118 protein-coding genes, 1 tRNA gene and 1 pseudogene (1 of these 120 cut by a window edge) are annotated in these 108,949 nt (G+C 68.9%); 51 read left to right on the top strand and 69 right to left on the bottom strand.

Translation table 11 applies throughout. The features are described from left to right. Together DKG75_RS17400 and DKG75_RS17395 are read right to left on the bottom strand one after the other, a co-directional pair. Nucleotides 1–568, bottom strand: partial view of an ActS/PrrB/RegB family redox-sensitive histidine kinase gene (locus DKG75_RS17400; RefSeq protein ID WP_109922451.1) — the start only. The gene continues 782 nt to the left of window position 1, outside the view; 568 of the gene's 1,350 nt are visible here — the first part of the coding sequence; the start codon lies at nt 566–568; the stop codon falls past the left edge of the window. A 95-nt stretch (nt 569–663) separates the two neighbouring features. Continuing rightward, nucleotides 664–957, bottom strand: coding sequence for a DUF1244 domain-containing protein (locus tag DKG75_RS17395; protein WP_208111869.1), 294 nt, complete (start codon nt 955–957; stop codon nt 664–666). Between the two features lie 54 nt (nt 958–1,011). Between DKG75_RS17395 and DKG75_RS17390 the strand changes: the two genes are divergently transcribed. Beyond that, nucleotides 1,012–3,423 (top strand): ATP-binding protein, encoded by a 2,412-nt coding sequence (locus DKG75_RS17390; RefSeq protein WP_166646254.1) that lies wholly within the window; start codon nt 1,012–1,014, stop codon nt 3,421–3,423. On the opposite strand, the gene DKG75_RS17385 is transcribed toward DKG75_RS17390, so the two are convergent. Continuing rightward, a complete protein-coding gene (locus tag DKG75_RS17385; RefSeq protein WP_208111868.1) occupies nt 3,401–4,348 on the bottom strand; it encodes a mitochondrial fission ELM1 family protein in 948 nt (315 codons plus the stop codon). The genes DKG75_RS17390 and DKG75_RS17385 overlap by 23 nt on opposite strands. Before the next feature lie 110 nt (nt 4,349–4,458). Between DKG75_RS17385 and DKG75_RS17380 the strand changes: the two genes are divergently transcribed. Next, nucleotides 4,459–5,364 (top strand): DMT family transporter, encoded by a 906-nt coding sequence (locus DKG75_RS17380; RefSeq protein WP_109922447.1) that lies wholly within the window; start codon nt 4,459–4,461, stop codon nt 5,362–5,364. Between the two features lie 7 nt (nt 5,365–5,371). After that, entirely contained in the window at nt 5,372–6,622 is a 1,251-nt protein-coding gene (locus DKG75_RS17375; RefSeq protein ID WP_109922446.1) for a glycerate kinase type-2 family protein, read from the top strand. On the opposite strand, the gene DKG75_RS17370 is transcribed toward DKG75_RS17375, so the two are convergent. The 4 genes from DKG75_RS17370 to DKG75_RS17355 all read right to left on the bottom strand — a co-directional run bounded on the left by DKG75_RS17370 (nt 6,619) and on the right by DKG75_RS17355 (nt 11,894). Then, nucleotides 6,619–7,758 carry a Fic family protein gene (locus tag DKG75_RS17370; RefSeq protein ID WP_109922445.1) on the bottom strand — a complete coding sequence of 380 codons (1,140 nt, stop codon included), beginning with the start codon at nt 7,756–7,758 and terminating at the stop codon, nt 6,619–6,621. The two genes, DKG75_RS17375 and DKG75_RS17370, sit on opposite strands and share 4 nt — an antisense overlap. A gap of 131 nt (nt 7,759–7,889) precedes the next feature. Then, a complete protein-coding gene (gene glcF, locus DKG75_RS17365) occupies nt 7,890–9,176 on the bottom strand; it encodes a glycolate oxidase subunit GlcF (protein WP_109922444.1) in 1,287 nt (428 codons plus the stop codon). 8 nt (nt 9,177–9,184) lie between these two features. After that, complete coding sequence (locus tag DKG75_RS17360) at nt 9,185–10,390, bottom strand: FAD-binding protein (protein ID WP_109922443.1); 1,206 nt, start codon at nt 10,388–10,390, stop codon at nt 9,185–9,187. A 13-nt stretch (nt 10,391–10,403) separates the two neighbouring features. Then, on the bottom strand, nt 10,404–11,894 hold the full coding sequence (locus tag DKG75_RS17355) for an FAD-linked oxidase C-terminal domain-containing protein (RefSeq protein ID WP_208111913.1): 1,491 nt from the start codon (nt 11,892–11,894) through the stop codon (nt 10,404–10,406). A gap of 193 nt (nt 11,895–12,087) precedes the next feature. Here DKG75_RS17355 and DKG75_RS17350 point away from each other — a divergent pair, with 193 nt between their 5' ends. Continuing rightward, nucleotides 12,088–12,882, top strand: a complete 795-nt coding sequence (locus DKG75_RS17350; protein WP_109922441.1) for a hypothetical protein — start codon at nt 12,088–12,090, stop codon at nt 12,880–12,882. A gap of 6 nt (nt 12,883–12,888) precedes the next feature. Here the strand turns inward: DKG75_RS17350 and DKG75_RS17345 are convergent, their stop codons facing one another. From DKG75_RS17345 to DKG75_RS17330, 4 genes are all read right to left on the bottom strand, one after another. Next, the gene (locus tag DKG75_RS17345) at nt 12,889–13,128 is read right to left on the bottom strand and encodes a DUF2061 domain-containing protein (protein ID WP_109922440.1); all 240 of its coding nucleotides are present in this window, start codon (nt 13,126–13,128) and stop codon (nt 12,889–12,891) included. Nucleotides 13,129–13,201: 73 nt separating this feature from the next. Further along, nucleotides 13,202–14,263 carry a hypothetical protein gene (locus DKG75_RS17340; RefSeq protein ID WP_109922439.1) on the bottom strand — a complete coding sequence of 354 codons (1,062 nt, stop codon included), beginning with the start codon at nt 14,261–14,263 and terminating at the stop codon, nt 13,202–13,204. A gap of 81 nt (nt 14,264–14,344) precedes the next feature. Next, on the bottom strand, nt 14,345–15,685 hold the full coding sequence (gene rimO / locus DKG75_RS17335) for a 30S ribosomal protein S12 methylthiotransferase RimO (protein ID WP_109922438.1): 1,341 nt from the start codon (nt 15,683–15,685) through the stop codon (nt 14,345–14,347). Between the two features lie 115 nt (nt 15,686–15,800). After that, entirely contained in the window at nt 15,801–16,664 is an 864-nt protein-coding gene (locus DKG75_RS17330) for an aldose 1-epimerase family protein (protein WP_109922437.1), read from the bottom strand. A gap of 108 nt (nt 16,665–16,772) precedes the next feature. Here DKG75_RS17330 and recQ point away from each other — a divergent pair, with 108 nt between their 5' ends. Continuing rightward, entirely contained in the window at nt 16,773–18,587 is a 1,815-nt protein-coding gene (gene recQ, locus DKG75_RS17325) for a DNA helicase RecQ (protein WP_109922436.1), read from the top strand. A 100-nt stretch (nt 18,588–18,687) separates the two neighbouring features. On the opposite strand, the gene DKG75_RS17320 is transcribed toward recQ, so the two are convergent. The 17 genes and pseudogenes from DKG75_RS17320 to DKG75_RS17240 all read right to left on the bottom strand — a co-directional run bounded on the left by DKG75_RS17320 (nt 18,688) and on the right by DKG75_RS17240 (nt 35,266). Continuing rightward, nucleotides 18,688–21,015 (bottom strand): Tex family protein, encoded by a 2,328-nt coding sequence (locus DKG75_RS17320; protein WP_109922435.1) that lies wholly within the window; start codon nt 21,013–21,015, stop codon nt 18,688–18,690. A 91-nt stretch (nt 21,016–21,106) separates the two neighbouring features. Next, nucleotides 21,107–22,168 (bottom strand): RelA/SpoT domain-containing protein, encoded by a 1,062-nt coding sequence (locus DKG75_RS17315; protein ID WP_109922434.1) that lies wholly within the window; start codon nt 22,166–22,168, stop codon nt 21,107–21,109. A gap of 134 nt (nt 22,169–22,302) precedes the next feature. Then, a complete protein-coding gene (locus DKG75_RS17310; RefSeq protein ID WP_109922433.1) occupies nt 22,303–23,736 on the bottom strand; it encodes an NAD(P)(+) transhydrogenase (Re/Si-specific) subunit beta in 1,434 nt (477 codons plus the stop codon). A 13-nt stretch (nt 23,737–23,749) separates the two neighbouring features. Continuing rightward, nucleotides 23,750–24,025: pseudogene (locus DKG75_RS17305) on the bottom strand (proton-translocating transhydrogenase family protein); the annotation flags it as partial. A gap of 40 nt (nt 24,026–24,065) precedes the next feature. Next, nucleotides 24,066–25,202 carry a Re/Si-specific NAD(P)(+) transhydrogenase subunit alpha gene (locus DKG75_RS17300; RefSeq protein WP_109922431.1) on the bottom strand — a complete coding sequence of 379 codons (1,137 nt, stop codon included), beginning with the start codon at nt 25,200–25,202 and terminating at the stop codon, nt 24,066–24,068. Between the two features lie 104 nt (nt 25,203–25,306). Then, on the bottom strand, nt 25,307–25,423 hold the full coding sequence (locus DKG75_RS17295) for an aa3-type cytochrome c oxidase subunit IV (protein ID WP_109922430.1): 117 nt from the start codon (nt 25,421–25,423) through the stop codon (nt 25,307–25,309). 258 nt (nt 25,424–25,681) lie between these two features. Beyond that, nucleotides 25,682–26,752, bottom strand: coding sequence for a methylated-DNA--[protein]-cysteine S-methyltransferase (locus DKG75_RS23815; protein ID WP_109922429.1), 1,071 nt, complete (start codon nt 26,750–26,752; stop codon nt 25,682–25,684). Nucleotides 26,753–26,851: 99 nt separating this feature from the next. Next, nucleotides 26,852–27,487: a DUF2272 domain-containing protein gene (locus DKG75_RS17285; protein ID WP_109922428.1), complete on the bottom strand. Its 636-nt coding sequence runs from the start codon at nt 27,485–27,487 to the stop codon at nt 26,852–26,854. Between the two features lie 12 nt (nt 27,488–27,499). Next, entirely contained in the window at nt 27,500–28,375 is an 876-nt protein-coding gene (locus DKG75_RS17280) for a hypothetical protein (protein WP_109922427.1), read from the bottom strand. A gap of 164 nt (nt 28,376–28,539) precedes the next feature. Then, nucleotides 28,540–28,989 (bottom strand): PaaI family thioesterase, encoded by a 450-nt coding sequence (locus DKG75_RS17275; protein WP_109922426.1) that lies wholly within the window; start codon nt 28,987–28,989, stop codon nt 28,540–28,542. A gap of 66 nt (nt 28,990–29,055) precedes the next feature. Next, the gene (locus tag DKG75_RS17270) at nt 29,056–29,547 is read right to left on the bottom strand and encodes a GNAT family N-acetyltransferase (RefSeq protein WP_109922425.1); all 492 of its coding nucleotides are present in this window, start codon (nt 29,545–29,547) and stop codon (nt 29,056–29,058) included. 36 nt (nt 29,548–29,583) lie between these two features. Further along, nucleotides 29,584–30,171: a DNA-3-methyladenine glycosylase I gene (locus tag DKG75_RS17265; protein WP_109922424.1), complete on the bottom strand. Its 588-nt coding sequence runs from the start codon at nt 30,169–30,171 to the stop codon at nt 29,584–29,586. Continuing rightward, on the bottom strand, nt 30,171–31,109 hold the full coding sequence (gene ygfZ / locus DKG75_RS17260; protein ID WP_166646253.1) for a CAF17-like 4Fe-4S cluster assembly/insertion protein YgfZ: 939 nt from the start codon (nt 31,107–31,109) through the stop codon (nt 30,171–30,173). The genes DKG75_RS17265 and ygfZ overlap by 1 nt, the downstream gene beginning before the upstream one ends. Nucleotides 31,110–31,164: 55 nt before the next feature. Continuing rightward, nucleotides 31,165–32,916, bottom strand: a complete 1,752-nt coding sequence (locus DKG75_RS17255) for a patatin-like phospholipase family protein (protein WP_109922422.1) — start codon at nt 32,914–32,916, stop codon at nt 31,165–31,167. 7 nt (nt 32,917–32,923) lie between these two features. Further along, nucleotides 32,924–33,832, bottom strand: coding sequence for an MBL fold metallo-hydrolase (locus DKG75_RS17250; RefSeq protein WP_109922421.1), 909 nt, complete (start codon nt 33,830–33,832; stop codon nt 32,924–32,926). Between the two features lie 35 nt (nt 33,833–33,867). Then, the gene (locus DKG75_RS17245; RefSeq protein ID WP_109922420.1) at nt 33,868–34,500 is read right to left on the bottom strand and encodes a prepilin peptidase; all 633 of its coding nucleotides are present in this window, start codon (nt 34,498–34,500) and stop codon (nt 33,868–33,870) included. After that, the gene (locus tag DKG75_RS17240; protein ID WP_109922419.1) at nt 34,493–35,266 is read right to left on the bottom strand and encodes an adenosylcobinamide-GDP ribazoletransferase; all 774 of its coding nucleotides are present in this window, start codon (nt 35,264–35,266) and stop codon (nt 34,493–34,495) included. Before DKG75_RS17240 ends, DKG75_RS17245 begins: the two co-directional genes overlap by 8 nt. A 75-nt stretch (nt 35,267–35,341) precedes the next feature. On the opposite strand from DKG75_RS17240, the gene cobT reads away from it, so the two are divergent. Further along, complete coding sequence (gene cobT / locus DKG75_RS17235) at nt 35,342–36,370, top strand: nicotinate-nucleotide--dimethylbenzimidazole phosphoribosyltransferase (protein WP_109922418.1); 1,029 nt, start codon at nt 35,342–35,344, stop codon at nt 36,368–36,370. A 5-nt stretch (nt 36,371–36,375) separates the two neighbouring features. Here the strand turns inward: cobT and DKG75_RS17230 are convergent, their stop codons facing one another. The 3 genes from DKG75_RS17230 to pdxH are packed head-to-tail and all read right to left on the bottom strand — an operon-like array spanning nt 36,376 to nt 38,731. After that, nucleotides 36,376–37,119 (bottom strand): SDR family NAD(P)-dependent oxidoreductase, encoded by a 744-nt coding sequence (locus tag DKG75_RS17230; RefSeq protein ID WP_243746394.1) that lies wholly within the window; start codon nt 37,117–37,119, stop codon nt 36,376–36,378. A gap of 23 nt (nt 37,120–37,142) precedes the next feature. Next, nucleotides 37,143–38,093 carry a cation diffusion facilitator family transporter gene (locus DKG75_RS17225; RefSeq protein ID WP_243746393.1) on the bottom strand — a complete coding sequence of 317 codons (951 nt, stop codon included), beginning with the start codon at nt 38,091–38,093 and terminating at the stop codon, nt 37,143–37,145. A 32-nt stretch (nt 38,094–38,125) separates the two neighbouring features. Next, the gene (gene pdxH / locus DKG75_RS17220; RefSeq protein WP_208111912.1) at nt 38,126–38,731 is read right to left on the bottom strand and encodes a pyridoxamine 5'-phosphate oxidase; all 606 of its coding nucleotides are present in this window, start codon (nt 38,729–38,731) and stop codon (nt 38,126–38,128) included. A gap of 192 nt (nt 38,732–38,923) precedes the next feature. On the opposite strand from pdxH, the gene fabI reads away from it, so the two are divergent. After that, nucleotides 38,924–39,742, top strand: coding sequence for an enoyl-ACP reductase FabI (gene fabI / locus DKG75_RS17215; RefSeq protein ID WP_109922415.1), 819 nt, complete (start codon nt 38,924–38,926; stop codon nt 39,740–39,742). After that, a complete protein-coding gene (gene aroC, locus DKG75_RS17210) occupies nt 39,742–40,812 on the top strand; it encodes a chorismate synthase (protein ID WP_109922414.1) in 1,071 nt (356 codons plus the stop codon). The genes fabI and aroC overlap by 1 nt, the downstream gene beginning before the upstream one ends. Before the next feature lie 6 nt (nt 40,813–40,818). Here the strand turns inward: aroC and DKG75_RS17205 are convergent, their stop codons facing one another. Beyond that, a complete protein-coding gene (locus DKG75_RS17205) occupies nt 40,819–41,886 on the bottom strand; it encodes a P1 family peptidase (protein ID WP_279573901.1) in 1,068 nt (355 codons plus the stop codon). Continuing rightward, complete coding sequence (gene parA, locus DKG75_RS17200; RefSeq protein ID WP_109922413.1) at nt 41,883–42,521, bottom strand: ParA family partition ATPase; 639 nt, start codon at nt 42,519–42,521, stop codon at nt 41,883–41,885. The genes DKG75_RS17205 and parA overlap by 4 nt, the downstream gene beginning before the upstream one ends. Before the next feature lie 180 nt (nt 42,522–42,701). Between parA and rpmH the strand changes: the two genes are divergently transcribed. From rpmH to argB, 6 genes are all read left to right on the top strand, one after another. Continuing rightward, nucleotides 42,702–42,836 carry a 50S ribosomal protein L34 gene (gene rpmH / locus DKG75_RS17195; protein WP_109922412.1) on the top strand — a complete coding sequence of 45 codons (135 nt, stop codon included), beginning with the start codon at nt 42,702–42,704 and terminating at the stop codon, nt 42,834–42,836. Nucleotides 42,837–42,912: 76 nt separating this feature from the next. Beyond that, nucleotides 42,913–43,275, top strand: coding sequence for a ribonuclease P protein component (gene rnpA, locus DKG75_RS17190; RefSeq protein WP_166646252.1), 363 nt, complete (start codon nt 42,913–42,915; stop codon nt 43,273–43,275). After that, the gene (gene yidD, locus DKG75_RS17185; protein WP_243746390.1) at nt 43,272–43,544 is read left to right on the top strand and encodes a membrane protein insertion efficiency factor YidD; all 273 of its coding nucleotides are present in this window, start codon (nt 43,272–43,274) and stop codon (nt 43,542–43,544) included. Before rnpA ends, yidD begins: the two co-directional genes overlap by 4 nt. Next, the gene (gene yidC, locus DKG75_RS17180) at nt 43,544–45,352 is read left to right on the top strand and encodes a membrane protein insertase YidC (protein ID WP_109922883.1); all 1,809 of its coding nucleotides are present in this window, start codon (nt 43,544–43,546) and stop codon (nt 45,350–45,352) included. Before yidD ends, yidC begins: the two co-directional genes overlap by 1 nt. Before the next feature lie 41 nt (nt 45,353–45,393). After that, on the top strand, nt 45,394–46,020 hold the full coding sequence (gene yihA / locus DKG75_RS17175) for a ribosome biogenesis GTP-binding protein YihA/YsxC (protein WP_109922882.1): 627 nt from the start codon (nt 45,394–45,396) through the stop codon (nt 46,018–46,020). A 29-nt stretch (nt 46,021–46,049) separates the two neighbouring features. Continuing rightward, on the top strand, nt 46,050–46,997 hold the full coding sequence (gene argB / locus DKG75_RS17170; protein ID WP_109922410.1) for an acetylglutamate kinase: 948 nt from the start codon (nt 46,050–46,052) through the stop codon (nt 46,995–46,997). A gap of 13 nt (nt 46,998–47,010) precedes the next feature. Here the strand turns inward: argB and DKG75_RS17165 are convergent, their stop codons facing one another. Both DKG75_RS17165 and DKG75_RS17160 read right to left on the bottom strand, forming a co-directional pair. Then, entirely contained in the window at nt 47,011–48,285 is a 1,275-nt protein-coding gene (locus tag DKG75_RS17165) for a DUF2336 domain-containing protein (protein WP_109922409.1), read from the bottom strand. Beyond that, complete coding sequence (locus DKG75_RS17160; protein WP_133636660.1) at nt 48,282–49,955, bottom strand: sensor domain-containing diguanylate cyclase; 1,674 nt, start codon at nt 49,953–49,955, stop codon at nt 48,282–48,284. The genes DKG75_RS17165 and DKG75_RS17160 overlap by 4 nt, the downstream gene beginning before the upstream one ends. Nucleotides 49,956–50,131: 176 nt before the next feature. On the opposite strand from DKG75_RS17160, the gene DKG75_RS17155 reads away from it, so the two are divergent. Genes DKG75_RS17155 through dapE form a run of 3 tightly spaced genes read left to right on the top strand, consistent with a single transcriptional unit; the run spans nt 50,132 to nt 52,869 of the window. Then, nucleotides 50,132–50,791, top strand: a complete 660-nt coding sequence (locus DKG75_RS17155) for a pyrimidine 5'-nucleotidase (protein ID WP_109922407.1) — start codon at nt 50,132–50,134, stop codon at nt 50,789–50,791. Nucleotides 50,792–50,843: 52 nt separating this feature from the next. Continuing rightward, nucleotides 50,844–51,674 (top strand): 2,3,4,5-tetrahydropyridine-2,6-dicarboxylate N-succinyltransferase, encoded by an 831-nt coding sequence (dapD, locus tag DKG75_RS17150; protein ID WP_109922406.1) that lies wholly within the window; start codon nt 50,844–50,846, stop codon nt 51,672–51,674. A 10-nt stretch (nt 51,675–51,684) separates the two neighbouring features. Further along, nucleotides 51,685–52,869, top strand: coding sequence for a succinyl-diaminopimelate desuccinylase (gene dapE, locus DKG75_RS17145; protein ID WP_109922405.1), 1,185 nt, complete (start codon nt 51,685–51,687; stop codon nt 52,867–52,869). Between the two features lie 3 nt (nt 52,870–52,872). On the opposite strand, the gene DKG75_RS17140 is transcribed toward dapE, so the two are convergent. From DKG75_RS17140 to def, 6 genes are all read right to left on the bottom strand, one after another. Beyond that, the gene (locus DKG75_RS17140; protein ID WP_133636658.1) at nt 52,873–53,379 is read right to left on the bottom strand and encodes a hypothetical protein; all 507 of its coding nucleotides are present in this window, start codon (nt 53,377–53,379) and stop codon (nt 52,873–52,875) included. A gap of 308 nt (nt 53,380–53,687) precedes the next feature. Then, complete coding sequence (locus tag DKG75_RS17130; RefSeq protein WP_109922403.1) at nt 53,688–54,068, bottom strand: hypothetical protein; 381 nt, start codon at nt 54,066–54,068, stop codon at nt 53,688–53,690. Nucleotides 54,069–54,193: 125 nt separating this feature from the next. Then, nucleotides 54,194–54,646 (bottom strand): RcnB family protein, encoded by a 453-nt coding sequence (locus DKG75_RS17125; RefSeq protein WP_109922402.1) that lies wholly within the window; start codon nt 54,644–54,646, stop codon nt 54,194–54,196. 70 nt (nt 54,647–54,716) lie between these two features. Further along, nucleotides 54,717–55,475, bottom strand: a complete 759-nt coding sequence (gene truA / locus DKG75_RS17120; protein ID WP_109922401.1) for a tRNA pseudouridine(38-40) synthase TruA — start codon at nt 55,473–55,475, stop codon at nt 54,717–54,719. 8 nt (nt 55,476–55,483) lie between these two features. Next, complete coding sequence (fmt, locus tag DKG75_RS17115; RefSeq protein WP_109922400.1) at nt 55,484–56,392, bottom strand: methionyl-tRNA formyltransferase; 909 nt, start codon at nt 56,390–56,392, stop codon at nt 55,484–55,486. A 62-nt stretch (nt 56,393–56,454) separates the two neighbouring features. After that, nucleotides 56,455–56,973: a peptide deformylase gene (def, locus tag DKG75_RS17110; RefSeq protein ID WP_109922399.1), complete on the bottom strand. Its 519-nt coding sequence runs from the start codon at nt 56,971–56,973 to the stop codon at nt 56,455–56,457. 159 nt (nt 56,974–57,132) lie between these two features. On the opposite strand from def, the gene DKG75_RS17105 reads away from it, so the two are divergent. From DKG75_RS17105 to greB, 3 genes are all read left to right on the top strand, one after another. Continuing rightward, nucleotides 57,133–58,023 (top strand): hypothetical protein, encoded by an 891-nt coding sequence (locus DKG75_RS17105; RefSeq protein WP_109922398.1) that lies wholly within the window; start codon nt 57,133–57,135, stop codon nt 58,021–58,023. A 129-nt stretch (nt 58,024–58,152) separates the two neighbouring features. Next, entirely contained in the window at nt 58,153–58,545 is a 393-nt protein-coding gene (gene panD, locus DKG75_RS17100; protein WP_243746389.1) for an aspartate 1-decarboxylase, read from the top strand. A 4-nt stretch (nt 58,546–58,549) separates the two neighbouring features. Beyond that, nucleotides 58,550–59,032, top strand: a complete 483-nt coding sequence (gene greB / locus DKG75_RS17095; RefSeq protein WP_243746388.1) for a transcription elongation factor GreB — start codon at nt 58,550–58,552, stop codon at nt 59,030–59,032. Here greB and DKG75_RS17090 read toward each other — a convergent pair. Next, entirely contained in the window at nt 59,026–59,922 is an 897-nt protein-coding gene (locus tag DKG75_RS17090) for a LysR family transcriptional regulator (protein ID WP_109922395.1), read from the bottom strand. The two genes, greB and DKG75_RS17090, sit on opposite strands and share 7 nt — an antisense overlap. A gap of 104 nt (nt 59,923–60,026) precedes the next feature. Between DKG75_RS17090 and DKG75_RS17085 the strand changes: the two genes are divergently transcribed. Next, nucleotides 60,027–60,800 carry an SDR family oxidoreductase gene (locus DKG75_RS17085; protein WP_109922394.1) on the top strand — a complete coding sequence of 258 codons (774 nt, stop codon included), beginning with the start codon at nt 60,027–60,029 and terminating at the stop codon, nt 60,798–60,800. 20 nt (nt 60,801–60,820) lie between these two features. Here the strand turns inward: DKG75_RS17085 and DKG75_RS17080 are convergent, their stop codons facing one another. The 6 genes from DKG75_RS17080 to pedF all read right to left on the bottom strand — a co-directional run bounded on the left by DKG75_RS17080 (nt 60,821) and on the right by pedF (nt 66,551). After that, the gene (locus DKG75_RS17080; protein ID WP_109922393.1) at nt 60,821–61,483 is read right to left on the bottom strand and encodes a response regulator; all 663 of its coding nucleotides are present in this window, start codon (nt 61,481–61,483) and stop codon (nt 60,821–60,823) included. 146 nt (nt 61,484–61,629) lie between these two features. After that, the gene (locus DKG75_RS17075) at nt 61,630–63,396 is read right to left on the bottom strand and encodes a PQQ-dependent methanol/ethanol family dehydrogenase (protein WP_109922392.1); all 1,767 of its coding nucleotides are present in this window, start codon (nt 63,394–63,396) and stop codon (nt 61,630–61,632) included. 141 nt (nt 63,397–63,537) lie between these two features. Further along, nucleotides 63,538–64,458, bottom strand: coding sequence for a quinoprotein relay system zinc metallohydrolase 1 (locus DKG75_RS17070; protein ID WP_109922391.1), 921 nt, complete (start codon nt 64,456–64,458; stop codon nt 63,538–63,540). Next, complete coding sequence (locus tag DKG75_RS17065) at nt 64,455–65,222, bottom strand: quinoprotein dehydrogenase-associated SoxYZ-like carrier (protein WP_109922390.1); 768 nt, start codon at nt 65,220–65,222, stop codon at nt 64,455–64,457. Before DKG75_RS17065 ends, DKG75_RS17070 begins: the two co-directional genes overlap by 4 nt. Beyond that, on the bottom strand, nt 65,219–66,106 hold the full coding sequence (locus DKG75_RS17060) for a substrate-binding periplasmic protein (RefSeq protein WP_109922389.1): 888 nt from the start codon (nt 66,104–66,106) through the stop codon (nt 65,219–65,221). The genes DKG75_RS17065 and DKG75_RS17060 overlap by 4 nt, the downstream gene beginning before the upstream one ends. A 1-nt stretch (nt 66,107) precedes the next feature. After that, the gene (pedF, locus tag DKG75_RS17055) at nt 66,108–66,551 is read right to left on the bottom strand and encodes a cytochrome c-550 PedF (protein WP_109922388.1); all 444 of its coding nucleotides are present in this window, start codon (nt 66,549–66,551) and stop codon (nt 66,108–66,110) included. A gap of 190 nt (nt 66,552–66,741) precedes the next feature. Between pedF and DKG75_RS17050 the strand changes: the two genes are divergently transcribed. Next, nucleotides 66,742–67,713: a YVTN family beta-propeller repeat protein gene (locus tag DKG75_RS17050; protein ID WP_109922881.1), complete on the top strand. Its 972-nt coding sequence runs from the start codon at nt 66,742–66,744 to the stop codon at nt 67,711–67,713. A gap of 119 nt (nt 67,714–67,832) precedes the next feature. Here the strand turns inward: DKG75_RS17050 and pqqE are convergent, their stop codons facing one another. The 9 genes from pqqE to DKG75_RS17005 all read right to left on the bottom strand — a co-directional run bounded on the left by pqqE (nt 67,833) and on the right by DKG75_RS17005 (nt 75,057). Further along, nucleotides 67,833–68,918, bottom strand: coding sequence for a pyrroloquinoline quinone biosynthesis protein PqqE (pqqE, locus tag DKG75_RS17045; protein ID WP_243746387.1), 1,086 nt, complete (start codon nt 68,916–68,918; stop codon nt 67,833–67,835). Further along, entirely contained in the window at nt 68,915–69,193 is a 279-nt protein-coding gene (gene pqqD, locus DKG75_RS17040; protein WP_208111866.1) for a pyrroloquinoline quinone biosynthesis peptide chaperone PqqD, read from the bottom strand. Before pqqD ends, pqqE begins: the two co-directional genes overlap by 4 nt. Next, nucleotides 69,190–69,915, bottom strand: a complete 726-nt coding sequence (gene pqqC, locus DKG75_RS17035; protein ID WP_109922387.1) for a pyrroloquinoline-quinone synthase PqqC — start codon at nt 69,913–69,915, stop codon at nt 69,190–69,192. Before pqqC ends, pqqD begins: the two co-directional genes overlap by 4 nt. After that, nucleotides 69,912–70,808, bottom strand: coding sequence for a pyrroloquinoline quinone biosynthesis protein PqqB (gene pqqB / locus DKG75_RS17030; RefSeq protein WP_109922386.1), 897 nt, complete (start codon nt 70,806–70,808; stop codon nt 69,912–69,914). The genes pqqC and pqqB overlap by 4 nt, the downstream gene beginning before the upstream one ends. A 38-nt stretch (nt 70,809–70,846) precedes the next feature. Continuing rightward, nucleotides 70,847–70,927 (bottom strand): pyrroloquinoline quinone precursor peptide PqqA, encoded by an 81-nt coding sequence (pqqA, locus tag DKG75_RS23870; RefSeq protein ID WP_109922385.1) that lies wholly within the window; start codon nt 70,925–70,927, stop codon nt 70,847–70,849. 113 nt (nt 70,928–71,040) lie between these two features. Then, on the bottom strand, nt 71,041–71,439 hold the full coding sequence (locus DKG75_RS17020) for a DUF779 domain-containing protein (protein WP_109922384.1): 399 nt from the start codon (nt 71,437–71,439) through the stop codon (nt 71,041–71,043). A gap of 64 nt (nt 71,440–71,503) precedes the next feature. Next, nucleotides 71,504–73,024 carry an aldehyde dehydrogenase gene (gene adh / locus DKG75_RS17015; protein WP_109922383.1) on the bottom strand — a complete coding sequence of 507 codons (1,521 nt, stop codon included), beginning with the start codon at nt 73,022–73,024 and terminating at the stop codon, nt 71,504–71,506. A 148-nt stretch (nt 73,025–73,172) separates the two neighbouring features. After that, nucleotides 73,173–73,811 (bottom strand): response regulator, encoded by a 639-nt coding sequence (locus DKG75_RS17010; protein WP_243746386.1) that lies wholly within the window; start codon nt 73,809–73,811, stop codon nt 73,173–73,175. After that, entirely contained in the window at nt 73,789–75,057 is a 1,269-nt protein-coding gene (locus DKG75_RS17005; RefSeq protein ID WP_166646250.1) for an ATP-binding protein, read from the bottom strand. Before DKG75_RS17005 ends, DKG75_RS17010 begins: the two co-directional genes overlap by 23 nt. Before the next feature lie 208 nt (nt 75,058–75,265). On the opposite strand from DKG75_RS17005, the gene DKG75_RS17000 reads away from it, so the two are divergent. From DKG75_RS17000 to DKG75_RS16990, 3 genes are all read left to right on the top strand, one after another. After that, nucleotides 75,266–77,131: a methanol/ethanol family PQQ-dependent dehydrogenase gene (locus DKG75_RS17000; protein ID WP_109922381.1), complete on the top strand. Its 1,866-nt coding sequence runs from the start codon at nt 75,266–75,268 to the stop codon at nt 77,129–77,131. A 53-nt stretch (nt 77,132–77,184) separates the two neighbouring features. Then, nucleotides 77,185–77,742, top strand: coding sequence for a pentapeptide repeat-containing protein (locus DKG75_RS16995; RefSeq protein WP_243746385.1), 558 nt, complete (start codon nt 77,185–77,187; stop codon nt 77,740–77,742). A 91-nt stretch (nt 77,743–77,833) separates the two neighbouring features. Then, nucleotides 77,834–78,286: a PaaI family thioesterase gene (locus DKG75_RS16990; protein ID WP_109922379.1), complete on the top strand. Its 453-nt coding sequence runs from the start codon at nt 77,834–77,836 to the stop codon at nt 78,284–78,286. 2 nt (nt 78,287–78,288) lie between these two features. On the opposite strand, the gene DKG75_RS16985 is transcribed toward DKG75_RS16990, so the two are convergent. From DKG75_RS16985 to pabB, 8 genes are read right to left on the bottom strand one after another with little or no spacing between them, the layout of a single operon-like run. Beyond that, nucleotides 78,289–79,092 (bottom strand): aminotransferase class IV, encoded by an 804-nt coding sequence (locus DKG75_RS16985; RefSeq protein WP_109922378.1) that lies wholly within the window; start codon nt 79,090–79,092, stop codon nt 78,289–78,291. After that, nucleotides 79,089–79,658, bottom strand: a complete 570-nt coding sequence (locus DKG75_RS16980; RefSeq protein WP_109922377.1) for an anthranilate synthase component II — start codon at nt 79,656–79,658, stop codon at nt 79,089–79,091. Before DKG75_RS16980 ends, DKG75_RS16985 begins: the two co-directional genes overlap by 4 nt. Before the next feature lie 9 nt (nt 79,659–79,667). Further along, complete coding sequence (locus tag DKG75_RS16975; RefSeq protein WP_109922376.1) at nt 79,668–80,081, bottom strand: putative toxin-antitoxin system toxin component, PIN family; 414 nt, start codon at nt 80,079–80,081, stop codon at nt 79,668–79,670. Next, complete coding sequence (locus DKG75_RS16970; RefSeq protein WP_109922375.1) at nt 80,081–80,353, bottom strand: type II toxin-antitoxin system Phd/YefM family antitoxin; 273 nt, start codon at nt 80,351–80,353, stop codon at nt 80,081–80,083. The genes DKG75_RS16975 and DKG75_RS16970 overlap by 1 nt, the downstream gene beginning before the upstream one ends. Nucleotides 80,354–80,404: 51 nt before the next feature. Continuing rightward, the gene (locus DKG75_RS23810; RefSeq protein ID WP_279573898.1) at nt 80,405–80,539 is read right to left on the bottom strand and encodes a hypothetical protein; all 135 of its coding nucleotides are present in this window, start codon (nt 80,537–80,539) and stop codon (nt 80,405–80,407) included. Next, entirely contained in the window at nt 80,536–81,012 is a 477-nt protein-coding gene (locus DKG75_RS16965; protein WP_109922374.1) for a type II toxin-antitoxin system YhaV family toxin, read from the bottom strand. The genes DKG75_RS23810 and DKG75_RS16965 overlap by 4 nt, the downstream gene beginning before the upstream one ends. Continuing rightward, the gene (locus DKG75_RS16960; RefSeq protein ID WP_109922877.1) at nt 81,012–81,329 is read right to left on the bottom strand and encodes a type II toxin-antitoxin system PrlF family antitoxin; all 318 of its coding nucleotides are present in this window, start codon (nt 81,327–81,329) and stop codon (nt 81,012–81,014) included. Before DKG75_RS16960 ends, DKG75_RS16965 begins: the two co-directional genes overlap by 1 nt. A gap of 43 nt (nt 81,330–81,372) precedes the next feature. Next, the gene (gene pabB, locus DKG75_RS16955) at nt 81,373–82,719 is read right to left on the bottom strand and encodes an aminodeoxychorismate synthase component I (RefSeq protein ID WP_109922373.1); all 1,347 of its coding nucleotides are present in this window, start codon (nt 82,717–82,719) and stop codon (nt 81,373–81,375) included. Nucleotides 82,720–82,846: 127 nt separating this feature from the next. Between pabB and dcd the strand changes: the two genes are divergently transcribed. From dcd to DKG75_RS16895, 12 genes are all read left to right on the top strand, one after another. Beyond that, nucleotides 82,847–83,401: a dCTP deaminase gene (gene dcd / locus DKG75_RS16950; RefSeq protein WP_109922372.1), complete on the top strand. Its 555-nt coding sequence runs from the start codon at nt 82,847–82,849 to the stop codon at nt 83,399–83,401. 7 nt (nt 83,402–83,408) lie between these two features. After that, entirely contained in the window at nt 83,409–84,674 is a 1,266-nt protein-coding gene (gene murA / locus DKG75_RS16945) for a UDP-N-acetylglucosamine 1-carboxyvinyltransferase (RefSeq protein ID WP_109922371.1), read from the top strand. Nucleotides 84,675–84,678: 4 nt separating this feature from the next. Further along, nucleotides 84,679–85,116 (top strand): DUF2948 family protein, encoded by a 438-nt coding sequence (locus tag DKG75_RS16940; RefSeq protein ID WP_109922370.1) that lies wholly within the window; start codon nt 84,679–84,681, stop codon nt 85,114–85,116. After that, nucleotides 85,116–85,787: an ATP phosphoribosyltransferase gene (gene hisG, locus DKG75_RS16935; protein WP_109922369.1), complete on the top strand. Its 672-nt coding sequence runs from the start codon at nt 85,116–85,118 to the stop codon at nt 85,785–85,787. Before DKG75_RS16940 ends, hisG begins: the two co-directional genes overlap by 1 nt. Next, nucleotides 85,777–87,078: a histidinol dehydrogenase gene (hisD, locus tag DKG75_RS16930; protein ID WP_109922368.1), complete on the top strand. Its 1,302-nt coding sequence runs from the start codon at nt 85,777–85,779 to the stop codon at nt 87,076–87,078. Before hisG ends, hisD begins: the two co-directional genes overlap by 11 nt. An 18-nt stretch (nt 87,079–87,096) precedes the next feature. Next, nucleotides 87,097–87,573, top strand: a complete 477-nt coding sequence (locus tag DKG75_RS16925) for a UPF0262 family protein (RefSeq protein ID WP_109922367.1) — start codon at nt 87,097–87,099, stop codon at nt 87,571–87,573. Between the two features lie 13 nt (nt 87,574–87,586). Next, nucleotides 87,587–88,057: an arsenate reductase ArsC gene (locus DKG75_RS16920; protein WP_279573897.1), complete on the top strand. Its 471-nt coding sequence runs from the start codon at nt 87,587–87,589 to the stop codon at nt 88,055–88,057. Nucleotides 88,058–88,242: 185 nt separating this feature from the next. Next, nucleotides 88,243–88,461: a translation initiation factor IF-1 gene (gene infA / locus DKG75_RS16915; protein ID WP_109922365.1), complete on the top strand. Its 219-nt coding sequence runs from the start codon at nt 88,243–88,245 to the stop codon at nt 88,459–88,461. 23 nt (nt 88,462–88,484) lie between these two features. Beyond that, nucleotides 88,485–89,087 (top strand): Maf family protein, encoded by a 603-nt coding sequence (locus tag DKG75_RS16910; RefSeq protein ID WP_109922364.1) that lies wholly within the window; start codon nt 88,485–88,487, stop codon nt 89,085–89,087. After that, the gene (locus tag DKG75_RS16905; protein WP_109922363.1) at nt 89,084–90,241 is read left to right on the top strand and encodes a ribonuclease E/G; all 1,158 of its coding nucleotides are present in this window, start codon (nt 89,084–89,086) and stop codon (nt 90,239–90,241) included. Before DKG75_RS16910 ends, DKG75_RS16905 begins: the two co-directional genes overlap by 4 nt. Next, nucleotides 90,238–90,426: a DNA gyrase inhibitor YacG gene (locus tag DKG75_RS16900; protein ID WP_109922362.1), complete on the top strand. Its 189-nt coding sequence runs from the start codon at nt 90,238–90,240 to the stop codon at nt 90,424–90,426. Before DKG75_RS16905 ends, DKG75_RS16900 begins: the two co-directional genes overlap by 4 nt. A gap of 103 nt (nt 90,427–90,529) precedes the next feature. After that, a tRNA-Phe gene (locus DKG75_RS16895) sits at nt 90,530–90,605 on the top strand. 60 nt (nt 90,606–90,665) lie between these two features. Here DKG75_RS16895 and DKG75_RS16890 read toward each other — a convergent pair. Together DKG75_RS16890 and paaK are read right to left on the bottom strand one after the other, a co-directional pair. Next, the gene (locus DKG75_RS16890; protein ID WP_109922361.1) at nt 90,666–92,048 is read right to left on the bottom strand and encodes an outer membrane lipoprotein-sorting protein; all 1,383 of its coding nucleotides are present in this window, start codon (nt 92,046–92,048) and stop codon (nt 90,666–90,668) included. 60 nt (nt 92,049–92,108) lie between these two features. Then, nucleotides 92,109–93,419 carry a phenylacetate--CoA ligase PaaK gene (gene paaK / locus DKG75_RS16885; RefSeq protein WP_109922360.1) on the bottom strand — a complete coding sequence of 437 codons (1,311 nt, stop codon included), beginning with the start codon at nt 93,417–93,419 and terminating at the stop codon, nt 92,109–92,111. 278 nt (nt 93,420–93,697) lie between these two features. Between paaK and DKG75_RS16880 the strand changes: the two genes are divergently transcribed. After that, on the top strand, nt 93,698–95,203 hold the full coding sequence (locus tag DKG75_RS16880; RefSeq protein ID WP_109922359.1) for an aldehyde dehydrogenase family protein: 1,506 nt from the start codon (nt 93,698–93,700) through the stop codon (nt 95,201–95,203). A 17-nt stretch (nt 95,204–95,220) separates the two neighbouring features. Here the strand turns inward: DKG75_RS16880 and DKG75_RS16875 are convergent, their stop codons facing one another. Further along, nucleotides 95,221–96,126, bottom strand: coding sequence for a LysR family transcriptional regulator (locus tag DKG75_RS16875; RefSeq protein ID WP_109922358.1), 906 nt, complete (start codon nt 96,124–96,126; stop codon nt 95,221–95,223). Nucleotides 96,127–96,234: 108 nt separating this feature from the next. Here DKG75_RS16875 and styA point away from each other — a divergent pair, with 108 nt between their 5' ends. The 4 genes from styA to styC are packed head-to-tail and all read left to right on the top strand — an operon-like array spanning nt 96,235 to nt 98,923. After that, nucleotides 96,235–97,488 carry a styrene monooxygenase subunit StyA gene (gene styA / locus DKG75_RS16870; protein WP_109922357.1) on the top strand — a complete coding sequence of 418 codons (1,254 nt, stop codon included), beginning with the start codon at nt 96,235–96,237 and terminating at the stop codon, nt 97,486–97,488. An 18-nt stretch (nt 97,489–97,506) separates the two neighbouring features. Beyond that, nucleotides 97,507–97,815 carry an EthD family reductase gene (locus tag DKG75_RS16865; RefSeq protein WP_109922356.1) on the top strand — a complete coding sequence of 103 codons (309 nt, stop codon included), beginning with the start codon at nt 97,507–97,509 and terminating at the stop codon, nt 97,813–97,815. After that, nucleotides 97,812–98,315, top strand: coding sequence for a styrene monooxygenase NADH-dependent flavin reductase subunit StyB (gene styB / locus DKG75_RS16860; RefSeq protein ID WP_109922355.1), 504 nt, complete (start codon nt 97,812–97,814; stop codon nt 98,313–98,315). Before DKG75_RS16865 ends, styB begins: the two co-directional genes overlap by 4 nt. Before the next feature lie 47 nt (nt 98,316–98,362). Then, nucleotides 98,363–98,923, top strand: coding sequence for a styrene-oxide isomerase StyC (gene styC, locus DKG75_RS16855; RefSeq protein WP_208112269.1), 561 nt, complete (start codon nt 98,363–98,365; stop codon nt 98,921–98,923). Nucleotides 98,924–98,983: 60 nt separating this feature from the next. On the opposite strand, the gene DKG75_RS16850 is transcribed toward styC, so the two are convergent. After that, a complete protein-coding gene (locus DKG75_RS16850) occupies nt 98,984–100,390 on the bottom strand; it encodes a 3-hydroxyacyl-CoA dehydrogenase NAD-binding domain-containing protein (RefSeq protein WP_109922354.1) in 1,407 nt (468 codons plus the stop codon). A 161-nt stretch (nt 100,391–100,551) separates the two neighbouring features. On the opposite strand from DKG75_RS16850, the gene paaZ reads away from it, so the two are divergent. The 9 genes from paaZ to pcaF are packed head-to-tail and all read left to right on the top strand — an operon-like array spanning nt 100,552 to nt 108,604. Next, a complete protein-coding gene (paaZ, locus tag DKG75_RS16845) occupies nt 100,552–102,588 on the top strand; it encodes a phenylacetic acid degradation bifunctional protein PaaZ (protein ID WP_243746628.1) in 2,037 nt (678 codons plus the stop codon). A 1-nt stretch (nt 102,589) separates the two neighbouring features. Then, the gene (gene paaA, locus DKG75_RS16840; RefSeq protein ID WP_109922352.1) at nt 102,590–103,573 is read left to right on the top strand and encodes a 1,2-phenylacetyl-CoA epoxidase subunit PaaA; all 984 of its coding nucleotides are present in this window, start codon (nt 102,590–102,592) and stop codon (nt 103,571–103,573) included. Further along, complete coding sequence (gene paaB, locus DKG75_RS16835; protein WP_109922351.1) at nt 103,570–103,851, top strand: 1,2-phenylacetyl-CoA epoxidase subunit PaaB; 282 nt, start codon at nt 103,570–103,572, stop codon at nt 103,849–103,851. The genes paaA and paaB overlap by 4 nt, the downstream gene beginning before the upstream one ends. 10 nt (nt 103,852–103,861) lie before the next feature. Beyond that, complete coding sequence (gene paaC, locus DKG75_RS16830) at nt 103,862–104,596, top strand: 1,2-phenylacetyl-CoA epoxidase subunit PaaC (protein ID WP_109922350.1); 735 nt, start codon at nt 103,862–103,864, stop codon at nt 104,594–104,596. 2 nt (nt 104,597–104,598) lie between these two features. After that, nucleotides 104,599–105,069: a 1,2-phenylacetyl-CoA epoxidase subunit PaaD gene (gene paaD / locus DKG75_RS16825; RefSeq protein ID WP_109922349.1), complete on the top strand. Its 471-nt coding sequence runs from the start codon at nt 104,599–104,601 to the stop codon at nt 105,067–105,069. 7 nt (nt 105,070–105,076) lie between these two features. After that, nucleotides 105,077–106,147 (top strand): 1,2-phenylacetyl-CoA epoxidase subunit PaaE, encoded by a 1,071-nt coding sequence (gene paaE / locus DKG75_RS16820; protein WP_109922348.1) that lies wholly within the window; start codon nt 105,077–105,079, stop codon nt 106,145–106,147. Nucleotides 106,148–106,171: 24 nt separating this feature from the next. Then, on the top strand, nt 106,172–106,966 hold the full coding sequence (paaG, locus tag DKG75_RS16815; RefSeq protein ID WP_109922347.1) for a 2-(1,2-epoxy-1,2-dihydrophenyl)acetyl-CoA isomerase PaaG: 795 nt from the start codon (nt 106,172–106,174) through the stop codon (nt 106,964–106,966). Between the two features lies 1 nt (nt 106,967). Next, a complete protein-coding gene (gene paaI / locus DKG75_RS16810; protein WP_109922346.1) occupies nt 106,968–107,402 on the top strand; it encodes a hydroxyphenylacetyl-CoA thioesterase PaaI in 435 nt (144 codons plus the stop codon). Beyond that, on the top strand, nt 107,399–108,604 hold the full coding sequence (gene pcaF / locus DKG75_RS16805) for a 3-oxoadipyl-CoA thiolase (RefSeq protein ID WP_109922345.1): 1,206 nt from the start codon (nt 107,399–107,401) through the stop codon (nt 108,602–108,604). Before paaI ends, pcaF begins: the two co-directional genes overlap by 4 nt. The last annotated feature ends 345 nt before the right edge of the window (nt 108,605–108,949 follow it).

Below are 108,949 nucleotides of genomic sequence, written 5' to 3'. Positions count from 1 at the left end.
TGATGAAGCCCATGCCGAGGGCGAGGCTGGTCCAGATCCCGACGACATAGATGGGGTCGAGGTCGAAGGGCTCGCCCCGCCAGGGCAGGGGCAGGTGCAGGAAGGACAGCAGGGTGATGCAGGCGAGCGCCAGCGCGCCCAGGCCGATGGTCAGGCCGAGATCGAGGATCGTCGCCGAGATCGTCACCGGCACCAGGATCAGGAAGGCGAAGGGGTTCTGCAATCCGCCGGTCAGATAGAGCAGGGCCGCCAGTTGCAGCACGTCATAGGCGAGATAGAGCCCCGCCTCCCGGTCCGACAGGCGCTTGGTCGCCGGATAGGCCACCTGCAGGATCAGGTTGAGCAGGACCGAAGCCGCGATCGGGATGGCGATCGCCAGTGTCGGCATCGGAAAGCCGAGCACGACGGAAACGACGAAAAGCGCCCCGGCCTGCCCGCCCACCGCCAGCCAGCGCAGCAGGATCAGGGTGCGCAGGCGCAAGGGGGCGCCCGTCGCCGCCTTGGTCAGCGAGGCACCGGGGTTGTCGCGCTCCTCCGAATCATGGAGGTCGGGATCGAAGGCGGTCATGGGCCGAGACTAGAGCGGGTTTGGAAAAGGCGAAACCCCGTCCCTATGGCGCGACCGGGCGGCGAACGCCCTGATCTTTCTCAAATCCCAGGAGATTATGCCTCGGCCTTCGCGGCGAAGGCGGCCTGCTGTTCCGGCGTCGCCTCGCGCTGGTAGAGCCGTTTCCAATCGTCATAGGGCATGCCGTAGACCGCTTCCCGGGCTTCGTCCTTGGTCAGGGCCACGCCCTCGCCGTCGGCCGCGTCCTTCAGCCAGTTGGACAGGCAGTTGCGGCAGAAGCCGGCAAGGTTCATCAGGTCGATGTTCTGCACCTCGGTCCGCCCGCGCAAATGGCTGACCAGGCGGCGGAAGGCGGCGGCTTCGAGGCGGATACGGGTGGCATCGTCCATGATCATGCTCCGGGCGCTGAGGGTTGGTTAACTTTTCGCCGCGAAACTCTTCCGATGCAACCCGTCGCCGACGAGACCGCGCCCGCGGCCGGCCCCGAGGGGCCGTCCCCCCCCTCTCCTCCGCCCTTTCACCGGGTGCGGCGCCTGCTGCTGCTTGCCCTGGTGATCAGCAGCCTGTTCGCGATCCAGCTTGCCGTCGATTTCGCCGAACGCCTGGACCGGGCCCGCCTGAACGTCAGGATCAGCGCCGAGGTCCTCGCCACCTGGACCGGGGATACGCTGCTGTCCCTGCACGGCCTGCTGGCCGCCGCCGCCGCCCTCGACGCCGACGCCCCCGACGCCAAAGGGCGCGCGGCCGACCCGGAGCTTCTGGCGGTCCTGGCCGAGACCGGGCCGATGGTCGCCGACCTCGCCCTTTACGGCCCGGACGGCCGCCGGCTGGCGGCCGCGCGGAACCGGCTGCCGGCCCGCCTGGACACCCCGCCCGCCGACGACACCCTGCTGCACGGGGCCGACGGCACGCCGCTGCTCGTCCGCACCCTTGCCCTCGGCGACGGCCGCCTGCTCGTCGGCGCGCTCGATACCGGGCGCATCGCCGGCTTCTATGCCGCCAGCCTGCGCCGGCCCGAATCGGTGGTCGCCCTGACCGGGCCCGACCGGCAGGTGCTGATCGCGACCAGTCCGACGACCGCCGGCGACGGCCTGATCGGGATCGCGAAACCGCTGGACCACACCGGCTTCACCCTGGTGCTGCGCGCCTCCCGCGCCGCCCATGTGGCGGAATGGTGGTGGGACAAGGCGGCCCTGATCGCCATTTTCCTGGGGCTGGCCGTGGCCCTTCTGTACCGGATCATGGCCGTCCATCGCCAGTTCCGCACCGCCGAGGCCGAACGCACCGCGCTCGCCGAGGCCCGGGACCAGGCCCAGGCGGCCAACCGGGCCAAGTCCCGCTTCCTCGCGGTCATGAGCCATGAACTGCGCACCCCGATGTCGGGCATGCTGGGCACCATCGACCTGCTGCGCCAGGGCGCCCTGAACCGCGACCAGAGCCAATATGTCGCCCTGCTCGACACGTCGGCCCATGCCCTGCTCGACGTTCTCAACGACATCCTCGATTTCTCCAAGCTGGAGGCGGGGGCGATCGAGCTTGAGGCCGCCGACTTCCGCCTGGCCGAGACGGTGGCGGCGGCGGTCGACCTGTTCCGGGCCCGCTGCGCCCAGAAGGGCCTGGCGCTCAGCCTGACGATCGATACGGACGTGCCCGCCGTGGTCCACGGCGATCCCGGGCGCCTGCGCCAGATCCTGGCCAATCTGATCGGCAATGCGGTGAAATTCACCGACTGCGGCTCGATCGCGGTCACCGTCTCGCGCCATCGCGCCGAGGGCGGGACGCTGCGCTTTTCCGTCCAGGACAGCGGGGTCGGCATGTCGAGCGCGACCAGGGCGGCCCTGTTCGAGCCCTTCATGCAGGCCGACGCCTCGACCAGCCGGCGCTTCGGCGGCACCGGGCTCGGCCTCGCCATCTGCCGCCGGCTGGTCAAGGCCATGGGCGGCGACATCGGCCTGACCAGCGCGCTCGGCAACGGCACCCGCTTCTGGTTCACGGTGCCCCTGCCCGCCGGCGAGGCCGCGGCCGTGGCGCCGCTGCCGGTCCCGCCGCCCCCGGCCGCGCCGGAGCCGGTCGCCCCCGGCGGCTTCCGCCCGCGCCTGCTGGTCGCCGAGGACAATGAGATCAACCGTTTCCTGATCCGCGAGCAATTGGCGCGCCGCGGCTACGACATCACTTTCGCCGCCAACGGCTGGGAAGCGGTCGAGGCCTGGCGCAAGAAGGGCTTCGACGCCCTCCTGCTCGACATGCGCATGCCGGTGATGGACGGGCCCCGCGCCCTGGCCCAGATGCGCGAGGATGCGGTCCGCCCCCTGCCGCCGGTGATCGCCCTGACCGCCGATGCCCTGGCCGAGGATCTCGATGGCTACCGGCGCATCGGCATCGACGCCCTGCACACCAAGCCGATCGACTGGGCCGCCCTGGACCGGGACCTGCGCCGCCTGCTGCTGCAAAGCCCGGCCCAGTCCCCGGGCGCCGCCGAGACCGCGAGCACGGCCGCGATCGATCCCGGCTTCGATCCCCGCCCGCTCGAGGAACTGCGCGAGATCATGGGGGCGGACCAGATCCGCGACCTCGTCGCCTCGTTCCGCCAGACCCTGGCCAAGGAAGGCGCCCGCCTGCACCGCGCGGCGCTTGAAGGCGACGCCGCGCAATTGCGCGAGGCCGCCCACACGATCCAGGGCATGACCGCGCAATTGGGGGCGGAGGGGATCGCGGCGGTGACCCGCAGTCTCCGCCTCGACGGCGCCGCGGCCCTGAACCCGGCCACGCTGACCGCCAGGCTCGACCTCTACGACCGGGTGGTGGCGGAAACCCTGGCCGCCCTCGACCGCGTCACAGGCCGAGACGCTGCCTGACCAGCGCGGCGACCCTGGGCATTTCATCGAGGGGTTCATAGCGCCAGGTGGGGAAACTGCCGTCGAACCAGCGGACATAGCCGTCCGCCACCAGGTCGTCGACGAAGCGCCCCAGCCGGTTCGAGCGCCCGGGCAGGCGCGCCACATGCACCGGCCGGCCGGTCAGCAGCGCTTCCGAGATCATCGAGACCGAATCGGCCGTGATCACCAGATGGTCGGAGAGGCCGAGCAGGCCGAAATAGGGATTGTCGCCCTTGCCGTCCCAGATGAAGCGCGGCCGGTCGCCCAGGCCCCGGCGCAGGCCGTCGAGGGCGGCGGGCGCCGTCCGCCGCGACGGCGTGATCGCGAGGCCGGCACCGATCGCGCCCGCCGCCGCCGCCAGCCGCCGGCCCAGGTCCTCGCCCGCGCGGCCGTCCAGGCGATAGCGCCGGTTCGAGCCGCCGAGAAGAACCCCGACCAGGGGGTGCGGCATATGGCCCAGGCGGTCGCGCCAGAGGTCGGCGCCGGCGGCGATGCGCGCCGGCGTCACCCGGTGCAGGCCGGCCCGGGTCTCGATCACATGGGCGCCCGCCAGCCGGTCGTGGCGCGGCGCGATCACGACGTCGAAATGCGACAGGGCGAGTTTCGGGTTCTGCAGGTGGACGAGGCGGGTACGGCCGCCGCTGGCCTTGCGGATCGCGACCGCAAGGGGGGCGGCGACATTGCCGGTCGAAATCACCAGGTCCGGCCAGGGCGGGGCCAGGGGATCGCTGTCCGCGGTCGGCGCCTTCAGCGGCCAGGGCCACAGGCGGCCGGGCAGCCAGTCCCAGGGCAGGCGCACGCGCACGCGCTTCACCTCATGGTCGAGGCCCAGCGCCTCGGCAAGACCCACCACCTGGGTCTCCATGCCGGCATGCCCCTCGCTGAGACACCAGACCGTCGCCACGTCCCACTCCGTCTTACAGGGGGGCAAAGGTAGCGAGCCCGGCGCCCGGCACAAGCCCGCATTTCTCAATCGGCTGAGGCAAGGCTGGCGCCGCCGCGGTATAAGGCGCCATGTCCGCCCCTGCCGTGCCGTCCTCCCCATCTGCCGCCGCCCCGCGCTGGGCCTTGCCCGCCCTGATCCTCGGGGCCATCGCCATCGGCTTCTCGCCCCTCTTCGTCCGCCTGTCGGAACTGGGGCCGACCGCCACCGCCTTCTGGCGCCTGGCCCTGGCCCTGCCCCTGTTCTACGGCTGGACCGTGGTCGCGGCGCGCAATCGGGCAGCCCCCCCGGCCCCCCTCGGCCGGGCGGCAAAGATCAGGCTGCTGATTGCCGGCCTGCTGTTCACCGGCGACCTGTTCAGCTGGCATTGGTCGATCCATCTGACCACGGTCGCCAATTCCACCCTGTTCGCCAATTTCGCGCCGATCTTCGTCGTCTTCGGCGCCTGGGCGTTCTTCGGCGAGCGGCCGAAGGCGGTGTTCCTGGCCGGGCTCGCCTTCACCTTCCTGGGCGCCGGCTGCCTGATCGCCAATTCCCTGTCGATCGGCATGGAGCATGCGCTGGGCGACGGGCTCGGCATCGTCACCGCGGTCTTCTTCGGCTCCTATATCCTCGTGGTGAAGGACCTGCGCAGCCGGATCGACGCGCCGCGCCTGATGCTGTGGTCCAGCCTCGTCACCGCTATCGCCCTGCTGCCCCTGGCCCTGGCGACCGAAGGCCGGATCTTCCCCGAGAGCGCGGCCGGCTGGCTGGTGCTGATCGCGCTCGCCTGGATCAGCCAGGCCGCCGGCCAGGGCCTGATCGCCGAGGCGGTGGGCCATCTGCCGGCCGGCCTGTCGTCCCTGGTCATCCTGGTCGAGCCGCTGGCGGCCGCCATCATCGGCTGGGTGCTGCTGGGCGAGGCGCTCGGCCCGGTCGAGCTGCTGGGCGGCGCCCTGATCCTGGCCGGGATCATGATCGCCCGGCGCGGCACCTGAGCCGGCCATGGCCGACCTCTGCGACCGCCTGCTCGCCACGGTGCTGGCCGCCGCGGATGTCGGCGCCGCGACCCTGCGCCACCTGCCGCCGGTCCCGAAGGGACGCACCGTCGCCGTGGGCGCGGGCAAGGCGGCGGCGGCCATGGCGGCGGCGCTGGACCGGGCCTGGACCGGGCCCCTGTCCGGCCTCGTCATCACCCGCCACGGCCATGGCCTGCCCGCCGGCCGGATCGAGGTGGTCGAGGCCGGCCATCCCCTGCCCGACGATCAGGGGCCGAGGGCCGCCGCCCGCATTCTCGATCTCGTCCGTGGCCTCGGGCCGGACGATCTGGTGATCGCCCTGGTCTCGGGCGGTGGCTCGGCCTTGATGGCGCTGCCGGCGCCGGGCCTCACCCTGGCCGACAAGCAGGCCGTGACCCGCGCCCTGCTGCGTGCCGGCACGCCGATCGGCGAGATCAACGTGGTGCGCAAGCACCTCTCGGCGATCAAGGGCGGGCGTCTTGCCCTGGCGGCGGCACCGGCGCCGCTCGCCGCCCTGCTCGTCTCGGACGTGCCGGGGGACGATCCCGCCACCATCGCCTCGGGCCCGACCGTGCCCGATCCCTCGACCCTGGCCGAGGCCCGCGCGATCGTCGAACGCTGGCGGCTCGATGTCCCGGCCGCCGTCGCGGCCCATCTGCGGGCACCCGCGGCCGAGACCCCGAAACCGGGCGACCCCCGCCTTGCCCGCCAGGGCGCCACGGTGATCCTCCGCCCCGCCGATGTCCTCGCCGCCGCCGAGGCTGCGGCCAGGGCCGCTGATCGCACCGTGCTCAACCTCGGCGACCGGGTCGAGGGCGAGGCACGCCGGATCGGCGCCGAGCACGCCCGCCTCGCCCTGGCGAACCGGGACCGGGGCCCGCTTGCGATCCTGTCGGGCGGGGAATTGACCGTCACCATCGCCGGCGACGGCGGTGCCGGCGGCCCCAACAAGGAATATCTCCTGGGCCTCGCCCTCGGCCTCGGCGGCGCGCCGGGGATCCGGGCGCTGGCCGTCGATACCGACGGCATCGACGGCACCAGCCCGGACGCCGGCGCCCGCATCGACCCGACCACCCTGGCCCGGGCCCGCGCCCTCGGCCTCGACGCCGCCGCCCTGCTGGCCGCCAACCGCAGCCGCACCTTTTTCGAAGCCCTGGGCGACCTCGTCGTCACCGGCCCGACCCGGACCAATGTGAACGACTTCCGGGCGATCATCGTCGATGGGGACTTGGGTTAGGCCCGCACCAGTTGCAACAGGGGTTCGAAACTATACATCGCCGGGCTACGCCCGGCCGCCGGCATGATCGTGGTCAAAAGCCCCTGATCCGCCAGGGCGCGGACGAAACGATAGACGGTCGCCGGCGGAATTCCTGACTTTCCGGTAAAGACATTGTTCCGGAACACCGGCCGGGTGAAGACGAAGTCAAGGGCTGCGACCGTCCATTTCGAGGACAATATTTCCCTGAACCGCCCCTTCATGTCTTCGTACAGGTTTCGGATGCTCTCGGCTGTCCGCAGATTTTCGTGCGCCTGTTCCTCGATCGCGGCGAGGAAAAATAGAATCCACCCCATCCAGTCGTCATGTGCGGAGACCTGGCGCAAACGGTCGATATATTCGTCGCGGCGCCGCTCGAAATAGGCGCTGACGTAGAAATGGGGTTGGGACAGGACCCGCCCCTGCCAGAGCAGCAGCGGTATCAACATGCGGCCGATACGGCCGTTGCCATCTTTGAAGGGGTGAATGGCTTCGAATTCGAGGTGGGAAATCGCCGCCCGCAGCAATATTTCCCACTCCTCATCCGCCATGAAGGCGAACAACCCGTCGAGCGCAGGGCCCAATTGTTCGGCGCGGACGGGAATGAACAGAATTTTCCGCTTCAGCGGATCGGCGAGATAATTCTGTTCCTGCCTCAATTCACCAGGGGCATTCTGCGCGCCGCGCCCGAAACCGAGCAATGTCCGATGGGCCGACCGGATCAGCCAGGTCGACAGGGGCTGCCCTTCGGCCATGCTCGACTGCGCCAGCTTCATGGCCCGGGCATAGAGCGCGACTTCGATGACATCGCTGCGATAGTTGGCCTCGTCAGGAATATCCGAGGTTTCGTGGTCGGCTTCGTAGCGCAACAATTCGTCGAGCGTACTGATCGTGCCTTCCATGCGCGACGAAATCACCGCCTCCTGGCGGCGCAGGGGGGCGAGCAGGATCTCGCTGTTGTGCATGCCCTTGAGCATCTGGTCATAGCGGGCCAGGGCGGCCATCGCCGCGGTCAAGGGTTTCGCCAGGCGCCGATAGTCCAGGGCCGTCGGCGGAAAGCGGCCATAATGGTAGTCGGTCGCCGCGCTGAAATCATAGTCGCCCGCCCCACGCTCCATCCACGCCCCCTTGTGAGCCGCACCGGTTTTCGATTATCGGAAAACGAGGAATCCGATAATCAACCTTCATTGACTCTCATACTGAGGATCAAGCGGGCTTGTCCATCATTTTATTGGTATTTTGATAATCGTCAGGCCATCCCCTCGACCCCGTCCGGGCGGGGGCCGCCGGTCGCCCAGTCCAGCAGTTCGACGGTGTGGACCACCGGCAGGGTGCCGTGCTGGGCGATCTGGGTCATGCAGCCGATATTGCCGGCGGCGATCAAGGGGGCGCCGGTCGCCGCCAGGGCCTTGGCCTTATTGTCGCCGAGGGGGGCGGAAAGGGCCGGTTGCAGCATGTTGTAGGTGCCGGCCGAGCCGCAGCAGAGGTGGGGATCGCGCGGTTCGCGCACCACGAAGCCGGCCCTGGCCAGCAGGCGCTTGGGCGCCGTCACCCGCTGGCCGTGGCGGAGCGAGCAGGCGTCGTGATAGGCGATCTCGCGGCCCCCGGCGGCACCGGTCGGGCGGAGATCCAGGGGGTCCAGCACTTCGGTGACGTCGCGGGCCAGGGCGGCGATGCGCCGGGCCTTGTCCGCCCGCAAGGGATCGTCGTGCAGCAGGTGGCCGTAATCCTTGACCGTGGTGCCGCAGCCGGACGCCGTGACGATCACCGCGTCCAGCCCGTCGAGCACCGGGCCCAGGGCATCGACCAGGGCGGCGGCGGCGGCCCGGCCCCGGGCTTCCTTGCCCATGTGCAGGGGCAGGGCGCCGCAGCAGCCGGCGGCGGGCGGCACCACCACCTCGATGCCGTGGCGATTGAGCAGGCGCACCGCCGCCGCATCGACCCCCGGCCGCAGCACCGGCTGGATGCAGCCAATGACGAGCGCGACCCGGCCCCGCCTCCCCGCCGCCGCCGGATGCAGCGTGCCCGGCCGGATCGCGATCCGCCCCGGCAGGCGCGCCGGGACCAGGGCACCGAGCGCGCCCAGCCGCCCGGGCAGGCGGCGCAGCACGGGCGCCGCCAGGACCCCGGCAAGCAGGCTGAGGCGGAAGCGCCGGCGCCCCGGCAGCATCAGGGCAAGGACGGCGCGCAGCCCCCGATCCAGCAGGGGGCGCGGCGCCGTCGCCTCGACATGGGCCTTGCCGTGTTCGACCAGATGGGCGTAGTCGACCCCCGAGGGACAGGTCGACATGCAGCTGAAACAGCCGAGGCAGCGGTCGAGATGGTCGCGCACCACCGCATCCGCCGGGCGCCCGGCCTCGAACATTTCCTTCATCAGGTAGATGCGCCCGCGCGGGCCGTCCAATTCGTCGCCGGTTTCGAGATAGGTCGGGCAGGTCGCGGTGCAGAAGCCGCAATGGACACATTTGCGCAGGATCGAATCGATCTCGGCGATGGCGGGATCGGCCAGGCGTTCGGGCGTGAAGGAGGTGCGCATGACGGATTTCAGCCGAGCTTGCCGGGATTGAGAATGCGGGCGGGATCGAAGGCGTCGCGGACCCGGCTTTCAACCAGCGCCCGCCCCGGCTCCAGCGGCTCGAACACCGGTACCGCGGCCTTGACCGCAAGGGGCGCCCGGAACAATTGGGCATGGCCGCCCGCCGCCCTCACCCGGGGCCGGATCAGGGCGGCCCCCGCCTCCGCCCCTGCAGGCACCGACAGCCAGACCCGTCCGCCGCCCCAATCGGCGAACCAATGGGCCCCCGGCAGATCCGCCGCGAGGCCGTGGGCGAGAGTACAGCCCGCCGCTGGCGGCACCGCGATCCGCCACAGCGCCCGTTCGCCCTCGGGCAGCAGGCCGGCGACGTCGCGGATGGCGCTCCAGGTCTCGTCCGAGTCCTCGTCTTCGATCACCTCGATCGGGGCGGCGGGGCCGGCCAGCGCCTGAAGATCGGACAGGCGTTCCGGCAGGGCCGCCGCCGGCCCTTCGAAGCGCGCCAGCACGGCCGCCGCCGCCAGCGGATGATGCCGGCAGCGGACAGCGGTAGCGGCAGGCAGGTAGGCGAGCGCCACCGGCTCCAGCGCCGAACCGGCGATCGCCTGCATGACGCGGCCCGCCGCCGCCGCCTCGAGATCGAGCAGCACCGCGGTGACCGAGGCGGCCGGCAGCCCGGCCACGCGCAGGGTTACCCGGGTCATCGCCGCCAGGGTGCCGAAGGAGCCGGCGATCAGCTTGGGCAGGTCGTAACCCGTGACATTCTTCACCACCCTGCCGCCGGCCTTGAAGATCTCGCCCCGGCCGGTCACCGCGTCGACGCCGAGCAGGTGATCGCGCGCCGCCCCCGCCCGCGGCCGCGCCGGGCCCGACAGATTGGCGGCGATGGCCCCGCCGATCGTGCCGAGGCCGGCGCCCTCGCCGAACAGAGGCCCGGTATCGGGCGGATCGAAGCTGAGGCGCTGGCCCTTTTCGGCCAGGACCGCCGCCACGTCGGAGAGGCGGGTGGCGGGGCCGAGGGTGATGACCTGTTCCGCCGGCTCGTAGACTTCGATCCCGGCGAAGGCGGAAAGATCGAGCACCGCCCCGGCCGCCACCGGATGGCCGAGGCCGGCGCGGGTGCCGCCGCCGACGACATGCAGGCCGCGCGCCCGCGCCCGCGCGTCGGCGATCAGCGCGGCGAGATCCTGGTCGTTACGGGGATGCAGGCGTTCCATCAGAACCTCCCCATCAGAAGCGCGGCAGATCGGGAAAGCGCAGCTTGCCGCCCGAAACCTGCAGCCGCCCGAGTTCGGCGCAGGCGTGAAGCACGGGAAAGACCTTGCCCGGGTTGAGCAGGCCGGCGCCGTCGAAGGCGCATTTCAGGCGCTGCTGCACCGCGAGGTCGGTCTCGTCGAACATGGCGCCCATCAGGTCGCGCTTCTCGATGCCGACGCCGTGTTCCCCGGTCAGGACGCCGCCGGCGGCGACGCAGGCGCGCAGGATGTCGGCGCCGAACTCTTCCGCCCGCTGCAATTCGCCGGGCCGGTTGGCATCATAGAGGATCAGGGGATGCAGGTTGCCGTCGCCGGCATGAAAGACATTGGCGCAGCGTAAGTCATAGTGCGCCGACAGCCGCTCGATCGCCGCCAGGATCTCGGGCAGGCGGCCGCGCGGGATGGTGCCGTCCATGCACAGGTAATCGGGCGAGATGCGGCCGACCGCCGGGAAGGCCGCTTTCCGCCCGGCCCAGAACGCCAGGCGTTCCGCATCGTCGCGGGTGCGCCGCAGGGTGCAGGCGCCGCCAGCGGCAAGCAGGGCGGCGACCTCGTCCATCCGCGCCTCGACCTCGCCGGCCGGGCCGTCGAGTTCGACGATAAGCAGGGCGGCGACGTCGCGGGGATAGCCGGCATGGCAGAAATCCTCGGCGGCATTGATGGCGAGATTGTCCATCATCTCGATCCCGCCGGGGACGATGCCGGCGCCGATGACGGCGGCGACCGCCGCCCCCGCGGCCTCGACCGTGGGGAAGCCGGCCAGCAGGGCCCCCACCCCCTGGGGCTTGGGCGTGATGCGGACGGTGACTTCGGTGACGACGCCGAGCAGGCCCTCGGACCCGGTGACGATGCCGAGCAGGTCGTAACCCGGCCCGTCCAGCGCCTTGCCGCCGCCGAGACGGACCACGGTGCCGTCGATCAGCACCATCTCGAGACCAAGCAGGTTATGGGTGGTCAGGCCGTATTTCAGGCAATGCACGCCGCCCGAATTCTCGGCGACATTGCCGCCGATGGTGCAGGCGATCTGGCTCGACGGATCGGGGGCATAGAAGAAGCCGTCCGCCTCGACCGCCCGGGTGAGGGCGAGATTGGTCACCCCCGGCTGGGCGGTGATGCAGCGGTTGGCGAGATCGATGTCGAGGATGCGGTTGAAGCGCGCCAGCGACAGCACGATGCCGTCCGCCAGCGGCAGCGCCCCGCCGGACAGCGAGGTTCCCGCCCCGCGCGGCACCACCTTGGCCCCCGCCGCCCGGCAGGCGGCCAGCACCGCCGCCACCTCGGCGGTGGTGCGCGGCAGGACGACGGCCAGCGGGCGCTGGGCATAGGCGGTGAGGGCATCGCATTCATAGGCGCCGAGCGCCGAATCGGCCGCGATCAGGGCATCGGCCGGCACCAGCCGCGCCAGGCGGGCCAGGAGATCCGCCCGCCCGTCGATCACCGCGCTGTCGGGTACCGGCATCGTCAAGGCCATGCGCATTCCTCCCGCCGCTCAGGATGATCGGGGCGGCATTCTGTTGCAAGCCTGCGACGATCACCCGGCGGCAGTCGATGTACAACCATTTTGGTGGCAATCCGGGAAGCAGTCTCCGGTCAATTGTGCAGCTATAGGCGCAATTCCTGCCGCTGAGACTGCCTTGACCGATAAGCCCCGGAAATTCATGCCTGTTTGCCGCCTGATCCGGGGGCTTGCCGCGGCCGTGGCGCTGGCCGGGGCGCTGCTGCCGGCGGCGGCACCGGCGGAAACCCTGGTGGTTGCGGGCCGGCCGCTGGAACTGGCGCCGCCCTTCGGCTTCTGCCGCCTCTCGCCCGAGGTGGAGCGGGAGGCGGCCGTCGCCGCCGAGCTTGCCCGGCGCGAGGCGGAACAATTGCGCCAGGCCCTGGCCTTTGCCGATTGCGACGAATTGGAAGCCTGGCGCCAGGGCCGGCTGGCCAGGATCGACCGCCTCGGCCAGATCGGCGCCACGCTTCGCGGGGGCGAGCCGGTCACGGTACAGACCCCGGCCCGCTTCATGGGCGACGCCCGGAAGAGCCTGACCGCCGCCAGCGCCCGCGATGCGGCGGCGACGCCGGGCCTGAAAGTCCTGCTGGTCGAGGGCGGCAATTACCTCGTCACCGGCACCAGCCTCGACTCGCCCGCCGGCCGGGTCTTGCAGGCGGGCGCCCTGACCATCATCGGCGGGGTGGCGGTGGAGATCAGCCTGTTCCAGTCGGGCACCGGCGAGGTTCCGGAAGACGCCCGCCGGCTGGCGGAAAATGCCGCGGCCCTGAGTTCGGTCGCCGGCGAGATCCTGGTGGTGAACGACGTCTTCGACGAGGTCGAGCGGGTGGATACCGACGCCCAGGCCGGCGCCCTCAACGTCATGACCGCGGTGGCCGGCGGCCTCGGCCTGTTCGGCCTGCTGGCGCTGCGCTCGCTGTGGCTGCTGCTGCGGGCCCCGCGCCGGCGGATCTGACCGCGCTCAGAGGGCGTGGCCGCAGCCCATGACGGCGGCTTCCGCCGGCCGGCCGGCGGCGCTGCCCCGGCCCAGGCGCTTCCACACCCGTTCGTGGAAGAAGAACACCACCGTGTTCACCGCCGGTTCCACCAGGGCGACGCCGGTCGCGATCTCCACCGAGCCGGTGAAGGCATAGGTGACGCCGAAACCGACACCGAAGTGCAGCATCGCGAAAGTCGCCGTCTTTGCCAGATCCCACGCCATGATATCCTCGCATCGTCCGAACCAACGATATTGCGAATTATTATCATTTAGATCGGACCTGGCAAGGCGGTTTTCAGGGCTCGGCGATCCTGATGACCGATAGCAGCCATGCATCCCCGGCATCGGCGACCCGGACCACCAGGGTCACCAGCCCCTGGGGCAGGTTCAGCACGGTGGTACGCCGGCGGCCGTTCTCGAACACTTCGTCGAGGGAGATGGCGCCGCCGCTCATGGCGACGGAACTGGTGACGACCGTGGCGTCGGCCTCGCTCAGCTTCTCGTAGAGGGCGCTGAGCCCGTCGGGATCGAGGCTCTTCCCGATCGTCAGTTCGGCGGTCACCGTGCCGTCGGCGGTGGCGAAGCGCTGTCCGCCGGGGATCGCGCTTTCCGCCGAGAGGCGCTTGGCCGGATAGGTGAAGACGAAGCCGTGCTTGCCGTCGGCCTTGTCGGTCCAGCCGGCCGCGGCGGCGGCGGCGGTTGCGTCCGCCTCGAGCCGGGCGGCCTGGTCCGGGGTCAGCAGGCCGGTCGGATGCAGGCCGGCGCCGGCCTGCCAGGCGGCGATCGCCTCGGCCAGATAATCGTTGTGCACGGCGAGCGGATAGCCGGCCAGGGCGAGCGGCTTCTCCTGCGCCTCCAGCGTCGCCGTCACCAGGGCGGGCGCCGGCCCCGCCACCGCCACCCGGCCGGTCACCGCCGGCTGGTGATAGCCGTCGAGGGCCAGGGTGAAACTGCCCGCCGGCGCCGGCCCCGCCATGTCGAGGCTGAGGACGAGCAGGCTGCCGTCCTGAAAGGTGGTGCTCAGCATGCAGCGGTCCAGCAGGCATTGCCCGTCCAGCGGCCCATGGCCGACGATCGGCGCCAGGGCCGCGACATAGCCCCAGCCGGCGGAGGGGCCGTCGGTCCGGCGGTCGCGGGTGACCTCCAGGATGAAGTCGACGGTCTTGCCGTCCTCGGCCGTCGCCTTGGCGGTCCAGGCGCCCGAAATCTCGGTGCTGTCGGGCAAGGGGACCGGCGGCGGCAGGTTCGGCGCCAGATGGTGCAGCCAGTCGACGGCCGGTTCCGCCCGGGCGGGCGCGGCGATTGCGATCAGCAGGGCGGCGAGGCAAAGGCATTTGCCGGCGTGGCGCGATATCAAGGCTTCATCCCCCCGGGAAGCGATGGCGATGCCCCAGCCTCGCGCCGGTCGCCCCGGGGATGCAAGCCCCTGGCCGGGGGGTCAGACCATCTCGCCCCAGAGATCATATTCGCCCGCATCGGTGATCTTCACCTTCACCATCTCGCCGGGGCGGAGTTTCCGCGCCGGTTCCTCGATGATGACATTGCCGTCGATCTCCGGCGCATCGGCGTAGGAGCGGCAGATCACGCCGTCCTCCTCGTCGATCTCGTCGACCAGGACGTCGAAGGTGCGGCCGACCTTCGCGTCCAGCTTTTCCATCGAGATCTGCTGCTGGACGGCCATGAAGCGGTTCCAGCGTTCTTCCTTCACCGCTTCCGGCACGGCATCGGGCAGATCGTTCGCCGGGGCACCGTCGACCGCCTCGTAGCGGAAGCAGCCGACCCGGTCGAGCCTTGCTTCCTTCAGGAAGGCCAGGAGTTCCTCGAAATCCGCCTCCGTCTCGCCGGGGAAGCCGACGATGAAGGTGGAGCGGATGGCGATATCGGGCACGTCCCGGCGCCACGCCGCCAGCCGGCTCAGCACTTTTTCCTGGTTGCCCGGGCGGCGCATCGCCTTCAGCACCCGGGGCGAGGCGTGCTGGAACGGAATGTCGAGATAGGGCAGCACCTTGCCCGCCGCCATCAGCGGGATGACGTCGTCGACATGCGGATAGGGATAGACATAGTGCAGCCGCACCCAGGCACCCAATTCGCCAAGTGCCGCGGCCAGATCGGTCATATGGGCCCGGCGTTCCCGGCCGCGCCATTCGGCGCCACGGTGGCGCAGGTCGACGCCATAGGCCGAAGTATCCTGGCTGATCACCAGCAATTCGCGCACGCCGCCGTTCACCAGGTTCTCCGCCTCGCGCAGGACCTCGTCGATAGGGCGCGAGACCAGGTCGCCGCGCAAATGCGGGATGATGCAGAAGGAACAGCGGTGATTGCAGCCTTCCGAAATCTTCAGATAGGCATAGTGGCGCGGGGTCAGCTTGACCCCCGCCGCCGGCACCAGATCGACGAAGGGATCGTGCTGCGGCGGCACCACCTCGTGCACCGCCTTCATCACCTGCTCGTATCGATGCGGGCCGGTGACGGCCAGCACGCTCGGATATTGGCCGAGGATCAGGTCCGGCGTCGCGCCCAGGCAGCCGGTGACGATGACCTTGCCGTTCTCGTTCAGGGCCTCGCCGATCGCCTCCAGCGATTCCGCACGGGCGCTGTCGAGGAAGCCGCAGGTATTGACCACCACCACATCGGCGCCGGCATAGTCGGGGCTGATCTCATAGCCCTCGGCCTTCAGCTGGGTGATGATGCGCTCGGAATCGACCAGGGCCTTGGGGCAGCCCAGGGAGACGAGACCGACTTTCGGGCTGGGCTTCTGCGCAGCGGCGGATGACGACATGGGTTTTCTCGGGGAAACGGTATCGGCGCCTTTATCCGCCGGTCCGATCGCTTCCGCAAGGGCCTGTTCCCTCATGCCGCCATGCACGCCGCCGGATCGACCCGTCCGGGGCCTCTCAGGCCAGCGCGACCGACAGGGTGAAGCGGCAGCGCCCCTCGTCGTCGGCATGGCGAAGCCCGGGTTTTTCGCTGAATTCGCCGGCAAAGCCGAGGGGATCGGCAAAGCCCGCCCAGGGCTCGATGCAGAGATAGTCCGCCCCCGGCTTCATCCAGAGGCCGAGTTCGCTGAAGCCGGTCCAGGCGATGCGGAGGCCAAGGCCGGGCCCGGCGAAGACGAGGCCCCGGCTCGCCAGCCGGTCCATGATCACCGCATCCGCGGCGAACAGGCTGTCGTCGAGGTCGAGCCGGCGCCCCCGCACCGGGCTCGGCTGCGGCTCGGGCGCCAGCAGGCCCTCGGCAAGGCGGCGGATCGGCGCCGGCTCGGGCGCATCGAATTCAAGCCAATGGGCGGTTTTCGCCGCCGCCCGGTCGAGCGGCCAGCGAAAGGCCGGATGGGCGCCGATGCTGAAGGGCAAGGGGCCGGGCGTCGGGTTGATCACGTCATAGGTGATGTCGAGGCCCGCCGCCGTCAGGCGATAGCCGATGTCGAGGATGAAGGGAAAGGGATAGTGCCGCCGGGTATCCTCGTCGTCGGAGAGGCGGAACACCGCCGCGTCCCAGGCCCGGGCGGCGATCCCGAACTCGCGGTCGCGGGCGAAGCCGTGCTGCCCCAGGTCGTAGTCCCGGCCCTGGTGGCGCAGGCGGCCGCCAGCCAGCTTGCCGACGATCGGAAACAGGTTGGGGGCATGGCGCCGCCAGGGCTCGGCCGCCGGCCACAGCAGGTCGCCGTGGCTTTGGTGGTGCAGGCGGCTCAATTCCGCGCCGAAGCTGTTGATTTCGGCCGTCCAGTCGCCCGCGTTCAACTCGATCCTGTCCGCCACCTGTCCCTCCCCGCCGTGCGCCGGCCAGATATAGCGGATACCGCCCCGTATCGCACCAAATCGTGGCAAGGCCGGGCCATAGGCCCTATAAGCAGGACCATGAGCAATATGCCGCGCCGCCCCCTGGATGTCCTTCGCGACATCTTCGGCTATGACGCCTTCCGGGGCCGTCAGGCCGAGATCATCGATCATGTGGTCGCGGGCGGCGATTGCCTGGTGGTCATGCCCACCGGCGGCGGCAAGTCGCTGTGCTATCAGGTGCCGGCGCTGTGCCGGGCGGGGGTGGGCATCGTCGTCTCGCCCCTGATCGCCCTGATGCAGGATCAGGTCGAGGCGCTGCGCCAGTTGGGCGTGCGCGCCGCGGCACTGAATTCGGCACTCGATGCCGGCGCGGCGCGGGCGGTCGAGCGGGCCTTGCGCAACGGCGACCTCGATCTGCTCTATGTCGCCCCCGAGCGGCTGATGACCGAGCGCTTCCTCGACCTGCTGGACGAGGCCCCCATCGCCCTCTTCGCCATCGACGAGGCGCATTGCGTCTCGCAATGGGGCCACGACTTCCGGCCGGAATATCTCCAGCTCGACGTGCTGCATCGGCGCTTCCCCCAGGTGCCGCGCATCGGCTTGACCGCCACCGCCGACGGCCCGACACGGCGCGACATCGCCACCCGCCTCGGGCTGGAGGAGGCGCCCCTGTTCATGGCCGGTTTCGACCGGCCGAACATCCGCTACACGGTGGTGCCCAAGATCGAGCCCCGGGCCGGGCTGAAGCGCTTCCTCGACGGGCGGCGCGGCCAGGCCGGAGTCATTTACTGCATGAGCCGGGCCAAGGTCGAGACCATGGCCGAATGGTGCGTGGCGCAAGGGTTCAATGCCCTGCCCTATCACGCCGGCCTCGACCGCGACCTGCGCGCCCGGAACCACGACCGCTTCCTGAAGGACGAAGGCGTGATCATGGTCGCGACCATCGCGTTCGGCATGGGCATCGACAAGCCGGACGTGCGCTTCGTCGTCCACCTCGACCTGCCGAAGACGATCGAAGCCTATTACCAGGAAACCGGCCGCGCCGGACGCGACGGCCTGCCGTCCGAAGCCCTGCTGTTCTACGGGATCGAGGATGTCGCCCGCCTGCGCCAGCTGATGGCCGGCTCCGAGGCGGCGGAAGCCTTCAAGCGGGTGGAGCGCAGCAAGCTCGAAGCCCTGCTCGGCTTCTGCGAGACCGCGCGCTGCCGCCGCCAAGTCCTGCTGTCCTATTTCGGCGAGACGGACACGCGCCCTTGCGGCAATTGCGACACCTGCCTGCACCCGGTCGAAACCCGCGACGGCACGGTCGAGGCGCAGAAGGCGCTGTCCGCCGTCTACCGCACCGGGGAACGCTTCGGCGCCGTCCATGTCATCGATGTCCTGACCGGCAACGAGACCGAGAAGGTGCGCCAGTTCGGCCACCACACGATCAAGACCTTCGGCATCGGCAAAGACCAGCCCAAGGATTTCTGGCGCGGGGTCTTACGCCAATTGGCCGCCCTCGGCTTCATCGAAGTGGACCTGGAGCGTCACGGCGCCCTCGTGCTCACCGACGAGTGCCGCCCGGTGCTGCGCGGCGAGCAGCGGGTGGAACTGCGCATCGATCCGCCGAAAGTGACGGCGGCGCGGGGCGAGAAACGCCGCCGCAGCACCCCGGACCGCCCGGCCGAAGGCACCGCCGCCGGCACCCTGTTCGGCGCGCTCAGGGCGCTCCGCCTGGAACTCGCCCGGGAACAGGGCGTGCCGCCCTATGTGATCTTCCACGATACGACGCTGATCGAGCTGGCGGAACGCCGCCCGCTCGATCACCTCAGTTTCGCCCAGGTCCCCGGCGTCGGCCAGGCCAAGCTGGAGCGTTACGCCGACCGTTTCATCGAAGTGATCGAGAACTTCGACGGTTAGCATGTTTGGAATGACCGTCATGCCGAACATGCTCTATCGCTTCGATTTTACGCATCGCCGGACGGCGAACCGGTTCCCACTTCGCCTGACGATGCTTTGATCACTTCCGGCGCATGGCATCGAGAAGCGCCGCGCCCAGGCTGCCCTGCTGGCTGCCGCGCTCGTCGCGCTTTTGCGGGGCGGCGCCGCGGCGGGCATCCTGCGGGCGGGCGGGCTGGTTCTGCGGCGGGCGCCCGGCATCGCGCGGCACCGGCTCGCCCTTCCGCATGGTCAGGGAGATGCGCTTCCGCTTCACGTCGACTTCCAGCACCTTGACCTTGACCACGTCGCCCGCCTTCACCACTTCCGACGGGTCCTTGACGAAGCGGTCGGCGATCTGGCTGATGTGGACGAGGCCGTCCTGGTGCACGCCGATATCGACGAAGGCGCCGAAGGCCGCGACATTGGTCACCGTGCCTTCCAGGATCATGCCCGGCTTCAGGTCGGTGATCGCCTCGATGCCGTCGGCAAAGCTCGCGGTCTTGAATTCGGGCCGGGGGTCGCGGCCCGGCTTTTCCAACTCGGCCAGGATGTCGCGCACCGTGGGCACGCCGAATTTCCCGTCGACGAAATCGGCCGGATCGAGGGACTTCAGGCGTTTCGCATCGCCCATCAGGCTGCGCAGGTCGCGGCCACAGGCGGCGACGATCTTCTTCGCCACGCCATAGGCTTCCGGGTGGACCGAGGAGGCGTCCAGCGGCTCCGCCCCGCTGGGGATGCGCAGGAAACCGGCGCATTGCTCGAAGGTCTTCGGCCCCAGGCGCGAGACGGCGAGGAGATCCTTGCGGCTGCCGAAGGGACCGTTGGCGTTGCGATGGGCCACGATCGCCTCGGCCAGCGAGGCGCCGAGACCGGACACCCGCGCGAGCAGCGAGGCGGAGGCCGTGTTGAGATCGACGCCGACCGCGTTCACCGCATCCTCGACCACCGCGTCCAGGGCCCGGGCCAGGCGGTGCTGGTCGACGTCATGCTGGTATTGGCCGACACCGATCGACTTGGGCTCGATCTTCACCAGTTCGGCCAGCGGATCCTGCAGGCGCCGGGCGATGGAGACGGCGCCGCGCAGCGAGACATCGAGATCCGGGAATTCGGCGGCCGCCAGCGCGGAGGCCGAATAGACCGAGGCGCCGGCCTCCGACACCACCACCTTGATCGGGCGGCGCTCCGCCGGCAGGTCGGCGATCAGGTCGGCGGCCAGCTTGTCGGTCTCGCGGCTGGCGGTGCCATTGCCGATGGCGACCAGTTCGACCCCATGCTTCAGGATCAGGTGGCCGAGCGCCGCCTGGGCGCCGCGCAGGTCGTTCCGCGGCTGGAACGGATAGACGGTGGCGGTATCGAGCACCTTGCCCGTGCCGTCGACCACCGCGACCTTGACCCCGGTGCGGATGCCCGGATCGAGGCCGAGTGTCGCGCGGGAGCCGGCGGGGGCGGCGAGCAATATATCCTTCAGGTTCCGGGCGAAGACGTGGATCGCCTCTTCCTCCGCCCGTTCGCGCATCTCGTTCATCAGGTCGATCGAGAGATGCAGCGACAGTTTCACCCGCCAGCACCAGCGCGCTACCTCGCCCAGCCATTTGTCGGCCGGCGCCGCCGCCTTCGGGTCGATCTGATAGGCGCCCATGATGCGGGCCTCGACCGGCTTCACCGGGGCGTCGCTGTCGGCATCAATCTCGATGTCGACGGTGAGGATTTCCTCGTTCCGGCCGCGCAGCATGGCCAGGGCCCGGTGGCTGGGGACCGCGGCCCAGCGTTCCGCGTGATCGAAATAATCGCTGAACTTGGCGCCGGCCTCGGCCTTGCCCTCGACCAGGCGGGCATGGACCTGGGCGTTTTCCTTCATGTAGTTGCGGAGGCTGCCGACGAGATCGGCATTTTCCGCCATCTGTTCGACGATGATGTCGCGCGCACCGTCGAGGGCCGCCTTCACATCCGCCACATCTTCGGTGAGATAGGCCGCAGCCGCCTCCTGCGGCACCAGCCGGCGATTGGCCAGCAGGGCCTCTGCCAGCGGGCCAAGGCCCTTTTCCCGGGCGATTTCCGCCTTGGTCCGGCGCTTCGGCTTATAGGGCAGGTAGATGTCTTCAAGCTCGGCCTTGGTGGCAGCGGCATCGATCTTCGCCGCCAGCTCATCGGTCAGCTTGCCTTGCGAACGGATCGACTCCAGCACCGTCTCGCGCCGGGCCGCGAGGTCGCGGAGATAGGTCAGGCGCTCTTCCAGGGTGCGGAGTTGAGTATCGTCCAGGCCGCCGGTCGCTTCCTTGCGGTAGCGGGCGATGAAGGGCACCGTGGCGCCGCCGTCCAGCAATTCGACCGCCGCATTCACCTGTTCCGGCTTCGCCTGGATCTCGGCGGCGATAAGGCGGGCGATGCGGGGGCTGGCTGCGGTCATGAGTCGGGCTCGTCACGTTTCGGGGCCGCGACCATAGGGCAAAGCCGGTGGCGGGGAAACAACGATGACTCCACCGTAGTGTTGAATGAAATTATTGAGGGGTAGGCATAGAAAAGTCCCCACGCCGAATGTTCGCAACAATTTTTGAAAATATATCCGTATCCATGAAGTAATTTGGATATGCTCTTTTTAAGGAATTAATGTTCTCAACAGACACCAATACTATTTGGTTCGGAGAATTATCAGATATAGACCCCTCCAGATCCGTGTAAAATCTATTTGCTTCAGCAGATTCTTTTGCCTTGAATCTTCTTATTTTAATAGTTCCAGCATTAGGATCAAGATCAAGAAGAAAATATTTAGAATCTTTAGCGCCCCCAATGAACTCTATCGTAGAGTTATACATTTGTAATACATTTGATACATTTAATCTTTTAGATAAGCTTTCAATTTCCCTAACCAATTCACGCCGATTATCGGGAGTTCCTGGCACTGGATTGCAGTTTTCTATAATCGAAATAGCAGTGCCCATAAGAGCAAAAAATCGAAGCCAATCCTGGTTTCCCTGATTTGATTTCAGAGCCTGACGCGTAAACAAACCAACCGCTTCCACAGCTGTCGCCCAGGCATGCTGTGGCTGAGTTCTAATTTGTATTTCTATTTTTAAGTTATCATATTTCATATTCACCCCTCTTCCTTTGTATTGAAATATCAAATGGTACGATCTATATCCATCCGCTTTGGGATTTAAAATGTAATCCTTCTCACCCTTAAATGCATGAGAGAATCCAGTGTTTTTATATTCTTCAACAAGAGAATATACGCTTCCTTTTTCCTTAAAAACCACCCGGCACCCCGCAATATCTTGCATTTGAGTCATTCTCATGGAATTTTTCTGCGTCAATTTTCTATGAATAGACTCAAGCCTTTTAATTCTTTGGGCCACGATAATTTCTCTTTCAATTTTTTTTGCCTTGTTTCTCAATGTCATTTGGAATGTATTTAATGGAAAAGCATGTGCCGAACGCCAATTATTGATAATCGAGAGAACATTAACCCCCTCGCTAGTGATAACTGGAAAAATCAAGCCAGCTAATTTTTTGCCGGCACTGTTTACCTGCTCCGGCGAATACTCCAAGGTTGCCCAAACCATTCGCGCTTCCGCCTATTATCCAGAGGGGAGGAAATCCAGAATTTACCATCCTAGAGTTGATTAAGAAACATCTCAAATAGAACGAAAAGGGCCGCGCCATCGCTGGCGCGGCCCCGATCTTTCAGGCGTCCGGCTTAGTGGCCAAGACCCTTGACGATTTCCTCGACCACCTTCTTGGCGTCGCCGAAGAGCATCATGGTGTTGTCGCGGAAGAACAGTTCGTTCTCGACGCCGGCATAGCCCGACGACATGCCGCGCTTCACGAACAGCACCGTCTTCGCCTTGTCGACTTCAAGGATGGGCATGCCGTAGATCGGCGAGGCCTTGTCGGTCTTCGCCGCCGGGTTGGTCACGTCGTTGGCGCCGATGACGAAGGCGACGTCCGCCTGCGAGAAGGCCGAGTTGATGTCCTCAAGCTCGAACACTTCGTCGTAGGGCACATTGGCTTCGGCCAGCAGCACGTTCATGTGGCCGGGCATGCGGCCCGCCACCGGGTGGATGGCGTAGGACACTTTCACGCCCTCGGCCTTCAGCAGGTCGGCCATTTCGCGCAGCGCATGCTGGGCCTGGGACACCGCCATGCCGTAGCCGGGGACGATGATCACCGAGCCGGCGTTCTTCATGATGAAGGACGCGTCGTCGGCCGAGCCCTGCTTGACCGGGCGGGTTTCCTTCTTGCCCCCGGCCGCCGCCGCCGCACCCGCGTCGGCACCGAAGCCGCCGAGGATGACGCTGATGAACGAGCGGTTCATGCCCTTGCACATGATGTAGGACAGGATGGCGCCCGACGACCCCACCAGCGAACCGGTGATGATCAACGCGGTGTTCTGCAGCGTGAAGCCGATGCCGGCCGCCGCCCAACCCGAATAGGAGTTGAGCATGGACACGACCACCGGCATGTCGGCGCCGCCGATCGGGACGATCAGGGTGATGCCGATGACGAAGGAGAGCGCGGTCAGAGCCCAGAAGGCCCAGGTCGCCTCGCCCTTGGTCACGATCAGGATGACCAGCAGCACGACGATCGCCGTCGCGATCGCGATGTTCAGCAGGTGCCGGGCCGGCAGGATGATCGGCGCGCCCGACATATTGCCGTTCAGCTTGGCGAAGGCGATGATCGAGCCCGAGAAGGTGATGGCGCCGATGGCGACGCCAAGGCCCATTTCGATCAGCGAGCCGGTCTTGATGCCGCCTTCGGGCTCGGGCAGGGTGATGCCATAGGAATCCGGCACATAGTAGGCGGCCGCCGCGACCAGCACCGCGGCCATGCCGACGAGGCTGTGGAACGCGGCGACGAGCTGCGGCATCGAGGTCATGGCGACGCGCTTGGCGATCACCGCGCCGATGCCGCCGCCGATGGCGAGCGCGACCACGATCATGGCGATCGTCAGCGCGTCGATATTCGGCAGCACCTGGTGCGACAGCAGGGTGGTCACGACCGCGATGGTCATGCCGATCATGCCGTAGCGGTTGCCCGTGCGCGAGGTGGCGGGCGACGACAGGCCCCGCAGCGCGAGAATGAACAGCACCCCGGAGACGAGGTACAGGACAGAAGCGAGATTGGCGTTCATCGACGTCTACTCCTCACTTCTTTTCTTTTTTCTTGTACATGGCGAGCATTCGGCTCGTGACCATGAACCCGCCGAAGATATTCACCGAGGCGAAGATCACCGCGACGAAGCCGAAGATCTTCGAGGCCCAGGAGGCCGAAGAAATGGCCGGCACGGCGACGGCGATGATGGCGCCGACGATGATCACGCTCGAAATCGCGTTGGTCACCGCCATCAGCGGCGTGTGCAGGGCGGGCGTCACGCTCCAGACGACGTAATAGCCGACGAAGACGGCCAGCACGAAGATGGAGAGCAGGGAAATGAAATGATCCATGGCGTCACCTCTTCGATCAGGCGGCGGCGAAGGCCGGATGCACCACGGCGCCACCCTTGGTCAGGATGGAGGCCTTGATGATCTCGTCTTCCCAGTCGATCGCGAGTTGCTTGGTCTCCTTCGAGACCAGCGGCGTGATGAAGTTCAGCAGGTTCTTGGCGAAGAGCTGCGAGGCATCGACCGAAATCCGGCTGGGCAGGTTGATGATGCCGACGATCTTCACGCCGTTCTCGGTGACCACCACCTCGCCCGGCCGCGACAGGGGGCAGTTGCCGCCCTGTTCGACCGCGAGATCGACGATGACCGCGCCCGGCTTCATGGTGGCGACCATCTCCGGCGTCACCAGGACCGGCGCAGGGCGGCCCGGGATCAGCGCGGTGGTGACCACGATGTCCTGCTTCTTGATCGTGTCCGCGATCAGGGCGTTCTGCTTCGCCTGATAGTCCTTGGACATTTCCTTGGCATAGCCGCCGGCGGTCTGGGCGTTCTTGAATTCCTCGTCCATGACCGCGACGAAAGTGCCGCCCAGCGATTCCACCTGTTCCTTGGTGGCCGGGCGCACGTCGGTCGCCGAGACGATGGCGCCGAGACGCTTCGCCGTCGCGATGGCCTGGAGGCCGGCGACGCCGACGCCCATGATCAGGGTGCGGGCCGGGGCCACGGTGCCGGCGGCGGTCATCATCATCGGGAAGGCGCGGGCGTATTCGGCCGCGGCTTCGATGACGGCGCGATAGCCGGCGAGATTGGCCTGGGACGACAGGATGTCCATCGACTGCGCACGGGTGATGCGCGGCACGAATTCCATCGCGAAGGCGTCGATGCCGGCCTCGGCATAGGCCTTCACGCTGTCGCGGTCGGCATAGGGATTGAGGCCGGCGATGAGCACGGCCCCGCGCTTGAAGTGCTGAAGCTCTTCCGGCAGCGGACGCTGCACGTGGAAGACGACGTCGGCGCCCGCGATGGTCGAGGCGGCGTCGGGCGCGATCCTGGCGCCGGCGGCTTCGAAGGCGGCATCGGGCACGGCCGAGGCGATACCGGCCCCGGTCTCGATCACGATCTCGGCGCCGAGCGCGATCAGCTTCTTCACGGATTCAGGAGAGGCAGCGACACGATTCTCGTTCGGCCGCCGCTCCTTAGGGATAGCAATCCTCATCTGGCCCCCAGACTTGAGCGGTATTATTGGCGGAAGAAAGCGGAAGGACGCGGGCCCGGCCGAAACGCCGGTCCCCGCCCCCCGAAGCGGTCAAAGCAGCGCGGTCAAACCAGGAAGATCGCCATCAGCACCAGCAGGCCGATGCAGGCGATGATCCCCCATTTGGTCAGGCTCATGAACAGAGCATAAGTCTTCCGCTGTTCGGTGATGTCCATCGTCATGACGTCTGTTCCCGAGGCTCCCCGACGATCCGATAGAGGCGCAACCCGTTATCGGCGCCGAGTGCAGATCCTAAAGTTCAAGATTTCTTATTTGCCCGGCACGACCGTCGAAAAACCGCTCGCCAATCCCGCCAGACCCCTTATTCGGCGCGCACTATTACAAAAGGGGCAAGAGCAAACAAGGCTTCTCTTGCTGCGTAGCAGAAGCGGCGGGCCCCGGCCTATTGCCAAAAGGAACCATTCGGGCGGGGAACCGGGTCAGGATGCCGCATCCCGCTCCAGTTCCAGCAGTTTCCGCTTGCGGGCGGTGCCCCAGCGATAGCCGGTGAGCGAGCCGTCGGAACCGACCGCGCGGTGGCAGGGCACCAGGATCGAGACCGGATTGGCGCCGCAGGCGCGCCCCACCGCCCGCGCCGCGCCGGGCTTGCCGATCGCCGCCGCCAGCGCGCCATAGGTCCGGGTCTCGCCCACCGGAATGTCGCGCAGCGCCTGCCAGACCTGGATCTCGAAGGCGGTGCCGCGCAGGTCGAGGGGCAGGTCGCCCCCGGCCTCCGGCGCCGCCGCCCGCGTGGCGACCGCCGCCAGCAGCGGTTCGAGGCGGCCGTCGTCGGGCATGATGCGGGCATGGGGGAAGCGGCGGACGAGGTCGGCGATCAGCAATTCCTCGTCCTCGCCCATGAAGAGGGCGGCGATGCCCTGGCCGGTCGCCGCCACCAGGGTCAGGCCGAGCAGGGTCTCGACCGCGCCCCACCAGAGATCGAAGCCCCCCGCCTTCAGTTTCGCCGGCGTCGTGCCCGTCGCCGCCTTGACCGCGCGATAGGCGTCGGACACCGCGCCAAAGCCGGCCTCGTAGAGCGCGCCGGCGACATCGTCGCCCTGGCCCAGCAGTTCGACCAGCCGGCCCTGCTTGCAGCCGGCGGCATAGTCGCGGGGCGAAACCCCGGCCACCCGCTTGAACAGGCGCTGGAAATGGAAGGGCGAGAGGTTCACCGCCTCGGCCAGCGCATGCAGGGTCGGCGCCGCCTCCCCCGCCGCCAGCGCCTCGCGGATCAGGCGGCAGGCTTTCTCGACCGCCACCGTCGCCCGCGCCGCCGCCGCGCCCAGGGCCTGGTCCGGCCGGCAGCGCTTGCACGGCCGGAAGCCGGCCGCCGCAGCCGCCGCCAGATCGGCGAAGAAACGCACATTCTCCCGCCGCGGCCGGCGCGACGGGCAGCCCGGCCGGCAGGCGACCCCGGTGGTGGTGACGCCGTAGATGAAGTCGGGCCCCGCCCCGCCATCGATCAGGCGGGACCAGCAGGCATCGGCATCAGGCAGAGAATCAGTCGTCATCGGAACAATCCCGTGGCGGGTTGCGGCGCCGGCCACCATGCCGTACCAACCTGCCACGGGCTGCCCCGATCTTGCGCAGCAATTCGATGCCGCGCCGGCTCAGGCCATCGTGTTCTTGACCACGCCGATGAACGACCGGCGCGCATCCGCGATCAAGCCCTGCTGGTCCAGGATATAGGTGGTCCGGGTGACGGCATCATCGACGTTGCCGCCGATGACGTCGACCTCGCCCGGGCGCAGGGCCACGACGATATCGACGTGACTGCAGAATGTGTCCGCCTTGCCCTTGGCGATCCCGTCCAGTTCGACCAGCGCCGCCTCGAATGTCGCCGGCGGCTTGCGGCAGCCATCGCCCCGCCGGGTCGCCCACAGCAGATCGCCCACGGCCAGCGGCACCGACTTGGCATCCACCAACTGGAGGCCGGCAAACTTGCCGGTGGCGATCGATGCGACATATTCGGAGTGATTGCCCGATTCGGGGAATTTCTTGCCGGCCCCCGCCTTCGCGAAGCAATAGGAGATGAAGGCGCCGGACCAGGCCTTGCTGCGGTCCCGGCCGTCGAGATCGCTGCCGATCTCTTTCCAATAGGCGCCGACATAGGTCCAGTAGGGATGCTCGCCCTCCATGATCTTGTACGAGAAGCCGAGCCGCTTGCCCTCGCGCGTGAGGACGGGCCCGCCCCACCGCGTCCATTCCGCACGCGCCGCCTGCACCAGTTTTTCGACCGTGGTCATCCGACGCCTCCCTTAAACGAAATCGCCGCGCTGGCGGGACCAGCGGCGGGCGGCCAGCGCCGCTTGGCGGGACTTCATCGCCGACTTCAGGTTGGCCACCCGGCCGGCCTGATCGTCCGCCCCCACCTGGAGGAGGGCGTCGAAGGGCTTCGACTTCAACAGCGCGGCCTGCATTTCCGCATAGGTGCCGCGGCCCTGATGGCGGATATCGAAGATCACGGCGCAGATGTCGGCCGTCTTGCCGTCCAGGCCAAGGCGCTTGTCCGCCTCCCGGACCAGGGCGCGGGCCGTGTTTACCATGTGCTGCACCTGGAGCAGTTTCACCTCGGGGTGGTGAATGGTCCAATGAAGCAGCTTGGCCGCGGCGACGATCTCGTCGTCCTCGACGGCTTCGAGGGTCGGGTTGAGATAGAGTTGCAGGGGCCCGGTGCTGTCCGCGCTCTCCAACGGGATCGCCTTGCCGGTCTCGATCTTGCAGATGCGGCCGTTGCGCACTTCGAGGTTGGGGAAATAATCGTCCGCCTCGGGACGGCCCAGCATGTCGCGGAACCAGCGGATGAAGTCGTGATCGGCGACATGGACCGCGAACTGGCCGAAGCCGAAGGTGAAGCGGGCCCGGTCGTAGGTATTGAGGGACAGGAAACTTTGCCCCTCGCAAACCGCGGTCGGCTCGATGAAATCGCTCCAGAAGCCGAAGACGGCGCCGTAGTCGGCCGCCCGGAACAGGTGCTGCGCGGCCAGGCTATGGCCGAAATGCCCGCTGTCGTTGGACAGGCCGTATTTCGTCCCGCCAAAGCGGACGCGAGATCCGACGGCCAGCGGATCGGCCCCGTTCGCGCGTGCCGAGCACTTCCCCCCGTCACGCAATACCTCGAAGTATATCGCCATCCCCCCACCTCATCATTGCCATGAAAGGCAATCATGAGTGTGTTTCATGCGTGCATATTATCAATTAAAGAAATATCCAAAATGGCAAATAAAACCATGAATTGTTTTGCGTGCCGCAACCTGCCGATCCGCCGGACGGCACGCCTTCCCGGGGCCGGGCCCGATCAGAACCGCTTGCCGATGACCTTGAAAATGCCCGTGCCCGTGGCGACCAGGGTATCGCCGGTCCAGATCCGGCCTTCCGCCGTGCGGAAGTCGCCGTCGGCGGCGACGAGGCGGGCCGTGCCCTGCACCCAGGCGCCGAGCGGCGCCCCGGCGATGAAATCGACCATCAGGCGGACGGTGATCCAGTTGAGCGCGGTCCGGTGCGAGATGATGTGGCCGAAGGTGACGTCGGCAAAGCCCATCAGCATGCCGCCGTGGCAATTGTTCAGCATGTTGGTGTGGTGCGGCCCGACCCGGAAGGCGCGGGTGAAACCGCCCGCCGCCTCGTCGCGCTCGTAGAGGGGGCCGACGGTCAGGCCGTAGCCGCTGCGCCAGGGCAGGCGGCGGAAACCCTCGGGAATGTCGCGCTCGTCGTCTTCAACGGCATGGTCGGGGACGGGATCGGCCATGGCCTATTCGGCGCGGCCCTGCGCCATCCTGTCAAGCCCCGCCCCGGCCGGCCCGGCGACGCGGCGTCAAAGGGCGAACAGCGGCACGCCCAGCAAACCGGGAAAGGGCATGCGCGCCGCCGCGGGGCGGACGAACTGCACCTCGCCCCATGATTCGCGCGCCTCGACCCAGCCCTGGGCGCGATAGAAGGCGCGCACGGCCGTATTATGGGCCTCGCAGCGCAGGTAGGCCCCGGGCCCGAGCAACCGGCCGACCTCGGCCAGCAGCAGGGCGCCGGCGCCCCTGCCCTGTTCCTCGGGCGAGACGAAGAGCAGGTCGATCTCGCGGGTGATCGGGTCGAAACCGGCGAAGCCGACGACCCGGCCGGCGCGTTCGGCGACCTTCAGGTCGAGATCGGCGATGGCGAAGCTGAAATCCTCCGCCGTGAAGCGGTCGGGCGGGACATGGGGCTTGGCGCGGCGCCGCGCCGCCAGGAAGATCCCGGCACAGGTCGAGAAATCGCCGCTGCCGGCAGACCGGATGCGAAGCCTGTCGCCCTCCGTCATCGTCGTACCCATCCCCTTGCCCCCCCCGGGTGGTTCCTCGGCCTTATCTCAATGCCGCTTGGCGTGGCAGCCGGCCAGATGGTCGTCGACCATGCCGACTGCCTGCATGAAAGCATACACGATGGTCGGGCCGACGAAACGGAAGCCCTTTTGTCGCAGCGCCTTCGACAGCGCCTCCGCTTGCGGGCTCGAGGTCGGCGCCTCGCCGAGCGCGGTCCAGCGGTTGACGACGGGTGCGCCCCCGACGAAGGACCACAGGAAGCGGGCGAAATCGCCCTCGTTCCGCTCGATCGCGAGATAGGCGCGGGCATTGCCGACCGTCGCCTCGATCTTGCCCCGGTGGCGCACGATGCCGGCATCCTGAAGCGCCGCGGCGACCTCCGCCTCGCCCCAGGCGGCCAGCCGTTCCGGCACGAAACCCTCGAAGCGGGCGCGGAAGCCGTCGCGCTTCCGAAGAATGGTGATCCAGGCGAGGCCGGCCTGGAAACCGTCCAGGATCAGCTTTTCGAACAGGGCGCGGCTGTCGTGTTCCGGCACGCCCCATTCCTCGTCGTGATAGGCGACATAGTCGGGCGCCGTGCCGCACCAGGGGCAGCGGTCGCGCCCGTCCGCGTGGCGGATCAGGGTGCCGGCCATCACAGATCTCCGAGGAAGGCGGGGCGGCAGGGCCGCACCACCAGGCTGCCGGCGGTGAAGACATGGTCATCCGCCTCGTTCTCCTTCAGGTATTCGAGGCGCATGAGGGCGAGGCCGACCCCGGCCCGGCTGCTGCGCATGGCGCCGGCCTCGTGCCCGCCGAGCAGGATGGGGGTATCCGGTTCGGGCGGTTCGGCCGCGGGATCGAATTCGACCTTGTACAGGCGCTTCTTGATCGTCGCCCGATGCTTGGTGCGCGCGGTCAGTTCCTGGCCGACATAGCAGCCCTTGGTGAAGGAGACGCCGTTCAATTCCTCGTAATTGTTTTCGAGCAGGAAGCCGCGGTCGACCGCGATATCGCGCGAGCCGTCGGGTACCGCGAGATCGAGGCGATGGCGGTCATAGGCTTCCGCCGCCGCCGACAGCGACAGGCCGGCCGCCGCCAGCGCGGCATCGACCGCCGCCGCGGGGCCCAGCAGGCGGACGCCGAGATCGGCCAGGCGCGGATCGACCAGGGCGACGGCGCCGCCCGCCAGTTCCCGCGCCGCGCCCGCGACCGCATCGAGGCCGAAGGCGGCGGCGCTGCCCGGGCCGAAGACCGCGACCACCGTGCCGTCCGCGGGCGCGGCGATGGTCACCTTGGCGCGCAGGCGGTACAGGGTCAGGCGGCGTTGCAGGTCGGCGCAGCGTTCCGCCTCGGTATCGACCAGCAGGCCGTCGCCATGCCCAGGCGGAGCTGGCGCGGGCGCGATGATCAATTCGTGCAGGAACTTGCCCTGGGGCGTGAGCAGGGCGGCGAACAGGCCCTGCGACGGCGACAGCCGGGTCGCGTCGTTGGTGATCAGTCCCTGCAGGAAGGGAATGGTGTCGGCGCCGCCGAGGGCCAGCAAGGCACGGCCCGGCAGACGGGTGGCGAGGGGTTTTGCAGTTTCGATCATATCCAGAGAGTTTGGGGCCGGCGGCCCGCTGTCAAGTGCGGGCGCGGCATTCCCGTCATCGCCCGAAAACGCTTGCCGGCGCCCGCGCCAGTTCCGCCTGGGCATGGCGCCGGCCCAGTTCGACCGCCCGGTCGAAGGCTTTCCAGTCGAGGAAATCGATGCTTTCCACCGGCGGCTTCAGGAAGAAATCGGCGGCGGACCGGCCCAGCCTGTCGGCCGGAGTCTTCACCGTGCCGGCGCGCAGCAGGATCTGCAGGATCGAGGGCATGCGCGGGCGCCGGCGCAGGAACAGGCGCTCGAACCAGGTTTCCTCGGGCAGGGCGCCGGGGGCGGAAAAGGCCGGCGCCTCGCCCACGTCGACCGCGATCACCGGGCCCCGGCCAAAGGCGCGCATGGGCGTGACCGGCAGGTTGTCGAGGACGCCGCCGTCGGCGAAGACCTCGCCCTTCGGGTTCACCCAGGGCGGCATGATGCCGGGAATGGCGACGCTGGCGCGCAGCCATTGCCACAGCAGGCCCCGGCGGTGCACCGCCAGCGTGCCCCGGGTGAGATTGGTCGAGACGCAGAAATAGGGCAGCCACAGGTCTTCGATCCGCCGCTCGCCGAAGGCGTCGCGTAGCCGCCGGGTGACCCGCCGACCGGCGGTCAGCGCCACCAGGGGCAGGGTGAAATCGTTGACCGGGTTGGTGTCGACGAAGGCGCGGCGAAAGCGCGGCTCGGCCTCATGGGCATCCCAATGCATGGCGGCGCCGGCGGCGGCGATCGCGCCCATGGAACAGCCGCCCACCATGTCGATGGCGACCCCGGCATCGGCGAAGGCGCGCAGGACCCCCAGATGGGCAAAGCCCCGGGCGCCGCCGCCCGACAGCACGAGCCCGACCGCCCGCCCCGTCACCTGGCGGGCCAGGCGCGCCGCATCGGCGAAGACCCCGACCCGGACATGGTGATGCAGCGCGACCCGGCGGCCGGCGAGGAAGGCCTTGGAATTGTCCGGCGAGATGCGGTCGGCCGGATGCAACATCACGAGTTCCATGGCCTGGCCGCGCTGGCTGGCCGCGGCTTCGAGCGGGTGGCGGCGCCTGGTCTCGGCATCGTCGGCGGAGACGACGACGAGGCAGACATCGGCCTGGCGCAGGCACAGGCGGCTCCAGGCGCCGGCCGTCTCGTCGGCCTGGTAGAGGATGAAGTCGTGGCGGCTTTCGATATCGTGGAACCATTGGGTCTGGCGGCCGCCGCCCTCGCCTTCGCCGATCTCGGCGACGGTGCCGAACTGGCGCATGCAACGGGCAAGGTCGCGCCGCATGGCCGCGCAGTCGCGCCCGCTGCCCGCCGGCAGCAGGGCGATGGAGCGCGGCCGGGGCGGCGGCTGACCCAGCGGATTGTCCTGCATCACTTCGAGACGGGAGACGATCTGGCGCGTAACCCCCAGCATGGCCTGGGGGTGGCGGGCGACCAGCGCCTCGAACCCGGCATGGTCGAGACGCAGGACTTCGCAGTCCCGCTCGGCGATCACGCTGGCGGACCGGGCCCGGCCCGAGACCAGGGCCATCTCGCCCACCACCTCGCCGGCGGCGATGCGGGCGATGCGCCGGCGCACGCCGTCGCCGGCGACGCGCAGCACCGCGAGGCTGCCGCGCAGGACGATATAGAGCGCATCCCCCGCCTCGCCCTGGGCGAAAAGGACATTGCCGCCCGGCAGGCTGAACCAGTCGGCATGGTCGATCACGGCCTGGCGCGCCGCCGGTTCCAGCCCGGCGAACAGGGCGACGCCGTCCAGCAGGGTGGGATCGGCCTCGGGCGGCGTCATCGCGGGATCAGCGCAGGCGCCAGCGCCCGTCCAGGGTGGCGCCCGGCTCGGCCGCGGCGCTTCCCTGGTCGTAAAGGCGCAGCAGATGGGCGAAGGTCGAGCGCGCCGCCGCCGGATAGAGCGCGGGATCGACCGCGGCATAGATGACGGGGACGAGATCCATGATCAGCGACGGCCCCCGTTCCGCCAGCAGGCGGACGATCTGCGCCTCGCGCTCGTTGCGGTGGGCGATGAAGGCGGCGACATGGGCTTTCGGATCGGTGATGGCGGGGCCGTGGGTCGGCCAATAGGTCTCGTCGTCGCGCTCGAGCAGGCGGGCGAGGCTTTCCATGTAATCGTTCATGTCGCCGTCGGGCGGGGTGATGACGCTGGTCGACCAGCCCATGACGTGATCGCCCGAGAACAGCACCTTCGGCTCGCGCCAGCCGAAGCACAGGTGGTTCGAGGTATGGCCGGGGGTATGCACCGCCTCGATGGTCCAGCCCGGGCCGGCCACGACGTCGCCGTCGCGCAGCACCCGGTCGGGGGCGAAAGCCATGTCGCCGCCCTGCACCGCCGCCTGCCCCGCCGCTTCCAGACGGCCGGAACCATGGGGCCCGAAGCCATAGGTCGGCGCCCCGGTCGCCGCCTTCAGGGGGGCGGCGCCGGGGGAATGGTCGATATGGGTATGGGTGACCAGGATATGGCTGACCACCTCGTCGCCAAGGCCCTGGAGCAGGGCGGCGATATGGTCGGCATCGTCCGGGCCCGGGTCGATCACCGCCACCCGGCCCTCGCCGACGACATAGGTCCCGGTGCCGTGGAAGGTGAAGGACGAGGGATTGCGCGCCACGATCCGGCGCAAGCCCGGCGCCACCGGCTCCAGCCGGCCGTAATCGAACGCCATCTCGCGGCGATAGGGGATGTCCACGGCCATTCCGTCGTTTCCTCGCAGCAGCACCTTAACACGAGTTATAAAGGGGGCGCCCCGGTCAGCAACAGGACCAGCATGGCGCCGAGCAGCCCGGGCCCGAACGGCGGATCGTCCGCCAGCCGGCGCAAGGCCAGCGCGCCCAGGGCGAAGACCACGGTGGCGACGCTGGCGGTCAGGTAGCACCAGACCAGCCCCAGCGGCCCCAGCCAGATGCCGATGCCGACCACGAGCTTGACGTCGCCGAGCCCGAGCCCCGAACGGCCCCGGATCAGGCGGTAGAGGGCGGCCAGGCCGAACAGCAGCAGGGCGCCGCCGAGGCCGGTCGCCGCCGCCTCGACCAGGCGGTCGCGGGCCAGGGCATCGGCAAGGCCGAGGGCGGCGATCGCCAGCGACCATTCGTTGGGGATGCGCCGGTGGTGGAAATCGAAGCCGATCACCGCCAGCGCCACGGCCCCCAGCACGACCAGCGCCGCGCCATGGGGCTGGATCCCCGCCTGGGCCAGGGCGAAACCGCCATAGACCCCCGCCAGCACCAGCCACAGCAGGCCGAGACGGGGCACCGCCAGGTCGCGATGGGCGGCCAGCACGCCGTTCACCCGCCAGGCGATGCCGCCGGCAAGAAGGCCGAGCACGGCGCCGACATAGGGGTGAAGGGCGACGACCTCAGCCATGGCCGGCGGCGACCAGCAGGATCAGGATCATGGCCAGGCCCGCCGTCGCGCCCAGCAGGTCGCCGGTATAGCCGCCCAGGCGATGCAGCCCGAACAGGGTGGCGACGACCCCGGCCGCCAGCACCGCCAGACCGGCCGGCACCACGCCCCAGCCGAGGCAGACGAGGCCGATGCCGGCAGCATAGACCACCGCCGTCCACCCCGCCTCGCCCGGGACCCGCCCGACCGAGGCGCCGAGCCCGTCCGGCCGCGCCGGATCGAGCAGCAGGAGCGGCAGCAGCAAGGCGAGCCGCGCCCCGGCATTGGCCGCGACCAGGGCGAAGACCAGGGCCCAGACCCCGCCCCCGGCGATCCCCGCCAGGAGGACGAGGCGCGCGGTCAGGTTCAGCCACAGGGCGGCGCTGCCGAAGACGCCGATCCGGCTGTCGCGCATGATGCGCAGCCGCGCCTCGGCGTCGCGCCCGCCGAGGCCGTCGGCGATATCGGCGAAACCGTCCTCGTGAAAGGCGCCGGTGACGATCAGTTCGGCGGCGATGGCGACCAGCGCCAGCAGCCAGGGCCCGAGGCCGACTTCGGCCCCGACCAGGACGCAGAGGCCGGCGAACAGGCCGGCCGCCGCCCCCGCCAGGGGAAAGGCCCAGGCGGCGCGGCCCAGGCTGCCCGGCGGCAGGACCGGCAGGTCGCCGACCGGCAGGCGGGTGAACAGGCCGAGCACGAGGCGGAAATTGTCGCCGCGGCCGGTCTTCGGGGGGAGCTGATCCTGCATTTGTCGCTTCTTGTCGCGGCCGCGAACGGCTACAGCTTGGGGCCCTTAACTGTCCCGACCCTGCCAGCTTTGACGATGCCGATCAAACCACCCGTCGATCTTGCGGCGCTGCGCGCCCTGATCGCCAGCTTTCCCGCCGGTGACGATGCCGCCGCCGAAGCCGCCCGGGCCCGCGATGCGGTGCTGACCAAGCCGCCGGGCGCCCTGGGCCGGCTCGAATCGCTGGCGGTCTGGCTGGCGCGCTGGCAGGGCCGGGCCCGGCCGGCGGCCGAATCGATCCGGATCGCGGTCTTCGCCGGCAATCACGGCATCGCGGCGGCCGGCGTCTCGCCCTATCCGGCCAGCGTGACCGCCCAGATGGTGGCCAATTTCGCCGCCGGGGGCGCCGCCATCAATGCCCTGTCGCGGGCGATCGGCGCCGAACTGACCGTCGTCCCCCTCGACCTCGAACGGCCGAGCGCGGATTTCCGCCGCCAGCCCGCCCTGAGCGAGGCCGAATTCATCGCCGCCGCCGCCGAGGGCTTCAAGGTGGTTACCCCCGGGCTCGACCTGCTCTGCCTCGGCGAGATGGGCATCGGCAATACCAGCGCCGCCGCCGCCACCGCCGCCGGCCTGTTCGGCGGCGCGGCGATCGACTGGGTCGGCCCCGGCACCGGCGCCGCCGGCCCGGTGCTGGCGGCCAAGATCGCGGCGGTGGCCGAGGCCGCCCGCTTCCACCGTGCCGAAACCGCCGATCCGCTGGATCTCGCCCGGCGCCTGGGCGGCCGGGAACTGGCCGCCATGCTGGGCGCCTGCATCGCCGCCCGCCTTGCCCGGGTGCCGGTCGTGCTCGACGGCTATGTCGCCACCGCCGCCGTCGCCGCGCTTGGCCTGATCCGGCCGGACGGCCTGGCGCATGCGGTCGCCGGCCATTGTTCCGCCGAACCGGCCCACCGCCGCCTGCTGGATGCCCTGGACCTCCCGCCCCTGCTCGACCTCGGCATGCGCCTCGGCGAAGCCTCGGGGGCGGCGGTCGCCGCCGGCATCATCCGCGCCGCCGCCCGCACCCACAATGAAATGGCGAGCTTCGGCGAGGCCGGGGTGGACGGGAAGGACCCCGGCTGACCGGCCTATACGTGCTGGCCGCCGTTGATGTGAAGCTCGGCGCCGGTCACATAGGACGATTGCTCGGTGCAGAGGAAATAGATCGCCTTGGCCACTTCCGCGGTGGAGCCGAGGCGGCGGAGCGGGATCTGGTCGATCAGTTTCTCGGTCCCGGGGGAGAGGATCGCGGTCTCGATCTCGCCCGGCGAGATGGCATTGACGCGGACGCCCAGGGGGCCGAAATCGGCGGCCATCTCGCGGGTCAGCGCGGCCAGCGCCGCCTTCGAGGTGGCATAGGCGGAACCGGCGAAGGGATGCACGCGCGAGCCGGCGATCGAGGTGACATTGACGATCGAGCCCTGGGCCGCGCGCAATTCCTCCATCAGCCCGCGGGCGAGCAGCACGGGGGCGAAGAAATTCACCCGGAACACCCGGTCCCAGGTCTCATATTCGGTGGCGATGGTGCCGAGCCGGCTGCCGCCCGCGCCCTTGGGCGAGATGCCGGCATTGTTCACCAGGGCGTCCAGCCTGCCGTCGGTCAGGCGGCTGCGCATCTCGTCGAGCACGCGGGGCATGGCCTCGACATCGGCAAGGTCGATCTGCACATGGTCCTCGGGCCCGGCCGCCCAGGGGCAGTTCTCGGGAAAGGGCTGGCGCGACAGGGTGATGACCCGCCAGCCCGCCGAGGAAAAGCGCTTCACGGTGGCATGGCCGATCCCCCGGCTGGCGCCGGTCAGGATCAGGGTGCGGCGGCGTTCGTTCTCGATCACGGGCATGGCTCGAAACTAAAGGCTCAGGGAGCCGGGTCAAGGGCGTGGCCGTCGGCATCCTCGACCCCGTCGGGGTCTTCGTGGATGATGACTTCGGCGCCGGGAAAGGCTTCGACCAGCGCGCGTTCGACGGTCTCGACGATGGCATGAGCCTCGCGCAGCGGCAGGTCGCCGTCCAGCACGACGTGCAGCTGAATGAAGGTCGAAAGGCCGGAACGGCGGGTGCGCAGGTCGTGCAGGGCGAGAATCCGGGCTTCCGCCCGGACGATGGCGGCGATCCGCTCGCGCTCCTCGTCCGGCAGTTCCCGGTCCATCAGCATGTCGAGGGCGCCGCGCGCGATGCCATAGGCGCCGTACAGCAGGATGCCCGCGATGATGAAGGCGATGATGCCGTCCGCCAGCACCAGGCCGAACTGGCCGGCCAGCACCAGGGCGACGATGACGCCCGCATTCGACAGCAGGTCGGAGAGATAATGCAGCCGGTCGCCGGCGACCGCGACCGAGCCGGTCTTGACCAGCACCCGCTGCTGGTAGACGACCAGGGCCAGGGTCAGGGCGATGGACGCCACCATCACGCCGATGGCGATCAGGCCGTTGTCGACCGCGCGCGGGCTGACGATGCGCTGCACCGCCTCGAACAGCAGGAAGACGCCCGAGCCGGTGACGATGGCGGCCTGGAGCAGGCCGGCCAGCGCCTCCGCCTTGCCGTGGCCGAAGCGGTGTTCCGCATCCGCCGGCACCGTCGCCTGATGGACGGCATAGAGGGTGGCGAGGGAGGCGGCCCCGTCGAGCGCCGAATCGACCAGGCTGGACAGCATGGCGACCGAGCCCGACAGGACATAGGCGACGAGCTTGACCACGACCAGGGTGGCCGCCACCGAGACCGAGGCGATGGTCGCGCGCCGCATCAGCCGCGCGGCATCGGCCATGTCGAACGCCGGCGCCGGCGCGGCCAGGGCATGATCACCGGTCATGACGACCTTTCCCCCCATCGGGGCCTTGCCCGTCAGGGATAGAGACGATGGACCCGCCAGCCGCCGTCCGCGGGCGTGAAGATCACCCGGTCGTGCAGGCGGAACGGCCGGTCCTGCCAGAATTCTAACCGCGCCGGGGCGATCCGGAAACCCGACCAATGCGGCGGCCGCGGCACCGGCCCGCCCTCGAAACGGGCCGCGGTCGCCGCGATCTCCGCCTCGAACCCGGCGCGGGCGCGCAAGGGCCGCGACTGGGCACTCGCCCAGGCGCCGAGCTGGGAATCGCGCGGGCGGCTGGCGAAATAGTCGTCCGCCTCGGCAGCAGCGACGGCGGACACCGGGCCCTCGACCCGGACCTGGCGGCGCAGGCTCTTCCAATGGAAATCGAGGCCGGCGCGCGGGTTGGCCAGCAGGGCGCGGCCCTTGTCGCTCTCGAAATTGGTGTAGAAGACGAAGCCGCGGACGTCGTAATCCTTCATCAGGACGACGCGCACCGAGGGCTGGCCCGCCGCATCGGCGGTCGCCAGAGCCATGGCGTTGGGGTCGTTCGGCTCGGCGGCCTCCGCCTCCTCGAACCAGCGGGCGAAGAGCTCGAAGGGGCCGCGGGCGGCAAGCGTCGCATCGTCCAGCGACGCCAGAAGGTCGGTCATGGGTGGGCACCTTTCGTCGGCACGACAACGGACCACAGCCCCCGTGCCGACGCAAGCGGGCGGATGCTGCGGCGCATCGCCCCCCCTTGATAAGCGCATGCTGTCATGCAGCGCTTGAGGGGCGATGCGAGACGTCTATAATCCGCGCGCTTTGCACGCCGCCTTGAGGGAGATCAGCCTATGACGCACGGCGCCGGCCTTATGGCTGGAAAACGCGGACTTATCATGGGGGTCGCCAACGACCGTTCGATCGCCTGGGGCATCGCCAAGGCGATTCACGCGCAGGGCGGCCAACTGGCCTTCACCTATCTGGGCGAGGCGCTCGAAAAGCGGGTGCGCCCGCTGGCCAAGGACCTGGGCACGCCGGACGACCTGATTCTGCCCTGCGACGTGGCCGAAATGGCGTCGATCGACGCCACTTTCGACAAGCTGAAGGAGATCTGGGGCACGATCGACTTCGTCGTCCACGCCATCGCCTATTCCGACAAGGAAGAGCTGAAGGGCCGCTACGTCGATACTTCGCCGGAAAACTTCCAGCAGAGCCTGTTCATCTCCTGCTTCTCCTTCACCGCGGTCGCCAAGCGGGCGGAAGCGCTGATGCCGGACGGCGGCTCGCTGATCACCCTGTCCTACTACGGGGCGGAAAAGGTGATGCCGCATTATAATGTGATGGGCGTCGCCAAGGCCGCGCTCGAAGCCTCGGTCCGCTATCTGGCGGTCGACCTCGGCAAGGGCGGAATCCGGGTCAATGCCATTTCCGCCGGCCCGATCAAAACCCTGGCCGCCTCGGCGATCGGCGATTTCCGCCTGATCCTGAAGTGGAACGAATACAACTCGCCGCTGAAGCGCAACGTCTCGATCGACGAAGTGGGCGGCGCCGGGCTCTATCTCGTCTCCGACCTGTCGCGCGGCGTCTCTGGCGAGGTCCATCACGTCGATTCGGGCTATCACGTCGTCGGCATGAAGGCGGCGGACGCGCCGGATCTTTCGGTCGTCTGATGTCCCACAACAGCTTCGGCCATCTGTTCCGCGTCACCACCTGGGGCGAAAGCCACGGGCCGGCGCTCGGCTGCGTGGTGGACGGCGTGCCGCCGCGCCTCCCCCTGACCGAAGCCGACATCCAGGGCTTCCTGGACAAGCGGAAGCCGGGCCAGAACCGCTTCACCACCCAGCGGCGCGAGCCGGACGAGGTGAAGATCCTGTCCGGCACCTATGAGGGCCTGACCACCGGCACCCCGATCAGCCTTTTGATCGAGAATACCGACCAGCGTTCCAAGGATTATTCCGAGATCGCGCAGAAATTCCGCCCCGGCCATGCCGATTTCACCTATCAGGTGAAATACGGCATCCGCGACCCCCGGGGCGGCGGCCGGTCCTCGGCGCGGGAAACCGCGGCCCGGGTCGCCGCCGGCGCCGTCGCGCGGAAAATCCTCGGCCCCGATGTCACCATCCGGGGCGCGTTGATCCAGGTCGGCGCCCGGATCATCGAGCGCGAGCGCTGGGACTGGGCCCAGGTCGAGCAGAATCCCTTCTTCTGCCCCGATGCGGAAACCGCCGCCCTTTGGGAAGCGGATCTCGATGCGGTGCGCAAGGCCGGCTCCTCGGTCGGCGCGGTGATCGAAGTCGTCGCCTCGGGCGTGCCGGCGGGCCTTGGCGCCCCCCTCTACGGCAAGCTGGACGGCGATCTCGCCGCCGCCTTCATGTCGATCAACGCGGTGAAGGGGGTCGAGATCGGCGCCGGCTTCGGCGCCGCGGCGCTCCGGGGCGAGGAAAACGCCGACGAGATGCGCATGGACAACGGCAAGGTCAGCTTCCGCTCGAACAAGGCGGGCGGCATCCTGGGCGGCATTTCGACCGGCCAGGACGTGGTCGCGCGCTTCGCCGTGAAACCCACCTCCTCGATCCTGATCCCGCGCGAGACCGTCACCGTCGGCGGCGAGGACGCGGAAGTCCTGACCAAGGGCCGGCACGACCCCTGCGTCGGCATCCGCGCCGTGCCGGTGGGCGAGGCCATGATGGCCTGCGTGCTGGCCGATCACCTGCTGCGCCACCGCGCCCAGGTCGGCTGAGCCAGCCTATTCCCCCCACCGCTCCCGGTAGGAGGGGTGGGGCCCCAGGCTTTCGGCGGCATGGACGCCGCGCGCCACCGCCCGCGCCAGGCAATCCGCCGCCAGATGGCCGAGCCTGGACAGGGCGAGCGCCGGCGCCCCGTCCAGCGGGCGCCGCGCCGTCGAGAGGGCGAACACCGTGTCGCCGTCGAAGGGTGTGTGGGCCGGGCGGATCGCCCGCGCCAGCCCGTCCTGCGCCATGATGGCGAGGCGTTTCGCCTGGGCCTTGTCCAGGGCGACATTGGTGGCGACGACGGCGATGGTGGTATGGCCGCCCATCACCACCTTGCCGTCCGCCGGCAGGTCGTAATCCGGCATGGTCACCGCCGCCTCGGCCGGGCCGGGCTTGCGGCCGCCGAATTCGCCCTGCCATTCGAGGGCATGGGCCCAGAACACCGGGCTGCCGGGCATCAGCGCGCTGCCCACCGCATTGACCGCGACCAGGGCCCCGACCTCGATCCCGTCGACCGTGACCGAGGCGGAACCGAGTCCCCCCTTCAGCCGGCCGCAGACCGCGCCATAGCCCGCCCCGGCATTGCCGAGGGTAAAGTCGAGCCCGGCCTTGCCCAGCGCCTCGATCCCGAGGCGGCGATAGGGCGGTTCCGCCCCCCAGTCCTTGGCGCCGCCGTTGCCGAGATCGAACAGGATGGCGGCGGGGACCACCGGCACCGCCATGGGCGCATTGCCGATGCGGATGCCGCGGCCGGCGGCGGACAGCGCCGCCGTCACCCCGTCCGCCGCGGCAAGGCCGAAGACGGAGCCGCCCGACAGCACCAGGGCGTGGAAACTGGCAAGGAAATTGGCCGGGTCCATGCTGTCGGTCTCGCGCGTGCCGGGGGCGCCGCCGCGCTGGTCGACCGCCATCACCGCCGGCTCGTCGGGCAGCACGACCGTGCAGCCGCTGCGCACGCCCGCATCCTCGGCCTGGCCGACCTTGAGGCCGGCGACATCGGTAATCAGATTACGCGGCCCGGGGACGGGCCGCGGGGTAATCAGATTACGCGGCCCGGGGACGGGCCGGGAGCCGCCGCTCACGCCAGGCCGAGCCGTTCCGCCACCTCGGCGGCCAGGGCCCGGACTTCCTCGGCCGCCGGGCTCTTGCCCTGGGCTTCGGTGACGCCGACACCGTCGAGCAGGCTGGCGGCGAAGGCGGTGCGGTTGCCGAGCCGGGCGAGCGCCACCGGATAGCCGGCCTTGGCGATTTCGCGCATCACCTGTTCGTTCAGGTTGCCGCGCGGCGCCACCCGGTTGAGGACGAGCAGGAAGGGCACCTTGCTGCTGCCGGCCAGGTCGAGGGTCGGCTTGGTCGCCCACATGTCCATGGGCGACAATTGCATGGGCACCAGCATCAGGTCGGCGGCGCGGATCGCGGTCTTCGCCGTGCTTTCGGTATGGGGCGGGCTGTCGACCACGACGACATCGGCCTCGCGCCTTGCACGGTCGATCTCGGGTCCCGCCTTCCAGCCGGGGGCGGCCTTGACCGCGATCGGCACGTCGCCGGCGCCGAAGGCGGCACGCACGCGCACCCAGGCGGCCAGGCTCTGCTGCGGGTCGGTATCGACGACGATGACCCGATGGCCCTTTTCCGCCAGTGCCACCGCCAGATGGGCGGCGACCGTGGTCTTGCCGGCCCCGCCTTTCTGCTGTGCGACCGTCACCACTTTTGCCATGTGGACTGCCCCCCGATTCTGCCGCTACCCGCTTGCCGCACCGCAGGATAGGCCGCCCCGGCGCGAGATTGAAGCGAAACCGGGGGACTCCGGTTGACTTCGCCCGCGGCTGACCTTATAGACCGGGGCTCATTTTTTGGCGGCGGCCTTCCCGCCGCAAAGAAGCTATGGAGTAATCCGGTGAAGCGGACCTATCAACCGAGCGCCCTGGTGCGCAAGCGCCGTCACGGCTTCCGTTCGCGCATGTCGACCGTCGGTGGCCGTGTCGTCATCGCGCGCCGCCGCGCCAAGGGGCGCAAGCGTCTCTCGGCCTGACGTTGCGCCGGCCATGACGGGGCCGGCCCTGACCGATCAGCCGCAGCCGCACGCCGGCCCCAACGAGGGGGCAGACGTGCGGCTGCGGCTTGTTCGCTTGAAGACGAGGCAGGAGTTTCTGGCAGTGGCAGGGGCAAGACGCAAGTTCACGACCCCCGGCCTGATGTTGCAGGCCATGGCCCGCCCCGATTCGGATGCCGCTGCCGCCCGCGTCGGCTTCACCGCCTCCCGGAAAGTCGGCAATGCGGTCACCCGCAACCGCGCCAAGCGGCGCCTGCGGGCGCTCGCCGCCGAGGTGATCGGCAACCGCGCCTTCGGCGCCACCGACTACGTCCTGGTCTGCCGGCAGGAAACCGCCGTCCGCCCCTATGGCGACCTGCGCCGCGACCTCGAACAGGCGCTGGCGCGGCTGAAGCTCCTCAAAGGGGTGCGGCCGTGATCGCCCTGCTGCGCGCGGGCGCCGTCCGCCTGCTCAGCCTGCCGGTGCTCGCCTGGCGCTACCTGATCTCGCCGGCCATGCCGCCCGCCTGCCGCTATCTGCCCAGCTGTTCGGAATATGCCCTCGAAGCCTTGAGGGTCCATGGGCCGGTGCGCGGCAGCGCGCTGACCGTCCGCCGCCTGTGCCGCTGCCATCCCTGGGGCGGCCATGGCTATGATCCCGTGCCGCCGCCAGGCTCCCCCCCTCGTCACGCCCACAGGTGCTGGTGATGCTCGAAAACCGCAATCTGATCATGGCGATCGCCGCCTCGATCCTGATCCTCCTCGGCTTCCAGTTCTTCGTGGACGGCCCCCGCCAGCGCCAGCGCCAGGAAGAGGCGGCCATCGCGGCCGCCACGGCCCCGGCCGCGACCGGCGCCGCCACCCCCGCCGCGGTCCCCCCCGGCGATGCCGCCCTGGTCGGCCCGGCCCAATTGCTGGACCGCGACAGCGCCCTCGGCCAGTCGCAGCGGATTCCGATCGAGACGGCCAAGCTGCACGGCTCGATCGCCCTGACCGGCGGCCGGATCGACGACGTCACCCTGCGCGCCTATCGCGAGACGGTCGATCCCGCCAGCCCGGAGATCAAGCTGTTCTCCCCGCTCGCCTCGCGCACACCCTATTACGCCGAATTCGGCTGGACCGCGGTCCAGGGCAGCGCGGTGAAGCTGCCGGGTGCAGACAGTGTCTGGACCGGCGCCGGCAAGCTGACCGAAGCCACCCCGGTGACCCTGACCTTCGACAACGGCGAAGGCCTGGTCTTCACCCGCACCATCGCCGTCGACGCGAACTACATGTTCTCGATCGAGGACCGGGTGCAGAACAATAGCGGCGCCCCGGTCGCCCTGTTCACCCGGGCCCTGGTCGCCCGGGTCGAGACGCCGCAGACCGAAGGCCTGTTCATCCTGCATGAAGGCCCGATCGGCGTCCTCGCCGGCCAGCTTCAGGAGCACGACTACCAGCATCTCCGCGAGGAGACGGTGCCCGAGACCAAGTCCAAGGGCGGCTGGATCGGCATCACCGACAAATACTGGCTGGCGGCGGTGATCCCCGACCAGGCGGCCAATGTCACCGGCCGCTTCGACCATGCGAAGATCGGCAACCGCGACCGCTACGAGACCTCCTACCTCGGCGAGGCGACCACCGTGGCGCCGGGCGCCGCGGGCACGGTGTCGCACCGCCTGTTCGCCGGCGCCAAGATCGTCGACCTGCTCCAGGCCTATCGCGACAATCTCGGCATCAACATGTTCGAGTATGCGGTCGACTTCGGCTGGTTCTTCTTCCTGACCAAGCCGATCTTCCTGGTGCTGGACTTCCTCTATCGGCAGGTCGGCAACTTCGGCGTCGCCATCCTGATCCTGACCCTGTTCATCAAGGGGTTGTTCTACCCGCTCGCCAACAAGTCGTACCGGGCGATGAACAAGATGAAGGACGTGCAGCCCGAGATGATGGCGCTGCGCGAGCGCTTCGCCGACGACAAGGCCCGCCAGCAGCAGGAACTGATGGCGCTCTACAAGCGGGAGAAGATCAATCCGCTGGCCGGCTGCCTGCCGATCCTGGTGCAGATCCCGGTGTTCTTCTCGCTCTACAAGGTGCTTTACGTCACTATCGAGATGCGGCATGCGCCCTTCTTCGGCTGGATCCAGGATCTCTCCGCGCCCGATCCGACCCATGTCCTGAACCTCTTCGGCCTGATTCCCTGGGATCCGCCGAGCTTCCTGGCGCTGGGCGTCTGGCCGGTGCTCATGGGCATTTCCATGTGGCTGCAGCAGAAGATGAACCCCGCCCCGCCGGACCCGATCCAGCAGCGCGTGTTCATGTTCATGCCGATCATCTTCACCTTCTTCCTGGCCAGTTTCCCGGCCGGCCTGGTGATCTACTGGACCTGGAACAACGTGCTGTCGATCGCCCAGCAATGGCTGATCCGCCGCCAGGAACCGCCGAAGCCCGCGGTCGCCGCCGCCGCCGCCGGCACCGCCAAGGCCACGCCGGCGAAGCCGAGCAACCCGACCGGCGGGCGCCCGCCGGGCAAGCGGTGAGCGACCCCTTCCGCGCCGAGGACGGCGCCGCCACGCCCGAGATGATCGAGGCGGGGCGGCTGCTGTTCGCCGGCCCCTGCGCCTTCACCTGGGGGGCGAGCAAGCTCGCCGAACTGCCGCCCCCGGGGCTGCCGGAAATCGCCTTCGCCGGGCGTTCCAACGTCGGCAAATCGTCCCTGGTCAATGCCCTGACCGGGCGCACCACGCTCGCCCGGGTCTCCAACACGCCGGGGCGGACCCAGCAGCTGAATTTCTTCAACCTCGGCGACCGCCTCGGCCTCGTCGACCTGCCAGGCTATGGTTTCGCCAAGGTCTCGAAGGACAAGGTCGCCCAATGGGTCGACCTGACCGACACTTTCCTGGCCGGGCGCCCGACCTTGAAGCGGGTCATGGTCCTGATCGACAGCCGCCACGGCCCCAAGGCGCCGGACCATGCGGCGATGAAGCTGCTGGACAAATCCGCCGTCTCCTATCAGGTCGTGCTGACCAAGACCGACAAGCTGAAGGCCGGCGAACTGGAGACCGTGATCGCCCAGGTGGCGGAGGCGATCCGCCCCCATGTCGCCGCCCATCCGGTGATCCTGCCGACCTCGAGCGAGAGCGGCGAGGGCATTCCCGAAGTGCGGGCGGCCCTTGCGGCCCTTGGCAAAGCGCGCGTTTCGGGTTAAGCGAGGCCGCCCACCGAACGAGGACCGTGATGAGCGACAAGCCCGAGACCGCCAGTGCCTCCGACCGCCCCGACCTGAAGCTGCGCACCCGCTGGCTGCACACGGCGGCCACGATCACGGAAGCGCTGCCCTTCATGCGGCGCTATGCCGACAGTACCTTCGTCGTCAAATACGGCGGCCATGCCATGGGCGACGATGCGGCGGGCCAGGCCTTCGCCAAGGACATCGTCCTGCTGAAGCAGGTCGGCATCAACCCGATCGTGGTTCACGGCGGCGGGCCGCAGATCGGCAAGATGCTGGAACGCCTGTCGATCAAGTCGACCTTCATCGACGGCCTGCGCGTGACCGACCAGCCGGCGGTCGAAGTGGTCGAAATGGTGCTGGCCGGCTCGATCAACAAGCAGATCGTCGGCGCCATCAATGCCGCGGGCGGCAATGCCATCGGCATTTCCGGCAAGGACGGCCCGCTGATCCGCGCCCGCAAGCTGACCAAGACCAAGCGCGACCCGGATTCGAACATCGAGAAAGTGCTCGACTACGGCTTCGTGGGCGAGCCGGAATCGGTCGACCCCCGCGTGCTCTATCTCTTCGAGCGGTCGGACTTCATCCCGGTGGTGGCCCCGATCGGCATCAGCGCCGACGGCCATACCTTCAACATCAATGCGGATACCGCGGCGGGCGCCATCGCCTCGGCCATGCGGGCATCGCGCTTCCTGCTGCTGACCGACGTGCCGGGCGTGCTCGACAAGGACGGCAAGCTGATCGACCGCATGAGCGCGGAACAGGCCCGCGCCCTGATCGCCGACGGCACCATCCACGGCGGCATGATCCCCAAGGTCGAGACCTGCCTCGATGCGGTCGACAACGGCGTCGAGGCGGCGGTGATCCTGGACGGCCGCACGCCCCACGGCCTGCTGCTCGAAACCTTCACCGCCCATGGCGCCGGCACCCTGATCGAAGGCGCCAAGGCCGGCTGAACCGGCCCTGACGCTATCGCCCTGGACCGCGCGGCTCCAGGGCGAAGAATTCCAGGTGCCAGGTCATTTCGTCGGGGCTGAGCGGATAGGCCGTGCCGCCCCGGGCATGCAGGATCGCGCTTTGCGGGATCAGGGCGAGCTGGCGCTGCACCTTGACCGCGAGGCGCATGGACAAGCCCGCCTGCCAGACCAGGGCCACCACCGGCTTCGCCATGCGCGAGCCGAGCACCTGGCGCACCGCCGCCGGGGCCAGCCGGGAACAGACGCAAAGGGCGGCGATGACGAAATCGCGCCGGCCGGCGTCGATCGCCTCGTCGATCATGGTCTCGTCGAGAATGCTGCGCCGGTGCAGATCGGCGAGATGGCGCAGCAGGTCGTCGAAACTGTCCTGCGTATCCTCGTGCTGGCCCTGGGCGACCCTCTCGCGCACACGACGGGCCAGGGTGACCGCGGTTTCCTCGTCCAGGTCGCTGCGCGCCATCAGCTGGTCGACCAGGGACGAGGCGACGAAGCCGGCGATGCGCCGGATCGCCCGCATGGACAATTCGGTCCTGAGCACCAGGGGCTGGTGCCAGGCTTCGACCGAGGCGGCGGCGTCGATCACCTGATCGAGCACTTCTTCGCGCAGCGCCGCGTTGGGATTGGCCAGCAGGGACGCCACCGCCGGAATGTCGAGGGTGGCGACGATCGCCTCGGATATATTGGCCGGCAGGTCGCGCCGGCGCGAGATGGCGGCCAAAGCCCCCTCGACCCGGCAGGTGGCGATGATTTCCAACAGGTCCTCGTCGCCGAGCAGCGGGGAATATTCGAGGATCGGCGCCGCGACGATGAGATCGAGATCGCGGGCCAGGCGCTGGACGATCGGCTTCGGGACATGGCGGCTGGATTTCAGCTCGTCCGCCAGGATGCGGCGCACCGCGGGCAATTGGTCGCGGGCCAGGACCTCGATCAGTTCGATCACCCGGTCGCGCAGGCGGTCCTGTTCGCCCGGGGGCAGGTCGGGCAGCAGGCGGGCGACCTTGCGCGCCAGTTCGCAGCGCACCTCGTCGTCGACATCGGCGGTCAGGCGGCGGTCGGCCTGATGGGGCGTCGCCGGGTTGGCCGCCACCGCCTTGCGCACCCGCGCATCCGTGTCGTCGGCAAGGTAGTAGAGGATTTCCGGCCGCGTATCCTCGCGCCCGGCCAGCGCCCGGCGGTCGGCGGCGCCGCTTTCCAGGCGGGACTTCTGTTCCTCATAGGGCAGCGGATCGGCCTTGCCGGCGCGGCGGCCGAAAATGCGTCTGATCATGGGCGCCGCTCCTCGGGCGCCGCCAGTTCGGCGCGGTTGCGGCCGCCGGCCTTGGCGCGATAGAGCGCGGCATCGGTCCGCGCCATCAGCCGGTCCAGGGTTTCGTCGCTGCCGGCGGCCAGAATGCCGATGCCGATCGACATGCCGAGGCCGAAGTCCGGCAGGCGGAATTCCCGTTCCAGCCGGTCGGGGAGGTCATGCAGGAGCGCGGCCCGCTCGAAGGCGGCGGCCCCGCCGAGCCCGGGCAGCCAGATGGCGAATTCATCGCCGCCCAGCCGCGCGGCGCTGTCGCCGGGGCGCAAGCCCTCGGTGAAATAGCGGCCGAGGCCTTGCAGCACCTGGTCGCCCACGGCATGGCCGTAACGGTCGTTCAGTGGCTTGAATTCATCGAGATCGATCAGCAGCAGGGCGCCGCCCGCCCCGTCCCGGCCGGCCCGGCGCAGCAGGCCCGGCATGTCGGCCTCGAAGGCACGGCGATTCATCAGGCCGGTCAGCACGTCGATCCGCGACTGGCGCTGCAATTGCGCCACCCGGTCCCGAATCCCCAGCGCGAAGCCGAGCTGGTCGGCGACGGTGCCGAGAATCCCGGCCTGCACGCCCTGCCAGGGCGATTGCCCCTGGCGCAGCAGGACGAGGGCGCCGATCGGCAGGCCGCTTTCCGCGGCGATGGCGATCAGGGCCGAGTGATCGCCCACCGGCCGCGTCTCGACCCGGCCGACGACCTGACCCTGGGCGCAGATGGCGGCGACATCCGCCGTGACCGCGGCGATCGCCGCCGCCGGCACGGCACCGAGGTGCAGGATGGGCAGCATGGCGCCCGCCTCGTCGCGCGCCAGCACGATGACGCCGGCGCCGTGCAGCGTGGCGAGCGAGGCTTCGGCGGCGACGCGGATGGCCCGTTCCGGCCCGCCCTCGCCGCGCATGGCCGCGACCACGGCGCCGCGCAGCCGTTCCCGGTCGAGGGCCAGGGTCAGGGCCGTTTCCCGCGCCCTGGCGGCGGAGGCATCGCGGACCACACCGCGCAAGCCGACGACATGGCCGGCCTCGTCCACCACCGGGCGGGCGGACAATTGCGCCGAGATCCGGGTGCCGTCATCGCCGACCAGCCAGATTTCCGCATCCTGCACCGGCTGGTCGGCGACGAAGGGATCGGGCCGCCCCGCCAGCCATTCCGGATCGAGCAGGTCGAGCGCCTGGCGGCCGACCAGGCGCGCGGTCCGATAGCCGAACATCAGGTCCGGCGCGCAGAACAGGAAGCGGCCGTCACGGTCGGTTTCGAAGCAGAAATCGGGGGAACAGGCGATGATGTCGGCGAAACGCTCCACCGCTTCGGTCTGGCGCAGCAGGACGAGGCGTTCCTCGGTCACGTCGCGGCCCATCAGCAGCACGGCAGCGCCGATCGGCATGGCGCTGACCTCGAACAGATAGCGCTGTTCGAGCAGGATCTCCGCCTTGCGCCCGGCATTGCCGTGGCGGGCGCGCTCGATCAGGTCGATCAGGCCCGGGTGGCCGGCGCGGAGAGCGACGACAAGCACCCGCGCATCCTCGTTCGCCTCGACCACGCGGATGCCCTGGCCGACGATGAGGGCCGGGCCGGGATAGGTATCGACCAGCCGGTCGAGCACGGCGCCGCCGCCCGCGCCCTGCCCCCTCTGCCTGTCGTCCGCCATATCCTTCGCCATCACCGCCAACACGTCACACCTCGAAGGGCTTCCAATCCCAGCCTAATGCGGTTTTCTCAAGATTTGGTTGACGGCGCCGCCAGGGAATTCGTTCGATCACCCTTGCCAGGGGAATTCGCTCAATCGCCCTTGCCAGGGCGGGGGCTTGCCGCCACTCTCCGGCCATGCCCGACCGACGCCTTGCCCGGACCGAGACCTGGGTCTTCGATCTCGACAACACGCTATATCCCGCCTCCTGCCGTCTGTTCGACCAGATCGAGGCGAAGATGCGCTCCTATATCCGCCGCCACCTGGGGTTGGACGACGAGGCCGCCCGCGCCCTCAAGACCCGGCTGTTCCACGCCCACGGTACGACCATGAAGGGGCTGATGGTCGATCACGGCGTCGATCCCCATGATTTCCTCGCCTTCGTTCACGATATCGACCTCGCCCCCCTCGACGGCGCCCCGGCGCTCGACGGCGTGCTTGCCGCCCTGCCGGGGCGGAAGGTGATCTTCACCAACGGTTCCGCCGCCCATGCCGGCAATGTGCTGGCCCGCCTCGGCATCGCCGGGCATTTCGACGGGGTCTTCGACATCGTCGCCGCCGGCTTCACGCCCAAGCCCGAGATCGGCCCCTATCGCACCATGCTGGCGGACCTCGGCATCGATCCCGCCCGCGCCACCATGGTCGAGGACATGGCCCGCAACCTGCGGCCGGCGGCCGATCTCGGCATGGCCACGGTCTGGATCCCGAACGGCACCGACTGGGGCGCCGAGGGCCAGGGCGACCATATCCACCATGTCGCCGACGACCTGGCCGCCTTCCTTGGCGCGATCGGTTGACATCGGGGCAAGGCCCCCTAATGTCCCGGAAATTCATGCTGGGAGTAGCGACATGGCCTTGAAGGAACTGGAAACCGCGATCGAAGCCGCCTGGGACGCCCGCGACGGCATCAGCGCCGCGACCACGGGCCCCGTGCGCACGGCGGTGGAACAGGCCCTGGACCTGCTCGACGGTGGCACCGTCCGCGTCGCCGAGCCGACGGCCGACGGCTGGGTGGTGAACCAATGGCTGAAGAAGGCGGTACTGCTGTCCTTCCGCCTGAACGATTCGGTCGCCGTCCCCGGCGGCCCCGGCCACGGCACCTGGTTCGACAAGGTGCCCGGCAAGTTCGAGGGCTGGGGCGACAACCAGTTCAAGGCCGCCGGTTTCCGCGCCGTGCCCGGCTGCTTCGTCCGCCGGTCCGCCTATATCGCGCCCGGCGTCGTCCTGATGCCGAGCTTCGTCAATGTCGGCGCCCATGTCGCCAAGGGCACGATGATCGACACCTGGGCGACCGTCGGTTCCTGCGCCCAGATCGGCGCCAATTGCCACATTTCGGGCGGCGCCGGCATCGGCGGCGTGCTGGAACCCCTGCAGGCCGGCCCGGTGGTGATCGAGGACAATTGCTTCATCGGCGCCCGCGCCGAAGTGGCCGAGGGCGTGGTGGTCGAGACCGGTTCCGTGCTCTCCATGGGGGTCTATATCGGCGCCTCGACCAAGATCGTCGACCGCGCCACGGGCGAAGTGTTCCGCGGCCGCGTGCCCGCCTATTCGGTGGTGGTGCCCGGCACCATCCCCGGCAAGGCCCCGGGCGAGCCCGGCCTCTATGCCGCCGTGATCGTGAAGCGTGTCGATGCGCAGACCCGCTCCAAGACCTCGATCAACGAACTGCTGCGCGACTGACGGCCCGATCATGGTGAAGCCCCCGGTCCTCGACGCCCTGCCGCTGGCGATCGAACTGATCCGCTGCCCGAGTGTTACCCCGGCCGATGCCGGCGCGCTCGACACCCTCGGCGGGGTGCTGAAGGGCCTGGGCTTCACCGTCGAACACCTGCCCTTCGCCGAGGCCGGCACCCCCGATATCGACAATCTCTATGCCCGGATCGGCGACGGTTCGGGCGCCGGGCCGCATTTCTGCTTTGCCGGCCATACGGATGTGGTCCCGGTCGGCGAGCGCAACCGCTGGACCGTCGATCCCTTCGCCGCCACCCTCGACCAGGGCTGGCTGATCGGCCGCGGCGCCGCCGACATGAAGGCGGCGATCGCCTGCTTCACCGCCGCCGCCAGCCACTTCCTCGCCGATCACAACGGACGGGTGCCGCGCGGCGGCGCCATCTCGCTGCTGATCACCGGCGACGAGGAAGGCCCGGCCGTCAACGGCACGGTGAAGATGCTGGAAACCCTGTCCGCCCGGGGCGAGGTCTGGCACGCCTGCGTGGTCGGGGAGCCGACCAACCCCCGCGCCCTCGGCGACATGGCGAAGATCGGCCGGCGCGGCTCGATCAACGGCACGATCACGGTGACCGGGGTGGAGGGCCATGTCGCCTATCCCCATCTCGCCGACAATCCGGTGCCGAAGCTGGTGCGCCTGCTCGCCGCCCTCGATGCCCTGCATCTCGACGACGGCACCGGGCATTTCCAGCCCTCGAACCTCGAGATCACCACCGTCGACGTCGGTAATCCCGCGACCAATGTGATCCCCCGGGTGGCGACGGCGCGCTTCAACATCCGCTTCAACGACCGCCATACCGGCGCCTCGCTGGACGCCCTGGTGCGCCGCGCGCTGGACGCCACCGGCGTGCCCTACGAACTCGAGACCCGGACCTCGGGCGAAGCCTTCCTGACCGAGCCGGGCGAATTGAGCGCCGTCGTCGCCGAGGCGGTCGAGGAGGTAACCGGAAAAGTGCCGGAACTGTCGACCAGCGGCGGCACCTCGGACGCGCGCTTCATCGCGCGCTATTGCCCGGTGATGGAATTCGGCCTGGTGGGCGAGACCATGCACAAGGCCGACGAGAAGGTCCGGGTCGAGGACCTGGAGCGCCTGACCCGGATCTATCACGGCATGCTGCGGCGCTTCTTCCGGACGCCGCGCGGCTGATTTTTAGCGCCCGCCGAGGATCACATCCAGGATGAGACCGGTGGCGACCGCCGCGACCACGACATCGGCGCCGATCGAATAATAGCCGTAGCCCCGGGGCAGCGGCCGCAGCTCGGCGATCATGGGCGGCGGCAGCGGCCGGTAATAGCCGCGCGGCAGGTAGCCGCCGCGGACCGGCGCCACATAGTAGCGCGGCGGCACCGGCTGGTAATAGGTCGGATAGCGGTCGTGCCAGCGGCGGAAGCGCGGCCGGTCGCGGTCGGAGAAGCGCGCACCGTCGTCATAGCCGCGGTCGTAACCGCGATCGTAACCCCGGTCATAGCCGCGGTCGTAACCGCGGGCATAACCCGGATGGCGCGGCGGCGGCCCGCGGCGGTCGTCGTCGTAATAGCCGCCGCGGCGGCCGTAATCGTCATGATCGCGATCGCGATCGCGGGCGAAGGCGGTCGCCGCCGGCGCCAGCAGCGCCGTCACCAGACCCGCGACGAGAAGTGATTTACCGATAGACATGGGCGTCGTCCATCCGTTGCCAACTGATGAATAAACCCGGCGCCGGGCCGGCGGTTCCGCGCCGATCTCAGACCGACGCGAGCCACCAGGCATGGCCGGCGCGCCGTCGCGCCGGGGCCCGCGCCGGGACGGCGCCATGGGCCAGGGCGCGCCGGTAGACCGCCTCGACATCCGCGACATGGACATGGACAGGGCGCCCGCGGAGCGGGCCCCGGTCGCGCCGCCGCCGATCATGATCACGCTGTCGTCGATGCCGACCTCGGCATGCATCAAGCTGCCGTCCGGGCGATCGAAGCGGCGCGGCAACCTCAGCGGACGACGTCGCGCAGGATATCGACGATCAGGCCGCTCGCGGCCTCGACCAGCAGGACGTCGGGCCCGACCATGACGCGGTCGAGGCCGGCCGGGGCGGGCGACAGAAGCGCCAGCAGGTCGCCGGGCAGGGCCTTGCGGGCGATCCCCGGCGGCACGCGCCCCTTGTTCACCAGCTGCCGGCGCTGGCCGGGGGAGAGGTCGATCAGGTGGCCGTCATGGCGCAGGAAATAATTGGCGATGAGCTGGCGCTCGGTCGTGGAAAAACCGGGCGCCGGCACCCGGGCGGCCACCGTCTCGGCCGAGGTGCCGCCGGCAGCCATGGGCGCCAGCGACAGCGCCAGGCCGACGCAAAGCGCCGCGGCCAGGCGGCGCATGCCCCTGTCCCTTCCCCGTGCCGCCGTGACCGAATCGCATGTCATCATGCCATCCACAACGCGGCCGGGGCGCCGGGGTTCCCGATCCCTGCGCCGCTTCGTCATTTCGCCGCCCGATTCCGCCGTCAGGACCCGGCCAGGACGATCTGGACGATGATGCCGGTGGCGATCACCGCCAGCACCACGTCGCCGCCGACGGCGAAATAGGCATGCCCGGCCGGCGGGCGCGGCAGCAGGTCGACGAGGCCGGACGGCGGCGGACGGTAGTGGCCGGGCGGCAGCCCGGCATGGACCGCGACCCCGCGCGCCACCTCGCCCGGGACGGGCCGCTGCCAGCCGGGGTGCCTGTCCTGCCAATGGCGCAGCGCGTCGCGCTGGCGGTCGTCGAGACGGATGGGATCGTGGCCGGCGGCGGGGCGCGGCGCGCTCGGCCGGCCGGGGGCGGCGCGCCCGGTGTCCCGCCGCGGCGGATCGCGCCGGGGCGATGCCGGTTCGGCGGACGGCTGGGCCGCCAAAGCCGCCCCCGGCCCGAGCACGGCCAGGAACAGCACCAGGGCACGGCGCGACAAGCCCTTCATGCGCGGGTCTCCCCTCATTGCGTCAAAGCCTTGAACGACGGCGGGGGCCGGGCTCCTGCGCCCCTGCCCGTCAGTCGCCCCAATCGTCATAGTCGACGCCGGTCAGCACCAGGCCCTGGGCCGGCGCGGTCGGGCCGGCGGCGACCCGGTCGCGGGCGGCCAGGGCCGCGGCCACATCCGCCGGCGACCAGCGGCCGTCGCCGGCGAGGCGCAGGGTCCCGACCATGATCCGCACCTGATTGTGCAGGAACGAGCGGGCATCGGCATAGACATGGATCTCGTCGCCGGCGCGTTCGACCTTCAGGCGGTCCAGGGTCTTGACCGGCGATTTGGCCTGGCATTCGGTGGCGCGGAAACTGGAAAAATCATGGGTGCCGGCCAGGACGTCCGCCGCCGCCTGCATCGCCCCGGCATCGAGCAGATGGGGCACGTGCCAGACCCGGCCGAGGTCGAGCGCCGGCGGCGCCCGGCGGTTGAGAATGCGGTAGCGATAATGCCGGGCGGTGGCCGAGAACCGGGCGTGGAATGTCTCGCGTACCGGGCTGGCCTCCAGGATGACCACCGGCATGTCCTTCAGGTGGAAATTCAGCGCATCCCGCAGGTTCTGCCCGCCGATCACCCGGTCGAGATCGAGATGGCCCACCTGGCCGCTGGCATGGACGCCGGAATCCGTGCGCCCGGCGCCATGGACCAGGGGGGCGATGCCGTCGTTCAGGACCGCGGCCGCGGTCTCGATCGCGCCCTGCACGCTGGGCAGGCCGGTTTCCTGGCGCTGCCAGCCGAGGAAGGCGGCGCCGTCATATTCGATCAGCAGGCGATAGCGCGGCATGGCCGCCCTCAGCCGAGAACGGTGCCCGCCGGCACGGCGAAGCCGCGCAGGAGATCGGCGACGGCGACCGCGCCCCGGCCGGGGCGCTGCACCAGCAGGGGCCGGATCGCCCCCTGGCCGCAGGCGATGGTCAGGCGCTCGTCCAGCACGGTGCCGGGGGCCTGGCCGTGGGCCACCTCGGGCAGGGGTTCGGCGCGCAGGATCTTGCAGCGCTCGCCCTCGATGTCGGCGAAGGCGCCGGGGGCGGGCGAGAGGGCCCGGATCTGGCAATCCACCGCTTCCGCCCCTTGGGCGAAATCGATGCGGGCATCATCCTTGGCGATCTTGCGGGCATAGGTCACCCCCTCCGCCGCCTGGGGCCGGGGGGTGACGCGGCCGCTGGCGACCAGGGCCAGACCGTCGACCATCAGGGGCCCGCCCAGGGCGGCAAGGCGGTCGTGCAGGGTGCCCGCGGTCTCGTCCGGGCCGATCTCGACCCGTTCCTCGAGCACGATCGGGCCTTCGTCCAGCCCTTCCGACATGGCCATGACGGCGATGCCGGTTTCCTCGTCCCCGGCCCAGAGCGCGCGCTGGATCGGGGCGGCGCCGCGCCAGCGCGGCAGCAGCGAGGCATGAAGGTTGAAACAGCCGAGCCTGGGCGCCCACAGCACCGCCGCCGGCAGGATCAGGCCATAGGCGACGACCACCGCGGCATCGAGGCCGAGAGCGGCGAAAGCCTGCTGTTCGGCGGGGTCGCGCAGGCTTTTCGGCGTGAACACGGGAATACCCGCCGCCTCGGCGGCCTGATGGACCGGCGAGGGCGTGAGCCTGTGTCCCCGGTTGGCCGGGCGCGGCGGCTGGCTGTAGACGGCGGCGATCTCGTGGCCGGCGGCCAGCACGGCCTTCAGGGTCGGCACCGCGAAACCGGGCGTGCCCATGAAGGCAAGGCGGAGAGGTTGAACAGCCACGGGAAACTCCTCGCGGCGGAAGCCCGGGCGGTTCAGGCCTTGGCGAACTTCCGCGCCTTGGCCAGCTTGCGCATCAGCATGCCGCGCCGGGCAAAGGACAGGTGATCGACGAAGAGCACGCCTTCGAGATGGTCCATCTCGTGCTGGATGCAGGTGGCGAGCAGGCCGTCCATCTCGTCCTCATGGGCCTTGCCCTCGCGGTCGAGATAGGACACCCGCACCCGGGCCGGGCGCTGCACCTCGGCATATTGCTCCGGCACCGAGAGACAGCCTTCCTCGTAGGTCGAAATCTCTTCGTCCGACTTCCAGGTGATCTCGGGATTGATGAAGACGCGGGGCGCCTTGTCCTCGTCCTCGCGCGCCAGATCGATGACCAGCAGGCGTTTCGGCACGCCGACCTGGATCGCGGCCAGGCCGATGCCCGGTGCGTCGTACATGGTCTCGAACATGTCGTCGATCAGGCCCTGCAGGTCGGCATCGAAAGCCTCGACCGGGGTCGACTTCTGCTTGAGGCGCGGATCGGGCGCGATGAGGATGGGACGGATAGCCATGGCTGACAGGTATGACGTCCGCCCGCCGGCGTCAAGCGGCCCCGGATGCAGGGCGGCGCTTCAGGTGGGGCATGGGTGCCCTGTCATCGGGGATTACAGGCGCTGGCGAAAAACAATTCATGTTTGTATTCTTCATCGCGAACCTGCGGGGAGATTGTGATGCTTGAAGAATGGGCCCTTGGCCTGGCCAACTCCGGCGAACGGGCCATGAGCTTTCTGTTGACGGTCGCCATGGCCGTCGGCGGGGGGATCGGCGCCGTCCTTTTCCGGAAGGACGTCGATATCGTCGGCCGCGCCCCCTTTTTCGCCTGGTCGGGGGTGATCTACCTCCCCTTGGGCCTTCTGCAATTCACCTGGCTCTGGAGTTCCTCCCTGATCGCGCAGGGAAATTTCTGGATCCTGATCCTCGGCCAATGCCTGGCCTATGCCGCGGCCGGGATCTTCTACTATAGGGTTGCCGCCGCCCGTTCCCGCGACATCCGCGGCAACAATACGCTCGTGCCCTATGCCTTCATCCCGCTCGCCAACCTGTGGCTGGTCTTCGCGAAATCGGGCGAGATGACCAAGCCCGGGCCGGATACGGCGCCGGCCTTGCTCCGCGGCTACAAGGGGGTGGCGATCGGCTTCGGCCTGTTCGCCGCCTTTGCCGCCGCCGCCGGCTACGCCCAATACCAGCTGGTGGCACCGATGGAGACGGCGGCAGCCGAAGTCGACACCACCGAGGCGGACGCCCTCATCCAGAAGCACGGGCTGGACGCGGTGACGGAGGCCGTCTTTGCCGAAGTGCCCATTCCCTATGAAATCGACCCCTATACGTCGATCACCAGGATCGAGATCGCGGGCCCGCGCGTGGACCGCGACCTCACCGTCACCCTGGGCGGTTTCAAGATGACCGCGCAATTCAAGAAGATCAGCACCCTCACCGTCTGCAGCGAGCCCTTTCTGCGCGCCATGGTCCGGGCGGGCGGCACCATCAGCGACCATTACCTCAAGCCCGACGGCACGGCGATCGGCACCTTGATCATCGACAAAGCCGCCTGCGGCGACTGAGCCCCGGAGGGCGGCCGGGACGGAGGCGCTTGTCACCCTGCCGCATGGATGTTACGAGGTCCGCCGCCCCCGGCAGCAAGACCGGGGGCGAGGGATCACGGCCGGGAGTATGAGGATATGCGCCGCACCATGCTGCAAGCCAAGCTGCACCGGGTCAGCGTCACCCATTGCGAGCTGGACTACGAGGGTTCCTGCGCCATCGACGACGACCTGCTCGAAGCCTCTGGCCTGCTGCCCTTGCAGAAGATCGACATCTACAATGTCAACAACGGGGCGCGCTTCTCGACCTATGTCATCCGGGCGGAGCGCGGCTCGGGCGTCATCTCGCTGAACGGCGCCGCCGCGCGCATGGCGCAGAAGAACGACATCCTGATCATCGCCGCCTATGTCGAGGTCGAGGAGGCGGAACTGCCGGGCTTCGCCGCCAGGCTGGTCTATGTCGACGGCGCCAACCGCATCAAGTCGACCGCGAGCGAGATCGCCGTGCAGCCCGCCGCCGGCCGGCCCCGCGCCGCCGAGTGAGCCGGTGAGCGCCGACGGCCCGAAGAATTACCTCACCCCGGAAGGCTATGCCCGCCTGGCCGAGGAATTGCGCCACCTGACCCGCGTCGAGCGGCCCAAGGTGGTCGAGGTGGTGTCCTGGGCCGCCGGCAACGGCGACCGGTCGGAAAACGGCGACTATCTCTACGGCAAGAAGCGCCTGCGCGAGATCGACCGCCGCCTGCGCTTCCTGACCAAGCGCCTGGAAGGGGCGACGGTGGTCGACCCCGCTCAGCAGAAGGTGAAGACCCGGGTCTTCTTCGGCGCCACCGTCACCTATGCCGGCGACGACGACGTGGAAAGGACCGTGCGCATCGTCGGCACCGACGAAGCCCGTTCCGACCAGGGCGAGATCAGCTGGATTTCCCCGGTCGCCCGCGCCCTCCTGAAGGCCGAGGTGGGCGACGTGGTCACGGTGCAGACCCCCCAGGGCCCGGAAAGCCTGGAAATCGTCGCCATCCGCTATTGAACCGCAAGGCGGGCGCGGAACAGCGCCTCGATCCAGGCGACGAAGACCCGCAGCCGCGGCGTCAGCTGATGGCGGTGGGGATAGAGAATGGCGATGGGCATGGGCGCCGCCCGCCAGTCCGGCATGACCTCGACCAATTCGCCGAGGCCGAGATGGTCCTGCACGTCGAAGGCCGGGATCTGGATCAGGCCGAGACCGGCAAGGCAGCAGGCGATATAGGCCTCGGCACTGTTGACCGTGACCCGCGCCGGCAATGTCACCGTGCCCGCCGCCCCGCATTCCCATTCGGCGATCCGGCCCGAGAGCGGCGAAGCGTAATTGACCGCGACATGGGCGGCGAGATCCCCCGGCGCCATCGGCACGCCGTGGCGGGCGAGATAGGCCGGGCTGGCGCAATTGATCAGGGGCAAGGTCCCGAGCGTGCGCGCGATCAGCCCCGAATCCGGCAGGTGGCCGACCCGGATCACCGCATCCACCCCCTCCCCCACCAGATCGATCGGCCGGTCGGTGACGCCGAGATCGACGTCGATGGCGGGATAGCGGTCGAGAAAATCCGGCAGCGCCGGCGCGATCATCCGCCGGCCGATGCGCCCCGGCACATTCACCCGCAGCAACCCGCGCGGCTGCGCCGCCGATTGGCGGAACAGGCCCTCCGCCTCCTCCATGTCCTGGACCAGGCGGAGCGCGCGCTCGTAGAAGGCGGTGCCGTCGGCGGTCGGGGTCACCCGCCGGGTCGTCCGGTGCAGCAGGCGGACGCCGAGGCGCGCCTCCAGGTCCTGCACCGCGGTCGAGACGGTGGAACGGGGCAGGCGCAGGCTGTCGGCGGCGCGGGTGAAGCTGCCGCCCTCCACCACCCGGGCAAAAATGCGGAACAGATCGATGCGGTCCATGACATCATTGGTCGAGATACCCGATCAATGATGTCAGGAATCCCCGATTTATCCAGGAATTCATAAGGATGATCCTGCCCCCATCCTCAATCTGGGAGCAGGACATGGCCGACCACAGCCTGAAGGGCAAAACCATTCTGATCGCCGGCGGGGGCAAGAACCTGGGCGGTCTGATCGCACGCGATCTGGCGGCCCAGGGCGCCCGGGCGGTCGCCATCCATTACAACAGCCCGGCCAGCGAGGCGGAGGCGGCAGCGACCGCCGCCGCGGTCGAGGCGGCGGGGGCCAAGGCCGTCACGATCCAGGCGGACCTGACCACGGCGGACGCGGTGGCCACGCTCTTCACCGAGGCCAAGGCGGCCATGGGCGCGATCGACATCGCCATCAACACCGTCGGCAAGGTGCTGAAGAAGCCGATCGCGGAGATTTCCGAGGCGGAATACGACGACATGTTCGCCGTGAACGCCAAATCCGCCTTCTTCTTCATCAAGGAAGCCGGGCTGCATCTGGCCGACAACGGCAAGCTGCTGACCCTGGTCACCAGCCTGCTCGGCGCTTTCACGCCCTTCTATGCCTCCTATGCCGGCGCCAAGGCCCCGGTCGAGCATTTCACCCGGGCGGCGGCCAAGGAATTCGGCGCCCGCGGCATTTCGGTGACGGCGGTCGGCCCGGGCCCCATGGACACGCCCTTCTTCTACGGCCAGGAAGGGCCGGAGGCGGTCGCCTATCACAGCACGGCGGCGGCCCTTTCGCCCTTCTCGAAAAAGGGCCTGACCGATATCGAGGATATCGTGCCGCTGATCCGCTTCCTGGTCTCGGACGGCTGGTGGATCACCGGCCAGACCATCCTCGCCAACGGCGGCTATACCACGAAGTGACGGGGCGGGGCGGGCGCCGCTCAGGCGCCCGCATCCTGCAATTCCTTCATGCGGCGGAGCGCCAGCACGGCCTGGGTCCGGCTGGCGACCCCGAGCTTGTGCAGCACGGCCGAGACATGGGCCTTCACCGTCGTCTCGGAGACGCTGAGGATATGGCTGATCTCCTTGTTCAGCCGCCCCTCGCCCATCAGTTCGAGGACGCGCATCTGCTGCGGCGTCAGGCTGCCGATCTTGGCGAAAGGCTCGTCGTGGGCGCGGCCCTTGGGCACCGGCCGGGTGGCGGCGGCGACATGGGCGGCGTCGGGGGTGAAGATGCCGCCGGCCAGCACGGTCTCGATCGCGGCGCGGATCTTCTCGCGTCCCAGCGATTTCGGGATGTAACCCGCCGCACCGCAGGCGAGGCAGCGCGCGACCGTATCCTCGTCGGCCAGCGCCGAGACGATGGCGACCGGCAGTTCCGGCTTCACCTTCCGCAGCATGACGAGGCCGGCCAGGCCGTCCATGCCCGGCATGCGCAGGTCGAGCAGGGCAAGGTCCAGGTCGTCGTCGTCCTGCACGAGGTCGAGAACGCCGGCCAGGCTGGCGGCTTCGACCACCAGGGCATCGGCGCGCACCGCGGTCACCGCCCCGTGCAGGGCATCCCGGAACAAGGGGTGGTCGTCGGCAATCAGTACCTTCAGCATCAGGCGGTCCCCCCAGGGTGCCACCCGGTCGTTGCCGGGTGATCGTCTCCATCGTCATTGTCGCATGTTGCCGTTGGCGGGCAACCCGACAAAAGGCAAAGCCGGGGTGGCAGAACCACCCCGGTTGCAAGTGTGTCGGACCGGCGTCAGGACTTCTTCGGCAGCTTGAAGACCCAAAGCATGCCGCCCTGGTTGAAGTTCTTGACGTATTCGGCCACATCGCCGCCCCACAGCGGCACCGCGCCGCCCCAGCCCGAGACCACGGCGACATATTGCTCGCCGTCCATGTCCCAGGTGATCGGGCTCGCCACCACGCCGGAACCGGTGTTGAAGCTCCACAGTTCCTTGCCGGTCTCGTCGTCGAAAGCCTTCAGGTAACCTTCGGGCGTACCTGTGAACACCAGGCCACCGGCGGTGGTCAGCACCCCGCCCCACAGCGGCGCGCGGTTCTTGTATTCCCACTTGATCTTGCCGGTCGCCGGGTCGATCGCGCGCAGCACGCCGATATGATCCTCGTAGAGCGGCTTGATGGTGAAGCCGGCACCGAGATAGGCCGCACCCTTCTTGTAGGTGATCGGCTCGTTCCAGATGTCCATGCCCCATTCGTTCGACGGGATGTAGAAGAGCGAGGTCTTCTTCGAATAGGCCATCGGCATCCAGTTCTTGCCGCCGAGGAAGGACGGCGCGGTGAACACCGACTTGCCCTTGCCGTCGGCGCCGCCGCCGGCCGCCGGATTGCCCGGACGGAATTCCGGATTGTAGATCGGCCGGCCCTTGTCGTCATAGCCCGTCGCCCAGTCGTGGCGGGAGACGAAGGGCTTGGCGCTGATGAACTTGCCGGTCGCGCGGTCGAGCACGAAGAAGAAGCCGTTGCGGTCAGCGGTGGCGACGGCCGGCGTCACCTTGCCGTCGGCGCCCTTCAGGTCGAAGGGAATGGCTTCGTTGACACCGTCGAAGTCCCAGCCGTCGTGCGGCGTGGTCTGGTAGTGCCAGACGATCTCGCCGGTCTTCGGGTCGATCGCCAGGCGCGACGCGGAATAGAGGTTGTCGCCCGGGCGCAGCCAGGAATTCCACGGCGCCGGGTTGCCGGTGCCGTAGAACAGCAGGCCGGTCTTCGGGTCGTAGGTCCCGCCGAGCCAGGTGCCGCCGCCGCCGGTCTGCCACTGGTCGCCTTCCCAGGAGGCGTTCTTGGTCCCGGTCATGGTCGAGGGCTTGCCGTCGCGGGTGCCCATGTTGCCTTCGATGACCGGGCGGATCCACTTCATCTCGCCGGTTTCGGCATCGAGGGCATAGACCTTGCCGACGACGCCGAATTCGCCGCCGGCGACGCCGGTGATCAGCATGCCGTTGACGATGAGCGGCGCATTGGTGATCGAATAGCCGGCCTTGTAGTCTTCGATCGCCTTCGACCACACCACCTTGCCGGTTTCACGGTTGAGGGCGACGATCTTGGCGTCCAGCGTGCCGAAATAGACCTTGTCGCCATAGACCGCGGCGCCGCGGTTGATGACGTCGCAGCACGGCATGATGCCGTCCGGCAGGCGGGCGTTGTATTCCCACAGTTCCTTGCCGGTCTTGGCGTCGACCGCCCAGATGCGGCTGTAGGAACCGGTGACGTAGATGACGCCGTCGACCACCAGCGGCTGGCTTTCCTGGCCGCGCTGCTTCTCGCCGCCGAAGGAGAAGGCCCAGACCGGCACCAGCCCCTTGACCGTATCCTTGTTCACGAGTTCCAGCGGGCTGAAGCGCTGCGCCTCGGTGCCGAGGCCATAGGTGAGCACGTCGCCGGTGGTTTCGGCGTCGGCGAGAATGTCCTTGTCGGTTACAGGCTTGGCGAGGCCAGCGCCTGCAAAGCCGAGCGTCGCGGCCGCGAGCGCAGCCGCGGCGACCGAACGCCTGAATATGGTTGCCATCCCAGTCTCCCTCAGATCGTGGTGCCCCTTGGGGCTTTTTCCGGCCAGGCGCGGAATTCCTCCCCATCCCGCGTAGGCCGCTGCATCATGAGGCATGGGAAAATATCCCGACTATTGCCCAATAGTACGACACGCAAGGCATTACTTCGCCGACAGCATTGCCCGCTCGAAGGCGGGATAGAGATGGATGACGCTGCGCGCGAATTCGGCCGGCGCCACCGCCAGCGCCGCCACTGCCGGCGGCAGCGGCAGGGCCATGACCTCGGCCGCGTCCAGCCCTTGCGCGGCGGCCTCGGCCAGCACCCGGCGCAGCCAGCGGAGATAGTCCGCGGTCTGGTCGAAGGCGGCGGGCGGCGGCGCCGGCGGACCATGCCCCGGGACCACCAGCGCCGGCTTCAGGGCGCGCAAGGTCTCGAGCGCCGCCAGCCAATGGTCGAGATCGGCCTGGGGCGTGGTCGGCGTGCGATCGAGAAAGGCGAGATCGCCGGCGAAGAGCACGCCGGTGCTGCGGTCGAACACGGCAAGGTCGGCGCCGGTATGGCCGCCCAGGGCCAGGAACTCCAGCCGGTGGCCGCCGACCTCGCGGAGGCCCGGGGCCAAGGTCTCGCCCGGCGGCACCGATTGGGTGCCCGCCATGGCATCGCCGACCAGCCGGTAGATACCGTCGAGCAGGGCCGGCGGCGCTTCCGCGATCGCCTGCCGCGTGCCGGCCAGCGCCGCGATGGGCACGCCGTCGAAGGCGCCGTTGCCGAGATAATGGTCCGGATGGGCATGGGTGTTCACCGCCAGGACCACCGGCGCATCGGTGATGCCGCCGATCAGGGCGCGCAATTGCCGGCCGTAGAGCAGCGAGGGGCCGGTATCGATGACGACGACGCCGGCCGCGGTGACGATGAAGCCGGTATTGACGATATTGCCGCCGTTCTGCCGGCTGAAATGCTCCATCGCCCCGATGACGACATAGGTCTCGGGCGCGACCTCGACCGCTTTCAAGCCATAGTCGAACGCCTGCGCCAGCCCGGACCAGAGCAGGACGAGGACGAAGGCGATGCCCCGGATCACAGCGTCACCGGCCGGCGGAAGACATTGCCGTTATTGTCCCGCGCCCGGATCACCACCGCCGGCAGGGCCAGCGCTGCCGGCAGTTCGACGGTGAGCAGGGGGTTTTCCGAAACCGGCTCGAAGGTCTCGAGCGCGCCGAGCAGGCTGCCGTCCGGCTTTTCCACCGTCACCCGCTCGATGAAGAAGGCGGGAATGCCGGCGGCCAGGCCGGTATCCATCGGGTGGCGGAAGGAAACGCGCAACCGCCGCCGCCCGTCGCGCGCGAAGACCCGCGCTTCCGATTCGCCGAGATGCGCGGTCCAATCGTCGGTGCCATGGGCCAGCGCCGGCGCGGTGCAGCCGCCGCCCATGGCATCGACCCATTGCCCGGCGACATGCCAGAGGCCGCGGGCATCCAGCGCCGCGACCCGCAGCGGCGTCGCCTGCTGGATCTTGAAGCGCGCGGCGATCAGGGGGGCGAGCGCGCCCGGCCGATAGTCCAGGATCAGGGGAATGGGGTTGAGGTCGGCGAAAGCCACCAATCGGGTTACGGGCCCCAGCTTGCCGGCGTCGGCCAGGAAGGGCACCTGCAGCGCATCCTCCGCCGACGACGGCGCCGAGAGGGCGACGCCGTCGTCGAAGACGACCGGGCCGCCGCCCAGGAATTGCTCCCGCATCTCGGCCCAGGAAATCGATTGCAGCGGATCCGCCGGCTCGGCGGCGCGGGCGCGCGGCCCAAGGGAAAGGGCGGCGCCGGCGCCGAGCAGGAGACGCCGCGTGATCATCGCTGCGGTGCCCAATAGGTGACGCCGGCCTCGGTGAACAGGCGCTGCATAGTGCCGTCCGCCTGCATGGCGGCCAGCGCATCGCCCACTTCGTAGACGAGGGGCCGGCAGGTTTCGCGGATGGCACAGCCGACGGTCCAGCGCGAGCGGAACATGCCGCCCATCAGGAACGGCCGCACCACCGCCTTCGGCGCCAGCGCGGGCGCGAAGGCTTCGAGCTGGGCCGCCTGGATGATCACCGCATCCACCTCGCCCCGGCCGAGCGCCGCCACCGCCTCGACCGGGCGGGGGAAATGCACGGTCGCCGCGCGCAGCTTGCCGCCGTTGCCGCTGGCCAGGAAGAAGTCCGGCATGGTGTCGACCTCGACGCCGATCCTTTTGTCGGCGTCCTGGTCCGGATCGAAGCCGCCGGGCATGCGCTCGGGATCGGTGGCGATCGCAAAGCCTTCCTCGAAATAGGGGCCGAAGAGGACGGTGAGATCGTTGTTGATCTGGATCTGCTTGTCGTAGGGAATATGGAACATGAGGTCGCCGACCGTGCGGTCGACCACATTGCCGCGCCAGATCCCGTTCCTCAGGTCGTCGTCGATCTTTTCCCCCGCGACCAGGGGGAAGAATTCGGCCTGCAACCCGATGCGTTGCGCGACCTCGCGGCCGATCGCGATGTCGATGCCCTTGGGGCCGTCCGGCGTGGTCGCCGAATAGGGGGCGAAATCCTCGTAATAGGGAATGCGCAGGATGCCCCGGGCGCGGATCGAATCATAGTTCAGCGTGCCGACCGGCGGCTGCTCGGCCCGGGTCGCGCCGGCGCCGAGGGCGGCGAGCGCAAGGCCGCCCGCCGCCTGGAGAAGCGCCCGCCGCGGCCACATGCGCGGGGCCGCCATCTCAGTTCTCGTGCACCGATTCGATATAGGCGCGGATGGCCCAGAGCGCTTCCTGGCTCAACACGCCCTCGAAGGGCGGCATATAGACCTTGCCGTCGCGCACCGCGCCGTGGCGCACCCGTTCCAGATACCAGGCATCGCCGTCCGGCCCGAGATCGAGCAGGCGCAGGTCCGGCGCGATGCCGCCCGACTTCGCCTCGAGCCCATGGCAGCGGGCGCAGTTCTGGTTGTAACCGGAGGCGCCGATTTCGATCGCGCGCTTGTTGCCGGTATAGGGGTTGGCTTCGCGCCAGGTCTCGCCCAGTTGTTCGAGGCCGGCGGTATCGACCGGCTGGGGCACGACATCGCCATGGCCATAGGCGGCATGACCGACCCCGATGGCCGCCCCGAGCGCCAGAATCCCGGAGATGACAAGGTTGCGGACAAAACGCCGATCGTCGGCCATGGCACCATTCCTCCCAGAAGCCAGTTAGCGGAAACTATGATCGGGAGGAGGACAGGCACCATTGTACTTTGGATCGATTGTGAACCGCGGCGTGACGCCGGCGCCGGCCGCCCTCGTTCTAAAGTGCGATGGCCGGGATGAATTCCCCTGCCTATTGTCGGGCCAGAACAACAACAGGGGGATGCGCGCCATGCGGGCACGCCACGGGCTTCTGCTGCCCGCCTTCGCCCTTGCGGCACTCGCCGCGACGGCACGGGCTGAAACCATCTATATCTCGAACGAGCGCGACAATACGATCAGCGTGATCGACGGCACCACCCTGACGGTGACGGGCACGATCAAGGTCGGCAAGCGCCCGCGCGGCATCCTGGCCGACAGCAAGTTCACCCGTCTCTATATCTGCGCCAGCGACGACGACACGGTGCAGGTCCTGGACCTCGCCACCGGCAAGATCATCGGCGAATTGCCGTCCGGGGACGATCCCGAGCAATTCGCCCTGCATCCGGACGACAGGCATCTCTACATCTCGAACGAGGACGACAATATCGCCACCGTGGTCGACGTCGAGAGCAAGCGCGTGGTCGCCCAGATCGAGGTCGGCGTCGAGCCGGAAGGCATGGCCGTCAGCCCCGACGGCAAATGGGCGGTCAATACCTCCGAGACCACCAACATGGTCCATTGGATCGACACCGCCGCCCAGAAACTGATCGACAATACCCCGGTCGGCCAGCGCCCGCGCCATGCGGAATTCAGCGCGGACGGCCGCGAGCTTTGGGTCTCGTCGGAAATCGGCGGCACCATCACGGTGATCGACGTCGCCACCCGCCAGGTGAAGAAGACCCTGGGCTTCGAGATCAAGGGCATTCCGGGCGACCAGATCCAGCCCGTGGGCGTGAAGCTGACCCGCGACGGCGCCACCGCCTTCGCCGCCCTCGGCCCCGCCAACCATGTCGCCGTGATCAACGCGAAGACGCTGGAAGTCGAGCGTTACCTCCTGGTCGGGCGGCGGGTCTGGCACCTTGCCCTCAATGGCGACGAAAGCCGTCTCTACACGACCAATGGCGTTTCCAACGACGTTTCGGTGATCGACGTCAAGGCGCTGGAAGTCGTGAAATCCATCCCCGTGGGTCGGGCCCCATGGGGTGCCGTGGTCGTGCCCTGATCTTGCCGCTGCCCGTAGCAAGGTCGTGACCCGGCTGGTTCCCGCGGCTTCATTCCCACGTTGATGCCGCAGGCCCTATCGACTGACCCCTTTCCGACAAGGAAAGGGGTCTTTTTTCGTTACTTCACGCCGATGCGGCGATAGGCGCGGATCACCGGCTCGCCGCCCGCCGCCTTTTGCGCCAGGGCGAACAGGCTGCCGTGCAGGTCGGAACGGTCGCAGGCCGGGTCCATGGCGGCGGCATCGCCGGTCAGCGCCAGGGCCTGGCAGCGGCAGCCGCCCCAGTCGATCTCGCGCCGGTCGCAGGCCCGGCAGGCGGCGGGCATCCAGTCCGTGCCGCGGAAAGCGGCGAAGGCCGGGTCGTTTTCCCAGATTTCGGCCAGGCTGCGCTCGCGGAGGTTGGCGAAGGTCAGGTTGGGGATCGTTTCCGCCGCATGGCAGGGCAGGACATTGCCGGTGGGCGAGACATTGATGAAGCGCCGGCCCCAGCCACCCATGCAGGCCTTGGGCCGGCGGGCATAGTAATCGGGAATGACGTAGTCGATCACCAGCCGCCCGCCCAGGCGCCGGCGCTCGGCCTCGACCAGGGCGGTCGCCGCTTCCAGCTGGTCGATGGTCGGCATCAGATAGTCGCGGTTCTTCAGCGCCCAGCCGTAATATTGCACATGGGCGACCTCGATCCGCTCGGCCCCGACGGCTTCGGCGAAGGCGATCATCTCGTGCAGCCGGTCGAGATTCTGGCGGTGGACGACCGCATTGATGGTCAGCGCCAGCCCCGCCTCATGGACCAGGAGGGCGGCCGCGCGTTTCTTCACCAGCCCGTTCGGATAGGCGCTGATCTTGTCCGCATTGGCGGGATCGGTGTCCTGGATCGAGATCTGCACATGGTCGATCCCGGCCTCCGTCAGCGCCTCCAGCCGCTCGCGGTCCAGGAGGACGCCGGAAGTGATCAGATTGGTATAAAGGCCGGCAGCCCGGGCATGGCGGACGAGACGGGGCAGGTCGCTGCGCGCCATCGGCTCCCCGCCCGAGAAATGGATCTGCAGGATGCCGAGGCTGGCCGCCTCGTCGATCAGGCGCAGCCATTCGCCGGTGCCCATCTCCGCCGCCGTCCGGGCCAGTTCGACCGGGTTGGAGCAATAGGGGCATTGCAGCGGACAGCGGTGGGTGATCTCGGCCAGCAGGGCCAGCGGCCCTTCCCTCACCGCACCACCCCGCGCTCGACCAGATCGGTGATCAGGGTGGTGACATCGGCCGCGACCTCGGCCCGGGGCGCGCCATAGTCGCCGGCCAGGCCGTCGATGACCTGGGCCAGCCTGGTCCGCCCGTCGAGGCGGGAGACCACGGCATGGGCGATCTCGTCCAGCAGCACGAAACGTTCCGGCGCCTGGATCAGCCACTGCCCGCGCCGCCCGTCATAGGCGAGGCGGGCCCCGGGGGCGAGACGCGGCATATAGCCCGCCGGCGGCGCCCCGCTCATGGCGTCCAGGCCCCCGGCGCCGGCAGGCCGGGCGCGACATAGGCGAGATAGAGCGCGTCGAGCTGGGCCCAGAGCACGTCGCATTTGAAGGTCAGCGCCGCGATCACCGCCTGCTGCTGGTCGGGACGGCGGGCGTTCCGCTTGACATAATCGAGGGCGAAATCGGCATCGCGCGGCGCCTGGGTCAGGCGCTTGTCGAAATAAGCCAGCGCCTCCTTCGAGACGAAATCGTAATTGGCCAGCATGCCCGCCACCCGGTTGGCGATGATGCCCGGCGCGAACATTTCCGTGAGCGAGGAGGCGATCGCCTCGAGCAGCGGCTTTTCGGCGACGAAGCGGACATAGGCATCGACGGCGAAGCGGGTCGCCGGCAGCACGCCGCGGCCGGCCGCAACCTCGTCGCGCCCGAACCCCAGGGCATCGGTCAGGCGCAGCCAGCGCTCGATGCCGCCGTCGCCCTCGTGCTCGCCGTCGTGATCGACGATGCGCTGGCGCCACGCCCGGCGCAGCGCCGGGTCTTCCAGCCGCGCCAGCAGGGCCGCATCCTTCAGTGGGATCCGGCTTTGGTAATAGTAACGGTTGAGAGCCCAGGCCCGCACCTGGTCGACGGTCAGCTTGCCGCCGTGGAGCAGGACATGGAACGGGTGCTTGTCGTGATAGCGGGCGGCGCCGACCGCGCGCAGCGCCGCTTCCAGTTCATCGGGCGTCATCAGCGCGTTCATGGTTCGATATCCTCCCCGTCTTGCGGGATGTGCCACCCTGCGGCTTCCGCCTCGGCCCGCTCCTGCGTGCCGGCGACCAGCGTCGGGTTGGTCGTATTGATATGGATGAAGACGCGCCGCCCGATCGCCAGGCCGGCGAGGCGCGCGATCGCGCCGTCCGGCCCGGACATGGCGACATGGCCCATGCGCTGCCCGGTCTTCGGCGAGACGCCGAGCCGGATCAATTCGTCGTCCCGCCACACCGTGCCGTCGAACAGCAGCAGGTCGCAGCCGTCGATGCGCGCCCGCAGCGCCTCGTCGATCGCGGCACAGCCGGGCACGAACAGCACGCGCTTCGCCCCGTCGGTGATCTCGAGGCCGATGGTGGTGCCGCGCCTGCCCGCCAGGCTGCCCCGGCCCTCGAGATAGAGCGGGATCTTGCCCGCGACGTCGAAGGCGGTGACGGTAACGCCGCCCGCCACCCGGAACGGCACATCGAGAGCGATCGGGTTACGCGGCACCCGCTCGTCCGGCAGGGCGCCGAAGATCGGGTTGGCCGCCAGGGTGTCCAGCGTCTCCGCCGTGCCGTGCAGGGTGAAGCGATGGCCTTCGCGCATGGTCAGCAGGCCGGTGATGAAATCGATCTCGCCCCCGGTCAGGAGGACGTCCGCGATCGGGGAATGGCGCAGCCCCTCGGCCGGCCAGAGCGGCGGATTGGCCAGGATCTGGGCGCGGAGGTCGGGGGAGGCGTTGATCAGGGTCCAGGACTTGCGGTCGGCGGAGACCGCGATCGAGGTCTGGGTGCGCGCGGGCGCCCCCGCCTGGCCCTGCCAGGCCTTCAGGGAATTGGGAACCCGGCAGTTCCACTGGGGGAAACCGCCGCCGGCCGCCGTGCCGAGGAGCAGGATATGCATGATGATCTCGACACGTTACAGCCGGCGGCGGCGCCCGATCAGCGCTCGGCGCAGGCGTAGCAGTTGATTTCCATGCCGACGCGAACTTCGGAAATCTTGGGCTTGGACCACTTCTTCATGATTGTTCTCCCTTTTCGATGCGGGTTCTGTCGCCTCACGACACCGAACGATAGCCGTGAAGCGGCCCGGCGGGGATTGTCCTTTAGGACGAGCCGGGAAAAAAGCGCTTTTTCTATGCCGCTGCGGCACCCTGGGCCCAGACGTCGCCCGGGACCGGCGCCGGCAGGCCTGCGGCCTCGTCGTCGGTGAAAACCCGGCTGCGGGTCAGGAAGCGGACACCTTCCGGCGCCTCCAGCGAGAAGCCGGAGCCGCGCCCGGGCACGACGTCGATGATCAGCTGGGTATGCGACCAATATTCGAACTGGGCCGCCCCGATGAAGAAGGGCGTGTCGGCGATCACGCCGAGATGGATGTCCCGGGCCCCGACCTTGAATTCGCCCCGGGGGTAGCACATGGGCGCACTGCCGTCGCAGCAGCCCCCGGATTGATGAAACAGCAAAGGCCCGTGCAGGGCCTTCAGACGCTCGATCACCTTGACGGCGGCTTCCGTCACCTCGACCCTTGCCACCATGATGGTCCCTTTCCGGTCAAGAAACGGAACCGGCGGCCGCAGCCGCCGGTCCCTGCTGTTCCGATCAGAAGAAGCCCAGCGCCTTCGGGCTGTAGCTGACCAGCAGGTTCTTGGTCTGCTGGTAGTGATCGAGCATCATCTTGTGGGTTTCGCGGCCGATGCCCGACTGCTTGTAACCGCCGAAGGCCGCATGGGCCGGGTAGAGGTGATAGCAGTTGGTCCAGACGCGGCCCGCCTGGATGGCGCGGCCGAAGCGATAGGCGCGGTTGCCGTCGCGGGTCCAGACGCCGGCGCCGAGACCGTAGAGCGTGTCGTTGGCGATGGAGAGCGCTTCCGCGTCGTCCTTGAAGGTGGTGACCGAAACCACCGGGCCGAAGATCTCTTCCTGGAAGATGCGCATCTTGTTGGTGCCGCGGAACACCGTCGGCTTCACGTAGTAGCCGCTGGACAGTTCGCCCGGCAGCACGTTGCGCTCGCCGCCGATCAGCAGCTCGGCGCCTTCGGCCTTGCCGATGTCGATGTAGGAGAGGATCTTCTCGAGCTGGTCGTTCGAGGCCTGGGCGCCGATCATGGTCGAGCCGTCGAGCGGGTTGCCCTGCCGGATGGCGGCGACGCGGGCGAGCGCGCGTTCCATGAACTTGTCGTAGATCTTCTCGTGCACCAGGGCGCGGCTGGGGCAGGTGCAGACTTCACCCTGGTTGAGGGCGAAGAGCACGAAGCCTTCGATCGCCTTGTCGAAATAATCGTCGTCCTCGGCGGCGACGTCCTGGAAGAAGATGTTCGGCGACTTGCCGCCCAGTTCCAGGGTCACCGGGATCAGGTTTTCCGAGGCATACTGCATGATCAGCCGGCCGGTGGTGGTCTCACCGGTGAAGGCGATCTTGGCGATGCGCTTGTTCGAGGCCAGCGGCTTGCCGGCCTCGACGCCGAAGCCGTTGACGACGTTGAGCACGCCCGGGGGCAGGATGTCGCCGATCAGTTCCGCCCAGACCATGATCGAGAGCGGGGTCTGCTCGGCCGGCTTCAGCACCACGCAGTTGCCGGCGGCAAGCGCGGGCGCCAGCTTCCAGCAGGCCATCAGGAGCGGGAAGTTCCAGGGAATGATCTGGCCGACGACGCCGAGCGGCTCGTGGAAGTGATAGGCCTGGGTGTCGTGATCGATTTCCGCGACCGTGCCTTCCTGGGCGCGGACGCAGGCGGCGAAATAGCGGAAATGGTCGATGGCGAGCGGCAGGTCCGCGGCCTTGGTCTCGCGGATCGGCTTGCCGTTGTCGATGGTCTCGACCGTGGCGAGAAGGTCCAGCTTCTCTTCCATGCGGTCGGCGATCTTGTTCAGCAGGCGGGCGCGTTCGGCCGGCGAGGTCTTGCCCCAGGCTTCCCGGGCGGCATGGGCGGCGTCGAGCGCGAGTTCGATATCCTCGGCGGTCGAGCGGGCGATCTGGGCGACCGGCAGGCCGGTGATCGGGGTGATATTGTCGAAATACTGGCCGCGCACCGGGGCAACCCACTTGCCCCCGATGAAATTGTCGTAGCGCGAGCGGAACGCGATGGATTTCGAGATTTCTTCGAGGGTCTGGTGGATCATGGTTCGCTCCCTGGGCCGTCGTTTCTGATAGGGGCCGCTGGCTCAACGGTTAGCCGAAACAGGCCGCAGCCAGAATAGCACTATGGTACTAGGGCCGGCCGGATGGGTCGTGCCGCATCGCACCAATTCAACGCGGCGCCGCGGCAATTCACTCCTGTTCCGGCCGGTTCAGTCGCGGGCCCCGCTCCATCAGGCGGCGGACCAGGCCGGCATTGCTGCGCGCGCCCAATTTGCCGCGCAGCCGCACCAATGTATTGGCCACGGTCTTGTAGCTGATGGACAGGGCGGCGGCGATATCGGCCAGCATGTGGCCCTCGACGAGAAGGGCCGCGATCTCGCGCTCGCGCGGGGTCATGCGGTCGGCCGGCTCGTCCAGGGTGCGGGCCATCGCCATGCCCTGCGCCACCTCGCGCGAGAGATAGGTGCCGCCGTCGGCGATGCGGCGGATGGCGGCGGCCAGTTCGCCCGGCGCATCGCCCTTGGTTACATAGCCGGAGGCACCGGCCTGCAGGCCCGAGGCGGCGAGCAGCGGATCGTCGTGCATCGAGAAGATCAGCACGCGGGCCGGATCGTCGGCCGCGCGCAGCCGGCGCAGGACCTCGAGCCCGCCCATGCCCGGCATGGACAGGTCGAGCACGACGACATCCGCCGGCGCCGCGGCCAGCGCCGCCAGCGCGGTCGGGCCGTCCGCCGCCTCCGCCACCTCCAGGTCGGGGAAGGGTTCGAGAATGCGGCGGCAGCCCGAGCGGACCACCGCGTGATCGTCAACCAGCAGCACGCGCGTCATCGTCGCTGTCCTTCTTTCGGGAAACAGGCAGGCGGGCGGTCAGCCGGGTGCCGCCCGCCGCCAGGGGGCCGACGGCAAGGCCGCCGCCAAGCGCCCGCAGGCGGTGGCGCATGGCGGCCAGCCCCACCCCCGGCGCGTCGTCGGGCCGGATGCCGCGGCCGTCGTCGTCGATGGCGACGACAAGGCCGGGCGAGAATTCCAGGCGGACGGCGATCTGCCCGGCCCCGCCGTGGCGGAGCGCATTCATGATGCCTTCCTGGATCACCAGGTAAAGGGTGCGGGCGGCGACGCCGTCGAGCTCGTCCAGCCCCGGGGCGGACTCGAAGGTGAAACCGACCTCGGGCTTCAGGCGGCGCCAGCGGGCGATGCGGTCGGCCAGGATGCGCGACAGGGGCACATGGTCGAAGCTCGGCGGGTGCAGGCGGTCGATGATCTGCCGGTGCCAGAGCTGCATGTCCTCGACCAGGGCCAGGGTTTCCGCCGGGGCGCCGGCCAGATCGATCTTCAGGCCGAACAGCAGGGGGCCGATGTGATCGTGAATGTCACGGGCGAGCGCCTGCCGCTCCTCGTCCTGGGCGCGGACGAGGACGGCGGCGAGATCGAGGTTTTCCACCGTCTTGTCGTGCAGCGCGCGGCGCAGGCGCTCGATCCCCTCGCAGAGCGGCGCCAGTTCGGCGACCGTGCAGTCGGGCGCCGGGCGGTCGAAATCGCCCGCGGCCAGCGCCCCCAGTTCCTCGACCAACCGGGACACCGGCCGCGTCGCCCGCGAGACCGCGAGGCTGAACCCCACAAGGCAGAGCGGCAGCAGGACGAGGCCGGCGAGGCCGAGAGTGGCGACATCGGCCCAGACTTCCGCCACCTCGTCGGCCGGATCGGCGCGCAGTATCAGGGTCCGGTCGTCGGCCATGGCCAGGCGCCGCTCGATGGGGCCGACGCCGACCAGCGCCACGAACCACGGCGGCACTTCGGCCTCGGGCGGGGCATGACGGGCGGCCAGCGCGCCGTCGAGAATGATGTCGATATGGCGGGCGCGCTCGTTGATCGAGCGGAAGGCCCCGGCCAGGGCCGCCCCGTCGCGCGGGGAGGACAGCGCCGGCTCGACCAGCGCGGCGACGAGATCGAGGCTCGCCGCCATTTCCTCGCGCACCGCCTGCCGCGCATTGGCCACCATGAGGCCGAGCACGACAAGCACGGCGGCCAGCGCAAAGGCGCCGAAAACCGCGACGATGCGCAGCCTGATCGACATGGTCCCATCCTCCCGCCGCCAGCATCGCGCGCGAGCGCGAGCGGGGACAATTGCACTTCCGGATAAGGCATTCATCCCCATCCACCATGGGATTTTTTCCCCTGTCCCGTGCATCAAAATCCTGCACCCAAAGTGCGATTGTATGACGCATGCCGTTGGTGGCCAATGAGCCCCGCGTAACGCCCAAAACACCGAACGGGAGACGAACATGGGGAAGGTGGACCAATTGTTGAAAACAGCGCAGGGGATCAGCGCCGCCGCGCTGGCGCTGGCGATCGCCTTCGGCGCCGCGCAGGCGCAGGCGAAAGACGTCACCTGGGACGATATCGCCAATGACGCCAAGACGACGCAGGACGTGCTCGCCTACGGCATGGGCCTGGAAGCCAAGCGTTACAGCCCGCTCGACCAGGTGAACGGTGAGACGGTGACCCGCCTGGTCCCCGCCTGGTCGTTCTCCTTCGGCGACGAGAAGCAGCGCGGCCAGGAAACCCAGGCGATCGTGCGCGACGGCGTGATCTATGTCACCGCCTCCTATTCGCGCATCTTCGCCCTGGACGCCCGCACCGGCAAGCGCCTGTGGACCTATAGCCACCGCCTGCCGGACGACATCCGCCCGTGCTGCGACGTGGTCAACCGCGGCGCCGCCATCTATGGCGACAAGATCTTCTTCGGCACGCTCGACGCGTCGATCGTCGCCCTCGACCGTGCGACCGGCAAGGTGGTGTGGAAGAAGAAGTTCGGCGACCACAAGGTCGGTTACACCATGACCGGCGCCCCGACCATCGTGAAGGACCAGACCACCGGCCGGGTGATGCTGGTGCACGGTTCCTCGGGCGACGAGTTCGGCGTCGTCGGCCAGTTGTTCGCCCGCGACGTCGACACGGGCGAGGAAATCTGGATGCGCCCGCTGGTCGAGGGCCACATCGGCCGCCTGAACGGCAAGCCGAGCACGCCGACCGGCAACCCGGACGCGCCGAGCTGGCCGCGCAAGCCCGACGGCACCCTGGTCGAAGCCTGGAACCACGGCGGCGGCGCCCCCTGGCAGTCGGCGACCTTCGACCCGAAGACCAACACCATCGTGATCGGCGCCGGCAACCCCGCGCCCTGGAACGGCTGGGCGCGCTGGCCGGGCGACAGCCTGTTCACCTCGGGCCAGGCCTATGTCGACCCGGCCACCGGCGAGCTGAAGGGTTTCTACCAGCACACGCCGAACGACGCCTGGGATTTCTCGGGTAACAACGAGATCGTCCTGTTCGACTGGAAGAACCCGCAGACCGGCAAGACCCAGCCCGCCGCGGCCCATGCCGACCGCAACGGCTTCTTCTATGTCACCGACCGGGTGAAGCTGGCGGAGAAGAGCCCCGAGATCAACAAGCCGACCTCGCTGCTCGCCGCCTTCCCCTTCGTCGACAATATCACCTGGGCCAAGGGCATCGACCTGAAGACCGGCCGCCCGATCGAGGTCGAGGGCCAGCGCCCGCCCGCACCGAAAGAAGGCGAGGAAAAGGGCGCCTCGGTCGAGGTCTCGCCGCCCTTCCTCGGCGGCAAGAACTGGAATCCGATGGCCTACAGCGAGGATACCGGCCTGTTCTACATTCCGGCCAACCACTGGAAGGAAGACTATTGGGCCGAGCATCCGGTCTATAACGCCGGCGCCGCCTATCTCGGCATGGGCTTCCGCATCCGCAAGATGTACGACGACCATGTCGGCGTGCTCCGCGCCATGGACCCCTCGACCGGCAAGATCGCCTGGGAACACAAGGAACGGCTGCCGCTGTGGGCGGGCGTGCTCACCACCAAGGGCGGGCTCGTCTTCACCGGTACCGGCGACGGCTACTTCAAGGCGTTCGACGCGAAGACCGGCAAGGAAGTCTGGTCGTTCCAGACCGGCTCCGGCATCGTGGCCAGCCCGATCACCTGGGAAGACGACGGCGTGCAGTATATCGGCATCGCCTCGGGTTACGGCGGCGCGGTGCCGCTGTGGGGCGGCGACATGGCCGACCTGACCTCGACCGTCAGCCAGGGCGGCTCGTTCTGGGTGTTCCGTCTGGCCGAAAAGGTCGCGAGCAAATGAGCCCGCGGGCGGTTCCTCCATCATCCCGCCGCCCGTTGCTGAGGGGGGCCCTCGTGGCCCTCCTCTTCGCCTTTTCGGCGCCGGCCGCGGCCGGTGATACGGGTAGCGACGAGGAATTTCCCTGCGCCGTCGGGCCCCGGGCAGCCTGTGCCGGGGTCGATCTGCGGCACCGGGTGCTGAAGGGGCGGGACCTGTCGGGGATCGACCTGACGGGGGCCAATCTGGCCCATGCCGTGCTGCGCGACGTCGACCTTCGCGGCGCCGATCTCTCCGGCGCCATTCTCGACGGCGCGGTGCTGGAGCGCGCCTTCCTGCAAGGGGCGAAATTCGCCGGGGTCAAGGCGCGCGGCGCCAATTTCGATTTCGCCCGGATGAGCGGCTCGGATTTTTCCGGCGCCGACCTGACCGGGGCCAGTCTCGAAATGGCCTGGGCGACCAAGGCCAGCTTCAAGGGCGCCATCCTGGTCAATACCAACCTCCAGGAAGCCAAGCTCTCGGAATCGACGCTCGAAGGCGCCGACCTCAGCGGCGCCTTCATTCGCTATGCCCTGTTCCTCAACACGGTCATGGCCGCCTGCACCGCCTGCCCGACCGACTGGCAGGCCCGCTGACCCGCCCGATCCGTGACCGGCATCACAGGCCGGACGGCGACAAACCCAAGCCGCCGGCTTAAGATCCGCCCCAACTACCGGGGAACATGTCATGGATCAGCAGCCGGCGGACCGCCGCACACCGGAACAGGCGCAGGAGATCATCGCCAGACTGTCGGCGATGCCGGGCTTCGCGCTCGCCCATGGCGTCGAGACCGTGGCGGCAGAGCCGGGGGCGGTGACGCTGGCAGTGCGCAGCCGGCCCGACCTTCGCTACCTCAACAATTACTTTCACGGCGGCGCCATCGCCGGGCTGGCCGAACAGGCGGCGATCCTCTGCGCCACCTCGGTCCTGCCTGAGGGGCGGATCGCCGCGACCGTCGAACTGAAGCTGAACAACCAGCGGATCGCCACCGGCAGCCGCCTGTTCGCCCTGGCCCGGGCGGTGAGCACCAGCCCCGCCATGGTCGTGGTCGAGGTGCGGATCGAGGCCGAGAGCCCGGCCGGCCGCGGCCCCTGCGGCGTGGTGATGGCGGTGCTGCGCGCCGTGCCCTTCGTCGCCTGATCTCAACCGGGCAGGCCGCACCGCAGGCGGAAGCGGGCGGCATAGGTCGCCGGCAGCGGCGGCCGGGCATCTCCATCCAGTGCCGTCACCGGCAGCAGCAGGCGCAGGCTGTTGGTGAGGAACAGGGGCGCGCCCGCCAGGTCGGCGGGATCCAGGCTGCGCTCCACCGCGCCGAATTCCTCGATCGCCAGGGCGCGCATGATGCCGGGGCGAACGCCGTCCGTCACCGGGGGGGTGACCAGCTGGCCGCCGACCAGGGCGAAGAGATTGGCCATGCTGCTGCCGGCGACCCGCCCCCTGGTGTTCAGCATCAGGGCATCGTCGGCGCCCCGCGCCCGCGCTTCCGTCAGGGCCAGCACCGGATCGAGATAGGCCAGGGTCTTCAGCCGCGACAGGGGCGAGGTTTCGTTCCGCCGCAAGGCGACCGTCGCCAGCGTGACGGGCTGGAAGGCGACGGCCGGCGACCAGGGCGCGAGGCTGGCCAGCACCCGGGGCCGGGCCTCGGCCGGGGGCAGCAGGCCCCGGGGCCCGGCCCCCCGGCTGACGGTCACCCGCAGCGCGCCGTGGTCGCCGGCCATGGTGCCAAGCAGGGCATCGACGGCGGCCAGCACCTGATCGCGCGGCACGGCAAAGCCGAGCACGGCACCGGCCGCGGCCAGGGATTCGACATGGGCATCGAGGGCGAAGGGCCGGCGGTTGAAGATGCCGATGGTCTCGAACACGCCATCGCCCAGCAGCAGGCCGCGGTCCCCGGCATCGAGGTCGATCGCGGGGCCCGGCCGCAGGCTGCCGTCGAACCAGATCATGCCGCCACCGCCAGGAAATTGCGCAGCAGGGCGTGGCCGCCCTCGGTCAGCACGGATTCGGGGTGGAACTGCACGCCGAAGGTCGGGTGCCGGCGATGGGCAAGTGCCATGATCTCCCCCTCCGCCGAGCGGGCGGTGACGGCGAGCGGCGTATCCCCCGCCAGTTCCACCACCAGGGAATGATAGCGCCCGACGAAAAGCGGCCGGGGCAGGCCGGCGAACAGCCCGGTGCCGTCGTGATCGATCGGTGTTCCCTGGCCGTGCAGCGGCCGGCGGGCCCGGACCACGGCGCCGCCGAACGCCTGCCCGATCGCCTGATGGCCGAGACAGACCCCGAGAATGGGCACGACCCCCGAAAACCGCGCGACGAGGTCGAGCGAGACCCCCGCCCGGTCCGGCGCCAAAGGCCCGGGCGAGATGACGATCGCCCGGGGGCCCAGCGCCTCCACCCCGGCGACGCTCAGCGCATCGTTGCGGACGACGCGGGTAGGAGCGCCCAATTCCTCGAAATAGCGGGCGATGTTGAAGACGAAACTGTCGTAATTGTCGACGATCAGGATGGTCATGGTCCCGGCTCAGCCACCGTGCCGGGCCCAGAAGGCCGCCGGCGTGACGATGGGATAGCGTGCCGACAGTGCCAGCAGATCCTTGTCGCCGGTGACCAGATAGTGAGCGCCGGCCGCCGCCAGCGTGCCGAGAATGGGCAGATCGGCGCGATCCCGCAGGTCGGCATCCGCCACCGCCGCGGGCTCGACGATATCCGCAAGGAACACGAAGCTGTCGATCAGGTCGCGGATGTCTTCCGGTCCCAGCGGCGCCCGGGCGAGACGCGGCAGGACCCGCGCCACCTCGTCCAGGATATAGCGCGACAGAACCACGTCGATACCCCCCTGGCGCCAGGCCCCGACGATACGCCCCGGCACGCTGCCGGGATAGGCAAGGCCCGACACCAGCACATTGGTATCGAACACGACCCGCAAGGCCGGCATCAGGGCCGCCGACGGCTTTCTGCCACCAGGGCATCGATTTCCGCCAGCCCCTCCGCCGCCGGCACCTCGGCATAGGCGGCGGCGATGCGGCCGGTCAGATCGTCGAAACGGTCGCGCATGCGGCGGATGCGGGCGAAGAGTTCGGCATCGACCAGGGCCGCCACCGGCTTGCCGTCCTTGCTGATCACGATGCTGTCGTTCCGGTATTGCACCTGGTTGAGCATTTCGCCCAGGTTCTGGCGGAAGGTCACGGCATTGACTTCGGTGATCATGGCATTGTCACCCCATATCGATCGATACGATCGATATGATCATGGCAGAAATCAGAGCCCGGGGGCAAGGCCGCTCGCCGCGAAAATGGGCGATGCCTTCAGCAGGGTTTCCTCATATTCGCAGGCGGGATCGGACAGGGTGGTGATGCCGCCGCCGGGAAAAGCGGCGGCGATCAGGATGGTCATGGCGCAGGATCGCCCGTACCCGTCGCCGACCATCCGGCACGGCTCGCCTTCAGCAGTGCCGCCCAATCGTCCGGCGGGTTGCCGCGAGCCAGCATTCTCTCGAAGACCGCATAGGGATCGGACCGGCCACCGGCGGAGCGCAAGGTGTCGGCATCGTTCACCCAGGCGTAGACGATGACCTTCGCCCTGGAATCATAGCGAAAGAACAAGCGGAAGCGCCGGCCGATCTTGGCGCGGCGCCAGTGCCGATGGGTGGGGCCCAGAGTGTTTCCCTGCCGGAATTCATCGCGCCCCGGATCGGCGGGCACGACATCGAGGATCAGGTGGCTGAGGGCCCGGAGCAATTTGACATTGGCATTGCCGTCCGCCGCGGCCGGATCGGCTGCCGCCGCTCGTCGCGCCGCCGCCTCCAGCCTGCGCAACTGCTCGACCACCGCATCATGAAACAGCAAGGTCCAGCCGTGGCGCTGCATCAGAGATCGACAGCCCCTTCGATCACGTCATCGAGATCGACCGGGCGGCCGGCTTCGGCGAGCAGGCTCGCCGCAAGGTCTTCAGGCAGCGCTTGGACATGCCGGCCGGCCCGGAGATCGGCTTCGATCAGGCCCAGAAAGGCATCGACCGCCGGATCGGCATGCTCGGCATCGACCCGACTGACGACCACTTCTCCCTGGCGCAGGACAAAGGCCACCTTGCCCCCGGTCTCGACCCCCAGGGCCTGCCGAATGGATTTCGGCAGGGTAATCTGCCCTTTCGAGGTCAGCGTCGCCGTCTCGTGAATGCCCGCCATCGCCATCGCCTCCATCATATCGACACAAGGTAAGGAAAAATCCTTACATCGACAAGCCCCCGCTCGCCGCGAAAATGCGCGATGCCTTCAGCAGGGTTTCCTCATATTCGCGGGCGGGATCGGACAGGGCGGTGATGCCGCCGCCGGTCTGGAAGCGGGCGGTGCCGTTCTGCACCGTCAGGGTGCGGATGGCGATATTGAGGTCGGCCGCGCCGTCGAAGCCGAGCCAGCCGATCGAACCGCAATAGAGGCCGCGCGGCCGGCCTTCCAGTTCGGCGATCAGGCGCATGGCCTCGGGCTTGGGGGCGCCGGTGATGGAGCCGCCGGGGAAGGCGGCGGCGATCAGGTCCAGGGCGTCCCGCCCCGGCGCCAGGGTGCCGGTCACGGTCGAGACCATGTGATGAAGGCCGGCATAGCTTTCGATCGCGCAAAGCTCGGGCACGGCCACCGAATGGGGCCGGCAGACCCGGGACAGGTCGTTGCGCAGCAGGTCGACGATCATGACGTTTTCCGCCCGGTCCTTGACCGAGGCGGCCAGCGCCCGGGCCTGGGCGGCATCTTCGGCGGCCCCCCGGGCCCGGGCGATGGTGCCCTTGATCGGCCGCGCCTCGACCTGCCCGCCCGCGACCTTCACGAAGCGTTCCGGCGAGGAGGAGGCGACGGCCAGCCCCGGAAAATCGAGAAAAGCCGCGAAATCCCCCGGATTGGCGGCACGGAGCGCGGCATAGAGGGCGAAGGGATCCGCCCCCGCCGGCCAGTCGGCCGCGAAACCCTGGGCGATATTGGCCTGGAACAGGTCGCCGGCCAGGATCGCCGCGATCACCCGGGCGACCCTGGCCCGGAAGACGCCGGCCTCGACCTCCGCCCGCCACGACAGGCGGGGCGCGGGGCCGAAGGCGGCGGGGCCGGCCAGAAGGTCGCGGACCTGATCCGCCCGACCCCCCGGGCCATCGGGCAGGAGGCCGGTGGCGAGCACCGCCTCGCCCCGGGCATGATCGACGGCGATCAGCCAGTCGTAGAGGCCGAAGACCATGTCCGGCACCGGCCGGGGGCCGGTTTCCGGCTGTTTCTCGAACAGGCGCCCGGCCTCATAGGCGATGAAGCCGACGGCACCGCCCCCGAAAGGCGCGAAGCCCGCCCCGGCCCCCCGGCCCCGGGCGAGCAGGCGGCGCAGCGACGACAGCGCATCCGTCCCCGCCATGATCTCGCCACGCCAATGGGCGATACCGTCGCGGACCTCGAACCAACCCGCGGGATCGCCGGTCAGATAGCTGTGGCGGCCCTGGGCCGGATGGCGCTGCGCGCTGTCGAGAAAGGCGAAGCCGGGCAGGCCCGCCAGCCGGCAGGCGGCATGCATCGAATCGAGGGGGCCGAGGGGATGGATCGCCATCCCCCCTTGTCGCAACCCGCCGGGCCCGAAGCAACAATGCAGCCCCACGTTCTCGACGGTTTCAAAACGCCGGAAAAGGCACTAGAAAGCGGTCTGAAAACCCGCCCGACGCCTGCGAAAGACCACAATGGCCATTCTGTCCGACATCGCGATCCGCAAGCTCGCCCAGGAGCACAAGATGGTCGAGCCCTTCGTCGAGGGGCAGCGGCGCGACGGGGTGATTTCCTACGGCCTGTCGTCCTACGGCTATGACGCGCGGGTGGCGGACGAATTCAAGATCTTCACCAATGTCGACAGCGCCGTGGTCGACCCGAAGAATTTCTCCAGCAACAGCTTCGTCGACCGCAAGACCGACGTCTGCGTCATCCCGCCCAATTCCTTCGCGCTCGCCCGGACGGTCGAATATTTCCGCATCCCGCGCGACGTTCTCGTGATCTGCCTCGGCAAGAGCACCTATGCCCGCTGCGGCATCATCGTGAACGTGACGCCGCTGGAACCCGAATGGGAAGGCCACGTCACCCTGGAGTTTTCCAACACCACCCCGCTGCCCGCGAAGATCTATGCGAACGAGGGCGCCTGCCAGTTCCTGTTCCTGCGCGGGGACCAGCCCTGCGAAGTCTCCTATGGCGACCGCGCGGGCAAATACATGCGCCAGACCGGCGTCACCCTGCCGAGGCTTTGAGCATCAAATGGCACTTCAGCGTATCGTCATCCGCGGCGGCGGCGAACTTCACGGCGAAATTCCGATCTCGGGCGCCAAGAACGCGGCCCTGCCCCTGGTCGCCGCCGGCCTGCTGACCCCGGGCACCCTGATCCTGGACAATCTGCCGGAACTGGCGGACGTCGGCTTCATGCTCGGCCTCGTCGAGCAGCACGGCGCGGCCCTCGCCCGCGGCCCCCGCCATGTCGAGATCACGGCGGAACGGATCACCAACACGACCGCGCCCTACGACCTCGTCCGCAAGATGCGGGCGAGCGTCCTCGTGCTCGGCCCGCTGGTCGCGCGCATGGGCGAGGCCAAGGTCTCGCTGCCCGGCGGCTGCGCCATCGGCACCCGCCCGGTCGACCTGCACCTTAAGGGCCTGGAGGCCATGGGCGCCCGGATCGAACTGGCCGACGGCTATGTCCATGCGACGGCGCCCAAGGGCCTCAAGGGCACCACCATCCGCTTCCCCTTCGTCTCGGTCGGCGCGACCGAGAACCTGCTGATGGCGGCGACCCTGGCCGAGGGCGAGACCGTCCTCGACAATGCGGCGCGCGAGCCGGAAATCACCGACCTCGCCCGCTGCCTGGAAGCCATGGGCGCCGATATCGCCGGCATCGGCACCGAGCGCCTGATCGTCCGCGGCCAGCCGGCCCTGCACGGGGCGCGCTATTCGATCCTGCCCGACCGGATCGAGACCGGGACCTATGCCATGGCGGTCGGCGTCGCCGGCGGCCGGGTCGAACTGGTGGGCGCCCGGCCCGACACGCTGGAAGACGTCATCGACGTCCTCAACCGCTGCGGGGTGGAGGTGACGCCGACCGAGCGCGGCATGGCGGTGAAGCGGAACGGCCATCGCGTCGCCGGCGTCGATGTCATGACCCAGCCCTATCCGGGCTTCCCGACCGACCTGCAGGCGCAGATGATGGTGCTGATGGCGACCGCCGACGGCGCCGCCATGATCACCGAGACGATTTTCGAGAACCGTTTCATGCATGTGCCGGAACTGGCGCGCATGGGCGCCAATGTCACGGTGCACGGCGCTTCCGCCCTGGTGCGCGGCGTGCCCCGCCTCAAGGGCGCGCCGGTGATGGCGACCGATCTCCGCGCCTCGATCAGCCTCGTCCTCGCCGGCCTCGCCGCCGAGGGCGAGACGGTGGTCAACCGCATCTATCACCTCGACCGCGGCTACGAGCGGGTCGAGGAGAAGCTGGGCGCGGTCGGCGCCCGCATCCAGCGCGTGCCCGAGTGAGGCGATGAGCGGGGAACCCCTGAACCTCGGCTTTGCCGATGCGGACGATCTCGGCATCGTCTCCGCCCTGGTGCAGGATGCGGTGGTGAAGACCGCCGACCTCGTCTATCTCGGCCGCATGAAGCGTTTCGCCCTGGTCGCCAACCGCTTCTGCTGGGAGGCGGAGGGCAAGGCGTTCCGCCGGCGCTGCGGCCTCCACTTCGACACGGTCCGCACGGTGCGGGCGAAAGGCATCGACCGCACCGCGGTCGAACAGGTATTGGAACTTCTGGCGGTCGACGCCAGGGAGCATGAGAACGGCGTGACGATCGACCTGGTCTTTGCCGGCGACGCCCATCTCCGCCTGGAGGCGGAGGCGGTGGAGGGCGGCCTGAAGGACCTGAGCGAGCCCTGGCCCACCAAGCGGGCGCCACGCCATGACGTTGACGGGGAATCCGCCTGATGGTGACCAAATCGCCCAACGAGGGGCTCGTCCTCGCCCTGCCCAAGGGCCGCATCCTGAAGGAATTGCGGCCCCTGCTGGACAAGGTCGGCCTGACGCCGGAAGCGGATTTCGACAATGAGAAATCCCGCGCCCTGAAGTTCCGGACCGCGCATCCCAACGTCTCGCTGATCCGGGTCCGGGCCTTCGACGTCGCCACGTTCGTCGCCTTCGGCGCCGCCCATCTGGGCGTCGCCGGCAACGACGTGCTGATGGAATTCGACTATCCCGAGCTTTATTCGCCCCTCGACCTAGACATCGGCCATTGCCGCCTGTCGGTGGCGGAACCGGCCGATCTTGCCGGCAAGGACGACCCGACCCGCTGGAGCCACGTCCGCGTCGCGACCAAATACCCCCATATCACCCGGCGCCATTTCGCCGCCCGCGGGGTGCAGGCGGAATGCATCAAGCTGAACGGCGCCATGGAACTGGCGCCGACGCTGGGCCTGTGCCGGCGCATCGTCGACCTGGTCTCGACCGGCGACACGCTGCGCGCCAACGGGCTGGTCGAGGTCGAGAAGATCGCCGAGATCTCGTCCCGCCTCGTCGTCAACCGCGCTGCCTTCAAGACCCGCGTCGAGGAAATCGGCGGCTGGATCGATGCCTTCCGGGGAGCCCTCAGTGCCGCTTGACCTTTCCTCCTCCGCGCCCGATTTCGCCGCCCGCTTCCGCGACCTGCTGAACGCCAAGCGCGAGATGTCGGAAGACGTCGATGCCGCCGTCGCCCGCATCATCGCCGACGTGAAGCAGCGCGGCGATGCCGCCGTCATCGACTATACCAACCGCTTCGACCGCCTGGGCCTGGAACGGCCGGAACAGCTCCGCATCACCGCCGACGAGATCGAGGCGGCGGTCGCCGGCGTCGGCCCGGACCTGCTGGCGGCGATCGACCTCGCGGCGACGCGGATCGAGAGTTTCCACGCCCGCCAGATGCCGATGGACGACCATTACACCGATGCCGCCGGCGTCCGCCTGGGGCTCCGCTGGACTTCGGTCTCGGCCGCCGGCCTCTATGTCCCGGGCGGGACCGCGGCCTATCCGTCGTCGGTGCTGATGAATGCCCTGCCGGCCAAGGTGGCGGGTGTGCCCCGTATCGTCATGGTCGTGCCGACCCCCGGGGGCACGCTGAACCCGGCCGTGATGGCGGCGGCGAAACGGGCCGGCGTCACCGATATTCTCCGCATCGGCGGCGCCCAGGCAGTCGCGGCGCTGGCCCATGGCACCGGCACCATCGCCCCGGTCGACAAGATCGTCGGCCCCGGCAATGCCTATGTCGCGGCGGCCAAGCGCCAGGTCTTCGGCCTGGTCGGCATCGATTCGATCGCCGGGCCCAGCGAGATCCTGGTGGTCGCCGACGGCGCCAACGATCCGGCCTGGATCGCCGCCGACCTCCTGTCCCAGGCCGAGCACGACGAAAGCGCCCAATCGATCCTGCTGACCGACGACAACGCCTTCGCCGATGCCGTGCTGGCCGCGATCGAGCAGCTCCTGGAACGCCTGCCCCGGGCCGCCACCGCGCGGAAAAGCTGGGACGAGCACGGCGCCGTCATCCGCCTGCGCAGCCTGGACGAAGCCCCCGCCCTGGTCGAAGCGGTCGCCCCCGAGCACCTGGAACTCGCCCTCGACGATCCGGACGCCATGGCCAACCGCATCCGCCATGCCGGCGCCATCTTCCTCGGCCGCAACACGCCGGAGGCGATCGGCGATTATGTCGCCGGGCCCAACCACGTGCTGCCGACCGCGCGCACGGCGCGCTTCTCGTCCGGCCTGTCGGTGTTCGATTTCCTGAAGCGGACGACCCTGGTCGGCTGCGACGCCGAGGCGCTGCGCGCCATCGGGCCCGCAGCGGTGACCCTGGCCCGGGCCGAGGGGCTGGATGCGCACGGCCTGTCGGTGGCGATCCGCCTCGGCAGCACGAATTGACTTGAGGGAGGCGCCGCCATGAGCATCGAGACCCGGAAACTCGTCGGCGTCACCCTCGACGAAGCCTCGATCGCCCGGCGCAGCCCGGATATCGACCACGAGCGAAAAGTCGCCATCTTCGACCTTCTGGACGAGAATCACTTCTCGCCGATCGGCGATCACGACGGCCCCTATCACCTGCATCTCGCCGTCGCCGAAGCCCGCCTCGTCTTCGACATCAGGAACGCGGACACCACGCCGCTCGGCAAGATCATTCTGGCCATGTCGCCCTTCCGCAGCGTGATCCGCGACTATCTCGCCGTCTGCGAGAGCTATTACAGCGCCATCAAGACCTCGACGCCGCAGAAGATCGAGGCGATCGACATGGGCCGCCGCGGCTTGCACAACCAGGGTTCCGAACTGCTGATGGAACGCCTCAAGGGCAAGATCGACCTCGACTTCGATACCGCCCGGCGCCTGTTCACGCTGATCTGCGTGCTGTTCATGAAGGGTTGAGCGGGTCCCTGCCGTGACCGGCTTCAGCACTGTCCCCTCAAACACGGCGCCTCCCGGGGCCGTCCTCTTCTGCTGCACGCAGAATGCCATCCGCTCGCCCATGGCGATGGGCCTGATGCGGCATTTCTACGGCCGGGTGATCTTCACCGATGCGGTGGGCGTGCGCGCCGGCGACCTCGATCCTTTCGCCGTGGCCGCCCTCGACGAACTCGGCATCGATATCTCGAAATACCGGCCGAAGGATTTCGACCAGTTGGAAGACACCAGCTTCGACCTGATCGTCTCGCTCTCGCCCGAGGCGCAGCACAAGGCGGTGGACCTCACCCGCACCATGGCCTGCGAGGTCGAATATTGGCCGACCTTCGACCCCAGCCTCGCCCAGGGCACACGGGAACAGGTGATGGACAGTTACCGCGGCGTGCGCGACCAGTTGCTGAAGCGGATCCGCGGCCGCTTCGGCGTGATCAAGGCGCCGACGGTCTGATCCGCCGGGGCGAAATGCCGCTTCCGATCCGGATACCGCGATTTTTCCGGGAACCGGGGGGCGGCGGCCGAATTCATCGAATGCGCGCGAAACAACGCCGCCCTGCGGCCAGAACGCTTGCAAATATGGCGTTCCGGCCGCATGTTCCCGTCCGAAATTCCGCCGTGGCGCCACCAGGAGATCTTATGCCCAAGGAAGAGTTGATCGAGTTCCCCGGTACCGTTACCGAGCTTCTGCCCAACGCCCATTTCCGGGTGAAGCTGGACAATGATCATGAAGTGCTGGCCCATACCGCCGGCAAGATGCGCAAGCACCGCATCCGCGTGCTGGCGGGCGACAAGGTGTTGGTCGAAATGACCCCCTACGACCTGTCCAAGGGCCGCATCACCTTCCGCTTCAAGTAATTCGCCCGCGGGCCCTTTCGCCCATGGGTGACCGTCCCCTGTTCGTCCTCGCCTCGGCCTCGCCGCGCCGGCGCGAGTTGCTGGCCCGACTCGGCCTGGTGCCGGACCGGGTGATCGCGGCCGACCTCGACGAAACGCCCCTGCCCGGGGAAGCGCCCCAGGCCCTCGCCGCCCGCCTTGCCGCCGGCAAAGCCGCCGCCGTCCGCGCCGGGCTGGCCGAACCCGCCTTCATCCTCGCCGCCGATACGGTGGTCGCCTGCGGCACCCGTATCCTGCCCAAGGCCGAGACCGAGGCGGAGGCGCGCCGCTGCCTCGCCCTGCTGTCCGGCCGGCGCCACCGAGTGCTCACCGGCCTCTCCCTGATCCGCCCGGACGGGGAACAGCGCACCCGCATCGCCGTCAGCACCGTCACCTTCAAGCGCCTGGAGCGGGCGGAGGTCGAATGGTACATCGCCAGCGGCGAATGGCAGGGCAAGGCCGGCGGCTATGCCCTCCAGGGCCGGGCGGAGGCGCTGGTGCGGGCGCTTGCCGGCTCCCATTCCAATGTCGTCGGCCTGCCGCTCTACGAGACCCGGGCGTTGCTGGCCGGCAACGGCCTCGCCCTACCCCCGACCGGCCAGCCATGAGCCGCCGCCTGCTGATCGAGGCGGGCGCCTTCGAAACCCGCACCGCCCTGACCGAAGGGGGCGAGGCGGTCGAATTCCAGGTCTTCCCCGTGGGCGCCGCTTGCCTGCTCGGCGAAATCCGCCTCGGCCGGATCGTCGCGACCGAGGCGGCCCTGGGTGCCTTCTTCATCGACATCGGCCTCGACCGCCCGGCCTTCCTGAAGCGGAAGGACGCCCCCGGCGCCCGCGAGGGCGATGCCCTGGCGGTCGAGGTGATCCGCGAGGCGGAGGGGGGCAAGGCCGCCCGGGTCAGCGCCCGGATCGCCCCCGGCACGCTGCCCGATCTTGCCGGACGGCAGCCGCCGGCCCTGCTGCGCCCGGCCCCGCCCGCCGCCCTGCGCCTGGCCGCGGCCCGCGCCCCCGACCGCATCACCGTGGCGGGGGAAGCGGCGGCCCCGCTGCTCGCCCTGCTGCGCCGCGCGCTGCCGGCCGTGCCGGTCGAGGTCGCCCATGGCACCAGCGATCTCTTCGCCGCCGAAGGGCTCGCCGATGCCTTCGCCGCCAGCCTGCGGCCGCGCCTGCCCCTCGTCCCCACCGGCGCCATCACCATCGCCGAAACCGAGGCCCTGACCGCGATCGATATCGACGGCGGCGGCCTCGGCGCCCGCGCCGCCAACGAGGCCGGGGCCCGCGCCGCCGCCGCCGAGATCCGGCGGCGCAATCTCTCGGGCCAGATCGTGGTCGATTTCATCGGCGATGCCCCGGCCATCGCCGCCGGGCGCCAGATGCTGATCCGGGCGCTGGCCGCCGATCCGCTGCGCCCGGAAGTGATACGCGGCGACCTGAACGGCCTGGTGCTGGTCACCCGCCCGCGCCAAGGCGACAGCCTGTCCCGCGCGGTCACCGTGCCCTGCCCGATCGCCGAGGGGCGCTGGCTGGCGCCCCGGCACCTGGCCGCCGAATTGTGCCGCCTGGCCGACGGGCTGGCCCACCACCACCCGGGCAAGGCGCTGCAGGCCCTTGTGCCGGCCGATGTCGCCGCTTATCTGGAAAGCCCGGCGGCCGCCCCCGGCCTGGACGCCCTGCGCCGGCGCCTGGGCGCCCCCCTCGTCATCGCCACGGCGCCGCCCGCCCCGGACCCGGACCGCGCCCCCAAGGTCAGGATCGTGCCATGAAATCCGGCCCCGCCAACGACAATCCCCGCCCCTGCCCGATCTGCCAGCGCCCGGCGGCGGAAAAATACCGCCCCTTCTGCAGCGCCCGCTGCGCCGACATCGACCTGCACCGCTGGCTGGGCGGCGCCTACACGATCCCGGTGGTCGAAACCGACCCGTCGGAGGAGGATTCCGGCGAACCGTAGGCCAGGGCCGAAGATCGAACCGAAACGCATTGACGCCCCCAGCCCTTTCCTCTAATAACGGCGTCCTCGCCGACCGGTGGTGAATCACCCCCGACGATCATGGGCCCAGGTAGCTCAGTTGGTAGAGCAGCGGATTGAAAATCCGCGTGTCGCTGGTTCGATTCCGGCCCTGGGCACCATTCCTGCGCATTCCCCGAGCAAAAGCGAAGAGTGCCCGCCAGTCGTGCGGATGGCGGGCGTCAGTAGTCGCGCAGGCGTTCGATGTCGAGGAAGCGGGCCATGTCCTGGGTGAGGATGGACCAGTCGGCCTGCATGGTGATGCGGTTGTAGCGGTTGCCGATCACGTTCCAGAGGACATAGTTCCGGGCCATCCACAGGCCGGTCGCCGGGTCGAAGTCGCCGGCGTCGTCCAGCACCCGCCACAGCCGGCCGCGCTGGTCGTACATTTCCTGGTACTGGGCGTAGTGGAATTCCTTGTCGATATAGAGACGGCGCCGGCCGTAGACGTAGTTGCCCGTCTTGTCGACCACCTCGAGGATCCACACCGGCCGCAGTTCGAGGTCGATGGTCTCGATCTCGCACTCGTTGCCGGCATATTGCGCCGGGTCGTAGGCATGGCCCACCTCCGGCTGCGACAGGATGAAAGTCTCGCCGACGATGTTGAACTCGAACTTGCGCGGGTCCGGCTTCAGCCAGGACTGGCGCCATTCGTCCCAGGTCGCCTCGATCCCCGGGGTCATCGGGTCCTGGGTATCGGTGCCGCCCAGGATGCGGGTGCGCTTCATGGTCGGGACATAGCCGAGGAAGGCGTCCGGCTTGTCGGCCGAGGCGAAGCGCCGCCGCACCGCGGCCAAGCCCTTGATGTCGCGCGGGGCGAGGAAGACGATGGAACCGGCCTCGACCGTGTCGTCCTCGCCCCGGATCGCGCCGAGCGGGTTGACGTCGACCCGCCCGTGCATCTTCTGCCACCAGAGATGCATGACGTAGCGCCGCTCGACCCGGTTGTCCGGCTGGCAGGAGACGAGTTCCATGGGCCTCAAGGCGGCATTGTCGTTGCCGACGCCGCGCGAGAGGAAGGCCCAGTAGAGTTCGAGGCCGCTGGCGGGCTTGATATAGGGCAGGCCGGCCTCGGTGAGCATGGCGAAATTGCCCTTGGCGTCGAGCAGCTCGCCCTTGGGGCTGATCGAGAAGGCGCCGGCGGCCCTGGTCGCCTCCAGGCGCTTGCGCGAGGCGACGTAAGGGGTGGTGGGGACGATGCGGATCTTCTTCCAGCGGAACCAGTCGCTGGACATCAGGCGGTCGTAGCTGGGCGCGGGCAGGACATCCTTCAGCCAGGGGTATCGGCCGGCGTCGGCGGCGCTGATTTCGAGGCCGGGCTTCAGTTCGGGCGGGAGCTTGGCGGCGGCGATCAGGCTGCGGGCGGAATAGCCGCGATAGGCATCCCAGTCGCGGACCAGGGCGACGGCCGCCGGATCGGCCAGCAGGTCGGCGAACTTGCGGTGCCCTTCGAACCCCGTCCGCGCCGCCAGCGCCTGCCATTCGTCGACCCATTCCGCCGCCGCGGCCGGCCAGGCGGACAGGCCGAGAAGGGCAAGGCCCTGGAGCAATCGTCGCCACATCATGCTCTCTCCCCTTCGATTTCGGATTTTGGCGCCACCGCCGGCAGCGGTGGCGCGAGGCGGTTACTGCCGCAGGTCGACGACGCGCTTCGCCTTGCCGGCCGAGCGCTCGATCTCGCCGCAGGCCTTGACCTCGATCCCGACCGAGACCCCGACATGGGTCTTCACCGCATGGCGGAAGGAGGCGACCGCGGCCGCCGTGTCGCCGGCCGCCGCATCGCGCGGCTCGACCAGCACGGTCATCTCGTCGAGCGGCCCCTTCTTGGTCAGGACGATCTGGTAATGGGGGGCCAGCTGCGGCTGGCCGAGCAGGATCTCCTCGATCTGCGAGGGAAAGACATTCACGCCGCGGATGATCATCATGTCGTCCGAGCGGCCGAGGATCTTCTCGATGCGGCGCATGGCGCGGGCGGTGCCGGGCAGGAGACGGGTGAGGTCCTTGGTGCGATAGCGGATCGTGGGCATGCCTTCCTTAGTCAGGGAGGTGAGCACCAGTTCGCCGCGCTCGCCGTCGGGCAAGGTCGCACCGGTCACCGGATCGATGATCTCGGGATAGAAGTGATCTTCCCAGATGTGGATGCCGTCCTTGGTCTCCACGCATTCGCTGCCGACGCCGGGGCCGATGATCTCGGACAGGCCGTAGATGTCGACGGCATCGATGCCGGCCTCGGCTTCGAGCTGGACCCGCATTTCCTCGGTCCAGGGCTCGGCGCCGAAGATCCCGAGGCGGATGCTGTTCTCGCGGGGATCGTGGCCGCGCCGCTTCATCTCCTCGATCAGGGCCAGCATGTAACTCGGGGTGACCATGATGACGTCGGGCCGGAAATCGTCGATCAGCTGGATCTGCTTCTCGGTCTGGCCGCCCGACATGGGCACCACGGTGCAGCCCAGGCGCTCGGCACCGTAATGCGCGCCCATGCCGCCGGTGAACAGGCCGTAACCATAGGCGATATGGACGATGTCGCCGGGCCGGCCGCCGCCGGCATAGATGGAGCGGGCGACGCAATCGGACCAGATCGAGATGTCGCCGGCGGTATAGCCGACCACCGTCGGCCGCCCGGTGGTGCCGCTCGAGGCATGGACCCGGACGATCTGCTCGCGCGGGACGGCGAACAGGCCGAAGGGATAGTTGCGGCGATAGGTCTCCTTGGTGGCGAAGGGGAATTTCGCCAGGTCGGACAGGGCCTTCAAGTCCTCGGGGTGCACGCCGGCGGCATCGAAAGCCTGGCGGTAGTGCGGCACATTCTCATAGGCCCGCGCCACCGACCAGCGCAGGCGCTTCAATTGCAGCGCTTCGATCTCGTCGCGGCTGGCGGTCTCAATCGGATGCAGCCCCGTCCCTGCGGACGGCGCAAGGCGCGTCTTCGTCAACATAGAATCCTCCCGTTCGCCCTATGGGCCGCGGTCCGGATCGGCGGCGCGCCCCTGTCCCTGCGCGCCATCCTCCGGAGCCTGCATCTCTGCCCTATTAATTAACCGATCGAACGGTTATTTAAAAGTAGAGAAATTCGAAACGGCGCTCGGCGAGCGCTCGACCACCCCTTCCCGAATTATTTGACCGGCCGTCCGGTTTTTTATAGAGTCGCGCCGCCGGACGGGTCCGAACCACCCGGAAACCACAGAACATCCGCCTCGGCGGAGCGGGGGAAACGATGAGCACTCAACTCGACGGCGCCTATGCCGCCTTTCACCAGGATCTGGCGCAACGCTCCAATCCGGCACGCGCCTTCGACAATTTCATCGACGGCAAGGCAACACCTTCGACCGGCGACCGGCGGCTCGAGGTGATCAACCCGGCGCGGAAGGCTGCCTTCGCCTCGGTCCCGGATTCGACGGACGCGGATGTGAATGCCGCGGTCCTGGCCGCCGCGGCCCAGCTGGACGGGCCCTGGGCCGCCCTTTCCGGCGCCGCCCGGGGCCGGCTGATGCTGCGCCTCGCCGACCTGATCGAGCGCGACAAGGAACTGATCGGCAGGATGGACGCGCTCAGCATCGGCCGCCCCGTCGTCGAGACCCAGATCCTGGACCTGCCGAACGCGCTCGACACGCTGCGCTATTTCGCCGGCTGGGCCGACAAGGTGACGGGGACCGCGATCCCGACCGGCGGCTATTTCGGCCGGCCGACCCATTCCTATACCCGGCGCGAGCCGGTGGGCGTGGTCGGCGCCATCGTGCCGTGGAACACCCCCTTCATGATCACCATGTGGAAGCTGGCGCCGGCGCTGGCGGCCGGCTGCACCATCGTGCTGAAACCGTCGGAGGAGACGCCGCTGTCCGCCCTGCATCTGGCCGCCCTGGCCGACGAGGCGGGCCTTCCGCCCGGCGTAATCAATGTGGTGACCGGGCGCGGCGAGACGGCGGGGGCCGCCCTCGTCCGCCATCCGCTGGTCGCGAAGATCACCTTCACCGGCGGCCCCGAGGCCGGGCGCGCGATCGGCCGCAGCGCCGCCGACACCTTTAAGCGCCTGTCGCTGGAACTGGGCGGCAAGTCACCCCAGATCGTCTTCCCCGATGCCGACCTCGACGCGGCGGTGCGCGGCCTGGCCATGGGCCTGTTCTTCAACCAGGGCGAGGTCTGCGCCGCCGGCTCGCGCATCCTGGCGCACCGCTCGATCGCCGACAAGGTGGCGGCCGCGCTGGCCGGCGCCGCCGATTCGATCCGCCTGGGCGACCCGCTCGATCCCGAAACCCAGATGGGCGCCCTGGCCAGCAAGGCCCAGTTCGACCGGGTGTCCGGCTATATCGACATCGCCCGGACCGAACAGGCGGAGCTTCTCGCCGGCGGCACCACGGACGAGGCCAAGGGGTATTTCGTGCGTCCCACCGTGTTCCGCGGCCATAACGACATGCGTATCGCCCAGGAGGAAATCTTCGGCCCGGTCGGCATCGTCATCCCCTTCGACGACGAGGAGGATGCGCTGCGCATCGCCAATGATTCCAGCTATGGCCTTGCCGCCGTGGTCTGGACCTCGGATGTCGCGCGCAGCCACCGCATGGCCGCCCGCCTGAAGGCCGGCTCGGTGTGGGTGAACGGCTGGGCGGCGATCGACGCCCGCCTGCCCTGGGGCGGGGTGAAACTGTCGGGCGCCGGGCGGGAGAACGGCGCCAGCGCCCTCGACGCCTATACCGAGACCAAGACGATCACCGTCGTCCTGTAACCCCACGGGCCCCGGGATCAGCGGATGCCGGGGCCCGCGCCGCGCTTCAGCGCCGCGATCAGGAAATCGATGAAGCAGCGCGCCCGCAGCGTCAGGAAGCGCGTCTGCGGGTAGATCACATTGACCGGCAGCGGGATCAGGTAATAGTCGTCGAGGACGGGGCGCAGGCGCCCCTGGCGGATCGGCGCGTCGACCATGTAATCCGGCAGGGCCGCCAGCCCCAGGCCGCGCAGGCAGAGATCGAAGATCGCGTCGAGGTCGTTGCTGCGCACCGAGCCCTGGATCTCGGTCACCTGGCGCCCGTTCTCGGATTCGAATTCCCACCGCCCCGGCGCCTTCAGGCCGGTATAGATCAGGACGTTCCAGGCCGGCAGGTCGAGCGGATCCTCGGGCGGGCGGCGCCCCTCGAAAAGGGAGGGCGCGCCGACCACGGTCAATTCGGTCAGGCCCAGGGAACGGGCGATCATGCTGCTGGACGGCAGGTTGCCGGCGCGGATGGCGAGTTCGAACCCTTCCTCGACCAGGTCGGTCACCCGGTCGGTCAGGACGAGGTCGAGGGAGACTTCCGGATAGCGCTTCAGGAATTCCGGCATCTGGGGGACGATGCAGGCGCGGCCGAAGCTGGTCGGCGCGGTCAGGCGCAGCAAGCCTCTCGGCACCGCGTCGGGCCGGGGCGCGCCCGCCTTGATCGTGTCCAGCGCATCGAGCAGCTGGCGCACGTGTTCATGCAGTTGCAGCGCTTCGGCGGTCGGGTTCAGGCGCCGCGTGGTGCGGGCGAACAGCTGCACCCCCAGGCTTTCCTCGAGCGTGGCGATCTGCTTGCTGACGGTCGATTGTGACGTCCCCAGTTCCCGTCCGACCGCCGAGAAGCTGCCGACCTCGAGGGCGCGGGCGAAGGCCTTCAGGACCTGCAATCCGTCCATCTCTACTCATTCCCCCCTGGAATATATAATAATCTATATGGGGCGGTTCCGATTGAATAGCCATTCGGTAAATTAACAGCAACAAACGGCTCCGCACAGGGGGGAAACATGGCAAGCAAGCGCATTGGCATCATCGGTGCAGGCACCGCCGGACTGCATCTTGCACTCTATCTGCAAAAGCACGGCGTGAAGACGACCATCTTCACCGATCGCCCGTCCTCCGAATACCGGGGCATGCGCCTGCTCAACACCGTCGCCCACCATGCGGTGACGGTCCGCCGCGAGACCGAGCTCGGGGTCAACTTCTGGCCGGCGGAGGGCTATTTCGGCCATTACTATTATGTCGGCACGCCGGAACCCGTGAAGTTCTTCGGCGCCCTCGAAGAACCCAGCCGGGCGGTCGACTACCGCATCTACCAGCCGAAGCTGATGGACGAATACGCCCGGCGCGGCGGCGACCTGCGCATCACCGAGATCCGCCACGGCGACATCGCCGACATCAGCAACAACTACGATCTCCTGGTGGTCTGCACCGGCAAGGGCCCGTTCGGCCAGATGTTCCAGCACCAGCCGGCCCATTCGCCCTTCACCCAGCCCCAGCGCGCCCTTTGCGTCGGCCTGTTCAAGGGCATCCGCGAGCCCGAGACCCGCGCCGTCACCATGTATTTCTCGCCGGGCGCCGGCGAGATGATCGAGATCCCGACCCTGTCCTTCAACGGCATGGTCAGCGCCCTGGTGATCGAGAACCATATCGGCGGCGATCTCGAAATCCTGGCCAAGACGAAATACGACGACAACCCGCGCGCCTTCCTCGACCTGCTGCTGGCCAAGCTGCGCAAGCATTACCCGACCTGCGCCGAGCGGATCGACGAGAAGGAATTCGACCTCGCCAACGGCCCGCTCGACATCCTCCAGGGCGGTGTAACGCCGACCGTGCGCAATTCCCATGTCCGGCTCGACAACGGCAAGCTGGCGGTGGCGCTCGGCGACGTCCACGCCGTGGTCGATCCGGTGCTCGGCCAGGGGGCCAACATGGCGTCCTACGCCGCCTTCCGCCTGGCCGAGGAAATCGTGAAGAACGACGTCTTCGACGAGCGCTTCGTCGAACATGTCGATCTCGCGCGCCAGGACCGCGTGCTGGGCGCCACCCGCTGGACCAATTTCATGCTCCAGCACCTTCAGGCCGGCACGCCCGCCCTGCTCGACTTCATCGGCACGATCAGCCGCAACCAGGCGCTGGCCGATCTCTTCACCACCAATTTCAACTATCCCGAACGGCAGTGGGACTGTTTCGCCAGCGTCGCCCGGATCAAGGCCTGGTGCGAGAGCAATCTGCCGGGCGACGCGTCCCAGGCGGCCTGACGGCGGCGGGAGCAGGCCATGCACAAACTGCTGGTTCTCTACCCCGTCCCGGCCGAGCCGGATGCGTTCCTCGCCTATTACGAAACGCATCACCTGCCCCTGGCCCGGCGCCTGCCGGGCCTGCGGGCGGAGCGGCATGTGCGGCCGGCCATGCTGTCCCCGGGCGCGCCCGTGTTCCTGATCTGGGAAGGCGTGTTCGACGACAGGCCGGCCATGGTCGCCGCCCTGAAATCGGAGATCGGGCAGGCGGTCGCGCGGGATGTCCCCAATTACTCGCCGGCGGGCGCAACCCTGTTGCATTTCCCGCTCGAAGGAGACGCATCATGAGCACCGCCGATGTCCTGCACGAGGGCTTGCCCGGCGTCGAGCCGGTGCATTTCAGGAAGACGGTGGCGCATTTCGCCACCGGCGTCGCCATCGTCTCCTGCATCGACGAGGGCGATCCCCAGCCGCACGGCATGACGATCTCGAGCTTCACCTCGATCAGCCTCGACCCGCCCACCATCCTGGTCTCGATCAAGCCGGGCCGCATGCACCGGCTGATCAGCAAGGAAGGCTGGTTCGGCGTCAGCGTCCTCGGCGAGGCGCAGCAGGGCCATTCCCGCTATTTCGCCGGCGACCGCGGCCCGGCCGTGCCCGTCTTCGCCACCCGCAACCGCATCCCGACCTTGAGGGATTGCCTTGCCTGGTTCGAATGCGAGGTAACCAGCCGCATCCAGGTCCACGACCACACGCTGTTCGTTGCCCGCGTCATGCATTGCGATGCCCTGGGCGGCCCGCCGCTGCTCTTCTTCTCCAGCCGCTATTCGGCGGTTCAGGCGCTCTGAGCCGGAAACCGCACGACAATCATCAAAGAGACCAAAGGGAGGATAGAATGTCTCAAGCCGATGTTACCCTTGGCATTCCCGCCGCCGGGGACAAGACCGCCGACCGAAGCGCCGCGACGCGGGCGGGCTTCGCCTTCAACCGCATGCAGAAGGTCATGGTCGCCCATGGCGTGCTGCTGCTGTTCTTCGCTCTTGTGGCCGGGGTCGGCCTGTGGGTGAAGCTGGTCGGCGGCTTCGAATTCGTGCCCGGCACCATCACCCAGTTCGACATCCCCGGCACCGCCGACGGCTGGGCCAAGGCCCACCGCGGCACGCCCATGAATGCCCTGATGGTGATCGCCATCGCCCTGGTGCTGCCCTATCTCGGCTTTTCCAGGAAGGCGCAGACCTGGCTCGCGGTCATCATCGTCGGCGCCGGCTGGGCCAATACGATCTTCTATTACTTCGCCAACTTCTCGGACAACCGGGGCCTCACCTTCGGCGCCAACGCCTTCGGCCCCGGCAGCCTGAACAGTTTCATCGCGCTTTTCCCGGCCGCAGTCTTCGGCATCGCCAGCTTGGCGGCGACCCTCTATATGGCCTGGAAAATCCTTCAGTCGAAAGACTGATCCCCGGGGCCAAGGCCCCCTCTCCTCTGACTTGGCCCGGCTCGCGCCGGGCCATTTTTTTCAGAGCGCCGCCGACGGCCGATAGAACTCGTCGCCGGTTTCATCGGCGATATGGCCAAGGGCCCGGGTCACGAAGCCGAGGCCCAGGCGCGCCGCCAGCGCCAGCGGCCCTTCCGGGTAATTGGTGCCGTAGCGGAGCGCGAGATCGACATCGGCCGCCGAAGCGACACGGTCGGCCACCGCATCCGCCGCCGCATTATAGAGCTGGGCCCAGGTCCGCAGGCTGAGAAGGCCCGGCCGGTCGGGAATGCGTACCGCCTGCTTTCCCTGCGCCGCCGCGAAGCCCGCCGCCTTGGCCAGCATGGCCGCGGTCGCCCCGGGCGATCCCGCCAGGGCCAGCAGCGGCGCCGCGGCCGGATCACGGCAGAAATCGAACAGGACCACCGGCCGCCCCAGAACCCGTTCCATCGTCGCGGCCGAGCGCCCGTCGCCGGCAAGAAGCAGGACGCCGTCCGCCTCGCCCCCATCCACCGGCAGGGCCGCGGTCAGCCGCGCCTCGCCGCGCCGGATCTCGTGCACCGGTGCCGGCGCCAGGGTCTCGATCGCGGGTTTCGGCGCCGCATCGTCATAGACGCCGCGCCCGGCCTTCCGGCCCAGGGCGCCGGTCTCGACCAGCCGGGCCTGCGCCGCCTGGGGGCGGAAACGGGTCCTGCCGTCATAGGCGGCATGGATGCCGCAGGCGGCGGCATAATTTACATCGTGGCCGATTATATCCGCCAGGGCCAGCGGTCCCAGGCGGAAACCACCGCAATCCTGGAGCACGCGGTCGATGGTGACGGCATCGACCTGCCCCTCGCCGAGGGCGACGAAAGCCTCGGCATAGAAGGGCCGGGCGACCCGGTTGACGATGAAGCCCGGAACATCCCGCACCTCCACCGGCAGCTTGCCCCAGGCTGCGACCAGGGCGGACAGGCGGGCCGCGACCTCCGCCCCGGTGGCCCGGCCGCGGACGACCTCGACCAGTTTCATCGCCGGCACCGGGTTGAAGAAATGCAGCCCGGCGAAGCGCCCGGGCCGGGCCAGCGGCCCCGCAAGGCCGCTCACGGACAGGGACGAGGTATTGGTCGCCAGGATGCAGTCCGGCCCCACCACCGCCTCGAGCGCGGCGAACAACCCCTGCTTGGCGGCCATATCCTCGACGATCGCCTCGATCACCACATCGGCCCCGGCCAGGGCGGCAAGGCCCTGGTGCCAGGACAGGCGCCCCTCGACCGCGGCAAGGCCCGCCGCATCCAGCCGGCCGCGGCGCAGCAGATCGCCCAGCGAGGCCGCCATCAGCCCGCGCCCGCGGTCGAGGGCGGCCGCCTTGTCGTCGCAGACGATGACCTGCGCGCCGTGCTGCGCCGCCACCTGGGCGATGCCGGCGCCCATGGCGCCCGCGCCGACGATGCCGATGACCCGTTCCATGGAAACCCCCTTGAATTAATTGATCGGCCGGTCATATAATAAAACCGGACTGAGAACAAGAAGCACCGCCCCGGCCTGCCCGCCCCATGGCCCAAGGCGCGGCACCCTGGGGCAATAATTTACCGTTCATCCGATCAATGAAACAAACGGGGAGGAAGATCGTGAAACTGGCCAGCTATGCCTATAGCCGCTGGATCGATGCGGCGGCCGACGCCCAGCCGGTCGCGAGCGCGATCGACGGCGCCACCGTGGCGCTTGCCAGCAGCAGCGACGTCGATTTCGCCGCGGTGGCGCAACATGCCCGCCAGCGGGGCCTGCCCGCGCTGCGCCGCCTGACCTTCCAGGGCCGCGCCGGCCTCCTGAAGAAGCTCGCCCAGCATCTTTCCGACCATAAGGCCGCGCTCTACGACCTGTCGTTCCAGACCGGCGCCACCAAACGCGACAGCGCGATCGATATCGACGGCGGCATCGGCACCCTGTTCGCCTATGCCGGCCTGGGCCGGCGCGAATTGCCGGACAGCAATATCCTGCTCGACGGGCCGCTGCTTCCGCTGTCCCGCCAGGGCAGTTTCGTCGGCCGGCACATCGAGACGCCGCTCGACGGCATCGCCATCCATGTCAACGCCTATAATTTCCCCTGCTGGGGCATGCTGGAAAAACTCGCCCCCGCCCTGCTGGCGGGCGTGCCCTGCATCGTGAAGCCGGCGACCCAGACCGCCTATCTGACCGCGGCGATGGTGCGCCTGATCGTCGATTCCGGCCTGCTGCCGGAAGGGGTGCTGCAACTGATCTGCGGCCGCCTGGGCGATCTGCTCGACCATGTGACCGGGCAGGACCTGGTGTCCTTCACCGGCTCGCTCGAAACCTCCCTGGTCCTGCGCAATCATCCCGCGGTGGCGCGCAACGCCACCCGTTTCGTCGCCGAGCGGGATTCGCTGAATGCCGCCATCCTCGGCACGGACGTCGCGCCGGGCAGCCCGGAATTCGATATTTTCATCCGCGAGGTCGCGCGCGAGATGACGGTGAAGGCCGGGCAGAAATGCACCGCCGTCCGCCGCATCCTGGTGCCGGCGGCGACCATCGATGCGGTTTCCGGCGCCCTGGCCGAGAAACTGTCGCGCGTCGTCGTCGGCGACCCCCGGGTCGAGGGGGTGACCATGGGTCCCCTCGTCGGCCTCGACCAGCGCGAGGACGTCCGCCGGCGGATCGAGGCGCTGCGCGCCGAAGCCGACCTCGTGCTGGGCGACATCGACAATCCCGCCGTCAAGGGCGCCGATGCCGCCCGGGGCGGCTACCTGCCCCCCATCCTGCTGCGCGCCCGCGACCCGAAACAGGCCGCGGCCCTGCATCAGGTCGAGGCGTTCGGCCCGGTCGCGACCCTGGTCGCCTATGACGATGTGACCGATGCCGTGGCGCTTTCCCGGCGCGGCGAAGGCAGCCTGGTGGCGACCGCCGTCACCCGCGACCCTGAAGTCGCGGCCGAACTCGCCTTCGGCCTCGCCAGCTATCACGGCCGCCTGCACCTGATCGACCGCGACAGCGCCGGCGAATCCACCGGCCACGGCTCGCCCCTGCCCGGCCTCGTCCACGGCGGCCCGGGGCGCGCCGGCGGCGGCGAGGAATTGGGCGGCATCCGGGGCGTGCACCACTATCTGCAACGGACGGCGGTCCAGGGCTCGCCCGCCCTGCTCACCCGCCTCGCCGGCCATTGGAACAAGGGCGCGCCCGAGGTGGCGGAAAACATCCATCCCTTCCGCCGCGGCTTCGAGGCGCTGGCGCTGGGCGAGACCATCCATACCCGGCCACGCACCGTCACCCTGGCCGATATCGAGCATTTCGCCCATTTCACCGGCGACACTTTCTACGCCCATATGGACGAGGCGGCGGCCAAGGCCAACCCCTTCTTCCCCGGCCGGGTCGCCCATGGCTACCTGATCCTGTCGTTCGCCGCCGGCCTCTTCGTCGAGCCGGCGCCCGGCCCCGTGCTGGCCAACTACGGCCTCGATTCGCTGCGCTTCCTGAAGCCGGTCTCGCCCGACGACACGATCGCGGTCCGTCTCACGGTGAAGCAGAAGTCGCCGCGCAATGCCGATTACGGCGAGGTGCGCTGGGATGTCGAGGTCACCAACCAGAACGGCGAGACGGTTGCGACCTACGAGCTTCTCACCCTCAACGCCTTGACGGAAAGGGCCGCCTGACATGTATGCCCAGATGGTCGATACCGGTGTTGCGCGGGTTCGCGACGCCAGCGAGCTGGACGGCGCCGAACGCCGCTTCCAGGAGCGGATCGATGCCGGCATCCGCATCGAGCCCGAGGACTGGATGCCCGAATCCTATCGGAAAACCCTGGTGCGCCAGATTTCCCAGCATGCCCATTCCGAAATCGTCGGCATGCTGCCGGAAGGCAATTGGATCACCCGCGCCCCCTCGCTCCAGCGGAAGGCCACCCTGCTCGCCAAGGTCCAGGACGAGGGCGGCCACGGGCTCTATCTCTACGCCGCCGCCGAAACCCTGGGCGTTTCGCGCGACGACCTGATCGAGGCCCTGCACGAGGGCAAGGCGAAATATTCCAGCATCTTCAACTACCCGACCCTGACCTGGGCCGATATCGGCGCCATCGGCTGGCTGGTGGACGGGGCGGCGATCATCAACCAGATCCCGCTGTGCCGCTGCTCCTACGGCCCCTATGGCCGGGCCATGGTGCGGGTCTGCAAGGAAGAGAGTTTCCACCAGCGCCAGGGCTTCGACATCATGACCCGGCTGGCGCAAGGCACCGAGGCCCAGCGCCGCATGGCCCAGGATGCACTGAACCGCTGGTGGTGGCCGGCAGTGATGATGTTCGGCCCGCCGGATACGGAATCCGTGCACAGCGCCCAATCCGCCGCCTGGCGGATCAAGCTGCACAGCAACGACGACCTGCGCCAGCGTTTCATCGACCAGACCGTGCCCCAGGCCGAGTTGATCGGTCTCACCCTGCCCGACCCGGAGCTGACGTGGAACGAGGAACGGGGCCATTACGACATCGGCCCGATCGACTGGGAAGAATTCTACAGCGTGGTGCGGGGCGACGGCCCCTGCAACCGGGACCGTCTCGCCGCCCGCCGCTCCGCCTGGGACCGGGGCGCCTGGGTCCGGGATGCCGCCGCCGCCCACGCCGCCAAGCATGCAGGAGACAAGCAATGAAGGAATGGCCTCTCTGGGAGGTGTTCATCCGCTCCAGCCACGGCCTTGCCCATAAGCATGTGGGCAGCCTGCGCGCGGCGGATGCGGAAATGGCGATCGGCAATGCCCGCGACGTCTATACGCGGCGGAACGAAGGTGTGAGCATCTGGGTGGTCCGTGCCGCCGACATCGTCGCCAGCAGCCCCGGCGATAAGGAACCGCTGTTCGATCCTGCCCGCTCGAAGGTCTATCGCCACCCGACCTTCTTCGCGCTGATCGACGGCGTGAAGCACATGTAGGAGACGGACCATGTCCCTTTTCGACCATGTGCTTCGCCTCGGCGACAATGCCCTGATCCTGGGGCAGCAGCTTGCCGCCCTCACCGGCCACGGCCCGGTGCTGGAGGAAGATATCGCCACCGCCAACATCGCCCTCGACCTCGTCGGCGAGGCCCGCCTCTGGCTGTCGCTGGCCGGCGAGATCGAAGGCGCCGGCCGCAGCGAGGACGACCTCGCCTTCCTGCGCGACGAGATCGATTTCCGCAACCTCCTGCTGGTCGAGCAGCCGAACGGCGATTTCGCCGACACGATGGCCCGCCAGTTCCTGTTCGATGCCTGGCACGAGGCCGTGCTGGCCGCCCTGGCCGGCGCCGCCGATCCCCGCATCGCCGCCATCGCCGCTAAAAGCCGGAAGGAAGCCCGCTATCACCTGTCCCACAGCGCCGGCTGGGTGGTCCGCCTCGGCGATGGCACCGATTACAGCCGGGGCCGGATGCAGCAGGCGCTGCGCGACCTCTGGCCCTTTACCGGCGAAATGTTCGAGGCCGACGAGGACGGGGACGATCCCCTGCCGGTCGGGGCGGCCGAGATCCGCGCCCTCTGGCGCCAGCGGGTGACGGAAACCCTGGCCAAGGCAACGCTCGAAGTCCCGGCGGACCGCTGGATGCACTCGGGCGGGCGGCGCGGCATCCATAGCGAACACATGGGCCGCCTGCTCGCGGAAATGCAGCATATCCCGCGCAGCCACCCGGACGCCCGGTGGTAGCCATGGCCGGCGTCGTCGAGGTCCTGGCCTGGCTGGAGGATGTGAAGGACCCGGAAATTCCGGTGCTCTCCATCATCGATCTCGGCATCGTCCGGGCGGTCCGGCAGGACGACGGGCGCCTGACCGTGGTGATCACGCCGACCTATACCGGCTGCCCGGCCATGGGGGTGATCGAAAGCGAGATCAAGGCCGCCCTGCACGATCACGGGATCGAGCAGGCGGCGGTCGAGATCAGCCTCGCCCCGGCCTGGACCACCGACTGGATGACCGAGCGGGGCCGGCAGGCGCTTCTCGCCTATGGCATCGCCCCGCCGGTCGCCGGCACCTGCGGCGTGCTGCCGGCGGCGCTCGCCTGCCCCCTGTGCGGTTCCACGCGCACCAGCCTGCTCAGCCGTTTCGGCTCGACCGCCTGCAAGGCGCTCTACCGCTGCGACGACTGCCGCGAACCCTTCGACCACTTCAAATGCCATTGAGCGAGCCATGAGCACATTCCATACCCTGACGGTCGACAGTGTGCGGCAGGAAACACGCGACGCGATCGTCGTCACCCTTGCGGTGCCGCCCGAAGCCGCCGGCGACTTCGCCTTCATCCAAGGCCAGTACCTGACATTGCGCGCCGAGATCGGGGGCGAGGACCTGCGCCGCAGCTATTCGATCTGCTCCGGCGTCGATGACGGCGCGCTCCGCATCGGCATCAAGCGCGTTGCCGGCGGGCGCTTCTCGACCTGGGCGCAGGACGCCCTGGTGCCCGGCGCGGCAATCGAAGTCATGCCGCCCCAGGGCCGCTTCCATGTCCCGCTGGATGCCGGCGCCGACCGCCACTATGTCGGCTTTGCCGTCGGCAGCGGCATCACGCCCATCCTGTCGATCCTGCGCAGTGTCCTGTCGGCCGAGCCGGCCAGCCGCTTCACCCTGATCTATGGCAACCGCGCCTCGTCCGGCGTGATGTTCGGCCAGGAACTGGCGGACCTGAAGGACCTCTACCTGGAGCGCCTGTCGATCGTCCATGTCATGAGCCGCGAACCGCAGGAGATCGAGCTTTTCAACGGCCGCATCGACGGCGCCAAATGCCGCGAGATCATGACCCGCTGGCTTTCGCCCGGCAGTGTCGATGTCGCCTTCATCTGCGGCCCCGAGGACATGACCCGCGAGGTTTCGGCAACCCTCGAAGAATTGGGCGTGCCGCGCGCGGCGATCAAGACCGAGCTTTTCGGCATCGCCAGGCCCGCCGGCACCGCCCGCCCCCTCGAGGCGGGCACCGGCACGGTCCAGGCCACCGCCGTCATCGACGGCCGGGCGCTGGCCTTCGGGATGGCGAAGGGGGCGGAGACCCTGCTCGACGCCGCGCTGCGCCAGGGCATCGAACTGCCCTATTCCTGCAAGGCCGGCGTCTGTTCCACCTGCCGGGCGAAACTGGTCGAGGGCGACGTGGACATGGACGTCCACTTCGGCCTGGAAGACTATGAAATCGCCCGCGGTTACATCCTCACCTGCCAGAGCTATGCCGCCTGCGAGAAACTGGTGGTCGATTTCGACGACCAGCAGCACTAAAAACCATAAAGCAAGAGGAACGCCATGGAAGAAGCCCAACCGGTGCTGCTGGCCGTCCAGGACGGTGTCGCCACCCTGACCCTGAACCGGCCGGACAAGATCAATGCCTTCAACGTCGCGATGCACGAGACCCTGCGTGCCCATCTCGCGACGATCGAGGGCGATGCCGCCGTCCGCGCGGTGATCGTCACCGGCGCCGGGCGCGGCTTCTGCGCCGGCCAGGACCTGGCGGACCGTGCCACCAAGCCGGGCGAGGCCCCGCCCGACCTCGGCCAGACGATCGAGGGCTGGTATAATCCCCTCGTCCGCCGCCTGCGCGCCCTGCCCCTGCCGGTGATTGCCGCCGTCAACGGCATTGCCGCCGGGGCCGGCGCCAATCTGGCGCTCGCCGCCGACATCGTGATCGCCGGGCGCAACGCGAAATTCGGCCAGGCCTTCTGCAAGGTCGGCCTGCTGCCGGATTGCGGCGGCACCTGGGTGCTGCCCCGGCTGGTCGGCCAGGCGCGTGCCGCCGGACTGGCGCTGACCGGCGACATCCTGCCGGCGGAAACCGCGCTCGCCTGGGGCCTGATCTGGAAGGTGGTGGACGACGACAGGCTGCTCGACGAGGCCGGCACCCTCGCCCGCCATCTGGCGACCCAGCCGACCAAGGCGCTGGCCGCGATCAAGCAGGCGCTTCAGGTCTCCTCGACCAACAGCCTCGACCGGCAACTCGACCTCGAGCGCGATCTCCAGCAGCAATTGGGCCGGACCGAGGATTACCGCGAAGGCATCGATGCCTTCCTGAACAAGCGCCCGGCCCGGTTCAAGGGCCGCTGACATGTCGCCCGACGCCCTGGCCTGGGCCTGCGCCGAGGCCATGTTTCGCCGCGACCCCACGTCGCGCGCGCTGGGCATGGCGATCGAGGCCATGGGTCCGGGCCGGGCCCGGGTCTCGATGCCGGTCTCGGATGCCATGGCCAACGGCCATGGCTCCGCCCATGGCGGCATGATCTTCGCCCTGGCCGACAGCGCCTTCGCCTTTGCCTGCAATTCGCGGAATGTCGCCACCGTCGGGCAGAACTGCACCATCACCTATCTCGCCCCGGCCAGGGTCGGGGAAGTGCTGACCGCCGCGGCGTCCGAAACCGCCCTGGTCGGCCGCAACGGCATCTATGACGTCACGGTGGCCGGCGGCGACGGCCGCCTCGTGGCCACCTTCCGCGGCCAGTCCGCCGCGCTGAAAATGCCTGTCATCACCGAGGAAACCCCATGACCGAAGCCTTCATCTGCGCTGGCGTGCGCACGCCCATCGGGCGTTATGCCGGCGCCCTGTCGGGCGTGCGCGCCGACGATCTGGCCGCCCTGCCCATCAAGGAGTTGATCGCGCGCCATCCCGGCGCCGACTGGGCGGCGCTCGACGACGTCGTGCTCGGCTGCGCCAATCAGGCGGGCGAGGACAATCGCAATGTCGCCCGCATGGCCGCGCTCCTCGCCGGCCTCGGTGACAGCGCGCCGGGCACCACCGTGAACCGCCTGTGCGGTTCCGGCCTCGATGCCGTCGCCATCGCCGCCCGCGCCATCAAGGCGGGCGAAGGCGATTTCTTCATCGCCGGCGGCGTCGAGAGCATGAGCCGGGCGCCCTTTGTCATGCCCAAGGCGACCACCGCCTTCGCGCGCGACAACGCGATCTATGACACCACCATCGGCTGGCGCTTCGTGAACAAGCGGCTGGAACAGCAGTTCGGCATCGATTCCATGCCCGAAACGGCGGAAAACGTCGCCGCCGATTTCAACGTCTCCCGCGCCGACCAGGATGCCTTCGCCATCCGCTCGCAGCAGCGGACCGCAGTGGCACAAAGCAACGGCCGCTTCGATCGGGAAATCGTGCCGGTCACCCTGCCGGCCCGCAAGGGCGAGCCGGTGCGCGTGACCCGGGACGAGCACCCCCGCGCCGAAACCACGCTGGAAGGCCTCGCCAAGCTGCCGACACCGTTCCGCGCCGGCGGCAGCGTCACCGCCGGCAATGCTTCCGGCGTCAATGACGGCGCCGCCGCGCTGATCGTCGCCTCGGAAGCCGCCGCGGCGCGCCACGGTCTGACCCCGATCGCCCGGGTGCTCGGGGCTGCAACCGCCGGCGTGCCGCCGCGCATCATGGGCATCGGCCCGGCGCCGGCGACGCAAAAGCTCCTGGCCCGCCTCGGCATCGGCATCGGCGATATCGATATCGTCGAGTTGAACGAGGCTTTCGCCGCCCAGGGCCTGGCCGTGCTGCGCCAGCTCGGCCTGCCGGACGATGCGGATCACGTCAACCCGAACGGCGGCGCCATTGCGCTTGGCCATCCGCTGGGCATGAGCGGGGCGCGCCTCGCCTTGACCGCCGCGCTTGAATTGCAGCTGCGCCAGGCGAAGCGGGCGCTCTGCACCATGTGCATCGGCGTCGGCCAGGGCATCGCCATGGTGATCGAGCGCGCCTGACAGATCGCGGAAGAGAAACCCCGGCCGTCCCCCAAGGGATGCCCGGGGTTTCTTTTTGCCCGGAAACAAAAAAAGGGGCAGCGACGGATTGCGCGTCGCTGCCCGAGTAACCTGGGGAGAGGCCCAGGGGAGGCCTGCCGCCGCCCCATGTTATGGGGTCGGCGTTTTGGTTACTTGTAATCCCTGAGCTGATCGACGTCGAAGAGCGAGGGAGTGGGGTTTCGTTCGAGGTCCTGCCAGCGTGAGTCCATGGTGAGCCAGGTGACGCGCTTTGAGATGACGTTCCAGATGGCGACCTGTTTCCACTGGGCCTGGCCGGTGGTGGGGACCCAGTCGCGGCTGTCG

The organism is Zavarzinia compransoris, assembly GCF_003173055.1.
GTDB classification, from domain to species: domain Bacteria; phylum Pseudomonadota; class Alphaproteobacteria; order Zavarziniales; family Zavarziniaceae; genus Zavarzinia; species Zavarzinia compransoris.
The sequence above is the reverse complement of the archived record's forward strand: the minus strand, read 5'-3'. Positions and strand labels throughout refer to the sequence as shown.

What these genes read in the sequence shown, in the direction of transcription:
- styA (WP_109922357.1), top strand. Translation starts at nt 96,235, where the DNA reads ATGGCAAGCAAGCGCATTGGCATCATCGGTGCAGGCACCGCCGGACTG.
- DKG75_RS17165 (WP_109922409.1), bottom strand. Translation starts at nt 48,285, where the DNA reads ATGATCAGACGCATTTTCGGCCGCCGCGCCGGCAAGGCCGATCCGCTG.
- dapE (WP_109922405.1), top strand. Translation starts at nt 51,685, where the DNA reads ATGGTGAAGCCCCCGGTCCTCGACGCCCTGCCGCTGGCGATCGAACTG.
- murA (WP_109922371.1), top strand. Translation starts at nt 83,409, where the DNA reads ATGGCACTTCAGCGTATCGTCATCCGCGGCGGCGGCGAACTTCACGGC.
- fmt (WP_109922400.1), bottom strand. Translation starts at nt 56,392, where the DNA reads ATGGGCACGCCCGGTTTCGCGGTGCCGACCCTGAAGGCCGTGCTGGCC.
- DKG75_RS17350 (WP_109922441.1), top strand. Translation starts at nt 12,088, where the DNA reads ATGCCTGTTTGCCGCCTGATCCGGGGGCTTGCCGCGGCCGTGGCGCTG.
- glcF (WP_109922444.1), bottom strand. Translation starts at nt 9,176, where the DNA reads ATGCGCACCTCCTTCACGCCCGAACGCCTGGCCGATCCCGCCATCGCC.
- DKG75_RS17240 (WP_109922419.1), bottom strand. Translation starts at nt 35,266, where the DNA reads ATGCAGGATCAGCTCCCCCCGAAGACCGGCCGCGGCGACAATTTCCGC.
- dapD (WP_109922406.1), top strand. Translation starts at nt 50,844, where the DNA reads ATGGCCTTGAAGGAACTGGAAACCGCGATCGAAGCCGCCTGGGACGCC.
- DKG75_RS17065 (WP_109922390.1), bottom strand. Translation starts at nt 65,222, where the DNA reads ATGATCACGCGGCGTCTCCTGCTCGGCGCCGGCGCCGCCCTTTCCCTT.
- pqqC (WP_109922387.1), bottom strand. Translation starts at nt 69,915, where the DNA reads ATGAACGCGCTGATGACGCCCGATGAACTGGAAGCGGCGCTGCGCGCG.
- DKG75_RS16975 (WP_109922376.1), bottom strand. Translation starts at nt 80,081, where the DNA reads ATGCCGGCCTTGCGGGTCGTGTTCGATACCAATGTGCTGGTGTCGGGC.
- def (WP_109922399.1), bottom strand. Translation starts at nt 56,973, where the DNA reads ATGGCTATCCGTCCCATCCTCATCGCGCCCGATCCGCGCCTCAAGCAG.
- DKG75_RS16990 (WP_109922379.1), top strand. Translation starts at nt 77,834, where the DNA reads ATGGATCAGCAGCCGGCGGACCGCCGCACACCGGAACAGGCGCAGGAG.
- DKG75_RS17275 (WP_109922426.1), bottom strand. Translation starts at nt 28,989, where the DNA reads ATGGCCGATCCCGTCCCCGACCATGCCGTTGAAGACGACGAGCGCGAC.
- DKG75_RS17080 (WP_109922393.1), bottom strand. Translation starts at nt 61,483, where the DNA reads ATGCTGAAGGTACTGATTGCCGACGACCACCCCTTGTTCCGGGATGCC.
- DKG75_RS17130 (WP_109922403.1), bottom strand. Translation starts at nt 54,068, where the DNA reads ATGCGCCGCCTGGCCGCGGCGCTTTGCGTCGGCCTGGCGCTGTCGCTG.
- DKG75_RS17345 (WP_109922440.1), bottom strand. Translation starts at nt 13,128, where the DNA reads ATGGCGTGGGATCTGGCAAAGACGGCGACTTTCGCGATGCTGCACTTC.
- DKG75_RS23815 (WP_109922429.1), bottom strand. Translation starts at nt 26,752, where the DNA reads ATGACGACTGATTCTCTGCCTGATGCCGATGCCTGCTGGTCCCGCCTG.
- yidC (WP_109922883.1), top strand. Translation starts at nt 43,544, where the DNA reads ATGCTCGAAAACCGCAATCTGATCATGGCGATCGCCGCCTCGATCCTG.
- paaC (WP_109922350.1), top strand. Translation starts at nt 103,862, where the DNA reads ATGTCCCTTTTCGACCATGTGCTTCGCCTCGGCGACAATGCCCTGATC.
- panD (WP_243746389.1), top strand. Translation starts at nt 58,153, where the DNA reads ATGCTGCAAGCCAAGCTGCACCGGGTCAGCGTCACCCATTGCGAGCTG.
- paaB (WP_109922351.1), top strand. Translation starts at nt 103,570, where the DNA reads ATGAAGGAATGGCCTCTCTGGGAGGTGTTCATCCGCTCCAGCCACGGC.
- styC (WP_208112269.1), top strand. Translation starts at nt 98,363, where the DNA reads ATGTCTCAAGCCGATGTTACCCTTGGCATTCCCGCCGCCGGGGACAAG.
- DKG75_RS17255 (WP_109922422.1), bottom strand. Translation starts at nt 32,916, where the DNA reads ATGACGCCGCCCGAGGCCGATCCCACCCTGCTGGACGGCGTCGCCCTG.
- DKG75_RS16970 (WP_109922375.1), bottom strand. Translation starts at nt 80,353, where the DNA reads ATGATCACCGAAGTCAATGCCGTGACCTTCCGCCAGAACCTGGGCGAA.
- pqqB (WP_109922386.1), bottom strand. Translation starts at nt 70,808, where the DNA reads ATGCATATCCTGCTCCTCGGCACGGCGGCCGGCGGCGGTTTCCCCCAG.
- DKG75_RS23810 (WP_279573898.1), bottom strand. Translation starts at nt 80,539, where the DNA reads ATGACCATCCTGATCGCCGCCGCTTTTCCCGGCGGCGGCATCACCACC.
- DKG75_RS17270 (WP_109922425.1), bottom strand. Translation starts at nt 29,547, where the DNA reads ATGGGTACGACGATGACGGAGGGCGACAGGCTTCGCATCCGGTCTGCC.
- DKG75_RS17000 (WP_109922381.1), top strand. Translation starts at nt 75,266, where the DNA reads ATGGGGAAGGTGGACCAATTGTTGAAAACAGCGCAGGGGATCAGCGCC.
- pcaF (WP_109922345.1), top strand. Translation starts at nt 107,399, where the DNA reads ATGACCGAAGCCTTCATCTGCGCTGGCGTGCGCACGCCCATCGGGCGT.
- DKG75_RS17005 (WP_166646250.1), bottom strand. Translation starts at nt 75,057, where the DNA reads ATGTCGATCAGGCTGCGCATCGTCGCGGTTTTCGGCGCCTTTGCGCTG.
- DKG75_RS17395 (WP_208111869.1), bottom strand. Translation starts at nt 957, where the DNA reads ATGGACGATGCCACCCGTATCCGCCTCGAAGCCGCCGCCTTCCGCCGC.
- DKG75_RS17155 (WP_109922407.1), top strand. Translation starts at nt 50,132, where the DNA reads ATGCCCGACCGACGCCTTGCCCGGACCGAGACCTGGGTCTTCGATCTC.
- truA (WP_109922401.1), bottom strand. Translation starts at nt 55,475, where the DNA reads ATGCCGCGCTATCGCCTGCTGATCGAATATGACGGCGCCGCCTTCCTC.
- paaI (WP_109922346.1), top strand. Translation starts at nt 106,968, where the DNA reads ATGTCGCCCGACGCCCTGGCCTGGGCCTGCGCCGAGGCCATGTTTCGC.
- DKG75_RS17390 (WP_166646254.1), top strand. Translation starts at nt 1,012, where the DNA reads ATGCAACCCGTCGCCGACGAGACCGCGCCCGCGGCCGGCCCCGAGGGG.
- DKG75_RS17375 (WP_109922446.1), top strand. Translation starts at nt 5,372, where the DNA reads ATGGCCGACCTCTGCGACCGCCTGCTCGCCACGGTGCTGGCCGCCGCG.
- recQ (WP_109922436.1), top strand. Translation starts at nt 16,773, where the DNA reads ATGCCGCGCCGCCCCCTGGATGTCCTTCGCGACATCTTCGGCTATGAC.
- hisG (WP_109922369.1), top strand. Translation starts at nt 85,116, where the DNA reads ATGGTGACCAAATCGCCCAACGAGGGGCTCGTCCTCGCCCTGCCCAAG.
- pqqA (WP_109922385.1), bottom strand. Translation starts at nt 70,927, where the DNA reads ATGAAGAAGTGGTCCAAGCCCAAGATTTCCGAAGTTCGCGTCGGCATG.
- DKG75_RS17105 (WP_109922398.1), top strand. Translation starts at nt 57,133, where the DNA reads ATGCTTGAAGAATGGGCCCTTGGCCTGGCCAACTCCGGCGAACGGGCC.
- DKG75_RS16910 (WP_109922364.1), top strand. Translation starts at nt 88,485, where the DNA reads ATGGGTGACCGTCCCCTGTTCGTCCTCGCCTCGGCCTCGCCGCGCCGG.
- cobT (WP_109922418.1), top strand. Translation starts at nt 35,342, where the DNA reads ATGCCGATCAAACCACCCGTCGATCTTGCGGCGCTGCGCGCCCTGATC.
- pqqD (WP_208111866.1), bottom strand. Translation starts at nt 69,193, where the DNA reads ATGAGCGGGGCGCCGCCGGCGGGCTATATGCCGCGTCTCGCCCCCGGG.
- yihA (WP_109922882.1), top strand. Translation starts at nt 45,394, where the DNA reads ATGATCGAGGCGGGGCGGCTGCTGTTCGCCGGCCCCTGCGCCTTCACC.
- DKG75_RS16985 (WP_109922378.1), bottom strand. Translation starts at nt 79,092, where the DNA reads ATGATCTGGTTCGACGGCAGCCTGCGGCCGGGCCCCGCGATCGACCTC.
- ygfZ (WP_166646253.1), bottom strand. Translation starts at nt 31,109, where the DNA reads ATGATCGAAACTGCAAAACCCCTCGCCACCCGTCTGCCGGGCCGTGCC.
- argB (WP_109922410.1), top strand. Translation starts at nt 46,050, where the DNA reads ATGAGCGACAAGCCCGAGACCGCCAGTGCCTCCGACCGCCCCGACCTG.
- DKG75_RS16905 (WP_109922363.1), top strand. Translation starts at nt 89,084, where the DNA reads ATGAGCCGCCGCCTGCTGATCGAGGCGGGCGCCTTCGAAACCCGCACC.
- infA (WP_109922365.1), top strand. Translation starts at nt 88,243, where the DNA reads ATGCCCAAGGAAGAGTTGATCGAGTTCCCCGGTACCGTTACCGAGCTT.
- parA (WP_109922413.1), bottom strand. Translation starts at nt 42,521, where the DNA reads ATGGCAAAAGTGGTGACGGTCGCACAGCAGAAAGGCGGGGCCGGCAAG.
- paaA (WP_109922352.1), top strand. Translation starts at nt 102,590, where the DNA reads ATGTATGCCCAGATGGTCGATACCGGTGTTGCGCGGGTTCGCGACGCC.
- DKG75_RS17020 (WP_109922384.1), bottom strand. Translation starts at nt 71,439, where the DNA reads ATGGTGGCAAGGGTCGAGGTGACGGAAGCCGCCGTCAAGGTGATCGAG.
- paaG (WP_109922347.1), top strand. Translation starts at nt 106,172, where the DNA reads ATGGAAGAAGCCCAACCGGTGCTGCTGGCCGTCCAGGACGGTGTCGCC.
- DKG75_RS16865 (WP_109922356.1), top strand. Translation starts at nt 97,507, where the DNA reads ATGCACAAACTGCTGGTTCTCTACCCCGTCCCGGCCGAGCCGGATGCG.
- DKG75_RS17245 (WP_109922420.1), bottom strand. Translation starts at nt 34,500, where the DNA reads ATGGCTGAGGTCGTCGCCCTTCACCCCTATGTCGGCGCCGTGCTCGGC.
- DKG75_RS17060 (WP_109922389.1), bottom strand. Translation starts at nt 66,106, where the DNA reads ATGGCGGCCCCGCGCATGTGGCCGCGGCGGGCGCTTCTCCAGGCGGCG.
- DKG75_RS17320 (WP_109922435.1), bottom strand. Translation starts at nt 21,015, where the DNA reads ATGACCGCAGCCAGCCCCCGCATCGCCCGCCTTATCGCCGCCGAGATC.
- pedF (WP_109922388.1), bottom strand. Translation starts at nt 66,551, where the DNA reads ATGGCCGACGATCGGCGTTTTGTCCGCAACCTTGTCATCTCCGGGATT.
- paaD (WP_109922349.1), top strand. Translation starts at nt 104,599, where the DNA reads ATGGCCGGCGTCGTCGAGGTCCTGGCCTGGCTGGAGGATGTGAAGGAC.
- DKG75_RS17300 (WP_109922431.1), bottom strand. Translation starts at nt 25,202, where the DNA reads ATGAGGATTGCTATCCCTAAGGAGCGGCGGCCGAACGAGAATCGTGTC.
- dcd (WP_109922372.1), top strand. Translation starts at nt 82,847, where the DNA reads ATGGCCATTCTGTCCGACATCGCGATCCGCAAGCTCGCCCAGGAGCAC.
- DKG75_RS16940 (WP_109922370.1), top strand. Translation starts at nt 84,679, where the DNA reads ATGAGCGGGGAACCCCTGAACCTCGGCTTTGCCGATGCGGACGATCTC.
- DKG75_RS16850 (WP_109922354.1), bottom strand. Translation starts at nt 100,390, where the DNA reads ATGGAACGGGTCATCGGCATCGTCGGCGCGGGCGCCATGGGCGCCGGC.
- DKG75_RS16875 (WP_109922358.1), bottom strand. Translation starts at nt 96,126, where the DNA reads ATGGACGGATTGCAGGTCCTGAAGGCCTTCGCCCGCGCCCTCGAGGTC.
- adh (WP_109922383.1), bottom strand. Translation starts at nt 73,024, where the DNA reads ATGATCCACCAGACCCTCGAAGAAATCTCGAAATCCATCGCGTTCCGC.
- DKG75_RS17050 (WP_109922881.1), top strand. Translation starts at nt 66,742, where the DNA reads ATGCGGGCACGCCACGGGCTTCTGCTGCCCGCCTTCGCCCTTGCGGCA.
- DKG75_RS16925 (WP_109922367.1), top strand. Translation starts at nt 87,097, where the DNA reads ATGAGCATCGAGACCCGGAAACTCGTCGGCGTCACCCTCGACGAAGCC.
- DKG75_RS17310 (WP_109922433.1), bottom strand. Translation starts at nt 23,736, where the DNA reads ATGAACGCCAATCTCGCTTCTGTCCTGTACCTCGTCTCCGGGGTGCTG.
- DKG75_RS16890 (WP_109922361.1), bottom strand. Translation starts at nt 92,048, where the DNA reads ATGATGTGGCGACGATTGCTCCAGGGCCTTGCCCTTCTCGGCCTGTCC.
- DKG75_RS17360 (WP_109922443.1), bottom strand. Translation starts at nt 10,390, where the DNA reads ATGGAACGCCTGCATCCCCGTAACGACCAGGATCTCGCCGCGCTGATC.
- DKG75_RS17315 (WP_109922434.1), bottom strand. Translation starts at nt 22,168, where the DNA reads ATGGTTTGGGCAACCTTGGAGTATTCGCCGGAGCAGGTAAACAGTGCC.
- paaE (WP_109922348.1), top strand. Translation starts at nt 105,077, where the DNA reads ATGAGCACATTCCATACCCTGACGGTCGACAGTGTGCGGCAGGAAACA.
- DKG75_RS16965 (WP_109922374.1), bottom strand. Translation starts at nt 81,012, where the DNA reads ATGCAGCGCCACGGCTGGACCTTGCTGTTTCATGATGCGGTGGTCGAG.
- paaK (WP_109922360.1), bottom strand. Translation starts at nt 93,419, where the DNA reads ATGTTGACGAAGACGCGCCTTGCGCCGTCCGCAGGGACGGGGCTGCAT.
- aroC (WP_109922414.1), top strand. Translation starts at nt 39,742, where the DNA reads ATGTCCCACAACAGCTTCGGCCATCTGTTCCGCGTCACCACCTGGGGC.
- fabI (WP_109922415.1), top strand. Translation starts at nt 38,924, where the DNA reads ATGACGCACGGCGCCGGCCTTATGGCTGGAAAACGCGGACTTATCATG.
- DKG75_RS16880 (WP_109922359.1), top strand. Translation starts at nt 93,698, where the DNA reads ATGAGCACTCAACTCGACGGCGCCTATGCCGCCTTTCACCAGGATCTG.
- DKG75_RS17085 (WP_109922394.1), top strand. Translation starts at nt 60,027, where the DNA reads ATGGCCGACCACAGCCTGAAGGGCAAAACCATTCTGATCGCCGGCGGG.
- rimO (WP_109922438.1), bottom strand. Translation starts at nt 15,685, where the DNA reads ATGTCGTCATCCGCCGCTGCGCAGAAGCCCAGCCCGAAAGTCGGTCTC.
- DKG75_RS17090 (WP_109922395.1), bottom strand. Translation starts at nt 59,922, where the DNA reads ATGGACCGCATCGATCTGTTCCGCATTTTTGCCCGGGTGGTGGAGGGC.
- DKG75_RS17250 (WP_109922421.1), bottom strand. Translation starts at nt 33,832, where the DNA reads ATGGCCGTGGACATCCCCTATCGCCGCGAGATGGCGTTCGATTACGGC.
- DKG75_RS16980 (WP_109922377.1), bottom strand. Translation starts at nt 79,658, where the DNA reads ATGACCATCCTGATCGTCGACAATTACGACAGTTTCGTCTTCAACATC.
- DKG75_RS17160 (WP_133636660.1), bottom strand. Translation starts at nt 49,955, where the DNA reads ATGGCGGACGACAGGCAGAGGGGGCAGGGCGCGGGCGGCGGCGCCGTG.
- DKG75_RS17225 (WP_243746393.1), bottom strand. Translation starts at nt 38,093, where the DNA reads ATGACCGGTGATCATGCCCTGGCCGCGCCGGCGCCGGCGTTCGACATG.
- DKG75_RS17380 (WP_109922447.1), top strand. Translation starts at nt 4,459, where the DNA reads ATGTCCGCCCCTGCCGTGCCGTCCTCCCCATCTGCCGCCGCCCCGCGC.
- DKG75_RS17010 (WP_243746386.1), bottom strand. Translation starts at nt 73,811, where the DNA reads ATGACGCGCGTGCTGCTGGTTGACGATCACGCGGTGGTCCGCTCGGGC.
- DKG75_RS17370 (WP_109922445.1), bottom strand. Translation starts at nt 7,758, where the DNA reads ATGGAGCGTGGGGCGGGCGACTATGATTTCAGCGCGGCGACCGACTAC.
- DKG75_RS16900 (WP_109922362.1), top strand. Translation starts at nt 90,238, where the DNA reads ATGAAATCCGGCCCCGCCAACGACAATCCCCGCCCCTGCCCGATCTGC.
- pabB (WP_109922373.1), bottom strand. Translation starts at nt 82,719, where the DNA reads ATGGCGATCCATCCCCTCGGCCCCCTCGATTCGATGCATGCCGCCTGC.
- styB (WP_109922355.1), top strand. Translation starts at nt 97,812, where the DNA reads ATGAGCACCGCCGATGTCCTGCACGAGGGCTTGCCCGGCGTCGAGCCG.
- DKG75_RS17265 (WP_109922424.1), bottom strand. Translation starts at nt 30,171, where the DNA reads ATGGCCGGCACCCTGATCCGCCACGCGGACGGGCGCGACCGCTGCCCC.
- DKG75_RS17125 (WP_109922402.1), bottom strand. Translation starts at nt 54,646, where the DNA reads ATGAAGGGCTTGTCGCGCCGTGCCCTGGTGCTGTTCCTGGCCGTGCTC.
- DKG75_RS17285 (WP_109922428.1), bottom strand. Translation starts at nt 27,487, where the DNA reads ATGACCACGGTCGAAAAACTGGTGCAGGCGGCGCGTGCGGAATGGACG.
- DKG75_RS17140 (WP_133636658.1), bottom strand. Translation starts at nt 53,379, where the DNA reads ATGTCTATCGGTAAATCACTTCTCGTCGCGGGTCTGGTGACGGCGCTG.
- DKG75_RS16960 (WP_109922877.1), bottom strand. Translation starts at nt 81,329, where the DNA reads ATGGCGGGCATTCACGAGACGGCGACGCTGACCTCGAAAGGGCAGATT.
- DKG75_RS17280 (WP_109922427.1), bottom strand. Translation starts at nt 28,375, where the DNA reads ATGGCGATATACTTCGAGGTATTGCGTGACGGGGGGAAGTGCTCGGCA.
- DKG75_RS17295 (WP_109922430.1), bottom strand. Translation starts at nt 25,423, where the DNA reads ATGACGATGGACATCACCGAACAGCGGAAGACTTATGCTCTGTTCATG.
- DKG75_RS17075 (WP_109922392.1), bottom strand. Translation starts at nt 63,396, where the DNA reads ATGGCAACCATATTCAGGCGTTCGGTCGCCGCGGCTGCGCTCGCGGCC.